Below are 115,343 nucleotides of genomic sequence, written 5' to 3'. Positions count from 1 at the left end.
CCAGATCTTACCGCCACGCTTAACGTGACGGGTCAGTGCACGACGCGCTGATTCGATCTGACGAGCGGTTAGGCGACCACGAGCAACAGACTTCAGCGCATACTCGCCGAAGCTGACTTTGCTACCGCGCAATGCCAAGCCACGGTTGTGGCCAGTCATTTGCTTGCGGAACTTCGTACGCTTAGGTTGTAACATTTGGCGTACCCCTTACTTAGCAGCTTTTTTACGAGGCGCTGGTGCTTGTGGCTTCAGCTCTTCTTGGCGACCACCAATTACTTCGCCTTTGAAGATCCAAACCTTTACACCGATCACACCGTAAGTGGTGTGAGCTTCGTAGTTGGCATAGTCGATGTCGGCACGCAGGGTGTGCAATGGCACACGACCTTCGCGATACCATTCAGTACGTGCGATTTCAGCACCGCCGAGACGACCGCTCACTTGGATTTTGATGCCCTTGGCACCAATGCGCATAGCGTTCTGTACAGCGCGTTTCATCGCGCGACGGAACATTACACGACGCTCCAGCTGCTGAGCTACGCTCTGCGCAACCAGCATACCGTCGAGCTCCGGCTTGCGGATCTCTTCGATATTGATGTGCACAGGCACACCCATTTGCTTGGTCAGGTCCTGACGCAGTTTCTCAACATCTTCACCTTTCTTCCCGATAACGATACCAGGACGAGCAGTGTGGATGGTGATACGTGCAGTTTGGGCCGGACGATGGATATCGATACGGCTTACGGACGCGCTTTTTAGTTTGTCTTGGAGGTATTCACGCACCTTCAGATCAGCGAACAAGTAGTCCGCATAAGTCCGACCGTCTGCGTACCAGACGGAGGTGTGCTCCTTGACGATTCCCAGGCGAATGCCAATGGGATGTACTTTCTGACCCATCTCTTCGACTCCGTTACTTGTCAGCAACCTTGACAGTGATATGGCAAGACCGCTTGACGATGCGATCAGCGCGGCCTTTGGCACGCGGCATGATGCGCTTCAGCGAACGCCCTTCGTTGACGAAAACGGTAGCGACTTTGAGGTCGTCAACGTCTGCGCCTTCGTTATGCTCGGCGTTGGCTACGGCCGACTCCAGCACTTTCTTGATGATCTCGGCGGCTTTCTTGTTGCTGAAAGCCAACAGGTTGAGCGCTTCGCCCACCTTCTTCCCGCGGATCTGGTCGGCGACCAAGCGGGCTTTCTGGGCGGAGATTCGAGCGCCCGACAACTTAGCGGCTACTTCCATCGTTCCTTACCCCTTAACGCTTGGCTTTCTTGTCTGCCACGTGCCCACGATATGTGCGGGTACCGGCAAACTCGCCTAGTTTATGGCCAACCATGTCTTCGTTCACGAGAACTGGGACATGAAGACGACCGTTATGCACAGCGATGGTCAAACCGACCATTTGTGGCAGGATCATAGAACGGCGCGACCAGGTTTTCACCGGTTTGCGATCGTTCTTTTCCGCCGCCACTTCGATCTTCTTCAGTAGGTGAAGATCAATAAAAGGACCTTTTTTCAGAGAACGTGGCACTGTCGTATCCCTCTATTTACTTGCGACGACGGACGATCATTTTGTCGGTACGCTTATTACCACGAGTCTTCGCGCCCTTAGTCGGGAAGCCCCATGGCGATACCGGATGACGACCACCAGAGGTACGACCTTCACCACCACCATGTGGGTGGTCAACCGGGTTCATGGCAACACCACGAACGGTTGGGCGAACGCCACGCCAGCGTTTGGCACCAGCTTTACCCAGCGAACGCAGGCTGTGCTCGGAGTTCGAGACTTCGCCAAGCGTTGCACGGCATTCAGCCAATACTTTACGCATTTCACCAGAGCGCAGACGCAGGGTCACGTAGACACCATCACGAGCGACCAGCTGAGCCGAAGCACCAGCGGAACGTGCGATTTGCGCGCCTTTACCCGGCTTCAATTCGATGCCGTGTACGGTGCTACCAACTGGAATGTTGCGCAGTTGCAGAGCGTTGCCCGGCTTGATCGGTGCCAAAGCACCTGCGATCAGCTGGTCACCAGCACTCACGCCTTTAGGGGCGATGATGTAACGGCGCTCGCCGTCTGCGTACAACATAAGAGCAATGTGAGCAGTACGGTTTGGATCGTATTCGATACGCTCAACAGTGGCTGGAATGCCATCTTTGTCGTTGCGACGGAAGTCGACCAAACGATAGTGCTGCTTATGACCACCACCGATGTGACGAGTGGTAATACGGCCATTGTTGTTACGACCACCAGTCTTCGATTTCTTCTCGAGCAGCGGTGCGTGAGGAGCGCCTTTATGCAGCTCCTGGTTGACCACCTTGACCACATGACGGCGGCCAGGGGAAGTCGGTTTGCATTTAACGATTGCCATGATGCACCCCTTCCTTACTCAGCACTGCTGCTGAAATCGAGATCTTGGCCTGGCTGAAGGGAGATTACCGCCTTCTTCCAGTCATTACGCTTGCCCACGCCGCGAGCGGTGCGCTTGCTCTTACCCAGAACGTTCAGGGTAGTAACACGCTCAACTTTCACGCTGAACAGGCTTTCGACGGCCTTCTTGATTTCCAGCTTGGTTGCATCAGTAGCAACCTTGAAAACGAACTGGCCTTTCTTGTCTGCCAGAACCGTAGCCTTCTCGGAAACGTGCGGGCCAAGCAGAACTTTAAATACGCGTTCCTGGTTCATCCCAGCAGCTCCTCGAATTTCTTCACGGCCGACACGGTGATCAACACCTTGTCGTATGCGATCAGACTAACTGGGTCGGAACCTTGAACGTCACGTACATCAACGTGTGGCAGGTTACGAGCAGCCAGGTACAGGTTCTGATCAACAACTTCAGACACGATCAGGACGTCTGTCAGACCCATGCCATTCAGTTTGTTCAGCAGATCTTTGGTTTTCGGCGCTTCAACTGCGAAGTCCTGAACCACGATCAGACGATCAGTACGAACCAGTTCAGCAAGGATGGAACGCATTGCTGCGCGATACATCTTCTTGTTGAGCTTCTGAGAGTGATCTTGTGGACGAGCTGCAAAAGTAGTACCACCGCCGCGCCAGATTGGGCTACGGATAGTACCGGCACGAGCACGGCCAGTACCTTTCTGACGCCAAGGGCGCTTACCGCCACCACGAACGTCGGAACGGGTCTTTTGCTGCTTGCTACCTTGACGGCCGCCGGCCATGTAGGCCACGACTGCTTGGTGAACCAGCGTCTCGTTGAACTCGCCGCCGAACGTCAGTTCGGAAACTTCGATCGCTTGAGCATCATTTACATTTAATTGCATGTCAGCTTCCCCTTAACCGCGAGCCTTGGCCGCCGGACGTACAACCAGGTTGCCGCCAGTAGCGCCAGGAACAGCACCCTTGACCAACAACAGATTGCGTTCAGCGTCGACGCGCACTACTTCGAGGGACTGCACGGTCACGCGCTCAGCGCCCATATGACCGGACATTTTTTTGCCCTTGAATACACGACCAGGAGTCTGGCACTGGCCAATAGAGCCCGGGACGCGGTGGGAAACGGAGTTACCGTGAGTGTTATCTTGGCCACGGAAATTCCAACGCTTGATCGTACCCTGGAAGCCTTTACCTTTGGACTGACCGGTCACATCGACCATCTGACCTGCGGTGAAGATTTCAGCGTTGATCAGATCGCCTGCCTGGTACTCGCCTTCTTCAAGACGGAATTCCATTACGGTACGACCGGCTGCAACGTTTGCTTTAGCGAAGTGACCCGCTTGAGCAGCTGTTACACGCGAAGCGCGACGCTCGCCGACAGTGACTTGCACTGCACGATAGCCATCGGTTTCTTCAGTTTTGAACTGGGTGACGCGATTCGGCTCGATCTCAATGACCGTAACCGGAATGGAGACACCTTCTTCGGTGAAAATACGGGTCATACCGCATTTACGACCGACTACACCAATAGTCATGTTGTAAACCTCATGAGTGTACGGGGCTTTCACCCGCTATGGCCGCCCATTTCAGAGCGTTACACGACTAAGACCCAAGTCTTAGCCGAGGCTGATCTGCACTTCCACACCGGCCGCAAGATCAAGCTTCATAAGTGCATCAACGGTTTTATCCGTTGGCTGGACGATGTCCAGAACGCGCTTATGAGTACGGATCTCGTACTGGTCACGCGCGTCTTTGTTGACGTGCGGGGAGACCAGAACGGTGAACCGCTCTTTACGGGTAGGCAGTGGAATTGGACCACGCACTTGAGCACCAGTACGTTTCGCGGTTTCCACGATTTCCTGGGTTGATTGGTCGATCAGGCGATGGTCAAAAGCCTTCAACCTGATACGGATTTGCTGATTTTGCATTGGATTTCAGACTCCGATTGCTATTCCCACCGAGCGCAATACGCCCGTTTAAAGGAGGCGCAATTCTATAGATGGCCCAACTGGGTGTCAACTCAATAAAAAAAGCCCCCGCTGAGCGGAGGCTTTTTCAGGCAATCAAAGCTTAAGCAATGATTTTGGCTACTACGCCAGCGCCGACGGTACGACCGCCTTCACGGATTGCGAAACGCAGACCGTCTTCCATTGCGATGGTTTTGATCAGGGTGACAACCATTTTGATGTTGTCGCCTGGCATTACCATTTCAACGCCTTCCGGCAGTTCGCAGTTACCGGTCACGTCAGTGGTCCGGAAGTAGAACTGTGGACGGTAGCCTTTGAAGAACGGAGTATGACGGCCGCCTTCTTCTTTGCTCAACACGTACACTTCAGCTTCGAAGGTAGTGTGCGGCTTAACCGAACCCGGCTTAACCAGAACCTGGCCACGCTCTACGTCGTCACGCTTGGTGCCGCGCAGCAGCACGCCGCAGTTCTCGCCAGCACGACCTTCGTCAAGCAGCTTACGGAACATTTCAACGCCGGTGCAGGTGGTGACAGTAGTGTCACGCAGACCAACGATTTCCAGCGGATCTTGAACGCGAACGATACCGCGCTCGATACGACCAGTCACAACAGTACCGCGACCGGAGATCGAGAATACGTCTTCGATTGGCATCAGGAACGGCTTGTCGATAACACGAACTGGATCCGGAATGTAAGTATCCAGAGTCTCAACCAGTTTACGAACGGCAGTGGTGCCCATTTCGTTGTCGTCTTTGCCTTCCAGAGCCATACGAGCAGAACCGATGATGATCGGAGTGTCGTCGCCTGGGAAGTCGTAAGTCGACAGCAGGTCACGAACTTCCATCTCAACCAGTTCCAGCAGCTCAGCGTCGTCTACCAGGTCAGCCTTGTTCAGGAAAACCACGATGTACGGAACGCCAACCTGACGGGACAGCAGGATGTGCTCACGGGTTTGTGGCATCGGACCATCAGCGGCCGAACAAACCAGAATAGCGCCGTCCATCTGAGCAGCACCGGTGATCATGTTCTTCACATAGTCAGCGTGACCTGGGCAGTCAACGTGAGCGTAGTGACGGATCAGCGAGTTGTATTCAACGTGCGCAGTGTTGATGGTGATACCACGAGCTTTTTCTTCTGGCGCGCTGTCGATTTTATCGAAGTCAACGATTGCCGAACCGAAAATCTCGGAGCAAACACGAGTCAGAGCTGCAGTCAGCGTGGTTTTACCATGGTCAACGTGACCGATAGTGCCAACGTTGACGTGCGGTAGGGAACGATCAAATTTTTCTTTAGCCACGACAATTAACTCCTTGCCTAAAGGACTGAACTAAATCAGCCTTGTTTTTTAGTAACAGTTTCGACGATGTGCGCCGGAGCTGTATCGTATTTTTTGAATTCCATAGAGTAGCTTGCGCGACCCTGAGACATGGAACGAACGTCGGTCGCATAACCGAACATTTCACCCAACGGAACCTCGGCACGAATAACTTTGCCGGAAACCGTATCTTCCATACCCTGGATCATGCCGCGACGACGATTCAAGTCGCCCATCACGTCACCCATATAGTCTTCAGGTGTAACAACCTCTACCGCCATGATCGGCTCAAGCAGCTCACCGCCACCTTTGGTAGCCAGTTGCTTGGTCGCCATGGAAGCAGCCACCTTAAACGCCATCTCGTTGGAGTCGACGTCGTGGTAAGAACCATCAAACACGGTAGCCTTCAGGCCGATCAGCGGATAGCCGGCAACAACACCGTTCTTCATCTGCTCTTCGATACCCTTCTGGATAGCCGGGATGTATTCCTTAGGAACCACACCACCTACCACTTCGTTCACGAACTGCAGACCTTCCTGACCTTCGTCAGCAGGTGCAAAACGGATCCAGCAGTGACCAAACTGGCCACGACCGCCGGACTGACGAACGAACTTGCCTTCGATTTCACACTTCTTCGTGATGCGCTCACGATACGAAACCTGAGGCTTGCCGATGTTGGCTTCGACGTTGAACTCACGGCGCATCCGATCAACCAGGATGTCCAAGTGAAGCTCGCCCATGCCAGAGATGATCGTTTGACCAGTCTCTTCATCAGTTTTAACGCGGAAAGATGGATCTTCCTGAGCAAGTTTGCCCAGAGCGATACCCATTTTTTCCTGGTCATCCTTGGTCTTAGGCTCTACGGCAACCGAAATAACCGGCTCCGGGAAGTCCATACGAACCAGAATGATTGGCTTGTCAGCGTTGCACAAAGTTTCGCCAGTGGTGACGTCCTTCATGCCGATCAAGGCCGCGATGTCGCCAGCGCGCACTTCCTTGATTTCTTCACGGGCGTTTGCGTGCATTTGCACCATACGACCCACACGCTCTTTCTTGCCTTTAACCGAGTTGATCACGCCGTCGCCGGAGTTCAACACGCCCGAGTAAACACGGACGAAGGTCAAGGTACCCACGAATGGGTCAGTAGCGATCTTGAACGCCAGAGCCGAGAACGGCTCGCTATCGTCTGCATGACGCTCCAGCTCGATAGACTCGTCATCAGGGTCAGTACCCTTGATGGCTGGAATATCGCTAGGCGCTGGCAGGAAGTCGATAACGGCGTCGAGAACCAGGGGAACACCCTTGTTCTTGAAGGAAGAACCGCAAACAGCCAAGACGATCTCACCAGCGATAGTACGCTGACGCAGAGCAGCCTTGATTTCCGCGATGGTGAATTCTTCACCTTCGAGGTACTTGTTCATCAGCTCTTCATTGGCTTCGGCCGCAGCCTGAACCATGTTGTCGCGCCACTCGTCAGCAAGATCTTTCAGCTCAGCTGGAATTTCTTTGCGAACAGGAACCATACCTTTGTCAGCATCGTTCCAGTACACAGCTTCCATGTTGATCAGATCAATCTGACCCTGGAAGTTGTCTTCAGAACCGATAGCCAACTGGATTGGAACCGGAGTGTGACCCAGACGCTTCTTGATCTGCTCAATAACGCGCAGGAAGTTTGCACCAGCACGGTCCATCTTGTTTACGTAAACAAGACGTGGAACGCCGTATTTGTTGGCTTGACGCCATACGGTTTCCGACTGAGGCTCAACACCCGAAGTACCACAGAACACAACGACAGCGCCGTCGAGTACACGCAGGGAACGCTCAACTTCAATAGTGAAGTCAACGTGGCCCGGGGTATCGATTACGTTGAAGCGATGCTCGTCTTTGTACTGCTTTGCAGAACCTTTCCAGAAGGCGGTAATGGCAGCAGAAGTAATGGTAATACCACGCTCCTGCTCCTGCACCATCCAGTCTGTGGTCGCGGCGCCATCATGCACCTCGCCCATCTTGTGACTTTTGCCCGTGTAAAAAAGGACGCGCTCGGTAGTGGTGGTTTTACCAGCATCTACGTGAGCGACGATACCGATGTTACGGTAGCGACTAATCGGAGTAGTACGAGCCATAAAGCCCTCGCAAAATTAGTGAAGCTGAAATTAGAAGCGGTAGTGCGAGAAAGCTTTGTTAGCTTCGGCCATACGGTGCACGTCTTCACGCTTCTTAACAGCAGCACCTTTACCTTCAGCTGCGTCCAACAGTTCGCCAGCCAAACGCAGAGCCATAGACTTCTCGCCGCGCTTGCGGGCGAAGTCTACCAACCAGCGCATTGCCAGGGCGTTACGACGGGACGGGCGAACTTCGACCGGAACCTGGTAAGTAGCACCGCCTACACGGCGCGACTTCACTTCGACCAGCGGAGCGATGGCGTCGAGAGCTTTCTCGAAGATTTCCAGGGGATCGCTGTTCTTGCGTTCTTTAACCTTTTCCAGCGCGCCATAAACGATACGCTCGGCAACGGCTTTTTTGCCGCTTTCCATCACGTGGTTCATGAACTTGGCCAGGATTTGGCTTCCGTATTTTGGATCGTCAAGCACATCGCGCTTGGCTGCTACGCGTCTTCTTGGCATGGATAAGCCCTCAAACGGTCTTCAGGTTAGCTCGGAACCATTACACCCAATGGATGCACGTCCGACCTTACTCTTATCGACTCAGAAAAAAAGAAATCTGCATTTTTTACCAGCAACCGAATACTACTTCGGCTTCTTGGTACCGTACTTCGAACGACCTTGGTTACGACCTTTAACGCCGGAAGTATCCAAAGAGCCGCGAACGGTGTGATAACGAACACCTGGCAAGTCTTTTACACGACCGCCACGAATCAGTACCACGCTGTGTTCTTGCAGGTTGTGACCTTCACCACCGATGTACGAGGAAACCTCGAAACCGTTGGTCAGGCGCACACGGCATACTTTACGCAGTGCCGAGTTAGGTTTTTTCGGCGTAGTTGTATACACACGGGTGCATACGCCACGACGTTGCGGGCAGTTTTGCAGCGCAGGCACGTCGGATTTCTCGACGATACGCTTACGCGGCTGACGTACCAGCTGGTTGATAGTTGCCATCTACTAGCTCCACTGTTGTCTTGCGACGCTATTGTCTTGCAAGAAAAGCAAAATGGCAGGAACGAATTCCCGCCAAATTTAGGGGTACAAGAGTCTAAAGAGGATCTTGCCCCCAGTCAAGGCAAGGCCCCGACACTTCCACTCATCAAACCCAGACAAAATGTCTCAATTCGATGAATGGAACTGCCGGGGCCCACCCTTCATTTACCGCAGAACTCAGTTACCGCTCGAGTTCAGCGCTTCGGTCAGTGCAGCTTCCACTTCACTGGCGCTTACGCGCAACGGCTTGTCAGCCTCACGGCGGCGCTTACGCTCGCTGTGGTATGCCAAACCGGTACCAGCCGGGATCAAACGACCCACGACAACGTTTTCTTTCAGGCCGCGCAGGTAGTCGCGCTTGCCGGTTACCGCTGCTTCGGTCAGTACGCGGGTGGTCTCTTGGAAAGAGGCCGCGGAGATGAACGACTCAGTCGACAACGACGCCTTGGTGATACCCAACAGAACGCGAGTGAACTTGGAAACGAATTTATCTTCGCCACCCAAACGCTCGTTTTCGGTCAACACCTGGGTCAACTCCATCTGGTCGCCCTTGATGAAGGTGGAATCACCAGACTCGGCGATCTCAACTTTACGCAGCATCTGACGCAGAATGGTCTCGATGTGCTTATCGTTGATTTTTACGCCTTGCAGACGGTAAACGTCCTGGATCTCGTTAACGATGTACTTGGCCAGCGCACTTACACCCAGCAGACGCAGGATATCGTGTGGATCGCTTGGACCGTCGGAGATAACTTCGCCGCGGTTCACTTGCTCGCCTTCGAAGACGTTCAGGTGACGCCACTTCGGAATCAGCTCTTCGTACGGATCAGTACCGTCGTTCGGGGTAATAACCAGACGGCGCTTGCCTTTGGTTTCTTTACCGAACGCGATGGTGCCGCTGACTTCAGCCAGAATCGAGGCTTCTTTCGGACGACGCGCTTCGAACAAGTCAGCAACGCGTGGCAGACCACCGGTGATGTCTCGAGTTTTCGAAGTTTCTTGCGGAATACGAGCGATAACGTCACCGATCGCGATTTCCGCACCATCCGCTACACCGACCAGGGCGTTGGCTGGAAGGAAGTACTGAGCCGGTACGTCGGTACCTGGCAACAGCAGATCCTTGCCATCCACACCAACCATCTTAACGGCTGGACGGATGTCCTTGCCGGCAGCTGGACGGTCTTTGGCGTCGAGGACTTCAATGTTGGTCATACCGGTCAATTCGTCAGTCTGACGCTTGATCGTGATGCCTTCTTCCATGCCCACGTAGGTCACGGTACCTTTCATTTCGGTAACGATTGGGTGAGTGTGCGGATCCCACTTGGCTACGATCGAGCCAGCGTCAACCTTGTCACCTTCTTTAACCGAAATCACGGCGCCGTACGGCAGCTTGTAGCGCTCACGCTCACGACCGAAGTCATCAGCGATGGCCAGCTCACCCGAACGGGATACAGCTACCAGGCAGCCATCTACACGCTCAACGTGCTTGAGGTTATGAAGACGGACAGTACCGCCATTCTTCACCTGAACACTGTCAGCAGCAGAGGTCCGGCTTGCCGCACCACCGATGTGGAACGTACGCATGGTCAGCTGTGTACCCGGCTCACCGATCGACTGAGCAGCGATTACGCCAACAGCTTCACCGATGTTCACCTGGTGACCACGAGCCAAGTCACGACCGTAGCACTTGGCACAGATACCGAAGCGAGTTTCACAGCTGATTGGCGAACGCACGATGACTTCGTCGATGCTGTTCAGCTCGATGAATTCAACCCACTTCTCGTCAACCAGAGTGCCCGCAGGAACGATAATTTCCTCGGTGCCCGGCTTGTATACGTCACGGGCGATTACTCGACCCAGAACGCGCTCACCCAATGGCTCAACAACGTCGCCGCCTTCGATGTGCGGAGTCATCAGCAGACCGTGTTCGGTACCGCAGTCAACTTCAGTCACAACCAAGTCTTGCGCAACGTCTACCAGACGACGAGTCAGATAACCGGAGTTAGCTGTCTTCAAGGCGGTATCCGCCAGACCCTTACGAGCACCGTGAGTCGAGATGAAGTACTGAAGTACGCTCAAACCTTCACGGAAGTTCGCAGTAATCGGCGTTTCAATGATGGAGCCGTCCGGCTTGGCCATCAGACCACGCATACCGGCCAGCTGACGGATCTGCGCTGCAGAACCCCGTGCGCCGGAGTCGGCCATCATGTACATCGAGTTGAACGACTCTTGCTCAACCTCAACACCGTGACGGTCGATAACCTTCTCTTTCGAGAGGTTGGACATCATGGCCTTGGAAACTTCGTCGTTAGCTTTCGACCAAAGGTCGATTACTTTGTTGTACTTCTCGCCCTGGGTTACCAGGCCGGAGGCGTACTGACTTTCGATCTCTTTCACTTCATCGGTTGCGGCCGCGATGATGCGAGCTTTTTCATCAGGGATAACGAAGTCGTTAACACCGATGGAAACGCCGGAAATGGTCGAGTAAGCAAAACCTGTGTACATCAACTGGTCAGCGAAGATAACGGTCTCTTTCAAACCAACCACGCGGTAGCACTGGTTGATCAGCTTGGAGATCGCTTTTTTCTTCATCGGCAGGTTGACGACGTCGTACGACAGACCTTTTGGCACAACCTGGAACAACAGCGCACGGCCGACAGTGGTGTCGACGATACGGGTGTTGCTCACGCTGCCGCCATCACGGTCGTTGACGGTTTCGCTGATGCGAACCTTGACCTTGGCATGCAGTGCGGCTTCACCAGCACGGAATACACGGTCAACTTCTTGCAAGTCAGCGAACACACGACCTTCGCCCTTGGCGTTGATCGCTTCACGCGTCATGTAGTACAGACCCAATACAACGTCCTGCGACGGAACGATGATTGGCTCACCGTTGGCTGGCGACAGAATGTTGTTGGTCGACATCATCAACGCACGCGCTTCCAACTGGGCTTCCAGTGTCAGCGGTACGTGCACGGCCATTTGGTCGCCGTCGAAGTCGGCGTTGTACGCAGCACAGACCAGCGGGTGCAGCTGGATAGCCTTACCTTCGATCAGTACCGGTTCAAACGCCTGGATACCCAGACGGTGAAGAGTCGGTGCACGGTTGAGAAGAACCGGGTGTTCGCGGATAACTTCAGCGAGAACGTCCCAAACTTCCGGCAACTCACGCTCAACCATCTTCTTGGCTGCTTTAATGGTGGTAGCAAGACCACGCATTTCCAGCTTGCCAAAAATGAACGGCTTGAACAGCTCAAGAGCCATTTTCTTCGGCAGACCGCACTGGTGCAGACGCAGGGTCGGACCTACGGTAATTACCGAACGACCCGAGTAGTCAACACGCTTACCGAGCAAGTTCTGACGGAAACGACCTTGCTTACCCTTGATCATGTCAGCCAAGGATTTCAGAGGGCGCTTGTTCGAACCGGTAATGGCGCGACCACGACGGCCGTTGTCGAGCAAGGCGTCGACCGCTTCTTGCAACATACGCTTTTCGTTGCGCACGATGATGTCCGGAGCGGACAGATCAAGCAGGCGCTTCAAGCGGTTGTTACGGTTGATTACCCGACGATACAGATCGTTGAGGTCGGAAGTCGCGAAACGACCGCCATCAAGCGGAACCAAAGGACGCAGATCTGGCGGCAGAACCGGCAGAACGGTCAGAACCATCCACTCAGGAAGGTTGCCGGAGCCCAGGAAGGCTTCCATCAACTTCAGGCGCTTGGACAGCTTCTTGATTTTGGTTTCGGAGTTGGTTTGCGGAATTTCTTCGCGCAGACGGCCAATCTCGTGCTCCAGGTCGATAGCGTGCAGCAGTTCACGGACGGCTTCAGCACCCATACGGGCATCAAAGTCGTCGCCGAACTCTTCCAGCGCTTCGAAATACTGCTCATCGTTCAGCAGCTGACCTTTTTCCAGAGTGGTCATGCCTGGATCGATAACGACATAGCTCTCGAAGTAGAGAACGCGTTCGATATCACGCAGGGTCATGTCCATCAGCAAGCCGATACGGGACGGCAGCGATTTCAGGAACCAGATGTGAGCAACTGGCGAAGCCAGTTCGATGTGAGCCATGCGCTCGCGACGGACCTTGGCCAGTGCGACTTCAACGCCACACTTCTCACAGATCACACCGCGGTGCTTCAAGCGCTTGTACTTACCGCACAGGCACTCGTAATCCTTTACCGGGCCAAAGATCTTGGCGCAGAACAGGCCGTCACGCTCAGGCTTGAACGTACGGTAGTTGATGGTTTCCGGTTTTTTAACTTCACCGAACGACCACGAACGGATCATCTCAGGCGATGCCAATCCAATACGGATGGCGTCGAACTCTTCGACTTGACCCTGGTTTTTCAGCAAATTCAGTAGGTCTTTCAAGGCCTTTCCTCCTGGCGGAGCAGAGAGCGGGCTAAACAGCCCCGCTCTCGATTCGCGTCACGTGTTATTCGGTTTCCAGATCGATATCGATGCCGAGGGAACGAATTTCTTTGATCAACACGTTGAAGGACTCGGGCATGCCCGGCTCCATACGGTGATCGCCGTCCACGATGTTTTTGTACATCTTGGTACGACCGTTCACATCGTCCGACTTCACTGTGAGCATTTCTTGCAGAGTGTATGCCGCGCCGTAGGCTTCCAGCGCCCAGACCTCCATCTCCCCGAAACGCTGACCACCGAACTGTGCCTTACCACCCAGCGGCTGCTGGGTAACCAGGCTGTAAGAACCGGTAGAACGAGCATGCATCTTGTCGTCTACCAAGTGGTTCAGCTTCAGCATGTACATGTAGCCAACGGTAACCGGACGTTCGAACTTGTTGCCGGTACGGCCGTCAGTCAGCTCCATCTGGCCGCTGTCTGGCAGATCTGCCAAACGTAGCATTGCCTTGATTTCGCTTTCTTTGGCACCGTCGAACACAGGGGTAGCCATCGGCACACCGCCACGAAGGTTCTTCGCCAGATCCAGGATTTCCTGGTCGGTGAAGTCATCCAGGCTTTCTTGACGACCGCCAATTTCGTTGTAGATCTCATGCAGGAACTTACGCAGGTCAGCGACCTTGCGTTGCTCTTCAATCATGAGGTTGATCTTCTCGCCCAAACCTTTAGCCGCGAGGCCCAGGTGAGTTTCGAGAATCTGACCAACGTTCATACGCGAAGGTACGCCCAACGGGTTGAGAACCACATCAACCGGGGTGCCATTGGCATCGTACGGCATGTCTTCAACCGGCATGATCACGGAGACCACACCTTTGTTACCGTGACGACCAGCCATCTTGTCACCCGGCTGGATGCGACGACGGATTGCCAGGTAAACCTTGACGATTTTCAGCACGCCTGGAGCCAGGTCATCGCCCTGCTGCAGTTTGCGCTTCTTGTCTTCGAACTTGTCGTCCAGCAGACGACGGCGATCGATGATGTAAGCCTGAGCCTTTTCAAGCTGCTCGTTCAGAGCATCTTCAGCCATGCGCAGTTTGAACCACTGACCATGCTCAAGACCGTCCAGGATTTCATTGGTGATTTCCTGACCTTTCTTAAGACCGGCACCGCCCTCGGCTATACGGCCAACCAGAGCAGAGCGCAGACGTTCGAAAGTGGCGCCTTCAACGATACGGAACTCTTCGTTCAGATCCTTGCGGATCTCGTCCAGCTGGGTCTTCTCGATCGACAGGGCACGAGCATCACGCTCAACGCCGTCACGAGTGAAGACCTGTACGTCGATAACAGTACCTTTGGTACCGGTAGGTACACGCAGGGAAGTGTCTTTAACGTCGCTGGCTTTTTCACCGAAGATAGCGCGCAACAGCTTCTCTTCTGGGGTCAGTTGAGTCTCGCCTTTCGGAGTGACCTTACCTACCAGAATGTCGCCAGCGCCAACTTCAGCACCTACGTAAACAATACCGGCTTCGTCCAGTTTGTTCAGTGCAGCTTCACCCACGTTCGGGATGTCTGCAGTGATCTCTTCAGGCCCAAGCTTGGTGTCACGTGCCACACAGGTCAGTTCCTGAATGTGGATCGTGGTAAAGCGATCTTCTTGAACAACTCGTTCCGACAGGCAGATGGAGTCTTCGAAGTTGTAACCGTTCCAGGCCATGAACGCGATGCGCATGTTCTGACCCAACGCCAGCTCACCCATATCGGTGGACGGGCCGTCAGCCATGATGTCGCTGCGCTGCACACGGTCACCCTTGCGAACCAGCGGACGCTGGTTGATGCAAGTGTTCTGGTTGGAGCGGGTGTATTTGGTCAGGTTGTAGATGTCGACACCGGCTTCGCCAGTTTCAACTTCATCATCAGCAACACGAACCACGATACGGCTGGCATCAACAGAGTCGATCACGCCGCCACGACGAGCCACGACGCAAACGCCGGAGTCACGAGCTACGTTACGCTCCATGCCGGTACCTACCAGCGGCTTGTCAGCGCGCAGAGTTGGTACAGCTTGACGCTGCATGTTGGAACCCATCAACGCACGGTTGGCGTCATCGTGTTCCAGGAACGGGATCAGCGACGCTGCAACCGAAACTACCTGCTTCGGCGAAACGTCCATCAAGGTGACGTCTTCCGGCGCCTTAACGGTGAATTCGTTCAAGTGACGAACAGCTACCAGTTCGTCGATCAGCACTTTCTTGTCGTTCATCGTGGCCGAGGCCTGAGCGATCACGTGATCGGCTTCTTCGATGGCGGACAGGAAAACGATCTCGTCAGTTACCAGTGCGTCTTTCACTACACGGTACGGGCTCTCAAGGAAGCCGTACTGGTTGGTGCGCGCATAGGCAGCCAAGGAGTTGATCAGACCAATGTTCGGACCTTCCGGCGTCTCAATAGGGCAAACACGGCCGTAGTGAGTCGGGTGTACGTCACGAACTTCAAAGCCAGCACGCTCACGCGTCAAACCGCCCGGGCCCAGTGCAGAAACACGGCGCTTGTGGGTGATCTCGGACAGAGGGTTGTTCTGGTCCATGAACTGGGACAGCTGGCTCGAACCGAAGAACTCTTTCACTGCCGCAGCCACTGGCTTGGCGTTGATCAAGTCTTGCGGCATCAGGCCTTCGCTTTCAGCCATCGACAGACGCTCTTTGACCGCACGCTCAACACGTACCAGGCCAACGCGGAACTGGTTCTCGGCCATTTCGCCTACACAGCGAACACGACGGTTACCCAGGTGGTCGATGTCATCGACGATGCCTTTACCGTTACGGATGTCGACCAGAGTCTTCAGCACGGCAACGATGTCTTCTTTGCACAACACGCCCGAACCTTCGATCTCGGTACGACCGATACGACGGTTGAACTTCATCCGGCCGACCGCAGACAGGTCATAACGCTCGGGGCTGAAGAACAGGTTGTTGAACAGAGTCTCGGCAGCGTCTTTGGTTGGCGGCTCGCCTGGACGCATCATGCGATAGATCTCTACCAGAGCTTCCAATTGGTTGCTGGTGGAGTCGATCTTCAGAGTGTCGGAAACGAACGGACCGCAGTCGATATCGTTGGTGTACAACGTCTCGATACGAACTACTTGACCCTTGGCAATTTTTGCCAGGATTTCAGTCGTCAGCTCGGTGTTGCACTCAGCAATGATTTCGCCAGTAGCCGGGTGCACGATAGCCTTGGCCGTTGTGCGACCCAGGACGTAGTCCAGAGGCATAACAAGCTCTTTGACACCGGCTTTTTCCAGCTGGTTGATGTGACGAGCAGTAATACGACGACCCTGCTCAACAATCACCTTGCCTTTGTCATCGACGATATCGATGGCCGCAATTTCACCGCGCAGGCGATGAGGCACCAATTCCAGACACAGGCTTTCACCTTGTACATGGAAGACGTTGGTGGTGTAGAACGCGTCCAGGACTTGTTCAGTCGTATAACCCAGCGCACGCAGCAGTACCGATGCAGGCAGCTTGCGACGACGGTCAATACGTACGAACACGCAGTCTTTCGGATCGAACTCGAAGTCCAACCACGAACCGCGGTAAGGAATGATACGCGCAGAATAAAGCAGCTTACCGGAGCTGTGCGTCTTGCCGCGGTCGTGGTCAAAGAACACGCCCGGGGAACGGTGCAGCTGGGAAACAATTACACGCTCGGTACCGTTGATTACGAAGGTACCGTTTTCAGTCATCAGGGGGATTTCACCCATGTAGACTTCTTGCTCTTTGATGTCCTTGATCGCTTTGTTCGACGATTCTTTGTCGAAAATGATCAAACGAACTTTTACCCGCAAAGGTACGGCGTAAGTTACACCGCGCAACACGCATTCTTTGACATCAAATGCCGGTTCGCCCAAGCGATAACCGACGTACTCCAGCGCAGCATTGCCGGAGTAGCTGATGATCGGGAAAACGGATTTGAAGGCCGCATGCAGGCCCACGTCGCGGAACTGATCTTTAGTCGCTCCCGCCTGCAAGAATTCACGATACGAATCCAGCTGGATTGCCAAGAGATACGGCACATCCATGACGTCCGGCAACTTGCTAAAGTCCTTGCGGATACGTTTTTTCTCAGTATATGAGTAAGCCATCAGCGTTCCCCAGCTTGGTCACCTGCTTGTTTGGCCTCTCCCGACGGGAGCAGCCAGAAAATCGTGCAAACCCCTTGGTTTGCTCCACCGCACAGGGTGGTTACAGCACGTTAAAGGCGCCAACCGAGTCGGCTGCCAATAACGGAAAAAGGCCGGTGGCAAGAGCCACCAGCCATCAGCCTCAGCTTAACGCTTGGGCTGGAGACGCAAGGTCGATGCTTACTTCAGCTCGACTTTAGCGCCTGCTTCTTCCAAGGTAGCCTTGGCTTTGTCAGCTGCGTCTTTCGATACAGCTTCCAGAACAACGCTAGGAGCGCTGTCAACTACTGCCTTGGCTTCTTTCAGGCCCAGACCAGTCAGCTCACGAACAGCCTTGATCACGTTAACTTTCTTCTCGCCAGCTTCCAGCAGCATGACGTTGAATTCAGTTTGCTCTTCAACAACAGCAGCGGCAGCAGCAGGACCAGCAGAAGCAGCAGCAGCGGAAACGCCGAATGCTTCTTCCATTGCCTTGATCAGCTCAACGATTTCCAGAACGGATTTCGAACCGATTGCGTCGATGATTTCTTGAGTAGTCAGAGACATGACTATTGATTCCTGTATTGGGGTGACAGCCTAGGCGGCCATCGAAATAAACAATAAACGCTGAAAGGAGTCGCTCAGCCTTAGGCTGCAGCAGCTTCTTTCTGGTCGCGAAGGGCCGCCAGAGTACGAGCCAATTTGCTGGTAGCGCCTTGAATCACGCTCATCAGCTGAGAAATTGCTTCGTCACGGGTCGGCAGACTTGCCAGTACGTCGATCTGATTAGCTGCGAGGAACTTGCCCTCGAACGCAGCTGCCTTGATCTCGAACTTATCCTGACCTTTAGCGAACTCTTTGAACAAACGGGCAGCAGCGCCTGGATGTTCGTTGGAGAATGCGATCAAGGTCGGGCCTGTGAACACGTCGTTGAGAACACTGTATTCAGTGTCAGCAACAGCGCGCTTGAGCAGGGTGTTACGTACAACACGTACGTAAACGCCAGCTTCACGAGCCTCTTTACGGAGTCCGGTCATAGCGCCTACTGTCACACCGCGGGCATCAGCCACAACAGCGGACAGGGCAACTTTGGCAGCCTCGTTGACTTCAGCGACGATGGCCTTCTTGTCTTCGAGTTTAATTGCCACGGGTTTAACTCCTGCTTGTTACCGTTTCATCCAACCGAGGTCGGATGTCGTTTTGGTGTCTGATTCGGTAAGGAACCGGGAGCACCATCTGCGTAGGCTTGACGTTTAAGGCTTGCACCGCCTACGGTCTTGGATAGCCCCCGCCAGGCAGGGACCCCAATCTTTCATTGGCGCATCAAAACGCGCCAATTTGTCTTACGCGTCCAAAGAACCTTGATCGATGATCAAGCCTGGGCCCATAGTGGTGCTCAGGGTAACGCGCTTAACATAAATACCTTTCGAGGAAGCTGGCTTGATACGCTTCAGATCAGCGATCAGGGCTTCAACGTTTTCCTTCAGCTTGACGGCGTCGAAACCGATCTTGCCAACGGAAGTGTGGATGATACCGTTTTTGTCGGTGCGATAACGAACCTGACCAGCCTTCGCGTTCTTAACAGCGGTAGCTACGTCCGGAGTTACAGTACCAACCTTAGGGTTAGGCATCAAACCACGTGGACCAAGGATCTGACCCAGCTGACCTACAACACGCATTGCGTCCGGGGATGCAATAACTACGTCATAGTTCAGGTCGCCGCCTTTCATTTCGGCAGCCAGGTCATCCATACCAACGCGATCAGCGCCGGCAGCCAGAGCAGCTTCAGCAGCTGGACCCTGGGTGAACACAGCTACACGTACAGTCTTGCCAGTGCCGTGTGGCAGCACAGTAGCGCTACGAACAACCTGGTCAGATTTACGTGGGTCTACGCCCAGGTTAACGGCGATGTCGAAAGACTCGCTGAATTTAACAGTCGACAGCTCAGCCAGCAAAGCAGCAGCGTCTACAAAGTTGTAGGACTTGCCAGCTTCGATTTTACCGGCGATTGCCTTTTGACGCTTAGTCAGCTTAGCCATTACACACCCTCCACGTTAAGGCCCATGCTACGAGCAGAACCGGCGATAGTACGCACGGCTGCTTCCATATCAGCTGCAGTCAGATCCGCGTTTTTGGTTTTCGCGATTTCTTCCAGCTGAGCACGGGTAACAGTGCCAACCTTAACGGTGTTCGGACGGGCCGAACCGCTAGTCAGACCAGCAGCCTTCTTCAGCAGAACCGAAGCAGGGGTCGACTTAGTTTCGAATGTGAAGCTACGGTCGCTGTATACAGTGATGATCACTGGAGTCGGCAGGCCTGGCTCAATACCCTGAGTACGGGCGTTGAAAGCTTTGCAGAATTCCATGATGTTCACACCATGTTGACCCAGAGCTGGGCCGACAGGTGGGCTTGGGTTGGCCTGTGCGGCCTTCACTTGCAGCTTGATGTAAGCGGTAATCTTCTTAGCCATGAGGCACTCCAATTACGGGTTCAAACGCCTAAAGAGGCTCCCCGGTTACTTGCGCGTTTATCCCAGTGACGACAAAACCCCACAGCCTAAGCCATGGGGTTGGGATTCGTGTCTAACTAGACCTTTTCGACCTGGCTAAACTCTAGCTCTACCGGAGTAGAGCGACCGAAAATGAGCACCGCCACTTGGATGCGGCTCTTTTCGTAGTTAACTTCTTCAACTGTGCCGTTAAAATCAGCAAACGGGCCGTCGGTAACGCGAACAACTTCGCCCGGCTCGAAAAGTGTTTTAGGCTTGGGCTTGTCGCTACCATCAGCAACACGACGCAGAATCGCTTCTGCCTCTTTATCAGTGATCGGTGCCGGTTTATCGGCAGTACCACCAATGAAGCCCATTACGCGAGGGGTATCCTTGACCAAGTGCCAAGTCCCTTCGCTCATATCCATCTGTACCAGCACATAGCCAGGGAAGAATTTGCGCTCGCTTTTGCGTTTCTGGCCATTACGCATTTCAACCACTTCTTCAGTGGGAACCAGAATTTCGCCGAAGCCTTCTTCCATGCCTGCCAGCTTAATACGCTCCATCAAAGAGCGCATAACATGCTTTTCGTAACCCGAATAAGCATGCACTACGTACCAACGCTTAGCCACGGGACACCCTTAGCCAACAATCAAGGAAACGAGCCAACCGAGCAGGGAATCAAGCCCCCACAACAGCAACGCCATAACAAGAACAACAGCCACCACGATCAACGTGGTCTGCGTAGTTTCTTGGCGAGTTGGCCATACGACTTTACGAATCTCAGTACGAGCTTCCTTCACCAAGACAGAGAACGACTTGCCTTTTGCCGTCTGCAAACCCACATAGGCAGCAACAGCAGCAATCACAAGAAGTGCAATGACGCGATACAGGATCGGCGAACCAGAATAATACTGATTCCCAACAACGCCAACCACCACAAGAGCAACCACTACAAGCCACTTGAGGAGATCGAAGCGAGAGCCTTGAACTTCAGCCTTGGGAGTCATCTAAGAGGATCCTGTGAAAAGAAAGCCAGACGCAATGAGCGAATCTGGCAGGTCAGGAGGGAATCGAACCCCCAACCTACGGTTTTGGAGACCGTCGCTCTGCCAATTGAGCTACTGACCTAAAACATTATCGAGCCGCCGATTATGCCGGCACGAGAGAGACTTTTCAACAACCTGTGCAATTACTTTTGCAATCAACCCTGAGAAAGCAGTAAATCGCCCAGGAGTAGCAGAATGCGAGCCACTCACAACCGTAACACCAACCTGGGCAGCAACACCTAAAAAAGCATCACCAGCAAACACCCCGGACAGGTTATGCACCTGTTAAAACAAAGGCAGATATTTTCATATCTGCCTTGTTATATGGAGCTCTTGAGCGGATTTGAACCGCTGACCTCACCCTTACCAAGGGTGTGCTCTACCAACTGAGCTACAAGAGCAAAACATGTTGCGAAAACAGCAAGACTGGAGCGGGTGGCGGGAATCGAACCCGCATCATCAGCTTGGAAGGCTGAGGTTCTACCACTAAACTACACCCGCAAATCATGCTGCTCTAGCTTAAATATGGTGGAGGGGGAAGGATTCGAACCTTCGAAGTCGTAGACGTCAGATTTACAGTCTGATCCCTTTGGCCGCTCGGGAACCCCTCCTGAGCTAGGCAGAATTCTACATCATTCTAACCTTATGTCAACCACTTTCTTCAATTAAATCAGGAAGTTAGCAACTTGACTCGCTTCACACCTAGTAACCTGTTTAGTGTTCACTGTGGAGCGGGCGCCATTCTATGCAAAGAATCGGGTAGCTGCAACCCCTCGCAGCTCATTTTTTTGTATTTTAAGCCATTGAATTCACTAGAGAGGTCCTGCAAAACAATTTCGCCCGCTGCAGTGCTGCTTTGCGGAGTGACTTTAAGGACATATCCCACCAACTCTGACCGATCAACTTCAACCGGTACAGACTGCATAGCGTTGTCAGAAAGCTTGCGCTGCAAGCTGCGCAACTGATCCTCATTTGGCAAACCGCCTATATAAAGACACTCCACACTCTCTGCAGGGCCAGCCCTGGCATCACCAGCAATCAATGCAGGCCTCGCCTCACGAAGTAGGCGTATGCCTTGCTGGCTACCTTTGTACAAAGACAAGGAAACAACTTCCTTAGCCCTGAGCGGCGCCTCTTGCTGATGCCAAACGTAGTAGAAAATATTTAAAACGACTAGCAGCAGAAACAGCCAACGCATATATACCTCAAGGAAGGGGACAAAGGACCGCCAAACCAACAAACACCAGGTCTTGCACCAGACGCGCGTCTGGCAACATATCTTTCACCTGGCCTGCGTCACCGCCGGTGAGAAAAACCTCGAAATCCTGCCCCCAGTATTCTCTTGCCAGTTCCAGCTGGGTCAGAACGAACCCTCTCATCATCAACAAGCATCCGCGTTCCACAGCCTCAACCGTTGTCCGGCCCGGGGTACGCTGGAGCAATGCCTGTTCGGCTGACAAGTCGTCATATCTGATTCGACGGGTATGGGTGCGCAATTGATCACGCATCAGGGGCATCCCAGGGCAAATAAATCCACCCAAATGCTGACCATCGGCCGCAACAAAGTCCGCTGTTACCGCCGTACCGAAGTCCAGCACCAGACACGCACTTCTCGACAACTCAAAAGCACCAACCACCGCGAGCCAGCGATCGAGCCCCAAACGGGCGTACTCTTCATAACCGTTACTCACCCCCGCCGCAGCCTTGGCAGGCTGTGCACATTGCACATCAACACCAAACGTCGTGACAATAGAGGCCACCAGGCTCGACGTTTCATCATCACTTCTCACACTCACCAAACGGCAATGAGTTATGCACAACGCTGGAACGGCCAAAATTGCAGCGATAAGCCCCGCATCAGAATCAACGACTCCACCACTCACAGCCACCCCAGCATCAAGGGCGCGCCATTTGATAAAACTGTTACCACAGTCCATCTCAAGAATCATGGCGCAACCTCAGGCTAAGCTCGCCGCCACTGAACACCTTCTCCTCGCCGTTGACACTCATACGTAACGCGCCCTGCTGATCAATACCCACGACCGTACCATCCACCTGGTGCACCCCAGCGATCAAAGATACTTCACGCCCCTGCCACAAGTGATTTTTCTCCCACTCTGCCTGTATTGCCGAGAAGCCTTCGGCTGCATGGCGCCTGAGATACACAAGCAAACTGTCGTTGAGCTTCGAAACCAGCAAATTACGATTTATTGCAGACCCAGACTCTAAATAAACAGATGTCCACGCCTGATCAACCTCACTGGCCACACGCATATTTACGTTGATACCAATACCAAGCACGACATGGCAAACGTCAGCCGGATCTCCAACCAACTCAAGCAAAATGCCAGCAATCTTTTTGTTGCCTACTAGCACGTCATTTGGCCATTTTAGGCCCGCTCCCGAGATACCCACATTTTTAAGCGCGCTCAACACCGCCAGGCCAACCACAAGGCTAAGCCCCTCGAGCTGACGCATACCCCCATCCATCCGGAGAACGAGACTGTAGTAAATATTCTCCGCGAATGGACTGACCCACTTACGCCCCCTACGCCCACGACCTGCTGTTTGTCGCTCAGCCGTGATGACAAAGGGAGCTGTTACGCCACGATCAATCGCGCGCAAAGCTTCGGCATTAGTAGAGTCTAACGAGTGATGAATAGAGACAGGCCAAGGACTGGTATCCAACTGATCCTGCTCAAGGAGCTCTAGCGGTGCAGCAAGTTGATAGCCGCGACCACGAACTTTATGAATCGACAGGTTCAAATCAGACTCCAGGTGCTGGAGCTGCTTCCAGACAGCGCTACGACTAACACCTAGCGCAGCTCCAAGCGCTTGCCCTGAATGGAACCGACCATCTTTAAGGAGTTTCAACAACGTCAGCATGCAAGTATCGCCTCACAATCAGGCACGCATAATAGCTATGAGCAGAGCGATTGCATAGAAACCCTACAAGTAACAGCATGCGCGCAATAACGCTTGAGAGCCCGAGCGACTGCTCACTGCAACTTTTCTCGGCACAAAAACAAACCCCCTGTCTGCGTTAGCAGACAGGGGGTTTGGAATTTAATCTTGACGATGACCTACTCTCACATGGGGAAACCCCACACTACCATCGGCGATGCATCGTTTCACTACTGAGTTCGGGATGGGATCAGGTGGTTCCAATGCTCTATGGTCGTCAAGAAATTCGGTAGCCAGGTCGTTTACCTTTCGGTTTACGCTCCAGCGAATGGGTATGTAATAGAAGGGTGTTTTGTGAGTCGCAAACTTTCGGTTTGTATCGTCTTCACACACCGCAATCTGGTCTCTTCGACGCAAATTGCTTGGGTGTTATATGGTCAAGCCTCACGGGCAATTAGTATTGGTTAGCTCAACGCCTCACAGCGCTTACACACCCAACCTATCAACGTCGTAGTCTTCGACGGCCCTTTAGGGAACTCAAGGTTCCAGTGAGATCTCATCTTGAGGCAAGTTTCCCGCTTAGATGCTTTCAGCGGTTATCTTTCCCGAACATAGCTACCCGGCAATGCCACTGGCGTGACAACCGGAACACCAGAGGTTCGTCCACTCCGGTCCTCTCGTACTAGGAGCAGCCCCTCTCAAATCTCAAACGTCCACGGCAGATAGGGACCGAACTGTCTCACGACGTTCTAAACCCAGCTCGCGTACCACTTTAAATGGCGAACAGCCATACCCTTGGGACCGGCTTCAGCCCCAGGATGTGATGAGCCGACATCGAGGTGCCAAACACCGCCGTCGATATGAACTCTTGGGCGGTATCAGCCTGTTATCCCCGGAGTACCTTTTATCCGTTGAGCGATGGCCCTTCCATACAGAACCACCGGATCACTAAGACCTACTTTCGTACCTGCTCGACGTGTCTGTCTCGCAGTCAAGCGCGCTTTTGCCTTTATACTCTACGACCGATTTCCGACCGGTCTGAGCGCACCTTCGTACTCCTCCGTTACTCTTTAGGAGGAGACCGCCCCAGTCAAACTACCCACCATACACTGTCCTCGATCCGGATAACGGACCTGAGTTAGAACCTCAAAGTTGCCAGGGTGGTATTTCAAGGTTGGCTCCATGCAAACTGGCGTTCACACTTCAAAGCCTCCCACCTATCCTACACAAGCAAATTCAAAGTCCAGTGCAAAGCTATAGTAAAGGTTCACGGGGTCTTTCCGTCTAGCCGCGGATACACTGCATCTTCACAGCGATTTCAATTTCACTGAGTCTCGGGTGGAGACAGCGCCGCCATCGTTACGCCATTCGTGCAGGTCGGAACTTACCCGACAAGGAATTTCGCTACCTTAGGACCGTTATAGTTACGGCCGCCGTTTACCGGGGCTTCGATCAAGAGCTTCGCGTTAGCTAACCCCATCAATTAACCTTCCGGCACCGGGCAGGCGTCACACCCTATACGTCCACTTTCGTGTTTGCAGAGTGCTGTGTTTTTAATAAACAGTCGCAGCGGCCTGGTATCTTCGACCGGCATGGGCTTACGCAGTAAATGCTTCACCCTCACCGGCGCACCTTCTCCCGAAGTTACGGTGCCATTTTGCCTAGTTCCTTCACCCGAGTTCTCTCAAGCGCCTTGGTATTCTCTACCCAACCACCTGTGTCGGTTTGGGGTACGGTTCCTGGTTACCTGAAGCTTAGAAGCTTTTCTTGGAAGCATGGCATCAACCACTTCGTTGTCTAAAAGACAACTCGTCATCAGCTCTCGGCCTTAGAATCCCGGATTTACCTAAGATTCCAGCCTACCACCTTAAACTTGGACAACCAACGCCAAGCTGGCCTAGCCTTCTCCGTCCCTCCATCGCAATAACCAGAAGTACAGGAATATTAACCTGTTTTCCATCGACTACGCTTTTCAGCCTCGCCTTAGGGACCGACTAACCCTGCGTCGATTAACGTTGCGCAGGAAACCTTGGTCTTTCGGCGTGGGTGTTTTTCACACCCATTATCGTTACTCATGTCAGCATTCGCACTTCTGATACCTCCAGCAAGCTTCTCAACTCACCTTCACAGGCTTACAGAACGCTCCTCTACCGCATCACCTAAGTGATACCCGTAGCTTCGGTGTATGGTTTGAGCCCCGTTAAATCTTCCGCGCAGGCCGACTCGACTAGTGAGCTATTACGCTTTCTTTAAAGGGTGGCTGCTTCTAAGCCAACCTCCTAGCTGTCTAAGCCTTCCCACATCGTTTCCCACTTAACCATAACTTTGGGACCTTAGCTGACGGTCTGGGTTGTTTCCCTTTTCACGACGGACGTTAGCACCCGCCGTGTGTCTCCCATGCTCGGCACTTGTAGGTATTCGGAGTTTGCATCGGTTTGGTAAGCCGGGATGGCCCCCTAGCCGAAACAGTGCTCTACCCCCTACAGTGATACATGAGGCGCTACCTAAATAGCTTTCGAGGAGAACCAGCTATCTCCGAGCTTGATTAGCCTTTCACTCCGATCCACAGGTCATCCGCTAACTTTTCAACGGTAGTCGGTTCGGTCCTCCAGTTAGTGTTACCCAACCTTCAACCTGCCCATGGATAGATCGCCCGGTTTCGGGTCTATTCCCAGCGACTAGACGCCCTATTAAGACTCGCTTTCGCTACGCCTCCCCTATTCGGTTAAGCTTGCCACTGAAAATAAGTCGCTGACCCATTATACAAAAGGTACGCAGTCACCCAACAAAGTAGGCTCCCACTGCTTGTACGCATACGGTTTCAGGATCTATTTCACTCCCCTCTCCGGGGTTCTTTTCGCCTTTCCCTCACGGTACTAGTTCACTATCGGTCAGTCAGTAGTATTTAGCCTTGGAGGATGGTCCCCCCATATTCAGACAAAGTTTCTCGTGCTCCGTCCTACTCGATTTCACTGCAAAGATGTTTTCGCGTACAGGGCTATCACCCACTATGGCCGCACTTTCCAGAGCGTTCCGCTAACATCAATACAGCTTAAGGGCTGGTCCCCGTTCGCTCGCCACTACTAAGGGAATCTCGGTTGATTTCTTTTCCTCAGGGTACTTAGATGTTTCAGTTCCCCTGGTTCGCTTCTTAAGCCTATGTATTCAGCTTAAGATACCTAACTTATGTTAGGTGGGTTCCCCCATTCAGACATCTCCGGATCAAAGTCTGTTTGCCGACTCCCCGAAGCTTTTCGCAGGCTACCACGTCTTTCATCGCCTCTGACTGCCAAGGCATCCACCGTATGCGCTTCTTCACTTGACCATATAACCCCAAGCAATCTGGTTATACTATGAAGACGACATTCGCCGAAAATTCGCATGTTCAATTAAGAACGTTCACAAATTTTACCTTAGCCTGAATAAACACCAGTGAAAGTGTTATCCAGTCTAACTTTCTATTACATACCCAAATTTTTAAAGAACGATCTAATCAAAAGATCAGAAATCAACATTCACCATCGTTTGATGGAATGCTCATTTCTAAGCTTTACGACACAGAAGCAGGTTATGGTGGAGCCAAACGGGATCGAACCGTTGACCTCCTGCGTGCAAGGCAGGCGCTCTCCCAGCTGAGCTATGGCCCCATATTTCTACAGGCTTTTTACACAAAATTGGTGGGTCTGGGCAGATTCGAACTGCCGACCTCACCCTTATCAGGGGTGCGCTCTAACCAACTGAGCTACAGACCCAATTTTGGTCTGCTTCTATCGTCTTCTTCAATGAATCAAGCAATTCGTGTGGGAACTTATGGAGCAGCTGATGTCGTCGATTAAGGAGGTGATCCAGCCGCAGGTTCCCCTACGGCTACCTTGTTACGACTTCACCCCAGTCATGAATCACACCGTGGTAACCGTCCTCCCGAAGGTTAGACTAGCTACTTCTGGTGCAACCCACTCCCATGGTGTGACGGGCGGTGTGTACAAGGCCCGGGAACGTATTCACCGTGACATTCTGATTCACGATTACTAGCGATTCCGACTTCACGCAGTCGAGTTGCAGACTGCGATCCGGACTACGATCGGTTTTATGGGATTAGCTCCACCTCGCGGCTTGGCAACCCTTTGTACCGACCATTGTAGCACGTGTGTAGCCCAGGCCGTAAGGGCCATGATGACTTGACGTCATCCCCACCTTCCTCCGGTTTGTCACCGGCAGTCTCCTTAGAGTGCCCACCATTACGTGCTGGTAACTAAGGACAAGGGTTGCGCTCGTTACGGGACTTAACCCAACATCTCACGACACGAGCTGACGACAGCCATGCAGCACCTGTCTCAATGTTCCCGAAGGCACCAATCTATCTCTAGAAAGTTCATTGGATGTCAAGGCCTGGTAAGGTTCTTCGCGTTGCTTCGAATTAAACCACATGCTCCACCGCTTGTGCGGGCCCCCGTCAATTCATTTGAGTTTTAACCTTGCGGCCGTACTCCCCAGGCGGTCAACTTAATGCGTTAGCTGCGCCACTAAGAGTTCAAGACTCCCAACGGCTAGTTGACATCGTTTACGGCGTGGACTACCAGGGTATCTAATCCTGTTTGCTCCCCACGCTTTCGCACCTCAGTGTCAGTATCAGTCCAGGTAGTCGCCTTCGCCACTGGTGTTCCTTCCTATATCTACGCATTTCACCGCTACACAGGAAATTCCACTACCCTCTACCATACTCTAGCTTGCCAGTTTTGGATGCAGTTCCCAGGTTGAGCCCGGGGATTTCACATTCAACTTAACAAACCACCTACGCGCGCTTTACGCCCAGTAATTCCGATTAACGCTTGCACCCTCTGTATTACCGCGGCTGCTGGCACAGAGTTAGCCGGTGCTTATTCTGTCGGTAACGTCAAGACACTAACGTATTAGGTTAATGCCCTTCCTCCCAACTTAAAGTGCTTTACAATCCGAAGACCTTCTTCACACACGCGGCATGGCTGGATCAGGCTTTCGCCCATTGTCCAATATTCCCCACTGCTGCCTCCCGTAGGAGTCTGGACCGTGTCTCAGTTCCAGTGTGACTGATCATCCTCTCAGACCAGTTACGGATCGTAGCCTTGGTGAGCCATTACCTCACCAACTAGCTAATCCGATCTAGGCTCATCTGATAGCGCAAGGCCCGAAGGTCCCCTGCTTTCTCCCGTAGGACGTATGCGGTATTAGCGTCCGTTTCCGAACGTTATCCCCCACTACCAGGCAGATTCCTAGATATTACTCACCCGTCCGCCGCTCTCAAGAGGTGCAAGCACCTCTCTACCGCTCGACTTGCATGTGTTAGGCCTGCCGCCAGCGTTCAATCTGAGCCATGATCAAACTCTTCAGTTCAAACATCTTTGGGTTTTTAAGAAACCCTAAACTTGGCTCAGCAATCGTTGGTTACATCTTTGATTTCTCGCGGAGTAACTTGTGATGCTGATAATCTTGTTGACTATCAGTCTGACTCCACAAGCACCCACACGAATTGCTTGATTCAGTTGTTAAAGAGCGGTTGGTTTAGCTTTCGCTGAACCGAGGCGCGTATTCTACAGCAGCCTCTGTTGCTGTCAAGCGGTTATTTTAAGATGTTTTCAAAGTTTCCCCTGCAACATCAACCACTTGCGCTTTCGATCTCTCGTTAGCGGGAGGCGAATTCTACAGCGTTACACGCTGCTGTCAACACCTCATTTCCTGCTTCGATGACTTGAAGCTGGCACTCTCGAAAACAGATCCAACTCATTGAAACTAAAGGAGTTTTCCGTTTCGATCTCGCCGGAAGTGGGCGCATTATAGGCTAATAAAATGCGCCGTCCAGCACTAATCTCGGTTTATTCAGCTTTTAGCGTAATCCGTGCAAAAGCCTTCTTGCCAGCCTGGCAAACATGGGTCGAGCCAAGTGCATATATATAGGTGCGATCAACCACCTCACCATCTATACGCACACCACCCGACCCAAGCAGGTCTCGCGCTACCGCCGAGTTCTTCACCAGGCCAGCCTTATTAAGGACAGCTGCAATCGGCATATCCTCGGTAGCAGTCAATTCGACTTCGGGAAGATCATCAGGCAACTCGCCATCCTTCATCCGGTTACCGGCGCCACGATGAGCATTGGCTGCTGCTTCTTCACCATGGAATCGGGCCACAATCTCTTCAGCCAGCTTGATCTTGATATCGCGCGGGTTAGCCCCCGCCTCGACTTCAGCTTTGAAGGCGCTGATCTCTTCCATCGAGCGGAAGCTAAGCAGCTCGAAGTAACGCCACATCAACGCATCAGGAATAGACACCAGCTTGCTGTACATCACCCCCGGCGCTTCCTGGATACCAACATAGTTACCCAGAGACTTGGACATCTTCTTGACGCCATCCAGCCCTTCAAGCAAAGGCATGGTCAAAATGCACTGGGGCTCCTGACCGTAGCCGCGCTGCAGCTCGCGCCCCATCAGCAAGTTGAACTTCTGGTCAGTACCGCCCAGCTCAACATCCGCCCTCAATGCAACCGAGTCATACCCCTGCACCAGCGGGTAAAGAAACTCATGGATCGCGATCGGCTGATTCGTGGTGTAGCGCTTATCAAAGTCATCGCGCTCAAGCATGCGAGCAACGGTGTATTGGGACGTCAGACGAATGAAGTCGGCAGGCCCCATCTGATCCATCCAGGTAGAGTTGAATGCCACCTCGGTTTTAGCCGGATCAAGAATCTTGAAAACCTGAGTCTTATAGGTTTCAGCGTTCTCAAGCACCTGCTCACGCGTCAGCGGTGGACGCGTCGCACTTTTGCCACTCGGGTCACCAATCATCCCGGTGAAATCACCGATAAGGAAGATCACCTGATGACCCAATTCCTGGAACTGGCGCAGCTTATTAATGAGTACGGTATGACCCAAGTGCAAATCAGGCGCCGTAGGGTCGAATCCGGCCTTAATACGCAACGGCTGACCGCGCTTGAGTTTCTCGACCAATTCAGACTCGACCAGTACCTCTTCGGCACCACGCTTGATTAGCGCTAGCTGCTCTTCAACCGACTTCATATCAGACCCGTAAGGCTCAAATTCAAAGGGAACCAACCATACAAGATCAGAGACTAATTACAAGTTCTGGCCGGCATACGGCCGACTATCCGCGCGCGAACAGCTCGCGGACTTGCTTCAAGGGCGATTTGGTTATATTTTATACAGTTATTTCATATTCATTGTGCCAGTCATCTTTTCCAATTCATCCTTTATCTCAAAGTCAAAATCATCTATGACCAGTCAACCGCCTAAAGCGCCACCGCTTTATCCGAAGACCCACCTGCTCGCCGCAAGTGGTATCGCCGCTCTCTTAAGCTTGGCCTTGCTGGTATTTCCCTCCAGCGAAGTAGAAGCCAAAAGAACAACTCTAAATCTGGAGCTGGAAACACCCGCTGAACAACTGACACAAGATCAAGACGCTGCCGAGCTCGTTCAAGCCACAAATGAAGCGAATCCATCGCCATTTGCCCAGATTGAACAGCAGGACAACGCACCGGTTGCCACTGCCAAAGTCGAACCTGACGTACCAGCCGCACCTACCCATCGCGAAGTGATCGTGAGCAAGGGCGACACGCTCTCAACCTTGTTCCAGAAGGTTGGCCTGCCACCTACCTCCGTGCATGAAGTACTGGCCAGCGACAAGCAAGCCAAGCAATTCAGCCAGCTCAAGCATGGCCAAAAGCTCGAGTTTGAGATGAGCCCCGACGGCTTGCAGCTGAACAAACTGCATAGTCAGGTCAACGATCTTGAGACCATAACCCTCAATAAAAGCGCCAAGGGCTATACCTTTCGCCGGGTCACCACACAACCGACCATGCGCACTGCGTACGCCCATGGCGTAATCAGCAGCTCGCTGTCCGTCTCTGGCCAGCGCGCAGGCCTGCCTCACAGCACGACGATGGATATGGCCAAGGTATTTGGCTACGACATCGACTTCGCTCAGGACATCCGACCAGGCGACCAGTTCGAAGTGATCTATGAGCAGAAAGTGATCAACGGCAAAACCGTAGGCACTGGCAACATTCTCTCTGCGCGCTTCACCAACCGCGGTAAAACCTTCACCGCCGTTCGCTACACCAACAAGCAAGGCAACAGCAATTACTACACCGCTGACGGCAACAGCATGCGAAAGGCTTTCATCCGCACCCCGGTAGACTTTGCCCGCATCAGCTCGCGCTTTTCTTCAGGTCGCAAGCATCCGATTCTGAACAAGATCCGCGCTCACAAAGGCGTGGATTACGCAGCCCCCCGCGGCACTCCAATCAAAGCCACCGGCGACGGAAAAGTACTGCTGGCTGGTCGCCGTGGCGGCTACGGCAACACCGTAATCATTCAGCACGGCAACACCTACCGCACGCTTTACGGTCACATGCAGGGCTTCGCCAAAGGCGTCAAGACCGGCGGCTCGGTCAAGCAGGGCCAAGTAATTGGCTACATCGGCACAACCGGCCTTTCGACCGGCCCGCATCTGCACTACGAGTTCCAGGTCAATGGCGTACACGTTGATCCGCTGGGCCAAAAGCTGCCTATGTCCGATCCGATTGCCAAAGCTGAACGCACCCGCTTCCTGCAGCAAAGCCAGCCACTGATGGCTCGCATGAACCAGGAAAAGGCCACCCTCCTGGCCTCGAGCAAGCGCTAAGCAATGGCCCTCTATATAGGTGTGATGTCCGGTACCAGCCTGGACGGCATGGACATTGCCCTTATAGCGCTCGAGCCTGGCATCACCCTGCTCGCTACCCATTACATCCCGATGCCGGAAGCGCTGCGTAGCGAGCTCCTGGGATTGTGCGCCAGCGGCCATGACGAAGTGGCCCGCAGCGCAATCGCCGAGAACCACTGGGTCGAGCTGGCCGCACAGGGCGTCAACGCACTCCTTGCTCAGCAACAACTCTCCCCCACAGATATCCGGGCGATCGGCAGTCATGGCCAGACCATACGGCACGAGCCAGCCCGAGGCTTTACCGTACAGATCGGGAACCCGGCACTGTTGGCCGAGCTGACCAATATTTGTGTCGTAGGTGATTTTCGTCGTCGCGATGTGGCCGCCGGTGGCCAGGGTGCGCCACTGGTTCCAGCTTTCCACGAGGCCTTGTTTACGGGTGAAGTCGGGGACAGGGCCGTGCTGAACGTAGGCGGATTCAGCAATCTAAGCCTGATAACTCCTAATGCTCCCGTTGCAGGATTCGACTGCGGCCCAGGGAATGTCTTACTAGATGCCTGGATACAAGAGCAACGCGGCGAACTGTATGACCGCAACGGGCAGTGGGCTGCCAGCGGCAAGGTTGAGCCACTGCTGCTCAATTCCCTGCTCAGCGATCCCTTCTTCCAGACCAAAGGCCCGAAAAGCACCGGGCGCGAGGTGTTCAACCTGGCATGGCTAAAACAGCATCTGTTCAACCTACCGACCTTCCCGGCCGAAGATGTCCAGGCAACCCTGCTGGAACTTACCGCACAGACCATCGTAGAGTCACTGCGCGCCGCTCAGCCGAACACTGACGAACTGCTGGTATGCGGCGGCGGAGCACACAATGCTGCATTGATGGCCCGACTGGCAGACTTGCTGGCTCCCGCCCAAGTAAGCAGCACCCAAGCCAAAGGTGTTGACCCCGACTGGGTCGAGGCAATGGCCTTTGCATGGCTGGCGCACTGCTGCCTGGAAAACATCCCCACCAACCGCCCGAGCGTCACAGGCGCACGCGGCCTGCGTATATTGGGCGCCATCTACCCCGCCTGATCCTGCCCGACAAAACCCGGACAGCAAAACGCCGCGATTCGACGCGGCGTTGAGTTTAAAGCCTGTACGACGCAATCAAATCGAGAACGACGATCCGCAACCACACGTTGTGGTGGCATTCGGGTTCTTGATCACAAAGCGCGAGCCTTCCAGACCTTCCTGATAATCCACCTCGGCTCCTGCCAGGTATTGGAAGCTCATTGGATCGACCACCAGGCTAACGCCTTCGCGCTCCACAATGGTGTCGTCATCGGCCACTTCTTCATCGAAGGTGAAACCATACTGAAAACCGGAACAACCGCCGCCCGTAACGAAAACGCGCAACTTCAAACGATCATTACCCTCTTCATCGACCAGGCTCTTCACCTTGTGCGCAGCACCTTCGGTGAATTGCAAAGCCATGGGGGTGAAGGATTCGACGCTCATGCTGACTATCTCCCGGCGCTATGCCGCCATAATGCGTGATGACGCGCATTATCCGCTTCTCCTAGAAAAGCGGTCAACTATTCATAAGTAGCAGCGGCACGCCACTGGCCTGCCGCTTGAAACGGGGAACTGCCGTTAAGGCAGCATTCCCGCGTGGGACAAGCCCAAACGCTCATCCAGGCCAAACAAAATATTCATGTTTTGAACCGCCTGCCCAGAAGCGCCCTTGACCAAATTATCGATCACCGACAACACCACTACCAGATCCCCGTCCTGTGGGCGGTGCACCGCAATACGGCATACGTTGGCACCGCGCACACTGCGGGTTTCCGGGTGACTGCCTGCAGGCATCACATCAACAAACGGCTCGTTGGCATAACGCTTTTCGAACAGTGCCTGCAGGTCTACGGAGCGATCGACCACGGTGGCGTACAGCGTGGAGTGGATGCCGCGAATCATCGGCGTCAAATGCGGGACGAAGGTCAGGCCCACATCTTTACCAGCAGCACGACGCAGCCCCTGGCGAATTTCTGGTAAATGGCGATGACCTTTAACCGCGTACGCCTTCATGCTTTCGGACGTTTCTGCGTATAGCGAACCTACGCTTGCGCCACGGCCAGCACCGCTTACGCCCGACTTGCAGTCAGCTATCAGCAACGACGTGTCCGCCAATCCAGCTTCCAGCAGAGGCAGGAAACCCAATTGTGTTGCGGTTGGATAGCAACCCGGTACCGCGATCAGGCGCGCCTGTTTAATCTGCTCGCGATTGACTTCCGGCAGGCCGTATACCGCTTCGTCCAGCAGCTCCGGCGCACCATGGGGCTGGCCGTACCACTTGGCCCACTCATCAGCGTCCTGCAACCGGAAATCGGCTGAGAGATCGATCACCTTGGTGCCTGCATCCAGCAGCTCACCGGCCAGTGCATGGGCTACGCCATGGGGTGTGGCAAAGAACACCACATCGCAAGCAGCCAATGCCTGGGTATCAGGCACGCTGAAGGCCAGGCCATCGTAGTGACCGCGCAGGTTGGGATACATATCGGCCACTGGCAGGCCAGCCTCGGATCGCGAAGTAATGACAACCACTTCAGCCTGCGGATGCTGTGCCAGCAAACGCAGCAATTCGACCCCGGTGTAACCCGTGCCGCCGACAATACCGACCTTGACCATAACCTGCCCTCAACGAACCCACTGGAAAGCCCTCGATAATAGGGACACCACGCCTCTGCGACAACCGCCAAGGTGACTCGCAGGCGCTCTACTACTACTATTTGATCTACCGTGAACCTGGGAATAACTAAAAATGCTTTATCTATGGCTCAAAGCCTTCCACATCATCAGCATCGTCTGCTGGTTTGCTGGCCTTTTTTACTTGCCTCGCCTCTTTGTTTACCACGCACAAAGCGAGGATGCCGTCAGTAAAGAACGATTCAGCATCATGGAGCGCAAGCTGTATCGCGGCATCATGGGCCCGGCAATGATCGCGACCCTGATCTTCGGTGGCTGGCTGATCAGCCTCAACCCAAGCGGCTACTTCAGCCAGGGCTGGATGCACGTCAAGTTGACTCTGGTAGTCCTGTTGATCGGCTATCACCACATGTGCGGCGCACAGGTAAAACGCTTTGCCCGTGGCGAAAACAAGCGCACACATGTGTTCTACCGCTGGTTCAACGAAGTGCCGGTCGTATTTCTGCTGGCGATCGTAATTCTGGCCGTGGTCAAACCGTTTTAAACTCACTTCCTGACGATCCGAGGTTATCCAATGTCACTGCCTGCCCTGCTTGAACAACGCTTGCGCCTGCCGGTAGTGGCAGCGCCCATGTTTCTGATATCCAACCCTCAGCTCGTTCTGGCCTGCTGCCGTAACGGGGTCGTGGGAAGCTTCCCAGCGCTCAACCAACGCGAGAGCAGTGGTTTCAAGGCATGGCTTGAAGAAATAGAAGCCGGGCTCGCCATTCTGGATAACCCCGCGCCCTACGCCGTGAACCTGATTGTGCATAACAGCAATCCACGGCTGCAGGCTGACCTGGCGATCTGCATAGAACACAAGGTACCCATCGTCATCACCAGCCTGGGCGCAGTCAAAGAAGTGGTTGATGCCGTACACAGCTATGGCGGCCTGGTGTTCCACGATGTCACCACCCGACGCCATGCTGAAAAAGCTGCACAAGCCGGTGTCGATGGCCTGATTGCCGTTGCCGCAGGCGCCGGTGGCCATGCAGGCACCTGGAGCCCCTTTGCACTGCTGGCCGAAATCCGTCAGTTCTTCAACAAGACCGTGCTCCTGTCCGGCTGCCTGAATCACGGCCACGAAATTTTGGCAGCTCAAATTCTGGGCGCAGACCTTGCCTATCTCGGCACACGTTTTATTGCGACCCAAGAGAGCCATGCTCCTGACGCTTATAAAGACATGCTGCTGGCATCGCGCGCCGCCGATATCATCCACACCCCGGCAGTCTCGGGCGTGCCCGCCAGCTTCATGCGCCAGAGCCTTGAAAACGCGGGCTTCGACCTCGACGCACTTCAAGGTAAAGGTGAAACCAAGCTCAAGCCGCTGACAGATGAAGCCAAAGCCTGGAAAACGGTGTGGTCTGCCGGTCAAGGTGTAGGGGGCATTCACGACCTGCCGACAACAGACCAATTGATCGCACGCCTGGACGAGGAGTACCGAAAAGCGCAAAGCCTCGCCTCCGGGCTTTCTGCGTATTGGCCTCATCACTGATACTGCGAAGCCCGCCTTTTTCGGCGGGCTTTTTTAAACATCTGCGGACAAGGAAGCCCTATGCCCGAGCTTAGCCTGGACAAAACACCTCAAGAAAACTACGGGCCGCTGGAGCCAGTCGGGTTTAGCGGCCGAATCGGGCGCTTACGGCTGCTGGCCTGGAGCATGGTCGTCACGCTCATCGCCTCGGTGACCGCACTTCTGGTTCTGCTCGCCGTCAAGGTTTCCCCCACGCTTGGCATCACCTGTGGCGCAACGCTCACCCTTGTCTATTTCATTGTCAGCCTGCGAATAAGTGCCCAGCGCCTGCATGACCTCAACTGGTCGGCATGGATGCTGTTGCTGCACTTGGTACCCGTGGCCAATCTGGTCCTGTCCCTCATGATGCTGTTAATGCCCGGCACACCCGGCCCCAACAAGTACGGCCCGCCGCCACCGCCGAACAGCCGTGCAGTCAACATACTGGCCTCGATCACCATCTTTTTGTTTGGGCTGAGCATCTGCGCAATGATCGCTGTATTTGCTTTGGGCCTCCTGACTGCGTTGATCAACGCAGCCAACGGCAACAGCCTGTAGACTGCCCGTCTAAATGAACGCGTTAACGCCAGGGACATCATTGTCACCGGACTGTACCGTTGCAATGGAGAACAGCATGACCCGTTACGCTTTAATCACTGGCGCTTCCAGCGGCATTGGTCTGGCCCTGGCTGAGGCCCTTGCCCGACGCGGGCGCAGTTTGATTTTGGTGGCCCGCCAGCGGGATGCGCTGGAAACCATCGCGCTAGAGCTGACCCAGCGTTTTGGTGTCGAAGTGCTGTTCCGCGCCTGTGACCTGGGCGAGCCCTTGCGTCTGTCCGGCTTTCTGCTGGAGCTTGAGGAAGGCGATCGTCAGATCGACTTGCTGGTCAATTGCGCGGGCATCGGCACCTGCGGCCCCTTCTTGGCCCACGACTGGAGCGCGGAACAAGACCTGATCGAACTCAACGTTCTGGCGCTCACCCGTTTGTGCCATGCCATCGGCAACATGATGGCGGTTCAGGGCGGCGGTCAGATCCTCAATGTCTCCTCGATCGCAGCCTTTCAGCCCGGGCCATGGCTGAGCACCTACTTCGCCAGTAAAGCGTATGTCCTGCACTTTTCCGAAGGTTTGCGCGAAGAAGTAAAGAAGACCGGTATCAAGGTCTCGGTACTGTGCCCCGGCATCACCCGGACCCGCTTTTTTGATGCAGCCAAAATGAACACCGACGCCATCAAGCAAAGCGCCAGCGCCATGACCCCCGAAGAAGTTGCGCTCTATACCGTGCGCGCGCTGGATAAAAACAAGGCGATCATCATTCCGGGGCGACGCAATCGATGGATAACCCGCATCCCGCGAATGCTTTCGCGCTGGATGACGCGAAAAATAGCCGCTTCGGTTAACAAATCCTACTGCCCTCGTTAACGAGGCTGGGCGTAACTCACTGCCCTGAGTACACTCAAACCGGACTTCACTCACGGAGACACAGCTTTGGATACTCTGTTCACCAAGATCATCAACCGTGAAATACCCGCCAAGATCATCTATGAAGATGATCAAGTGCTCGCGTTTCACGATATCGCCCCACAAGCACCGATCCACTTTCTGGTCATTCCGAAAAAGCCGATCCGCACGCTTAACGATTTGACCGAAGAAGACAAACCGCTGGCCGGCCACATCCTGTTCACTGCGCAACGTCTTGCCAAAGAACTGGGCTGCGACGACGGTTTCCGCGTGGTGATGAACTGTAATGAAAAGGGCGGCCAAACGGTCTACCACATTCATATGCACGTGCTGGGTCAGCGCCAGATGAACTGGCCTCCGGGCTGATTGGCAATCAGATCCCCCGTGGGAGCCATCGCTCCCACGCTCACAGATGATCCAACGCAAACCCCGCCCGCCCGATTGGGGTAAACTGGCCCCCGTGATTTTTTCCGGAGGTAAGCATGACTACCCAACGTCACTACTCGCCGATTGACCGTCTTCTGTTACAGGCCGATACCGCCTTGCGCACCTTGCTGCCGTTCAGCGGCCAGCCCCATCGCCCATCGCCGGCCATCGTCAAGCCCGAGACCCAGCTGGACCCAAAGGCTACCCGCCATGTTGCCGGGCTGATGCGTATCAACCATACCGGCGAAGTCTGCGCACAAGCCTTGTATCAAGGCCAGGCCTTGACCGCCAAGCTGCCGCACACACGCGAAGCCATGGAACATGCCGCGGAAGAAGAAATCGACCACCTGGCGTGGTGCGAACAGCGTATCCGCCAATTGGGTAGCCATCCCAGCGTCCTGAACCCGTTGTTTTACGGCCTGTCCTTCGGGATCGGTGCCGCAGCGGGGCTGATTAGCGACAAGGTCAGCCTGGGGTTCGTGGCCGCGACCGAAGATCAGGTATGCAAGCATCTGAACGAGCATCTTGAACAACTGCCGGCTGACGATGAAAAGTCGCGGGCGATTCTTGAGCAAATGCGCATCGACGAGGAGCTGCATGCCGAGTCAGCCCTTAATGCTGGCGGCTACCGCTTCCCTGCCCCGGTCAAGTTCGGCATGAGCCTGATGGCCAAGGTCATGACCAAAAGCACGTACCGCATCTGACACAGGCCATAAAAAAGGCGGCTACCTCTCGGTTAGCCGCCTTTTTTGTTGCCGAAAATTTACGCCATGTTGCGAGCGTAGAAAATCTCCAGCATTTCGTGCTTCACACGCTCAGTGACCTGTGCGCGCTGTTCAACCGACAGATTGCTGGTCGCATCGCCGAACAGGTAGTTATCCAGTTCGAACTCCTTGAGCAGCATCTTGGTGTGGAACAGGTTCTCTTGATACACATTCACGTCGGTCATCTGGTAACCGTCGCGGGTGTCTTCGGAGAGGTAGTTCTGGATCGAATTGATCTCGTGATCGATAAAGTGCTTTTTACCTTCCACGTCACGGGTGAACCCACGTACGCGGTAGTCGACAGTCACGATATCCGAATCAAACTGATGGATCAGATAGTTGAGAGCTTTAAGCGGTGAAATAACGCCGCATGTCGACACATCAATATCCACGCGGAATGTTGCAATACCGTCCACCGGGTGAATCTCCGGATAGGTATGAACCGTGATATGACTTTTGTCGAGATGAGCCAGGATGGTCTCGGGCAGCGGACCTGGGGACTCTTCGATCTGGCTTTCGGTAGGAATCACCGGCTGCTCGGAAATCAGAATAGTCACACTGGCACCTTGGGGATCGTAATCCTGACGGGCGATGTTCAGGATGTTGGCACCAATGATATCAACCACATCTGTAAGGATCTGCGTCAGGCGTTCTGCGTCGTACTCTTGATTGATGTACTCAACGTATGCCTGCTGGTCTTGCGGGGTTTCCGCATAACAGATGTCATAGATGTTGAAGCTCAAGGTCTTTGTCAGGTTATTGAACCCGTGGAGCTTGAGTTTGCTTTTCACCGTTATAAAACTCTCTATGTCGATGCGGCTCGGCCGCGTGATCCAGCATGCCCGTCAAGTGCGTAGGACGCACCTGCGTAGGACGGTTAACACCTCTTCGCGATGGCGATTTTGGTTATCTGTTCGGACATGCGGCCGGGAATTACCCCCGCCACTACCCTGAAAAAAGTGGCGCATTATGCAGACGTCAGCGACTGTCCGCCAGAGTCTGCATCGCATTTATGAAAATTGAATGTCCACTCACGCCAACTCAACAATTTCATAGTCATGACTGATGACCACACCTGCTGCGCCCAGCATGATCGACGCCGAGCAATACTTCTCGGCCGACAGCTCGATGGCACGTTTGACCTGGGCTTCTTTCAGACCGCGGCCCTTGACCACAAAGTGCAGGTGGATCTTGGTGAATACCTTTGGATCTTCAGTGGCGCGCTCGGCTTCCAGAAAGGCTTCGCAGCTCTCAACTGCCTGACGCGACTTCTTCAGGATGCTGACAACGTCAAAGTTGCTGCAACCACCGAGCCCCAGCAACAGCATTTCCATCGGGCGTACACCCAGATTGCGACCGCCACTTTCAGGCGGGCCATCCATCACAACAACGTGACCACTGCCTGATTCGCCTAGAAACATGGCTTCACCAGCCCATTGAATGCGTGCCTTCATCGCCCAGACTCCAGTGTTTTAAAAGGGGCGCCAGCTTAGCACAGGGTCCGAAATCGATAACTCGCTGCACTGAAGCGTTTCTCTAACAGCACGCCCAGAAAATTCTACAAACCCCGTAGAACCTGTCTGGTAAGCTGGCGCCAAATCGCTGGCGCCTGCCAGCAAGCGCTCTATATAAAAATAGATCCAACCCCTTACTGTGCAAGCTTTCGGGATACAACCATGGTTGCCCTTACTCCCATACCAAAGATTAAGAACCTCGACAAATTTTTGACTCATTGCCAGCGCAAGCGCTACCCGGCCAAGAGCAATATCATCTGCGCCGGCGAGTCCTCGCACACCCTGTTCTTCATTATCAAAGGCTCGGTAACAGTTTTGATTGAGGACGAGGAAGGTCGCGAAATGATCATCGCCTACCTCAACTCCGGAGACTTTATCGGCGAGTTGGGCCTGTTTGAACAAGCGGGGCAGGAGCAGACACGCAGTGCATGGGTTCGGGCCAAGACCGAGTGCGAAGTTGCAGAGATCAACTATCAAAAATTCAGAGAATATACTCAGCAAGAACCTGAGATCCTTTACGCGCTAAGTGGCCAAATAGCACAGCGCCTGCGCAACACTACGCGCAAGGTCGGTGATCTGGCGTTCTTTGATGTCACGGGAAGGGTCGCTCGTTGCCTGCTGGAGCTATGCAAGCAACCCGATGCCATGACTCATCCGGACGGCATGCAAATAAAAATCACCCGTCAGGAAATCGGCAGGATCGTTGGCTGTTCGCGGGAGATGGTCGGACGCGTACTCAAGGGGCTTGAAGAACAGAACCTGGTAAACGTCAAAGGCAAGACCATGGTGGTATTCGGAACACGTTAAGGCTTTAGCAAGGGCGCCAGGATCTGTTGATAACTGGCACTCAAGCGCTCAAAGAAGTCGGGCGCCGCAAACACTTCATGCAACGCAATATGGCTGTCGGCCCGGCAGCGCTGCTCCAGTTCACACAACTGATTGAAGCGGTTAACCGCGGCCACCATCGACTCACGCTCGTCTTCTACCAGTAACGCACCGTGTACCAAGCCGACAGGTCGCTGCCCGCCTTGGCTCTGGCGCCAGCGCTGAGCGGTGCCCACCAGTTTCCGTGCGTTTAGATTGACGTTGAAACGACCATCACAAAATGCGCCTTCAACCTCCCCCAACGATGCCGCTCCGCCCAACTGTGTCAGCAAATCACAAATAGGCTCGCACAAGCGCCGGTACGCAGTTTCGATACGTCCGTGATCGCCTTCACTGCGCAAAGGTGCGTAGACCAGAGCGATGTTGATTGTCGAGGCCGACTGAGGAACAGGCTCGCCGCCCGTTTCACGCAACAGGATCGGCCAGCCGCTGGCTGCGAGCTCGACGCTGGCCTGATCAAAGCCCGGTAAACGGCTCAAGCGCCGCGGCATGACCAAGGCCCGATCCGTGGGTTGCCAAAACAACACCCCCGCTTCCATTTCACCGGCACAAACCGAGGCCAGCAAATCCTGCTCGGCCTTAAGGCCAGCTTCGACGGTGAGGTGTTGGATCAGAGGCATGCGAATCCTTTCGAGTGCAGAACAACAATGACTGTGGAAGCGAGCCTGCTCGCGATGCAGGCGCCGCGGTCTATCAGGTCAATACGGTGATGCAATCGCGAGCAGGCTCGCTCCCACAGGTAGTTTTGCGGGTCAGTCCAGCGTCGAACCGGTTACCTGTAAAGCCCGCTCCGGGAAGAACAAGCGCTGCAATTCATTACCCGGGTTCTCGGCGCGCATGAAGGCCTCGCCAACCAGGAACGAATACACTTCGCTGATTTCCATCAGTTCAACATCGGCACGGTTAAGGATTCCGCTCTCGGTGATCACCAGACGGTCACGCGGCACACGTGGCAACAAATCCAGTGTGGTTTCCAGGCTGACTTCAAACGTGTGCAGGTTGCGGTTGTTGATACCCACCAGCGGCGTGTCGAGAGTTTTCAGTGCGCGCTCAAGTTCATCGCCATCATGCACTTCTACCAGCACATCCAGCCCGACGCTTTTGGCGACAGCTGCCAGCTCGGCCATTTTCACGTCGTCCAGGGCGGACACGATCAACAGCACGCAATCGGCGCCCAAGGCACGGGCTTCGACGATTTGATACGGATCGATCATGAAATCCTTGCGAATCACCGGCAAGGTACAGGCAGCACGTGCCTGTTGCAGGTACGCATCAGCGCCCTGGAAGTAATCGATGTCGGTCAGCACGGACAGGCACGTCGCGCCGCCCGACTGGTAACTTTTGGCAATTTCGGCAGGGACGAAGTGCTCGCGAATCACACCTTTGCTCGGCGATGCCTTTTTGATTTCGGCAATCACCGCAGGCTGCTTTTTCTTGGCCTGCGCCAGCAAGGCGCTGGCAAAGCCACGGACAGGATCGGCCTGAGCCGCCAGACGTTCAAGTTCAGCCAGGCTCACGCGCGCGCTACGCTCGGCAACCTCTTGAACCTTGCGCGCCAGAATATTTTCCAGAACGGTTGGCACACTCATGCTTCATTCTCCTGCTTGAAAATCGTGGTAAATGCGCCCAGCTCTTCGAGCTTCTCACGGGCCAATCCGGTGTGCAGCGCGTCGTGGGCCAACTCCACACCCTCTTTGAGAGTGTAGGCAAGGTCCGCGGCGTACAAGGCGGCGCCCGCATTGAGTACGATCATTTCAGCGGCTTTCTGGCCCGCTTCAGTTTTGCGACGACCCAGCGCATCGCGAATCAGCTCCAGCGACTGCTCCGGGCTGTCGACCACCAGACCGAACAGGCTTTGGCTCTTGATCCCCAAGTCTTCAGGCTGAACCCAATACTCGGTGATTTCGCCGTTCTTCAGCTCTGCAACATAGGTAGGCGCGGCCAGGCTGAACTCATCCAGCCCGTCCTGGGAATGCACCACCAACACGTGCTTGCTGCCCAAGCGCTGCAACACTTCAGCCAATGGCCGGCACAGTGCCTGGTTGAACACGCCGACCACTTGATGCAACACACCGGCCGGATTCGTAAGCGGGCCAAGCATATTGAACAGGGTTCGCAGGCCAAGGTCGCGACGCGGGATAGCCGCGTGTTTCATGGCGCCGTGATGACACTGGGCAAACATGAAACCGATGCCCACGCTGTCGATGCAACGGGCGACTTGAACCGGGGTCAGGTTCAGGTACACACCGGCCGCTTCCAGCAAGTCGGCGCTGCCGCTTTTGCCCGAGACAGCGCGGTTGCCATGCTTGGCCACCGTGCAGCCCGCCGCGGCAATCACCAGGGCCGAAGCCGTCGACACGTTGAAAATATTCGCGCCATCACCACCGGTACCCACAATGTCGACCACGCCATCGAGGGTCTTGAGTTCAACCTTGTCAGCCAGCTCGCGCATGACAGTGACGGCACCGACGATCTCGTCGATGCTTTCGCTCTTCATGCGCATGCCCATCATGAACGCGCCAATCTGCGCCTCGGTGCATTGACCGGTCATGATGTCGCGCATCACATCGCGCATTTCATCGGTGCTCAGGTCCAGATGACCGACGATACGGCTCAGGGCAGTCTTGATATCCATAAAAAGTCCTTAGCGCGTGCCGCCGGTTTGTTTAAGAAAGTTGGCAAACAATTCATGACCTTGTTCGGTCAGGATCGATTCAGGGTGAAATTGCACCCCTTCGATGTTCAGCGTCTTGTGGCGCAGGCCCATGATTTCGTCCACAGAGCCATCTTCAAGCTGAGTCCAGGCGGTGAGTTCCAGACAGTCCGGCAAGGTTTCACGCTTGACCACCAGCGAGTGGTAGCGGGTCACGGTCAGCGGATTGTTCAGGCCCTGGAATACCCCTGTATCGAGGTGATAAACCGGGCTGGTCTTGCCGTGCATCACTTGCCGGGCACGCACCACATCACCGCCGAAAGCCTGGCCGATGGACTGATGGCCCAGGCATACGCCCAGGATCGGCAGCTTGCCGGCAAAGTGCTTGATGACTTCGAGGGAAATACCCGCCTCGTTCGGCGTGCAGGGGCCGGGCGAGACCACAATGCGCTCAGGCTTGAGCGCTTCGATCTGGGCCACGGTCAATTCATCGTTGCGTACAACCTTGACCTCTGCACCCAGCTCGCCGAGGTACTGCACAACGTTGTAAGTAAAAGAGTCGTAATTATCGATCATCAGCAGCATGTTGCTAAACCTCTGAATTCACTGACATTCAAAACTGTTTTCAGAACTCTATGCCCGCAGTTTCAGTTGCTGGTTTGAGCACACCAACCGAGGGGAAGCCATTCAAGAAAACGCAGGGGGCAGGTCCGGCGGGGCCGGCAGAGAAATATTAGGCGCGCCAACGCCAACGGCCGTGGGCCTTAACAACTCGCATAAAGAGTTTGCTGATGATCAACACAGGAAGGGTCTCATTTCTACGTCCCGGCACAGTAACGTAGCCTCGCAGAAGGCGCAACACGGGGCAGCAAATACGGGGTAAAACATACGGACAATACTTTGTGTCTTTATTTATCACGAAACATTTAATACTAATTGTTTTGATAATGTCCGCGCTCCCAACAATAAAAAAGACCCTCTCATGCGCAGACTTTCACTACTCATCCCCCTGGCGGGATGCATTTTGTCCTTCGTTAGCGAACGCGCCTTTGCGACCCCTGCTCCCTACTCCACGATGATCGTGTTCGGCGACAGCTTGAGTGACTCGGGGCAATATCCAGATACTGGCAGTGGCATGCGCTTCACCAATCGCACCGGCCCCACCTACAAGCAGGAAGCCTACGCAGCAGTAGCTCCGATGCTGCTGGGAGCAAAACTGGGCATCGCACGCGGCGATCTGGCGCCGTCCACATCGCCGGGCAACGCTCTCACAGGCGAGCCCGATGGCAACAACTGGGCGGTCGGCGGCTACCGAACAGATCAGATTTTCAAATCCATCACGAACGAGTCAAAGGTCGCCTTGCCTGATGACTGGTCTTTCGTCGGCGGCTACGTACTGCGCAGCAAACGTGGCTACCTTGTGGAAAACGGCTTCAAGGCTGACCCCAAGGCGCTGTATTTCATCTCTGGCGGCGGTAACGACTTCCTTCAGGAGCGGGTAAGAACTCCCGCTGAGGCCGGAAAAGCCGCGCAAAGGCTGTCAGACAGCGCCTTCGCCCTGCAACAGGCCGGGGCGCGTTACATCATGGTCTGGCTACTGCCTGACTTGGGCCTGACCCCGGCCCTTTACGGCACACCTGCACAGGCCGGCAGCAGCTACCTCAGCGCGGTGTTCAACACCGAACTGGCCCATCAACTCAGCCAGATAGATGCCGAAGTCATCCCCCTCAATATCCCGCTCCTGTTCCGGGAAGCGGTCTCCGATCCCTCCCGTTTTGGCCTGGCCACCGGGCACAACCTCGTGGGCACCTGCTTCAGCGGTGACGAATGCACGGAAAACCCGCAGTACGGTATCAGCAGCCCAACCCCCGACCCGTCCAGGCTGTTGTTCAACGACTCGGTCCACCCCACCGAAGCAGGGCAACGGTTAATCGCCGACTATGCCCACTCATTGCTGGCCGCCCCGTGGGAGGTGACGCTGTTACCCGTGATGGCACAAGGCACGCTGAACGCCCACCAGGACCAACTGCGCAATCAGTGGGGCAGCGACAACCGTCAATGGCAAGCTGCCGGGCAATGGCGAGCGTTCGTCGCGGGGGGTGGGCAACGCTTGAATATTGACGAGCAGAACACTTCTGTCAGGGCTGATGGCAGAGGCTTTAACGTCAATATCGGCACCAGCTATCGACTGGATGAACACTGGCGACTGGGCGTTGCGACCGGACTTTACCGGCAACGCCTCGAAACGGGCGCCCACGAATCGGACTACAAACTCAATAGCTATCTGGGCAGCGTATTTGCGCAATACCAACACAATCATTGGTGGGGTGATGTCGCGCTGACCCTGGGCAGACTGGATTACGACGACCTCAATCGAAAATTCGCCCTTGGCGCCAGCGAAGGCATGGAGAAAGGACAAACCGACGGCCACCTGCGGGCATTGAGCACACGCCTGGGTTATGACATCGCACAGGCCTCGGCTCCGTGGCATCTGTCGCCTTTTATCAGTGCCGACTACTCGCGAGTAGAGGTTAATCGCTATGAAGAAAAAGGACGGCGCTCGACCGCATTGAATTTCGAAGAGCAGACACTCGTTTCAAGTCGTCTTGGCGCGGGCTTGCTCGCCAGCTACCAGTTCACTGCGCAGACCCGGGTGTTTGGCGAGGCCGCCCATGAGCATGAGTTCCAGGATGCCACTCAGCGCCTGAGCATTGCGCTCAACAGCCTGCCCAGCAACAGTTTCAAGCTCGAAGGCTACACACCGCAAAGCAACCTTGACCGCATCAGTCTGGGGGTCAGCCACAGGCTGACCGCCGACCTTATGCTGCAGGCGGCTTATAACGTGAGGAAGAGTGATGGCGTGGCTCAGCAGGGAGCCAATATCGGGGTTAGCTTGAACTTCTAAAAACACTGCAGTTTTTGTGGGAGCGAGCCTGCTCGCGAAGGCTGTTCGCGAGCAGGCTCGCTCCCACAATGGATGCCACCAGGGTCAATCCCGCGGAGTTTGCTCGGCCAGGGCCACAGCACGGAACATTGCGCGACGCTTGTTCAGGGTCTCTTCCCACTCCAGGGCCGGGACCGAGTCAGCGACAATGCCGCCGCCAGCCTGTACATGCAGCTCACCGTTCTTGATCACAGCCGTGCGGATGGCAATCGCCGTGTCCATATTGCCGTTCCAGGCGAAATAACCGACCGCGCCGCCATACACGCCACGCTTGACCGGTTCCAGCTCATCGATGATTTCCATGGCACGGATTTTCGGTGCGCCGGACAACGTGCCCGCTGGCAGAATCGCCCGCAGTGCGTCCATCGCCGTCAGTCCGCTTTTCAGTTGGCCCGTCACGTTGGACACAATATGCATCACGTTGGAATAACGCTCGATTACCATCTTCTCGGTCAGCTTGACCGAGCCGATTTCAGAGACACGGCCCGTGTCGTTACGACCCAGGTCGATCAGCATCAAGTGCTCAGCGATTTCCTTGTCATCACTGAGCAGGTCTTCTTCGAGCGCCAGATCTGCCTCTTCGGTGGCGCCACGAGGGCGAGTACCGGCAATCGGGCGCACGGTGATCAGGTTGTCTTCGACCCGCACCAGCACTTCCGGCGAGCTACCCACTACGTGGAAGTCACCAAAATTGAAGAAATACATGTAGGGCGTCGGGTTGAAACAACGCAGCGCGCGATACAAATCGATCGGCGCGGCCTTGAAGTCGATGGACATGCGCTGCGACGGCACCACCTGCATGCAATCGCCTGCGAGGATGTAGTCCTTGATCGTGTCGACGGCTTTTTCGTAGTCGTTCTGCGTGAAGCTGGAACGGAATACCGGATCAGCCGCTTGCTGTGCAGTGAAGTCCAGGCCACGTCGTGGGGTAATCGGCTGACGCAGCTGCTCGAGCAGTGCCTCAAGCCGGGCCTGACCTTCTTCATAGGCTTCAGGCTGAGACGGATCAACCAGCACGATGGCGTGCATCTTACCGGCCAGGTTATCGAAGACTACAACAGCGTCCGACACCATCAGCAGAATGTCCGGCACGCCCAGTGGATCAGGGTTCGGGCACTTGCCCAGACGCTTTTCCACGTAGCGCACGCAGTCATAACCGAAATAGCCCACCAGGCCACCGTTGAAACGCGGCAAACCGGCAATGGTCGGCACGTTATAGCGAGCCTTGAATTCTTCAACGAAGGTCAGTGGATCTTCAGCTACGCAGGACTCGATCTCGACACCATCATGGGTCACGCTGACCTGGTGATCATGCACACGCAAAACCGTGCGGCATGGCAAACCAATGATCGAATAACGCCCCCACTTTTCACCGCCCTGCACTGATTCCAGCAAATAGGAATTGGGCTGGTCGGCCAGTTTCAGGTAGATCGACAGCGGTGTGTCGAAGTCGGCAAGGGTTTCACGTGCAAGCGGGATACGGTTGTAGCCGGCATCGGCCAAACGCAGGAATTCTTCGCGGATCATGAGGTGCCTCGTGGCATGAGGGTAAAACGGTCAGGTGTGCAAACGTGCCGGCTATGCGGCCAGATTCAAGTCAGGCGCGCCAACGCCAACGGGCCAGGGCCTTGATAACTTTCATCCAGAGTTTGCGAGTGACCACCACGATAGAGTCTCTTCGAGAGGGGGAATCAGAATTGCCCAACGTTATCTCAGGCGCAGAATCTAAGCAACCGGCTATCAGTTCTTGCAGGTTGCCAATCACCATATCCGGTGATTCTTCTTCAATAGGTCGACCGTGATTGTAGCCATAGCTCAGGGCTACGCAGCGCACACCGGCAGCCTTGGCCGCCAGTACATCATTGCGTGAATCGCCGATGAACATCGACTGGGCGGGAGTGGCACCCGCCATTTTCATCACAAACAGCAGCGCGGCAGGGTCGGGCTTTTTCTGTGGCAGGGTATCGCCACCGATAATCCAGCGAAAAAACCGCCCCAGCTTCAACTCATCCAGCAAAGGCGCCACAAAGCGCTCAGGCTTGTTGGTGATCAGGGCCATTTCAACGCCCTGCTTTTGCAGCCACTTGAGGCTTTCGCGTACGCCGGGATAAACCTTGGTGTGTACATGGCCGCCATCGTAAGCCTCCATGAAAATTTCCAGGGCCTGCTCGGCTTCGACATCGTCGACGCCGCTGCCGTCCATGTTGCCGGCCAGGGCACGACGCACCAGCATGGGTGCGCCGTTACCGATCCACAGCCGCACGTTTTCAATTCCGGCGGGGGGACGACCCAACTTGAGCAGCATGGTCTCCACGGCGTCAGCCAAATCCGGTACTGAGTCAATCAGGGTGCCATCCAGATCGAACATCACCAGCTTGGGCAACTGCCCCTGAAGTAGCTGCTCAAAACGGCTCATGGGCGGGCCAACGCAAGCTCGGCACGCATTTTTTGAATGACTTCTTCGTAGTTCGGCGTGTTGAAAATTGCGGAGCCGGCGACGAAGGTGTCGGCACCTGCTTCAGCAATTTCACGGATGTTGCCAACGTTCACGCCGCCGTCGATTTCCAGACGGATTTCGCGACCTGAAGCATCGATCAGCGCACGGGCTTCACGCAGTTTGTCCAGCGTGCCCGGGATGAATTTTTGCCCGCCAAAACCCGGGTTGACGCTCATCAGCAAGATCATGTCGACCTTGTCCATCACGTACTTGAGCACATCCAGCGGGGTAGCCGGGTTGAACACCAGACCTGCCTTGCAGCCGCCTTCGCGGATCAGTTGCAGGGAGCGGTCGATGTGCTGGGTCGCTTCGGGATGGAACGTGATGTAGGTCGCGCCGGCCTCGATAAAGTCGCCGATGATGCGGTCAACCGGGCTGACCATCAGATGCGCATCGATGGGAGCGGTGATGCCGTACTTGCGCAAGGCTGCGCAAACCATCGGGCCGATGGTCAGGTTGGGTACGTAATGATTGTCCATGACATCGAAGTGAACGATGTCAGCACCCGCGGCGAGTACGTTGTCCACTTCTTCGCCAAGACGGGCGAAATCGGCGGATAGAATCGATGGGGCAATAGCGAAGGGCTGCATGACGCACCTTTTAGTGGGCTAAACACGGTGGCGCGCATTGTATACCGCTGGCCGTGGAGCGCGCACCGCCTTGCGGCCGCTTCGCGACCGATCGCAGCCTTCGGCAGCGGCTACAAGGTTGTGCGGCCATGTAGCCGCTGCCGAAGGCTGCGATAAGGGCCGAAGGACCTTCCAGCAATATCTTGCGAATAAACACACCTGCCACATCAAGGTTTGATGGCTAGTTTTGTACAGACATCCACAACGAGGGCAAAGGAATGCCACGTATCCATAACGGCAATCAACTATTAAAAGGCCGCCACTCCGAACCCGGCCGCATCTACCTGCTCACCACCGTTACTGAGCAAAGACGCCCGATTTTTCGCGACTTTTATCTAGGGCGCCTGTTGGTCAATCAACTCAGGCAAGCTCATGACGAAGGTATCGTCCACTCAATCGCCTGGGTGGTCATGCCCGACCATTGCCACTGGCTGATAGAGCTACGGCGTAAAACCCTGGGTGAGCTGATGTGCCGAATCAAGTCGCGCAGCAGCGTAGCCGTTAACCAGACAGCTCAATCCAGAGCCCGTCTTTGGCAAAAGGGCTATCACGACAGGGCATTGCGCCGGGAGGAAGACCTGAAGGCAACAGCCCGCTACATCATCAAAAACCCGATCCGCGCCCAATTGACCACGCGGATCGGCGACTACCCCTTATGGGATGCCTGCTGGGTCTAGGGCTGGGCCGTACGCAACTTCTCGCTGCGCCCGCGCAGCCACTCCAGCGTCAGCAACAACACCACCGAAAAGGCGATCAACAGGGTCGCCGCAGCTGCGATGGTAGGGCTCAGGTTTTCACGGATGCCGCTGAACATCTGCCGTGGCAGGGTCGCCTGTTCGGGCCCGGCCAGAAACAGCGTCACCACCACTTCATCAAACGATGTCGCGAAGGCAAACAATGCACCCGATATCACCCCCGGCGCGATCAGTGGCAACGTCACCCGGCGAAAAGCCGTCAAGGGCGAAGCCCCCAGGCTGGCCGCCGCACGCACCAGGTTGTGATTGAAGCCCTGCAACGTCGCCGACACGGTAATGATCACAAACGGCACACCCAATACCGCATGTACCACGATCAGCGAGATGTAGCTGTTGCCCAGGCCCAACGGGGCAAAGAACAAATAACTGGCCACGCCAATAATCACCACCGGCACCACCATCGGCGAAATCACCAGCGCCATGACCAGTGCCTTGCCGGGGAAGTCACCCCGGGTCAAACCAATCGCCGCCAGCGTGCCGAACACCATCGCCAGCACCGTAGCCGCCGGAGCCACGATCACGCTGTTTCTCAAGGCACGCATCCACTCCGCCGAAGCAAAGAAGTCCTGATACCAGTGCAGCGAAAACCCCTGCAGCGGATACACCAGAAAACTACCCGAGTTGAACGACAACGGAATAATCACCAGTACCGGCAAAATCAGGAACAACAGGATCAGCCCGCAAAGAATGCGCAAGCTGTAGAACCAGACCCGTTCAACGGGTGACATGTAAGGGCTCAGCATGGCGTTCTCCTTAACTCAAACGCAGGCGGCTGGCGCCTACCAGCCAGTTGTACATCAGGTACAGCACGACGGTAGCCAGCAACAACAAGCCGCCCAATGCGGTCGCCATCCCCCAGTTGATGCTGGTGTTGGTGTAGAACGCCACGAAGTAGCTGACCATTTGGTCGTTCGGGCTGCCGAGCAACGCCGGGGTGATGTAGTAGCCAATGGCGATAATGAACACCAACAAGCAACCCGCCCCTACACCAGCGTATGTCTGCGGGAAGTACACCCGCCAGAAACTGGCAAATGGATGACAACCCAGTGAGATCGCTGCACGCATATAGGTCGGAGAGATACCTTTCATCACGCTGTAGATCGGCAGAATCATGAACGGTAGCAGAATGTGCACCATCGAGATGTAGACCCCGGTGCGGTTAAACACCAGCTCCAGGGGCTTGTCGATCAAGCCCATGTTGATCAGCGCGCTATTGATCAGCCCGCCCGATTGCAGCAACACAATCCAGGACGCGACCCGCACCAGCACCGACGTCCAGAACGGCAACAACACCAGAATCATCAACAGATTGCTTTGCCGGGTTGGCAGGTTGGCCAGCAAATACGCCAGCGGATACGCCAGCACCAGGCAAATGCACGTGATTACAAAGCCCATCCAGAAGGTACGGGCGAAGATATCCAGATAGATCGACTGATCAGGCGTGGCCTGCGCGATTTCGCCCAGGTCGTCGATGCGGTGATCGACAGCCGCCAGCAGGTAAAACGGGGTCACGCTAGAGCTGTTGCGCTTGATCGCCTGCCAATAGGCCGGGTCACCCCAACGCTCATCAATGACTTCCAGCGCATCTTTGTACGATTCGGGGGCTGCCTTGAATGGCAGCGCCTTGGCGGTCTTCATCAGTAGGCTGCGATAGCCGGCCAGTTCCATATTCAGACGTTTGGACAAATCTCCCAGCACCGAATTCTTGCGCGCTTCTGCCAGATCGTCACTGAGCGCCTGGTACACCGGCTCTGCAGGCAAGCCCTTGCCATCCCACCCGGCGACTGCCACCACGGTACGCGGCAAACCTTCGACCACTTCCGGGTTGCCAACACTTTTGTAGAGCAACGCGGCAATCGGCACCAGAAACACCAGCAGCAAAAAAATCACCAGGGGGGCAATCAGCGCCTGCGCCTTCCAGCGGTTGATCCGCTCGGCATGGGCCAGGCGCTTCTTCAAGGTGGGGCTGGAGACCTCGTTCAGGGGAACGGCGATGGCCATGGCGAACTCCGAAAATCTTTATACGATGGCGGCGCGACCCTAAAGGCCGCACCGCATGTCAGCGCTGCTTACTTGGCAGCCCAAGCGTTGAAGCGCTGTTCCAGTTGCTCGCCGTTGTCAGCCCAAAAGCTGACGTCAATCTGCACCTGGTTGGCGATGTTTTGCGGGGCCGTCGGCATGTCGGCCTGTACAGCTTCAGGCAGCAATGGCATCGCTTCCTTGTTGGCCGGGCCGTAAGCGATGTTTTGCGAGTAGAGGCTCTGTTGCTGTGGCTGCAGGGTGAACACCATGAACTTCTTCGCCGCGTCCGCCTTGGCCTTGCCCAGGCCTTTAGGGATGGCCCATGCATCAAAATCGTAAATGCCGCCGTTCCACACGATTTTGAGGTTGCTCTCTTTTTGCACGGCAGCGATCCGGCCGTTGTAGGCCGAGCTCATCACCACATCGCCAGAAGCCAGGTATTGAGGCGGCTGCGCGCCCGCTTCCCACCACTGGATATTCGGCTTGAGCTCATCGAGTTTTTTGAAGGCGCGGTTCTGACCGTCCTTGCTTGCCAGAACGGTGTACACGTCTTTAGGCGCGACCCCGTCAGCCATCAAGGCGAATTCCAGGGTGTACTTGGCGCCTTTGCGCAGCCCGCGTTTACCCGGGAAGGTTTTGGTGTCCCAGAAGTCCGCCCAGCTGGTCGGTGCGGTTTTCAGCTTGTCGGCGTTGTAGGCCAGCACGGTGGACCACACAAAGAAGCCCGCGCCGCAGGACTGGATGGCGCCTTTGACGTACTGCTCAGGATTACCGAACAGTGCCGGGTCCAGCGGCTCGAACATGTCCTCGTCACACCCGCGGGAAAGTTCCGGGGACTCCACTTCTACCAGGTCCCAGGAGATGCTTTTGGTGTCGACCATGGCCTTGATCTTGGCCATTTCACCGTTGTATTCCCCGGCGATGATTTTGCCGTCGCCCTTGGCTTCCCAAGGTGCGTAAAACGCTTTGACCTGAGCCGCCTTATTCGCGCCGCCAAACGACACCACGGTCAGATCGGTGGCGGCCATGGCATTGGCCGCGAACATCAGGCCCAGACTTAAGGCCGTAAACTTGAGGGATGTATGCATTGTTATTCTCCACTGTGCAGGGTTGGTGAAGCCGGGGCGATCAATTCGCCTCTAAGAGAGGGTCCAGCGCACGTACATGTTCGACCTGCCAACCCAATGGCACGACGTCACCGACGGCCAGGGTGGGGTCCAGCTCGGCAATCGGCTGTTTCACAAAGAAATCGTTCTTGCCGCACACTTCCATGCGTACGCGGACGTGATCGCCCAGGTAGATAAACTCCTCGACCCGACCCGAGAAGCGGTTGGCGCATGCCTCGCTGAATCCATTGAGGCTGATACGTTCAGGGCGAATGGACAGGGTCACCGGATCACCCGTGCGACCGACATTCACCGCCAGCGCCTGGACCTTCTCCCCCCGGCTGAGCTCGACCACACAACGATCGCCATCCTGACTGTGCAGGCGGCCATTGAGGCGGTTGTTCTCGCCGATAAAGTTGGCAACAAACGTGTTTTTCGGCTCTTCATAAAGCATGCGCGGTGGGGCGATTTGCTGGATTTCACCTTGATGAAACACGGCAACGCGATCGGACATGGTCAGCGCTTCACCCTGGTCGTGGGTCACGTAGACCACGGTCACGCCCAGGCGCTGGTGCAGGTGTTTGATTTCCATCTGCATGTGCTCGCGCAGCTGCTTGTCCAGTGCCCCCAGCGGTTCGTCCATCAGCACCAGCTGCGGCTCGAACACCAGCGCCCGGGCCAGCGCCACGCGCTGTTGCTGGCCGCCAGACAGCTGGGCCGGATAGCGCTGGGCGAAGGCGTCGAGCTGAACCATGCTCAGCACCCGTTTGACCCGTTCACTGATATCAGTTCGGTTCAGCCCGCGCACCGACAGGGGGAAACCGAGGTTTTCGGCCACGGTCATGTGCGGGAACAACGCATAGTTCTGAAACACCATACCGATGTCGCGCTTATGTGGCGGCACGTTGTTGATTGAGCGCCCGGCCAGCAAAATTTCACCGGCGGTGGGCGTCTCGAAACCGGCCAGCATCATCAGACTGGTGGTTTTGCCCGAACCGGACGGCCCGAGCAAGGTCAGAAACTCGCCTTTGCGAATGTCCAGGTTGAGATCTTTGACGATCAGGTTTTCGCCGTCGTAGCTTTTTTGCACGCCACGAAAGCTGACCAGAATCTCATCCGCCCCAGCGCTTGCACCGACCTCACTCATAACCACACCTTTTGTTTTGACTGCCGTAGCCCAAGACTAAAGAAGCGGCTACCCCACAGAAATCGGGGGGCAAGAGAGATTCACATCAGGAGGTTGGAAAGCTTTGGGTAGGGATTGCCCTACAGGGATGTCGTGATTGGAACGGTTAGGCGCGGCAAACCCGGCAATAGGGTCCGGGGTCGGGCAGTCAGGGTCGTAAACAGGTATGCCAGATAACCTGTAGCCGCTGCCGAAGGATGCGAAAGGGGCCGAAGGACCTTCTCTTTCAACCTTGAAAACAGGGGGCCGCTTCGCAGCCCATCGCAGCCCATCGCAGCCTCGTTCCTCGACAGCGGCTACAGGGTTTTACAACAACTTATGCTCCATCGCGTACTTCACCAACTCGGCCAGCGACGTGACATTGAGTTTTTGCATCAGCCGCGCCTTGTGGGTGCTGATGGTCTTGCTGCTCAAGGCCAGTTGCAGGGCGATATCGTTGACGTTAACGCCCTGGGCCAGGCGTTTAAACACCGAAAACTCGCGCTCGGACAGCAAGGAATGCAAAGGCCGCGAATCGGTCAGGCCAACCTCGAACACCATGCGGTCCGCCAGGTCCGGGTCGATGTAACGACCACCCGCAGCCACCTTGCGGATTGCCATCAACAACAGTGCCGGGTCGCTGTCTTTGGTGGCATAGCCTGCAGCGCCAAACTTCAGCGCCCGCGCCGCCATTTGCGCCTCGTCGTGCATCGACAACACCAGAATCGCCGGTGGATTGTTCAAGGCGCGAATCCGCGGTATCGCCTCCAGGCCATTAACCCCGGGCATGGAGATGTCCAGCAGCACCACCTCACAAGGAACATGGCGCAAGGTTTCCAGCAACTGCTCACCATTGCTGGCCTCGCCCACCACCAGCAGATCTTTTGCCAGGCCGATCAACTGCTTGATCCCTTCACGCACGATGGTGTGGTCTTCTGCTACCAGTACACGAATCACGGACATTTCCTCATCAACTTTTATCAACCAAGGGCACGCGCACAATCAGGATCGTTCCCTCCCCCGGAACACTGTTCAAAGACAATGTTCCGCCCAGCATCAATACCCGCTCGCGCATTCCTACGACGCCGAAGGAAGTCGGCCTGCCATTGGCAGGCACAAAGCCTTGCCCGTCATCACTGATGCTCAGACACAGCTCCTTGCCCTCCACACTCAAGGTCAACTCCACCGTATGCGCATTAGCATGGCGCATCACATTGGTCAGGGCCTCCTGCAGGATTCGAAAAAGCCCCACTTCCTTGGCGGCGCCAAGCGGCGGCAGATGCTCAGGGACCTGCACCAGACAAGGGATATTCGTACGCGCCTCAAAACGTCTGGCCTGCCACTCGATGGCCGAACTGATACCCGCATCCAGAATCGGCGGGCGCAGTGACGTGGCCACATCACGCACCAACTGGAAGAGCTGGGCAATCAGCTTTTTCATGCTGTTGAGCCGCTCGTTCAACCCTGGATCAAGCTGCGCATACGCCAGCTCGCACATCGAGGTTTCCAGCTTGAGCACCGTCAGCATCTGCCCCAACTCATCATGAACTTCACGGGCGATGCGCGCCTTCTCTTCTTCGCGCACGCTTTCAAGGTGCGCAGACAATTCGCGCAACTGCCCACGGGAGCCGTCCAGCTCGAGTTCAATACGTTTGCTCTCGCTGATATCCCAGACAATACCGTCCCACACTACGGTGCCATCATCCAGGCGGCGGGTGATGGCCTTGATTTCGGCCCAGCGCTGCTGGCCTTGGCGAGTCAGTATCCGACCTTGCCATGACCAGTCACTGTCACTGTCCAACGCCATATCCTGCACCCGGTGGTAGTCCGCCCTGTCATCCGGATGCACCAGGCTGCGCAGGCCTACCTCGCGCAGGCGCAACGTCGCCGGGGAAAACCCCGCGAGGCTTTCGCTGCCTTCACTGATATAGGGAAAGTCCAGTTCACCGGTCAACAACGAGCGCTCAAGGCGAAAGACCAGCCCCGGAACGTTGGCGGCAATACCCTGCAAACGCGCATCGCTTTCTTGCAAGGCAGCTTGTACCCGATGCCGCTCGGTGATGTCATTGAGGTACACCACCAAATATTCGGCCGTCTGGAAGCGCAGGAAACTCAGGGTCACATCGGCGGGGAACTGGCTGCCATCGGCCCGCATACAGAGGGTTTCACTGCGGTGCACGCCCTCCTTGCGATTACGTGCACGCCGCCACATGTTCAGCCAGCGGTCCATGTTCAGCTCCGGCTCAAAATCACTCAGCGGCCGGTCCAGTACCGCACCGGCTCGATAGCCGAGCATGTCTTCAGCTGCCCGATTGGCGTAGCGCACATGGCTGTCCCAATTGACCCACAGAATGCCCACGGGGCTTTGATCGATTGAAAACTGGCTCAAACGCAATGCTTCTGCGCTGGCAGTACGCAAGACGACATCTTCGCGCGCACTGAGCAACGCGCGCTCCAGGACCGTCTGCTGGCGACGCTGCCACACCACAATGGCCATGCTGGCCAGCAGCAACGCTCCTGTCAGTAAACTCAGGTTCTGCCAAAAGCCGGGCGATGGCCCAAGGTGCGGGTACTTGGGCTGCAGCCAGCGGCTGTGCAGTTGCTCCATGTCCCGCGCCGGGATTGCGTGCAACCCGCGCTCAACGATACTGGCCAGCTGCGGCCAGTCTCGTCGGGTCGCTACCCGCAACAATTGCGGCAACCCGACATCCCCCACCACGGCCAGCTCTGCGAACTCAGGCTCGACAGACAAACGACTGAGCTGGGCCTCATCGATGACGGCATAAGTCGCTTGCTGACTGAGTAACAGTTGCAGGGCCTGACGCTCCAGAGGCACGCCTTGCAGGTTAAGTCCGGGGTAACTGCTGCGTAAAAAATCGGCCGTGGCACTGGGCATGCGCACCGCGACCCGGGTCTGGCTGTCGACTCTCTCCAGGTCCACCGAACCGGTGCCATTGCGGGTGCCCACCAATAACTGCGGCACACGCATGTAAGGATCGGAAAACTGCCACAACCGCAAACCGGCCGGGGTTTGGGTCAACCCGGGCACAAGATCGATTTCTCCGGCGCGTGCGGCTTGCTCAAGTTGTTCCAGGTCCTGATAGTTACGCCATATCAGTTCAACACCCAGCGCCTGCGCCAGCCACTTCATCAGTTCAACATTGGCTCCCGAGAGCTGCTGCAACCGTTGATCAAACTTGGCATAGGGCGCCTGCAAGACCAGCCCCACCCGAAGTTCCTTGTGCTGGGTCAGCCACTCGCGTTGATCCGCCGACAGTTGGGCCGCAGGCACAGACGCCGCATTGCCCATTAAGGGCAGCCATAACCAGCCGATAATCCACAGATAGCAAAAACGTCTCATCTAAACGCTCACACCCTGACAAATACTGATCAACCCATTACGCTGCCGGGACTACTTCTGGCCTGGAATAACTGATGCTTTCTTATCGTCTGGCACTGCCGGCGTTGTGTCTGTCGCTGATGTTGCCGCTTGCCCTGCCAGTACTTGCAGTCGAGAGCGAGGCCCCTGCCACGCCCGCAGTGCGTGAATCGCTGCCTGAACGCAGTCAGGAAGACGCGGCAGCGCTTGAGCGACAAACCCCGCAACAGGAGCAACAACAGCTGCAAACGCCGAGCGGCAACTTTCTCGCCCTCTGGAAACCCGCCAACAGCAGCGCCCCCAGCGGTGCGGTGATTATCATCCCCGGGGCCGGTGAAACCGCTGACTGGCCGCAAACCGTTGGTCCTTTGCGCCACAAGTTGCCGAACGCCAACTGGGCCAGCCTGAGCCTGAGCTTGCCGGACATGCAAAGTGAAGCCAGCGTGGCGCGAGAGGTCGAACCGGAGAAACCTCCTACGACATTAGCGACAGACAGTAGCAGCAAAGCAGCCAGCACCACAGCCAAACCCATCGAGCAGGCAGCCAGCGCAGGCACCGAAAGTCCGGAGCCGGCGGCGACTCCCACGTTTGATCAATTGAGCACAGTCGATGCAGAACGCATCTTCGAGCGCATCGACGCGGCCATCGCCTTTGCCCAGCAACAAAATATGCGCAGCATTGTGTTGCTGGGCCACGGCTCGGGGGCCTACTGGGCATCGCGCTACATCAGCGCAAAGCACCCGCCCCAGGTTAACAAGCTGATCATCGTGGCCGCCCGCAAGCCCGTTCAGGCACAGCCCGACTTGAACCAGTTGACACCCGGTCTCAACGTGGGACTGCTGGACGTTTTCTACAAAGACCAGGCATCCGCCCGCGAGGCCGCCATGCAGCGGCTGCAGGCAAGCAAACGGGCGAACGGGGCAAATTTCAAACAGGTCGGATTGCTCAGTATCCCGGGGAATCGGGATGCTGAGCAGGAACAGTTATTCCGTCGGGTTCGGGGCTGGCTCAGCCCACTGCCTGTGGATAAGTAAGCGGCACTAGAAGCCGTGCCGCTCGCGAATCAAGGCGTAGGCTTGATGCAGCTCGCGGGTTTTTTCAGTCGCTTCACGTACCTGTGATGCACTGGCCCCAGTGCCGGCAACCTTGTCCGGGTGATGACGGCTGAGTAAACGCCGGTAGGCACGTTTGATCTGTGCCGGGTCACTGCTTGCCGTAACCCCCAGCAGGGTCAGCGATTGCTGATAAGTACCGCCACGGGTCGCCACGGGTTGTCTATGGCCTTCCTTTTCGCCCCCCAACGCCAGAACCTGTTGCGCACTCCAGCCCAACCATCGCCCCCAAAGCACAATCAACTCACGCTCCTGGGGGGCGACACGGCCGTCCGCATGGATCATGCGCCAGCAGGCGCACAATACGCCTTCTGCTGCATGGGGCTGGGCTTTGAGGCGCTGCAAATAGCCGCGCAGCGAATCACTCCCCGCCTTGCCACGATTGAACGCCGCGACGGCGCGCTGCTGTGCCGCAGGCTCCATCTCGAGCAGGCGCATCTCCTGCCGCGCCTGCTCGATATGTGTGTCCACCACCCGCCCTCCGCTTTTCGCCAGCCGGCCGAGCAAGACAAACAACAGCTCATCGTTGCGCAGGGCCGGGCGGGCGCCCAGTCGTTCAAGCAGGTGTGCCCAACTGTGTAACTGCAAGCGCCGATCCAGCGCTTGCCCTAATAAAGCACCGAGCATGGCCCCCGGAATACTGGCGATGAAAAACCCCGCCCCGGCTCCAATCAGAGTCCCTGGCCACAACATATTAGAGAGCGCCCTTGATCAGCGACTCGACCTCGGCCAAGCGCTCATGCGTGCCCACATCCACCCAATGCCCCTGCAAACGCTCACCTGTAACTTGCCCGGCAGCCATAGCCTTGCGCAACAGCGGCGCCAACTTGAACGCGCCCGCCGTGCAGCCCTGGAACAGTTCCGGGGCCATCACTGCGATACCGCTGTAGGTCAGCGTATCTGCACCCGGCGCGCCATCTTGGACCTGCGTACCGCTCAGGCAGAAATCCCCTGTGGTGTGGTGCGCCGGATTATCTACCAACACCAGATGGGCCAACCCTGTCAGCGGTTGGCGCAAACCGGCAAAGTCGTAATCGGTCCAGATATCACCGTTCACCACCACAAACGGGCTGTCACCCAGCAGCGCCAATGCCTTGAAGATCCCTCCACCGGTTTCAAGCGGCTCACCCTCAGCGGAGTACTGAATGCTGACGCCAAATCGCGAACCGTCGCCCAGGTGATCTTCTATCTGCTGACCCAACCAGGCGTGATTAATCACGATTTCGGTAAAGCCTGCGGTCGCCAGCGCCCGCAAGTGGTACTCGATCAGCGGCACGCCGCCGGCCCGAATCAACGGTTTTGGCGTGTGCAGGGTCAACGGCCGCAAGCGCTCACCCTTGCCTGCCGCCAGAATCATCGCTTTCATATTTCGGCCTCGCTGACCAGGCCAAGACTGGCAAACAACCCGCCCAGCTCAGCCAACTCAGGGCGTCGCGCCAACACTGCTTCTATATAAGAGAAGAAACGCGGCACATCGGCCAAATAGCGCGGCTTGCCATCGCGATGGCAAATGCGGGCAAAAATGCCGATAACTTTCAAATGCCGCTGCACACCCATCAGGTCGCTGGCACGCAGGAACTCGTCAAAGTTCGACTGCACCGGGATGCCTAGCGGCAATGCCAGCTTCCAGTAGTCCTGTAGCCAGGCGCGCACACGCTCTTCAGGCCAGCTCAGAAAGGCATCCTTGAACAGGCACGTGATGTCGTAGGTCACCGGGCCATACACCGCGTCCTGGAAATCCAGCACACCGGGGTTGGGGATGCTGAGCATCAGGTTGCGCGGCATAAAGTCGCGGTGTACCAACACTTGGGGCTGCGCAAGTGCGCTGTCGATCAACAGCCCGCTGACCCGTTTCCAGGCCGCCAGTTGTTGTTCATCGAACTCGCGGCCCAGATGGGCACGCACGTACCACTCGGGGAACAGTTCAAGCTCGCGGGTCAGCAATGCCACGTCATAGCTGGGCAAGGGCTCAACCATCGGCAATTGCTGGAAGGCCAGCAAGGCTTCGATGGCATCTTTGAACAACTCGTCGGCGTTGGTGCTGTTGATCACGTCGAGAAAGGTCTTATTGCCCAGATCGTTGAGCAAAAGAAAGCCGCGAGAGAGGTCCTGTGCATAAATTTTCGGCACGTTTATCTGGCAGGTCCGCAACAAATCAGCAATATCGACGAAAGGTTTGCAGTTTTCCTGGGGCGGCGGCGCGTCCATGACGACAAAGCTGCGCCCCTCGCCTTCCCAGCGAAAATAGCGTCTGAAACTCGCATCGCTACTGGCAGCAGTCAACGTGGCTGGGGGTACGGCACCCCAACCCTCATTCGCAAACAAGGTTGCCAACTGTTCATCGAGCCAAACTTTCAGGTGTTGCAAGCGTACATCTTGGTCAGGCATTACAAGGGTCTCCGACGGCGCTAGCCGTCAAGCGGGTCATGCTTTATTATCCAGAATCTTTTCCAGACCATCGATAGGCGTGCGGTCCCCCACCGCGGGCTGATGGCACGCAGGAAGCCCGGACTAATAAGATGGCATTGAAATCCCCCGCGTTTCGTAAAAAATTTCCGTTGCTGGTAACCGGCAGTTTGCTGGCCATGCAACCTCTAGCCACGCCATTCGCTTTTGCCGAGGAGCAGTATGACTGTTCCGTGTCGGCTTCGGGTGGCTGGGATTGCGCGCCAAAAACCAACGTGGCGCAACTGCCACCGCGCCCGTCGCACGGCGATGGGTCTGTAGGCGCCAGCGGTGAAACCAGCGAGCAGGTCAAACAGGCCCCGCTGGTAACCGAGGCCAAAGGCCGTGCGCTCAAAGCGCGCAGTGACGACTACAGCCACCTCGACTGGGTGCCACGTGACAAGTTGACCGCAGCCCAACTGGCCGAAACCGGCCCGTACTGCTCCGGTTCGTACGTCGAGCCCATCCGTCCGGGCATGAACGACCCAACCAGCAAAAGCGACGCCCCGACCTTTATCGGTGCCAAAGCCTCCCGCTACCAGCAGGAAGAGCAGCTCGCGACCCTGGCCGGTGATGTCGTCCTGCGCCAGGGCAGCATGCAGATCGAAGCCGACGAAGCCAGCCTGTACCAGGCCGAAAGCCGTGGTGAGCTCAATGGCAAGGTGCGCCTGCGTGACAACGGAGCCCTGATTGTCGGCGACCACGCCGATGTTCAGCTGGACACCGGTGCCGCAAAGGTCGACAACGCTGAATATGTTCTGCACAAGTCGCGCATTCGCGGCAGTGCGCTGTACGCCAAACGTGCCGAAGACGCGATCATCCGCCTCAAGGATGGTACCTACACCACGTGCGAACCGAACAGCAACGCCTGGCAGCTCAAGGGCAACAACATCACGTTGAACCCGGCCACCGGTTTCGGTACGGCCACCAACGTGACGCTGCGGGTTAAAGACATCCCGATCTTCTATACCCCGTACATCTACTTCCCGATCGACGATCGCCGTCAGTCCGGTTTCCTGCCGCCGTCTTTCAGCAGCAGCACCGACACCGGCTTCATGCTCGTGACCCCGTACTACTTCAACCTGGCACCCAACTACGATGCCACGTTGTACCCGCGCTACATGACCAAGCGCGGCCTGTTGATGGAAGGCGAGTTCCGCTACCTGACCGAGTCCAGCGAAGGTCAGTTCGGTGCCGCGTACCTCAACGACGACAACGACGATCGCAAGCGCCAGACCGACTACACCGACAAGCGCTACATGCTCAACTGGCAGCACAAGGGTGGTCTGGATTCGCGTGTACTGACCGAAGTCGACTACACCAAAATCAGCGACCCGTATTACTTCCAGGATCTGCAAAGCGATCAGATCGGCGTTGAAACCCGTGACTATCTGAACCAGCAAGGCGCAGTCAGCTACCGTGGCGACAACTACACCGCAAGGCTGAACGCACAGGCCTATCAACTGGCCACCGTTACCCAGATCACGCCTTACAACATGCTGCCGCAGCTCACCCTCAATGGTGCCCTGCCGTCTCATCCGGAAGGTCTGAACTTCGCCTACAACACCGAGCTGGTTCGATTTGATCGCAGCCTGGAAAACGGTAGCTACACCAACGAAGACGGCACGGTAGCCCCTCGGCTCGATAACAACGTTGCAGGTCTGGCCCGCGCCAACGGCACACGCATGAACCTGGCACCGAGTGTCAGCCTGCCGCTGAACTGGAGCTATGGCTTCCTGACGCCATCCCTCAAGTACATGTACACCCAGTACGATCTTGATCTGGATGGCACCGGCAAGACTCAATTGGTCAATGCTGGCGGGAAATTCGACAGTTCGATTAGCCGCAGCGTCCCAATCGCCAGCGTCGACAGCGGCCTGTATTTCGACCGCAACACCAACTGGTTCGGCACCGACTACCGCCAGACCCTCGAACCGCGCGCGTTCTACCTCTACGTGCCCGAGCGCAATCAGGATGACATCCCGATTTTCGACACCAGCGAGAGCACTTTCAGCTACTCCTCGCTGTGGCGTGACAACCGCTTCACCGGTACTGACCGCGTCGGCGACGAGAACAAGCTGTCGCTGGGCCTGACCAGCCGCCTGATCGAAGACAACGGCTTTGAACGTCAACGTATCAGCGTGGGCCAGGCTTACTACTTCAAGGACCGCAAGGTTCAATTGCCTGGTATTGACGCAGACCGTAAGGACGCGACCTCCAGCGTATCCCCATATGCACTGGAATACGCCTATCGCTTCAACCGCGACTGGCGCGCAACGGCTGACTACAACTGGGACCCGGAAACCCGCAGCCCGCGTTCAGGCAGTGCGATGATGCACTACCAGCCTGAAGACAACCCGAACAAGGTGGTCAACGTCGGCTATCGCTACCGCAACGACCAGGTTCGTTACGACCAGTACACCGGCAAGTGGACCGTGGGCGGCGGCGATTACCTGTCTCCAGGGCAGCCGGGCTACATCAAGGATTACTACAAGATCCAGCAGCACGACTTCTCGGTTATCTGGCCGATCGTGCCGCAGTGGAACGCCATCAGCCGCTGGCAGTACGACTACAACCGCAACCGTACCCTGGAAGCCTTCGGTGGTTTCGAGTACGACAACTGCTGCTGGAAGCTTCGTCTGATCAGCCGTTATTGGGTATCCAACGACGAGTACACCCAAGAAGCCCCTCAAAACGAGAAGGGCGACCATGGTCTCTTCCTACAAGTTGTGCTGAAAGGTCTCGGTGGCGTTGTTGGCACCAAAGTAGAGAGCTTCCTCGACAAAGGCATCCAAGGTTATCGTGAACGTGAAGATCAAGCTTTCTGAGTGTCTGCGCCCGCTAATGCTGGGCGCGTTGTTCCTGGGTACTGCAGCAAGCGCTGCGGTACAGCCCCTGGATAAAGTGGTGGCCATCGTCGACAACGACGTGATCATGCAGAGCCAACTGGACCAGCGTGTCCACGAAGTTCAGCAAACCATTGCCAAGCGTGGTCAGGGCGTACCGCCTGCCAGCGTTCTGGATCAGCAGGTGCTTGAGCGCCTGATCGTCGAAAACCTGCAACTGCAGATCGGCGAGCGCTCCGGCATCCGAATCACGGATGAAGAGCTGAACCAGGCCATTGGCACCATTGCCCAGCGCAACAACATGACCATCGAGCAGTTCCGTCAGGCCCTGGCCCGCGACGGCCTGTCTTATGAAGATGCCCGTGAGCAGGTTCGTCGCGAGATGATCATCAGCCGCGTGCGTCAACGCCGCGTAGCTGAGCGCATTCAGGTCACGGATCAGGAAGTGAAGAACTTCCTGGCATCCGACCTGGGCAAAATGCAGATGTCTGAAGAGTTCAATCTGGCCAACATCCTGATTCCAACGCCTGAAAGCGCGAATTCGGAAGCCATCCAGAACGCTGCCAAGCAAGCTGAAGAGGTCTACAACAAGCTCAAGCAAGGCGCGGACTTCGGGCAAATGGCTATCGCTCGCTCCGGCAGCGACACGGCTCTGGAAGGCGGCGACATGGGCTGGCGTAAAGCTGCTCAACTGCCACCTCCTTTCGACCGCATGCTCAGCGAGATGCCGGTGGGTGACGTTACACCTCCGGTGCGCACGCCTGGCGGCTTTATCATTCTCAAGCTCAACGCAAAACGCGGCGGCGGGTCGGTGGTGGTGGACGAAGTCCATGTTCGCCATATTCTGATCAAGCCAAGCGAGATTCGCAGCGAAGCGCAGACCAAAGAGCTGGCAGCCAAAATCTACGACCGCATAGAATCGGGCGAAGACTTTGCTACCCTGGCCAAAACCTACTCGGAAGACCCGGGTTCTGCCCTTAACGGCGGCGACCTGAACTGGGTTGACCCGAACTCTCTGGTACCCGAGTTCCGTGAAGCAATGGCCGATACCCCGCAAGGCGTACTGTCCAAGCCGTTCAAGACCCAATATGGCTGGCATGTCCTGGAAGTCCTTGGCCGTCGCGCCACTGACAGCACCACCCAGGCCCGCGAGCAGCAGGCAATGAACGCGTTGCGCAACCGCAAGTACGACGAAGAGCTGCAAACCTGGCTGCGTCAGATCCGCGACGAAGCCTATGTTGAAATCAAACTTCCTGGCGCTAACTCGACAGAAAGCGCAGATCAGGCCACGCAGTGAAAACACAGCGTTTTGCACTGACACCCGGCGAACCGGCAGGTATAGGTCCAGACCTGTGCCTGTTGCTCGCCTCGCAACGCCAGCCGCACCCCCTGATTGCCATTACCAGCCGCGACCTGCTCCTTGAGCGGGCCGCGCAGCTTGGTGTGGCTGTCAACCTGCTACCGGTCGGGCCGGGCAACTGGCCTGAACAACCGGCGCCGGCAGGCAGTTTGTACGTGTGGGATACCCCCCTTAACGCACCGGCCACCCCTGGCGCACTGGACAAGGCCAATGCAGCATTCGTACTGCAGACCCTGACCCGTGCCGCGCAAGGCTGCATGGATGGCGATTTTGCAGGCATGATCACCGCCCCGGTACACAAGGGTGTGATCAACGAAGCAGGCATCCCGTTTTCCGGACATACCGAATTCCTCGCCGACCTGACCCATACCGGGCAAGTGGTCATGATGCTTGCCACACGCGGACTGCGCGTGGCACTGGTCACCACTCATCTGCCACTGCGCCAGGTCGCCGACGCAATAACCCCCGAGCGACTGATGCGGGTTACCCGTATTCTGCACGCCGACCTGCAACAAAAATTCGGCATCGCCCAACCGCGTATCCTGGTCTGTGGGCTCAACCCCCATGCCGGTGAAGGCGGTCATTTGGGCCATGAAGAAATCGATATCATCGAACCAACCCTGGAGCTTCTGCGCAGCGAGGGCATGGACCTGCGTGGCCCGCTGCCTGCCGACACTCTGTTTACCCCCAAATATCTGGAACACTGCGACGCAGTGCTGGCGATGTACCACGACCAAGGCCTGCCCGTACTGAAGTACAAGGGGTTTGGTGCAGCAGTCAACATCACCCTGGGCTTACCGATTATCCGTACCTCTGTTGACCATGGCACCGCCCTGGATCTGGCAGGTAGTGGCAAGATCGATACCGGCAGCCTGCAAGTCGCCCTGGAAACCGCCTACCAGATGGCCGAGACCCGTATATGAACGAGCAATACCAACACAAGGCGCGTAAGCGCTTTGGCCAAAACTTCCTGCACGATGCTGGCGTTATTGACCGCATCCTGCGCGCCATCCACGCCAAGGCTGACGATCGCCTGCTGGAAATCGGCCCGGGCCAGGGCGCCCTGACCGAAGGCATTCTTAACAGCGGTGGCCAGCTCGACGTCGTGGAACTAGACAAAGACCTGATCCCGATCCTCAACCGTCAATTCGCAGGCATGAGCAACTTCACCCTGCACCAGGGTGATGCACTGAAGTTCGACTTCAAAAGCCTCAACGCGGCCCCCCGCACCCTGCGCGTCGTCGGTAACCTGCCGTACAACATCTCCACCCCGCTGATTTTTCACCTGCTGAAAAACGCCGACCTGATCCGCGACATGCACTTCATGCTGCAAAAAGAAGTGGTCCAGCGTATGGCCGCCGGGCCTGGCGGTGGCGACTGGGGTCGTCTGTCGATCATGGTTCAGTACCACTGCCGCGTCGAACACCTGTTCAACGTGGGTCCCGGTGCATTCAACCCGCCACCAAAAGTTGATTCAGCGATTGTCCGCTTGGTGCCGCATGAAGTGTTGCCCCACCCTGCCAAAGACCATCGCCTGCTTGAGCGCGTGGTTCGCGAAGCCTTCAACCAGCGTCGCAAAACCCTGCGTAACACCCTGAAAGCCTTGCTCAGCAACGATGAAATCGAAGCCGCCGGCGTCGATGGCAGCAAACGCCCAGAGCAACTCGACCTGGCCGCCTTTGTGCGCCTGGCCGATAAACTCGGCGAACAACCTGTCGTAGCGCCCGCTGACGACTGATCGTTGAGAAAAAACGGGGCCTGGGTCAGACACCACGTCTGGCCTAGTACCCGTGACTTGGCCTAGACTCAGGCATCAGTTTTATCCCGAACTGTGTCTTCGCTTTCACGTAAGGCCTCTCGCATGCACGATCCCCGCTATCTGGTCGACGTCAGCGTCGTCACGCGTTACCTGCCAGAACAATCACAGCCCGAACATCAGCGCTTCGCCTTTGCATATACCATTACGGTGCGCAACAACGGCTCGGTCCCCGCGAAGCTGTTGTCCCGGCACTGGGTAATTACCGACGGAGATGGTCATGTTGAAGAAGTCCGTGGTGCCGGCGTTGTAGGGCTACAGCCCAAGATCGAACCTGGCAGCGAGCACTCCTACAGCAGCGGTTCAGTCATCACGACCCAGGTCGGCACCATGCAGGGCAGCTACCTCATGCATGCAGACGACGGTCACGAGTTCAAAGCCATCATTGCGCCCTTCCGCCTTGCGGTGCCCGGAGCCCTGCACTGATGGCGGTGTATGCCGTTGGTGACCTGCAAGGCTGCCTGCAGCCACTCGAACGCCTGCTCGCGCGTGTCGCATTCGACCCCGCCAAAGATAAACTCTGGCTAGTCGGCGACCTGGTCAACCGTGGCCCGCAATCACTGGAAACCCTGCGTTTTTTGTACCGCATGCGTGAATCACTGGTGTGCGTGCTGGGCAACCATGACCTGCACTTGCTGGCCGTGGGCCATAATATTGAACGCCTTAAAAAAGGCGACACGCTGCGCGAAATCCTCCAGGCCCCCGATTGCGATGAACTACTGGCCTGGTTACGCCAGCAGTCGCTGCTGCACTACGATGCCGAGCGCAACATCGCACTGGTGCATGCCGGAATACCACCGCAGTGGACACTGAAAAAAGCCCTCAAATGCGCCGGCGAAGTTGAACAGGCCCTGCGCGATGACAACCTCATCGGGCCTTATCTCGACGGCATGTATGGCAACGACCCTGCCAAGTGGGACAACGACCTCACTGGCGTCACCCGCTTGCGGGTGATTACCAACTATTTCACCCGGATGCGCTTTTGTACCCGAGAAGGCAAACTCGACCTCAAAAGCAAAGAGGGTGTCGGTAGCGCACCACCCGGCTACGCGCCGTGGTTCAGTTACAAAGAACGCAAAACCCAAGGCCTCAAGATCATCTTTGGGCATTGGGCAGCGCTGGAAGGCAACTGCAAGGAGCCAGGCATTTTCGCGCTCGATACTGGCTGCGTCTGGGGTGGGGCCATGACCCTGCTCAATGTCGACACCGGCCAGCGCCTGAGCTGCGACTGTGACGAACCAGGCTTTGCCGCCCCTGCCGCCGCCCCGCAAACAGACTCACCTTCCCACCCCTTGGGCGCCTGCTAACCGCGCCCGCTGTCAGGCCACAGGAATATCCAATGACCGAATTCAAACGTATCCCGCCAGAACAGGCCCAGGCCTTGCGCGAACAAGGCGCCGTCGTGGTTGATGTGCGCGACCCGCAGGCCTTCGCTGCCAGCCACATCAGCGGCGCGAAGCACCTGGACAACCACTCGCTGCATGATTTCATCACCAATGCCGACCTTGACGCCCCCCTGATCGTTGCCTGCTACCACGGCAACTCCAGCCAAAGCGCTGCGGCGTACCTGGTCAGCCAGGGTTTTAGCGAGGTCTACAGCCTCGATGGCGGCTTCGAGCTATGGCGTGCGACTTATCCGAACGAAACGGCCCAGAGCACCGCCGAATAATATTTTTATCAGCGCCCAGCCCGCGTGATCATTGGGCTGGCGCCCTACCTGACCAACGGTCAGGGGCAACAAATCACGCATCTCGCCTTGACCTCCCTGATTACCAACTATCCTTTACCTCAGGCCATCCAAATCTGGGGAGAGCCGGTACACCGGCGAATGGATCATCGGTAGTAACTTCAAGGGCTTAGCCACCTTGATGGTGTCCTGGGGGGTACACAGCAGCTGAAATGCTGCTGCATGCCAGCACTCGAACTGACCGATCTATCGCCGACTCCACGTATCGAGCGAGGTGACGTCATGAGTATTTTTAGCCACTTCCAACAACGCTTTGAGTCCACACGCCAGGAAGAGCTCACGCTTCAGGAGTATCTTGAACTGTGCAAGCAAGACAAAAGCACGTATGCCTCTGCTGCTGAAAGGCTGTTGCTGGCCATTGGTGAACCGGAACTGCTGGACACCTCCAACGACTCACGACTGTCACGAATCTTCTCCAACAAAGTGATTCGTCGTTATCCGGCCTTTGAAGACTTCCACGGAATGGAAGAATGCATCGACCAGATCGTCTCCTACTTCCGCCATGCCGCACAGGGCCTGGAAGAGAAGAAACAAATCCTCTACCTGCTGGGCCCGGTCGGTGGCGGCAAGTCGTCGCTTGCCGAAAAACTGAAACAACTGATCGAGAAAGTGCCCTTCTATGCGATCAAGGGCTCTCCTGTTTTCGAGTCACCTCTGGGGCTGTTCAACGCCACCGAAGATGGCGCGATCCTCGAGGAAGACTTCGGCATCCCTAAACGCTACCTGAGCACCATCATGTCGCCATGGGCCACCAAGCGCCTGGCCGAATTCGGTGGTGACATCAGCCAGTTCCGCGTGGTGAAACTCTACCCCTCGATCCTCAATCAGATCGCGGTGGCCAAGACAGAGCCGGGGGATGAGAACAACCAGGATATTTCGGCACTGGTGGGCAAGGTCGATATCCGCAAACTTGAAGAATTCCCGCAGAACGACGCCGACGCCTACAGCTACTCCGGTGCGCTGTGCCGGTCCAACCAGGGCCTTATGGAGTTCGTGGAGATGTTCAAGGCACCGATCAAGGTGCTGCACCCACTGCTGACCGCCACTCAAGAGGGCAACTACAACAGTACCGAAGGCTTGGGCGCGATTCCGTTCACGGGCATCTTGCTGGCCCACTCCAACGAATCGGAGTGGCACACCTTCCGTAACAACAAGAACAACGAAGCGTTCATCGACCGGATCTACATCGTCAAAGTACCGTACTGCCTGCGGGTCAGCGACGAAGTGAAGATCTACGACAAACTGCTGTTCAACAGCTCGCTGGCCAAGGCCCATTGCGCACCCGACACCCTGAAAATGCTGGCCCAGTTCACCGTGCTCTCGCGCCTCAAAGAGCCGGAAAACTCCAATATTTACTCCAAGATGCGGGTCTACGACGGCGAGAACCTCAAGGACACCGACCCGAAAGCCAAATCCATTCAGGAATACCGCGACAACGCGGGCGTCGACGAGGGCATGAACGGTCTTTCGACCCGTTTCGCGTTCAAAATCCTGTCCAAGGTGTTCAACTTCGACCCGCACGAAATTGCCGCCAACCCGGTTCACCTGCTCTACGTGCTCGAACAGCAGATTGAACAGGAACAGTTCCAGGCCGAAACCCGTGAGCGCTACCTGCGCTTCCTGAAGGAATACCTGGCACCGCGCTATATCGAGTTCATCGGCAAGGAAATCCAGACCGCTTACCTGGAGTCCTACAGCGAATACGGGCAAAACATCTTCGACCGCTATGTCCTCTACGCCGACTTCTGGATTCAGGATCAGGAGTATCGCGATCCGGAAACCGGCGAAATCCTCAACCGCGTTGCCCTCAACGAGGAGCTTGAGAAAATCGAAAAACCGGCTGGCATCAGCAACCCGAAAGATTTCCGCAACGAAATCGTCAACTTCGTGCTGCGCGCCCGCGCCAACAACAACGGCAAAAATCCGACCTGGCTCAGCTACGAGAAGTTGCGAGTAGTGATCGAGAAGAAAATGTTCTCCAACACCGAGGATCTGCTGCCGGTTATCAGCTTCAACGCCAAGGCGAGCAAAGAAGACCAGCAGAAGCACAACGACTTCGTCACTCGAATGGTCGAACGTGGCTACACCGACAAACAAGTACGCCTGCTCTCCGAGTGGTACCTGCGGGTCCGCAAATCGCAGTGAGGCAGCTGTAAGCCTCAAGCCTCAAGCTGCAAGGCAAAGCATGCCCAATTGCTTCGACTTGCAGCTTGCAGCTCACAACTTGAAGCTGCCCGGAGGGCCTAATGAGCTATGTGATCGACCGACGCCTCAATGGCAAGAACAAGAGCACGGTAAACCGTCAGCGTTTTCTGCGGCGTTACCGTGACCACATCAAAAAGGCCGTAGAAGAGGCCGTGGGCCGCCGCTCCATTACGGATATGGAGCATGGCGAGCAAATCAGCATCCCTGGCCGAGATATCGACGAGCCGGTGTTGCACCATGGGCGCGGTGGCAAGCAGACAGTGGTTCACCCCGGCAACAAGGAGTTCACCAGCGGCGAACATATCCCCCGCCCACAAGGTGGAGCGGGAGGCGGTGGCGGCCCCGGCAAGGCAGGTAACTCCGGCGAAGGCATGGATGAGTTCGTCTTCCAGATCACCCAGGAAGAGTTTCTTGAGTTCATGTTCGAAGACCTCGAACTGCCCAACCTGGTCAAACGCAACCTCACCGGCACCGACACCTTTAAAACCGTGCGCGCCGGTATCAGCAACGAGGGCAACCCGTCCCGTATCAACATCATTCGCACCCTGCGCTCAGCTCACGCACGGCGCATTGCCCTGTCCGGCAGCAGCCGGGCAAAACTCCGGGAAGCCAAAACCGAACTGGAGCGGCTCAAACGCGAAGAGCCAGACAACTTCGGCGATATCAAAGCCATCGAGGCCGAAATCGAGAAACTCAGCGCACGTATTCACCGCGTGCCGTTCCTCGACACCTTTGACCTTAAATACAACCTGCTGGTCAAACAGCCCAATCCCAGTTCGAAAGCCGTCATGTTCTGCCTGATGGACGTTTCCGGCTCCATGACCCAAGCCACAAAGGACATCGCCAAACGCTTTTTCATCTTGCTGTACCTGTTCCTGAAGCGGAACTACGACAAGATTGACGTAGTTTTCATTCGCCATCACACCAGCGCACGCGAGGTCGATGAAGAAGAGTTTTTCTATTCCAGGGAAACCGGCGGCACCATTGTTTCCAGCGCACTAAAGCTGATGCAGGAGATCATGGCCGAACGCTACCCCACCAACGAGTGGAATATCTACGCAGCGCAAGCCTCTGACGGGGATAACTGGAACGACGACTCACCTATTTGCCGCGACATTCTGATCAACCAGATCATGCCATTCGTGCAGTACTTCACTTATGTTGAAATTACCCCACGAGAACATCAGGCCCTTTGGTACGAATACGAACGCATCAGCGAGGCATTTTCCGACACCTTCGCCCAGCAGCAACTGGTCTCGGCCGGCGATATTTATCCGGTCTTCCGTGAACTCTTCCAGCGCAGGTTAGTGACATGACCTCCAAAGAGAATAAACGCCACCCCATCTCCACTGGCTCAGAGTGGACCTTTGACCTTATCCAGGCTTACGACCGCGAAATCGGTCGCCTGGCGGAGCGCTACGCGCTCGACACTTACCCCAACCAAATCGAGGTCATCACCGCAGAGCAAATGATGGACGCCTACGCCTCCGTAGGCATGCCACTGGGTTATCACCACTGGTCCTATGGCAAGCACTTCTTAAGCACCGAGAAATCCTACAGTCGTGGTCAGATGGGGCTGGCCTACGAAATCGTCATCAACTCTGACCCATGCATTGCTTATCTGATGGAAGAAAACACCATCTGCATGCAAGCACTGGTGGTGGCCCATGCCTGCTATGGCCATAACAGCTTCTTCAAGGGCAACTACCTGTTCCGCACCTGGACCGACGCCAGTTCGATCATCGACTATCTGGTCTTTGCCAAGCAGTACATCATGCAGTGTGAAGAGCGCCACGGTATCGACGCCGTCGAAGACCTGCTCGACTCATGCCATGCCTTGATGAACTACGGTGTAGACCGCTACAAACGACCCGATCCGATTTCAGCTGAAGAGGAACGCCGTCGCCAAAAAGAGCGCGAAGAGCATCTGCAAAAGCAGATCAACGATTTGTGGCGCACCATCCCTAAAAGCGCAGACAAACTCAGCGAAAAAGATAACGCCCGCTTCCCCGACGAACCTCAGGAAAACATCCTCTATTTCATAGAAAAACACGCGCCGCTGCTGGAGCCCTGGCAACGCGAAGTTGTGCGTATCGTGCGCAAGATTGCACAGTACTTTTACCCACAACGGCAAACGCAAGTGATGAACGAGGGCTGGGCAACTTTCTGGCACTACACCTTGATGAACGACCTCTACGACGAAGGCCTGGTGACCGAAGGCTTCATGATGGAGTTCCTCATTTCCCACACCAGCGTGGTATTCCAACCCGGCTTTGACAGCCCTTACTACAGCGGCATCAACCCCTACGCACTGGGGTTTGCAATGTATTGCGACATCCGGCGCATTTGCGAACACCCAACAGACGAGGACCGTTACTGGTTCCCTGACCTGGCAGGCAGCGACTGGCTATCAAGCATCAAATTCGCCATGAGCAGCTTCAAGGACGAGAGTTTTATCCTCCAATACCTGTCACCCAAAGTAATCCGTGATCTGAAGCTGTTCAGCATCATGGACGACGATCAAAAAGAAGACTTGCTGGTACCCGCCATTCACGACGAAAACGGCTACCGCATCATTCGTGAAACCCTGGCAGCACAGTACAACCTGGGCAATCGTGAACCCAACATTCAAATCTGGAGCATCGACCGCCGTGGCGACCGCTCCCTGACCCTGCGCCACCAGCAACATGACCGCAAACCGTTGGGCGACTCAACCGATGAAGTCCTCAAGCACCTGCACCGCTTGTGGGGGTTCGACATCCATCTCGAAACATTACAGGGCGACCAGATAGTAAAAGTCCACCATGTGCCTCCAAAAGGCGATCACGGCGATACTGACCGCGGACGCCTGGACATGAATGCCATTCACCTGTAACACACGCAAGCCTCCGTTAACGCGACACAAGCGTTATCCTGTCGCGCTAACGGAGATTTTTTATGCAGATCTATAAAGTTGGCGGCGCTGTACGTGATCGCCTGCTGGGCAAGCCTGTCACCGACATTGACTGGGTGGTGGTCGGCGCAACGGCCGAACAAATGCAGGCAAAGGGATTCCGCCCCGTAGGCTCGGACTTCCCGGTATTTCTTCACCCAAAAACCGGTGACGAATATGCGCTGGCACGGACCGAGCGCAAAAGCGGCCATGGTTATGGCGGATTTATTTTTCATGCCAGCCCTGATGTCACTCTCGAAGAAGACCTGATCCGCCGCGACCTGACCATCAATGCCATGGCTGAGGATGAGACCGGTAATATCACGGACCCCTACCACGGCCAACGCGATCTTGAAGCCCGTGTACTACGCCACGTTTCCCCCGCTTTCGCCGAAGATCCCCTACGAGTTCTACGTGTAGCCCGATTCGCTGCGCGCTATGCCGGCCTCGGCTTCAGCATCGCCCCCGAAACGCTGGAACTGATGCGCCAACTGTCCAGATCCGGCGAACTGCAAGCCTTGACCCCGGAGCGCTGCTGGAAAGAAATTTCCCGTGCCCTGATGGAAGACCAGCCTCAGGTATTTATTGAAGTATTGCGTAGCTGTGACGCACTCGAGGTGCTGCTGCCCGAGGTGAATGCACTGTTTGGCGTGCCGCAGCCCCCTGCCCATCACCCGGAAATCGACAGCGGTGTGCATACCCTGAGCGTGCTGGAGCAATCTGCACTGCACAAGCAACCGCTAACCGTTCGCTGGGCTTGCCTTCTGCATGACCTGGGCAAGGGGCTTACAGCGGAGAAAGACTGGCCAAGACACATTGCCCACGAGCACAAAGGGTTGCGCCTGATCAAAGCCGTAAATGAGCGCTACAAAGTGCCGAGGGATTGTCAGGAACTGGCATTGCTGGTGGGCGAGTACCACACCCACGGCCATCGCGCCCTTGAGCTCAAGGCGTCGACCCTACTGGAGTTACTGCAGCGCTTTGACGTGTACCGTCGCCCGCAGCGATTTGAGGAATTTATCGCGGCATGCGAGATGGACGCCAGAGGGCGTCTGGGGCTGGAAAATCGACCATACCCGCAAGCTGACTACTTGCGGGGCGCAGCTCGGGCCGCCCTCGCCGTAGCGGTCCAGCCGCTGCTGGAACAGGGCTTCAGAGGCCCCGAACTGGGTGAGGCCCTGAAGCACGAGCGGCTCAAGGCGCTGCAGGCCTACAAAGCTGCGGCAAAAGACTGAATCAGAACTTCTGTAGCCGCTGCCGCAGGCTGCGATGGGTGCGGAGCAGCCCCGAAATATCGAAGGGCCTGCGGCCCTTATCGTAGCCTGCGGCAGCGGCTACAGATCCGAAAGCATCTCCAGCGGCGTCAACTGCTCGCCCCGCCACTCAAATGCAGCAGGTGCGAGCACTTGATCGATCTGTGCCTCTGCCCACATCTGAGCAAGGGGCTTGCCCACACCAGGATGCACTTTGTCTGGGGCTATCAAAGACAGTGGCCACAACACGAAAGCGTTCTTGAGAATCTCTGCACGTGGCAACGTCAATCCGTCAAAATTCCCTGCCAGATCGCCGTAAAACAGCACGTCGATATCAAGAGGCAACCCTTTGCGATCTTGAGCGTAACGTCCGTTATCAGCCTCGATCAGCTTTAAACGTCGACTTAACTCGATCAGTGGCAAATCGGTTTTCGCCGACACTACCAGATTGAAAAACGGCCCGCTTTTGATGCCCACAGGCTGACTTTCAAAAACTGCAGAGCAGTGCATGTCGCACAAAAAATCGGCCAGAGCCTCAAGCCCCGCCAGCAAGTGCTTTTCGCGCTCGACATTGCTGCCCAGCCCGAGATAAACCTGAGTTAGCGACATCCGCGCTCAATCTCCACACCCACCCCAGTGGCCGCCGCTACGGCGCCGGGCTTGGTCAGTTTGAGGTGAAGCCAGGGAATATTGAACTCACTCATCAATACTTGCGCCAGACGCTCTGCAAAGGTTTCCACCAGCTGGAACTGAGCTTGCTCGGCAAATGCCTGAATACGCGTGGAAACGCTCGCATAATCGAGAGCCAGCGTCAGATCATCGCCAGCGGCAGCCGGACGGTTGTCCCACGCAAAACTCAGGTCAAGACGCAGACACTGACGGATGCCACGTTCCCAGTCATAAGCACCGATCACGGTGTCAACTTCCAGACCTTCGATAAACACTCTGTCCAAGCACTCTTCTCCGCAGCACGACAAGGGCGCAATGCGCCGTTAGAATCAGGGCGTCCTCGCCCGGAATAGTTAGCATGTTTTGGTTACTGGCGATCCTCGCCTACCTGCTCGGCTCTCTGTCCTTTGCCATTTTGCTCAGCCGCCTGACGGGAACCCCCGATCCGCGAATGAGTGGCTCCGGCAATGCGGGCGCAACCAACATGTTGCGTCTGGCTGGCAAAAAGCTTGCCGTCCTGACCTTGCTCGGTGACCTGTGCAAGGGGCTTTTACCCGTCCTGCTGGCCTATCAACTGGATTTCTCGCTCCAGGACCAGGCCTGGATCGGTATCTGCGCCGTCGTCGGGCACATGTACCCTGCGTACTTCCGCTTTCGCGGAGGCAAAGGTGTCGCCACGGCTGCCGGCATGCTGCTGGGGCTTTACCCGCCTGCGGCATTGCTGGCGGTCGCAGCATGGCTGCTTACCTTTCAACTGACCCGCACCAGCTCACTGGCCGCGTTGATCGCCACACCCCTGACCCTGCCATTACTGGCCTGGCAAGAGCCTGCCGCCCTGCTGCCCATGAGCGTCCTGACGGCACTGATTGTCTGGCGCCACCGCGGCAATTTACGCGACCTGATGGCTGGGCGCGAACGGCATTTCTGAATGTTGCCCGTGAAAAAACCTCACGTGCGAACCAGCCCCAGCGTTCACAGGGGCTTCAATTGCTCCATCGGCCAGCGCGCCTGCACACTGATCGCCAATGTTTCGTGCTGACCGGCCTGTAAGCGCTGACAACCGGCAAACGCAATCATCGCGCCGTTATCCGTACAAAATTCCGGCCGGGCGTAATACACATTGCCCTTCATCTCACCGAGCATTTTCTCCAGAGAAACGCGCAACGCCTTGTTGGCACTCACCCCGCCCGCAATCACCAGGCGCTTCATGCCCGCGTGCTTCAAGGCGCGCTTGCACTTGATGGTCAGCGTCTCAACCACGGCCTGCTGGAACGCCAGGGAGATATCACAGCGTGTCTGCTCAGTATCGTCGCCCGCAGCCACGCAACGCTGCCAGGTGTTCAAGGCAAAGGTCTTGAGGCCGCTGAAGCTGAACTGCAGCCCCGGACGGTCAGTCATGGGCCTAGGGAACACAAAGCGCCCCGCAACGCCCTGAGCGGCCAATCGTGCGATCTCAGGGCCGCCCGGATAGTTGAGCCCCATCATCTTCGCGGTCTTGTCGAACGCCTCACCCGCAGCATCATCCAGCGTCTCGCCCAACAACTCGTATTGGCCGATACCATCAACGCGAACCAGCTGCGTATGACCGCCCGACACCAACAAAGCGACGAACGGAAATTCCGGAGGCTGTTCTTCCAGCATAGGGGCCAGCAAATGCCCCTCCATGTGGTGCACACCAAGGGCCGGAATGCCCCAGGCGAATGCCAGCGCCTGGGCGCAAGAGGCCCCAACCAGCAGGGCTCCAACCAATCCAGGCCCTGCCGTATAGGCAATTGCGTCAATCTCCGTAGGCACACAGTCAGCCTCAGCCAACACCTGACGAATCAAGGGCAGCATGCGCTTGACGTGATCCCTTGAAGCCAGCTCCGGAACCACACCGCCATAAGCGCGGTGCAGGTCGATCTGACTGAACAGTGCATCGGCCAAAAGCCCGCGTTCACTGTCGTATAGCGCGACGCCGGTTTCGTCGCAGGAGGTTTCTAATCCCAGTACTAGCATGGGTTTACGCCTTGTAGAGGCTAGATTCGAAGGCGCGCATAATAGTCGCCACTCCCGCCCCCGGCCAGCGGTTTTCGATCAGAGGCTTTGCATTCCGGGCGATGAGGGGTTAACATCCGCAACCCTTAAAAACCGACGTCTTCCAACGCGATTTTGCCTTGAGACGTTGACCCCGGTAATGAATGAAGGTAGCTCTGGATGCCAGCCGTCAAAGTAAAAGAGAACGAACCCTTCGACGTAGCTCTGCGTCGTTTCAAGCGCTCCTGCGAAAAAGCCGGTGTTCTGGCTGAAGTTCGCAGCCGCGAATTTTACGAGAAGCCGACTTCTGAGCGTAAGCGTAAAGCAGCAGCTGCTGTTAAGCGTCACGCGAAGAAAGTTCAGCGCGAGCAGCGCCGCGCCGTTCGTCTGTACTAATACACAGACGTTCGTTGCAAGCTTCTGCCAAGCCCGGCCTAAAGCCGGGCCGTAGGCAGTTGTTGAAGGTTACATGCTTTATCGTCAAGGCCGCAGATGCGACCGCGACAAGCGTTACATCACGTCAGACCTGGCCTAATAGCCAGCGGTGCACGTCTTTACTGACGAGCCTTCCAAGGCTACCGACGAGCACACCTCTCTGATTTTCCCTAAAGACGATCAGCCCAAGGCACCTCTCCAGTGCCTGCTTATGAGCTATCCGAGACCAGCCATTGGTCAGTGCCGGACTCAGAGCGTGAAAATTATCGATCCCATTCACTCTGATTAAAATGAGCAGACAGGGTTTCGACAGATACACTTCCCCGAAATAATTGAGCTGACGCCCCACGATCGAGCAGAGCATTCGCCTGCACGCGCGATGACCAAGCCCTTTATACGGACCCATTTCTGCGCAGTGATGACGAGAACGCCATGGCCGGGTTAATCCCCCAGAGCTTTATTGACGACCTTCTGAACCGTACCGATATCGTCGATGTCGTCAGCTCTCGCGTGCAAATGAAGAAAGCCGGCAAAAATTACACGGCCTGCTGCCCCTTCCACAAAGAAAAAACACCGTCTTTCAGCGTCAGCCCCGACAAACAGTTCTATTACTGCTTTGGCTGCGGCGCTGGCGGTAACGCCCTCGGCTTCATCATGGACCACGACAATCTGGATTTCCCCCAGGCTGTCGAAGAACTGGCCAAAGCCGCCGGCATGGAAATCCCCCGAGAAGAAAGTGGTCGCCCGCATAAACCCCGGCAGCCCACTGACTCTCCGCTCTACCCGCTTCTCACTGCCGCAGCCGACTTTTATCGCCAGGCTTTAAAAAGCCATCCGGCACGTAAAGCGGCCGTTGACTACCTGAAAGGCCGCGGCCTGACCGGCGAAATCGCCCGCGATTTCGGCTTGGGTTTCGCTCCGCCCGGCTGGGACAACCTGTACAAGCATCTAAGCAGCGACACGCTTCAGCAAAAAGCCATGATCGATGCCGGCCTGCTGGTGGAAAACGCCGAGACAGGTAAACGCTACGATCGCTTTCGCGATCGCGTTATGTTTCCGATCCGCGACAGCCGCGGCCGAATCATTGCCTTCGGCGGCCGAGTGCTGGGTGACGACAAACCCAAGTACCTGAACTCCCCGGAAACCCCGGTCTTTCACAAAGGCCAGGAACTGTACGGGCTGTTCGAAGCGCGCAAGTTCAACCGCAGCCTCGATGAAATCATTGTGGTCGAAGGCTACATGGACGTTATCGCCCTCGCCCAGCAAGGCCTGCGCAATGCCGTCGCAACCTTGGGTACCGCGACGAGCGAAGAGCACATGAAGCGTCTGTTCCGTGTGGTCCCCAGCGTTTTATTCTGCTTCGACGGCGACCAGGCAGGCCGCAATGCCGCCTGGCGTGCACTGGAAGCTACACTGCCCTGCTTGCAGGACGGACGGCGCGCACGCTTTTTGTTCCTGCCCGAAGGCGAAGACCCGGACACACTGGTGCGTTCCGAAGGCACCGATGCCTTCAAGGCCCGCATCAACCAGCACGCGCAGCCGCTGGCCGATTACTTCTTCCAGCAACTGACTGAAGAATCAGACCCGCGCTCGCTTGAAGGCAAGGCCCACATGGCTACGCTGGCTGCACCGTTGATCGATAAAGTCCCGGGCGCCAACCTGCGGACCTTGATGCGTCAGCGATTAAGCGAAATCACCGGGCTGACCAGCGAAACGGTCAGCCAACTGGCTCAAAGCGCACCGTCCAGGCCCCAGGCACAACCGGCTTACGATCCGGGCATCGATTACGATGCAATGCCCGACTACAGCGACTTCCAGCAACCGGACATGTACGTTCCCCAGCAGGAATGGACACCGAAAAAGCCCGGTGCTGGCGGCAAGAAGTGGGAAAACAAACCCTGGGACAAAAAAGGCAAGCGTGGCGGCGAACGCGAGCAGGCCTGGATCCCCGTCGGCGTTGAACCGCCTACACTGACAGCCTTGCGCACCCTGCTGCACCATCCGCAACTGGCCAAAAAAGTTGAGGACGCCGGGCACTTTGCTGCAGAAGACCAGACTAATAATCAGCTACTGATTGCTCTGGTAGAGGCCGTTCAGAAAAATCCTAAGCTAAGCTCTATACAGTTGTTGTCCCGCTGGCACGGCACTGAACAGGGTCGCTTGCTGCAAAGACTGCTGGAAAAGGAGTGGCTAATTGATGCCGATAACCTTGAACAACAGTTTTTCGACACCATAACTAGCTTGTCAGCTCGCCAACGCGAGCGAAATCTTGAACAACTTCTTCGAAAAGCACGTCAAGGCGAGCTCAGCCCCGAGGAAAAAAATCAGTTACGCGACCTTCTAAGTCGCAATAATCCCGCATCAAACCCGACCTCAACTGGCGCGTGAGGTCATAGCTAAGGTATAATCCTCGGCTTGTTTTTTGCCCGCCAAGACCTTCAGTGGATAGGGTGTTATGTCCGGAAAAGCGCAACAGCAGTCTCGTATCAAAGAGTTGATCACCCTCGGCCGTGAGCAGAAGTATCTGACTTACGCAGAGGTCAACGACCACCTGCCCGAAGATATTTCAGATCCGGAGCAAGTGGAAGACATCATCCGCATGATTAATGACATGGGGATCCCCGTACACGAGAGTGCTCCGGATGCGGACGCCCTTATGTTGGCCGATGCCGACACCGACGAGGCAGCTGCTGAAGAAGCAGCTGCCGCGTTGGCGGCAGTAGAGACCGACATTGGTCGTACTACTGACCCAGTGCGCATGTACATGCGCGAAATGGGCACGGTAGAACTGCTGACACGTGAAGGCGAAATCGAAATCGCCAAGCGTATTGAAGAAGGCATCCGTGAAGTGATGGGCGCAATCGCGCACTTCCCTGGCACGGTTGACCATATTCTCTCCGAGTACACTCGCGTCACCACCGAAGGTGGTCGCCTGTCCGACGTTCTGAGCGGTTATATCGACCCGGACGACGGTATTGCGCCGCCTGCAGCCGAAGTGCCGCCTCCTGTCGACCCAAAGGTGAAAGCCGAAGGTGATGACGAAGAGGATGATAAGGAAGAGTCCACCGAAGAAGAGGAAGAGGTCGAAAGCGGCCCCGACCCGATCATCGCGGCCCAGCGTTTTGGCGCTGTTTCCGATCAGATGGAACTCGCGCGCAAGGCACTGAAAAAGCACGGTCGTGGCAGCAAGCAGGCAATTGCCGAGCTGGTTGCACTGGCAGAGCTGTTCATGCCGATCAAGCTGGTCCCGAAGCAATTCGAAGGCCTGGTTGAGCGTGTTCGCAGCGCCCTGGAGCGTCTGCGTGCACAAGAGCGCGCCATCATGCAGCTGTGTGTACGTGATGCACGCATGCCGCGCACCGATTTCCTGCGCCTGTTCCCGGGCAACGAAGTCGACGAAAGCTGGAGCGACGCGCTGGCCAAAGGCAAAAGCAAATATGCTGAAGCCATTGGTCGCCTGCAACCGGACATCATCCGTTGCCAGCAAAAGCTGTCTGCCCTGGAAGCAGAAACCGGCCTGAAGATTGCCGAGATCAAGGACATCAACCGTCGCATGTCGATCGGTGAGGCCAAGGCCCGCCGCGCGAAGAAAGAAATGGTTGAAGCCAACTTGCGTCTGGTTATCTCCATCGCCAAGAAGTACACCAACCGTGGCTTGCAGTTCCTCGATCTGATCCAGGAAGGCAACATCGGCTTGATGAAAGCGGTAGACAAGTTTGAATACCGCCGCGGCTACAAATTCTCGACTTATGCCACCTGGTGGATCCGTCAGGCGATCACTCGCTCGATCGCCGACCAGGCCCGCACCATCCGTATTCCGGTGCACATGATCGAGACGATCAACAAGCTCAACCGTATTTCCCGCCAGATGTTGCAGGAAATGGGTCGCGAACCGACCCCGGAAGAGCTGGGCGAACGCATGGAAATGCCTGAGGATAAAATCCGCAAGGTATTGAAGATCGCTAAAGAGCCGATCTCCATGGAAACCCCGATCGGTGATGACGAAGACTCCCATCTGGGTGACTTCATCGAAGACTCGACCATGCAGTCGCCAATCGATGTAGCCACTGTTGAGAGCCTTAAAGAAGCGACACGCGACGTACTCGGCGGCCTAACAGCCCGTGAAGCCAAAGTATTGCGCATGCGTTTCGGCATCGACATGAATACCGACCACACCCTTGAGGAGGTTGGTAAACAGTTCGACGTTACCCGTGAACGGATTCGCCAGATCGAAGCCAAAGCGTTGCGCAAGCTGCGCCACCCGACGAGAAGCGAGCATTTGCGCTCCTTCCTAGACGAGTGATAACAAAACCCCCGGCCCTGCCGGGGGTTTTGCTTTATAGCCAAACACTTTCTCGCCCCTTCCCCCCGCCACAGTCCGACTACACTGGATGCATCCACGCGCACTGAAGAGACGCGCATGTCACGATTGCTGGCTTTCCTGCTTCTGTCGCTTGTCGCCTGGACCACTGCCACCTGTGCCCTGACGTTTAGTGATAAAGAGCAGCAACGACTCGAAAAACACCCTCAACTGTTCCGCGGTATAGATACCACTCGCCCGTCATTTGAGTTTCGTAACCCGCGCGCGCTCTATGCTGACCTGGCGACCGGTCATGCACATCTGTACCCGGCCCCCCGGCAAGTGGCCGTATCAGAGCTGACCGAGCAATCCAGAATCGACTGGCTGCTTGACAAGGTACTACCCGACACCAACCTGGGAGCAATCGCTAATAATCAGCAGCACTGGATTGGCGACTACCGTGCCCTGTGGCGCACCTTGCTGCTCTATATCCTCCCCGGCGCGCTGCTTTTGATCGTCGTACTGATCGTGGTCATCCGCATCAACCGACGCATGAGCTATGAAATTTCCCACCGAAAAGCCCTCGAACAAGCGCTGCGCAGCAGCGAATATCACTACAGGAGCCTGATAGAAAGCCTTTCGGCTATCGCCTGGGAGACACGCCTGGACGGCGATGCCTACACCTATGTCTCGCCCCAAGCAGAAGTCTTACTCGGCTACCCTATCGCGGACTGGTCAAGCCCGGGGTTCTGGAGCCGGATCCTGCATCCCGATGACCAGGCCAAGGCCCAAGCCTGCCGCGATAAAGAGGTCAGCGCCGGCCATAACCACAGCTTGGACTATCGAGTGGTGACCGCTGACGGCAATACCTTGTGGCTGCGGGACATAGCCAGTATCACCACCCACAACCAACAGGCCGTTCTGCGCGGTCTTATGATCAACATCAGCGATAACAAGCAGGTCGAAGAAGCCTTGCGCCTCTCCGAAGAAAAGTTCGCCAAAGCGTTCCACGCCTCTCCAGATGGCCTTTTGATAACTCGACAAAGCGACGGCCTGATGATCGAGACAAACGAAGGCTTTAGCCAGCTCAGTGGTTATGACAGCGACGCTTCCCTGCACCATTCAACACTGGACCTGCACCTGTGGGTCGATCTTGAGCAACGCGTTGAACTTCTGAGGCGACTGGAGGAAAACGGCTTTGCCCGTGACTTCAGGTGCAGCATCCGACACAGGGACGGACGAATCCGCCTCTGTGAAATCTCCAGCTACCCACTGATGATCGGTACCGAGAACTGCATATTGACCATCGCGCGCGACATCACAGAGCGCCATCAGATGCAGGAGAAACTGCAACAAACGGCCACCGTCTTTGAGAGTACGGCTGAAGGCATCGTCATCACCGACCCCCAGCAAGTCATCACCGCGGTGAATCGGGCCTTCACCGAAATTACCGGTTACAGCGAGAGCGAAGTCCTTGGCCAGACTCCGCGCATTATGGCTTCCGGCCAGCACAACAGCCTGTTCTTTGCCGAGATGTGGCATCAACTTTCAAAAGATGGCCACTGGCAGGGCGAAATCAGCAACAAACGCAAAAACGGTGAAATACACCCCAACTGGATGACCATCAGCACCGTACGCAACAGCGACAACCTGGCGACCCATTTTGTAGGCGTATTTTCTGACATCTCCAGCCTCAAACATGCCCAGTCGCGCCTTGACCACCAAGCCCACCACGACCCGCTGACCAACCTGCCCAACCGTTTGCTGTTTGAGCGTCGGCTGCGCGAGGTGCTCACGGACCAGAGGCGCAATGGCCAGCACGGCGCCGTCTTGTTTCTGGACCTGGACCGCTTCAAGAACATAAATGACAGCCTCGGCCACCCGGTCGGCGACCTGCTGCTGAATGGCATTGCAACCCGCCTCAAAGAACAGTTGCGCGATATCGACACCGTTGCCCGCCTGGGCGGCGATGAATTCATTATCTTGCTGCCCGGGCTCAAACACCCCCGTGATGCAGACCTCATCGCCGACAAGCTCCTGGCGTGTTTCAGCGCCCCCTTCCCGGCAGGCGAGCATGAACTGTTTATCAGCGCCAGCATTGGCATCAGCGTGTATCCGGAAGACGGCACCGAAGTAGCCACCCTCATCAAGAATGCCGATACCGCGATGTACCGCTCCAAACTCAAAGGTCGCAACCGCGTCGAACGCTACACCCAGGACCTGAGCGCCCAGGCCAGTGCGCGCGTCTCTCTGGAGCAGGATCTGCGCCGGGCGCTGGAGCGCGACCAACTGGCACTGTTCTATCAACCTAAAATCAGCTTGCGCGACCTCAGCCTGGTCGGCGCCAAAGCACTGATTCGCTGGAACCACCCTGAACTCGGAGAAATCCCGCCCGAGCGCTTTATTCATCTGGCCGAAGAAAACGGCATGATCATTCAAATAGGCGATTGGATGCTCGAACGCGTCTGCCAACAACTGCATGCCTGGCATCAGATTTACGAGCCCTTTGGGCCGATATCCGTCAACCTGGCGAGCTCTCAACTGCACAGTCCAAAACTGCTGGCGCGTATCCATCAGTTACTTAAAACCTACGAGCTCAAGCCGGGTTGCTTACAGCTGAAAATCACCGAAAACGTCATCACGAGCCAGACCGAAGAAGCGTTTGTGGTACTGCTCCAGCTCAAACAGCTAGGCGTGCAACTGTCCATTGACGATTTTGGTACCGGCTACTCCTCCCTCAGCTACCTCAAGCATTTGCCGCTGGACACACTGAAAATCGATCAGTCATTTATCCGGGGCCTGCCCAATGACGCCCACGATGCCGCGATCGTCCGCGCCATCATTGCACTGGGGCGCAGCATGCAAATCACCATCATTGCCGAAGGTGTCGAAACTCGGGCACAACAGGATTTTCTGACCAAAGCCGGCTGCGAACAAATCCAGGGCCGCATCGTCAGCGCGCCTTTACCTGCAGAAGAATTCGCAGCAACTTTCCTTCGCCTGTTTATTTCAGACTTTTCGGATAGCACTACCGAGAAACCATCGTTATAATCCGCGGCCTACTGAGGGCCTATAGCTCAGTTGGTTAGAGCAGGGGACTCATAATCCCTTGGTCGTAGGTTCGAGTCCTACTGGGCCCACCAAACTCAAAGCCGCGCACTGCGCGGCTTTCGTGTATCTGGAGTCTCCTCTTGTCTGATACCCGCCCGCCCGCGCTGGATGAAATGGACCGTCAATTGATTGCGGCCTTGCAGCTCAATGCCCGAGAAAGCGTGGCGATGCTGGCGCGTCAGCTGGGGATTGCGCGCACCACCGTGACCTCGCGCCTGGCACGACTGGAGAAAAACGGGGTCATCACCGGTTATGGCGTTCGTCTGGGCCAGCGTTTGATTGATGGCGGTTTACAGGCTTATGTCGGGATCACCGTGCAGCCACGCTCCGGCAAAGAAGTGGTCCGGCGCTTGAGCGCGATGGTCCAGGTACAGCAACTGTGCGCGGTCAGCGGCGAATTCGATTACGTGGCCTGGTTGCGCAGCGATTCCCCCGAGCAACTGGATCAATTGCTCGATCAGATCGGCAGCGTCGAAGGTGTCGAGAAAACCACCACTTCGATCATCCTCAGCAGTAAAGTCGATCGCGGATAAGTCATTTCGACCGCCAATCTCGTCATATTGACTAAACAAAAGCCATAACGACGACAATTTGCGTCTTATTAACGTGCTCCGCGCTCCCTATCATGGTGCCTGTCTTTTCCTATACTCAACATTACGCTTGGGTCGCCAGCAAGGTCAGCCATGAACAAGAATAATCGCCACCCTAACGACGGTAAAAAGCCCATCACCATCTTCGGCCCGGACTTTCCGTTTGCCTTTGATGACTGGATCGAACACCCGGCCGGCCTGGGCAGTATCCCGGCGGACAAGCTGGGTTCGGAAGTGGCGATTGTCGGCGCCGGAATGGCCGGAATGGTGGCGGCTTATGAGCTGATGAAGCTTGGCTTCAAGCCTGTGGTGTACGAAGCCTCAAAAATGGGCGGGCGCCTGCGCTCCCAAGCCTTTGAAGGCAGCGAAGGCGTGATCGCCGAACTGGGCGGCATGCGCTTCCCGGTCTCCTCGACCGCTTTTTACCACTACGTCGACAAGCTGGGGCTGGAAACCAAACCCTTCCCCAACCCGCTGACGCCCGCTTCGGGCAGCACCGTGATCGACCTCGAAGGCCAGACCTTCTACGCACAAAAACTGGCGGACCTGCCTGCACTGTTTCAGGAGGTGGCCGACGCCTGGGCTGACGCGCTAGAGGAAGGTTCGCGCTTTGGTGATATCCAGCAAGCCATCCGTGACCGTGACGTTCCCCGGCTTAAAGAGCTGTGGAACACCCTGGTTCCGCTGTGGGACGACCGCACGTTCTACGATTTCGTGGCCACGTCCAAAGCCTTCGCCAAACTCTCGTTCCAGCACCGCGAAGTGTTTGGCCAGGTCGGGTTCGGCACCGGTGGCTGGGACTCGGACTTTCCCAACTCGATGCTCGAAATTTTCCGGGTGGTGATGACCAACTGCGACGACCACCAACACTTGGTGGTCGGCGGTGTCGAGCAGGTACCGCTGGGTATCTGGCGCCACGCCCCGGAACGCTGCGCTCACTGGCCTGCCGGCACCAGCCTCAGCTCGCTGCACAACGGCGCACCACGCACCGGAGTCAAAGCTATCTCTCGTACAGCGGACGGGCTGTTTTCTGTTACCGACATACTCGGTGTCACACGCCCCTATGAAGCCGTACTGGTCACCTGTCAAAGCTGGCTGCTAACCACTCAGATCGAATGTGAAGAGTCGCTGTTCTCACAAAAAGTGTGGATGGCGCTGGACCGTACGCGCTATATGCAATCGTCCAAGACGTTTGTCATGGTCGACCGCCCGTTCTGGAAAGACAAAGACCCCGAGACCGGCCGCGACCTGATGAGCATGACCCTCACCGACCGTCTGACCCGGGGCACTTACCTGTTCGACAACGGTGACGACAAGCCTGGGGTAATTTGCCTGTCGTACTCGTGGATGAGCGATGCGCTGAAAATGCTCCCGCACCCGGTGGAAAAGCGCGTAAAACTGGCGCTCGACTCGCTGAAAAAGATCTACCCCAAGGTGGATATCGCCAGCCGCATCATCGGCGATCCGATCACAGTGTCGTGGGAAGCCGACCCGCACTTTCTGGGTGCCTTCAAGGGCGCACTGCCAGGGCATTACCGTTACAACCAGCGGATGTACGCACACTTCATGCAGCAAGAGATGCCCGGCGAACAACGCGGAATCTTCATTGCAGGGGATGACGTGTCGTGGACTCCCGCCTGGGTTGAAGGCGCGGTACAGACCTCATTGAATGCGGTCTGGGGGATCATGACCCACTTCGGTGGCAGTACCCATGCAGAGAACCCCGGCCCGGGTGACGTGTTCCACGAAATAGGCCCGATTGCCCTTCCGGATTGAATAACACCCCCTGTAGCCGCTGCCGCAGGCTGCGGCTTTAAAAAGCGAGCCCTGCGGTCCCGATCGCAGCCTGTGGCAGCGGCTACAGAGTTAATGACCAGGAGAACCCCATGCGCGTCGCCCTTTACCAATGCACGCCTCTGCCACTGGATGTCGCGGGCAATTTGCAGCGCTTGCATGACATTGCGCATCAAGCCAAAGACATCGACCTGCTGGTCCTGCCCGAAATGTTCCTCACGGGCTACAACATCGGCGCACCAGCCGTGGCCAGACTGGCGCAAACCCGCGACGGCGACGCCGCACAGCAGATTGCCGGGCTGGCCAAGGCCACGGGCATGGCGATTGTGTACGGCTACCCCGAGCGCGGCGCAGACGGGCAGATCTACAACAGCGTGCAATTGATCGACGCCCACGGCAAAAGCCTGTGCAACTACCGTAAAACCCATCTGTTCGGTGAACTCGACCACTCGATGTTCACCAAGGGCCCTGACGCATTCCCCGTCATCGAGCTCAATGGCTGGAAGCTCGGCCTGCTGATTTGCTACGACCTCGAATTCCCGGAAAACACCCGCCGCCTTGCCCTGGCCGGCGCCGAGCTGATTGTGGTGCCTACCGCCAACATGGCGCCTTACGACTTTATTGCCGACGTCACCGTGCGGTGTCGTGCCTTCGAAAACCAGTGCTATGTGGCCTACGCCAATTATTGCGGGCACGAAGGCAGCATCCATTACTGCGGTCAAAGCAGTATCGCTGCGCCCAACGGCCAGCAAGTCGCGCTGGCCCAACAGGACGAGATCCTGATTGTCGCCACACTGGATCATCAGCAACTGCTGGACGCCAAAAACGGTAATTTTTACCTGGCCGATCGCCGGCCCGAGCTTTACCGCGAGCTGAGCAAGCGCTAAATCCGCTAGCATGAGCGCTTCTCTGTTCCGGAAGTGCCCATGCCTGCGCTGAACCACCCTCATTCCCAACGGTTGACCTGCAAAAACGGTCTGACTCTCTCCGTGCGCCATGAGCCGCGCCTCAAGCATTGCGCGGCCGTTTTGCGGGTCGCCGCAGGCAGTCACGATGTGCCCGCAGCCTGGCCTGGGCTGGCGCATTTTTTGGAGCACTTGCTGTTTCTGGGTACCGCGCGCTTCCCAGCGTCCGATAACCTGATGGCCTATGTGCAGCGCCACGGCGGCCAGGTGAATGCCAAAACCAGTGAGCGGCATACCGAGTTCTTTTTTGAATTGCCTTGCGCCGCTTTCGAGGGCGGCCTTCAACGCTTGTGCGACATGCTCGCCCATCCACGCATGAATCTGGACGACCAACTGCGCGAGCGTGAAGTCATACACGCCGAATTTATCGCCTGGGCCCGTGAGGCTTCAGCGCAACGCGAAATGAAGCTGTTCCAGCCGCTGAACCCGGCCCACCCGTTGCGGGCATTCCATGCGGGCAACCGTTACAGCCTGCCCGTGCCCCGTGCGAGTTTTCAACAGGCCTTAAAAGATTTTTACCAAGGGTTTTATCAGACCGGGCAAATGACCTTGAGCCTGGCAGGCCCGCAGTCAGCCCCGGACCTGATAGCCCTGGCCGAGCGCTGCAGCGCAGAACTCCCCTGTGGTGCCACCGTACAACAGACCCGCGCACCCGTGCTGATGGCCAGCCCCGAGCGACACTATCAGCACTGCGACGGCCCGCACCTGAGCCTGATGTTCGCCCTTGAGCAACTGCCGCCCGAGTCTGAGCAGGCGCTGGACTTTCTGTGCCACTGGATCAATAGCGACAAAGCCGGCGGCCTGATTGCGCAGTTACGCCAGCTCCACGTGATCGACACCCTCAAAGCCACATCGATCTACCACTTCAATGGTCAGGCCCTGCTGCAGATTGAGTTCAGTGCCGCCACCGACATCGCCCGGCACGCCACACAGATCCAGAACACCCTCCATGACTGGCTGGCGTTTTTCAGCGCGCAACAGGATTGGCCTGCGCTTCGGGACGAGTACCGCTTGCTGCAACAGCGTCAGCAAGACGTCAGCACTGCACTGGAACTGGCCCGCCATTATGGTGAGCAACATGTACCCGGTCTGTCAGAACAAGGCATTACAGCCCTCAAGGCCGTGCTGGAACAGATGCCCCACGCGCCAATGCCAGCCGGGCAGCATGCCTGGCAACTGCCTGCGCCTAACCCGTTTCTGATGGCAGCAAAAGAACCGGTCAGTGCCGGCCTGATTCGCGGGCAAACCAGCGCGCATCGAGGCTTGCGCACGTTTGCCCAGGATCGCCTGCGCAGTCGCCGCGACCTGTCTGCCATGAGCTTCAGCACGGCAATTCCCGGCCACAGCGGCGAAGCCGCGATCTACCTGCGCTGGCGCCTGCTGGCAAAACCTGCCCCGGAGCTGTTGGCGTCGCTGGAAAACAACCTGCGCTCACTCGCTCTCGATGCTCGCCACGCCGGAGTCGAACTGTCGTTCAACGCACAGGGCAATAACTGGCTACTCAAAATGCACGGCTTGCACGAGCCAATGCCCGCCATTCTGGAACATGCAGTGCGCGCACTCGGCGCACCACCCACAGATCTGGCGGGCAGCCCCTCACCAGCCGCACCGTTGATACCCATCCGCCAACTGCTTAAACGCCTGCCCGAGCTGTGCCAGCCGTGCAGCGGGCCTGTTGCCGGCGATCTGCAGGACTGCTGGGCGCAAGCGCACTGGGACGGGCTGGCCGTCGGGCTGCCTGCTGCCACACAGGCCTTGATCACACCCGTACTGAACAAAGTCCCGGGCACCCCCGATGCCCAACAGGTGCAGCCGAACGAGTGCAACACCCAACGTCACTGGCACACCGAGCCCTGCGACTCCAGCGAGCACGCACTCCTTCTGTACTGCCCGGCCCCGCAAGCGACAATCGCCGACGAAGCGGCCTGGCGCCTACTCGGTCATATGGCGCAAACCCCGCTCTATCAACGTCTGCGGGTCGAGCTGCAACTGGGTTATGCGGTGTTCAGCGGCCTGCGCCAGATCAATGGCCAAACCGGCCTGCTGTTCGGCGTGCAATCGCCTCATGCCTCGACAGAAGAAATCTTCGATCACCTCCAAACTTTCCTTAAGAATTTGCCGAATCTTATCTCGGCACTGGATGAAACATCTTTCATCCAGGCCCGCACAGCCTTGGCCCAACAATTCTCTAGCGATGCCCTGGGCGTGCTCCAGGCCAGCGAACTACTCTGGCAGGCCAAACTCGCAGGCCACCCGTCGGATTACCTGACAGCCCTCTACACCGCACTTATGGCACTGGATCAAGGCACTACACTCAAGGCGGCTCAGCAGATTAACGAGCCTGAAAGTCGCTGGTTGTGCCTGGCCACTAGCCCGGCAACTGAAACGTTTTATCCAGGGAGAAGCTGATCGTTACCAACCATGTAATGAGCTTTCTTCAACATTGGGCGTTCAGGAACTTACAAATTTAGTAACATGACTGCCTGAGCTTTTGAACATCTCCCCCGGGAGCTGGACTAATCAAGAGACACCCACTCACCCACCCGCTGAAGGAGTCACCAAATGGCTTGGACTAAACCTGCTTACACCGACCTGCGTATTGGCTTTGAAGTCACCATGTACTTCGCCAGCCGTTGATCTGCCCGGCCTCTTGATTAAAGAGCCAAGCAGAGCAACCCAACGCCTCGGTTCGCCGGGGCGTTTTTATTTTCAGATTTGCAAGAGAACACGCCATGTTTGTCCAGATTCTAGGCTCCGCCGCTGGCGGCGGTTTCCCGCAGTGGAACTGCAACTGCGTCAACTGCGCGGGTTTTCGTGATGGTTCTTTAAACGCCAAGGCGCGTACCCAATCGTCGATTGCGATCTCCGACGACGGCGTGAACTGGGTGCTGTGCAACACCTCGCCCGACATTCGCGCACAACTCCAGGACTTCGCTCCGATGCAACCGGGCCGGGCCCTGCGCGATACCGGGATCAGCGCCATCATCCTGATGGACAGCCAGATCGACCACACCACCGGCCTGCTGAGCCTGCGCGAAGGCTGCCCGCACGAAGTCTGGTGCACCGACATGGTCCACGAAGACCTGAGCACCGGCTTCCCGCTGTTCACCATGCTCAAGCACTGGAATGGCGGCCTGAACTGGAACCGCATCGAGCTGGAGGGATCATTCACCATCCCGGCCTGCCCCAACCTGCGTTTCAGCCCGCTGCCATTGCGCAGTGCCGCGCCGCCGTATTCGCCGCACCGCTTTGACCCGCACCCGGGCGACAACATCGGCCTGATCGTCGAAGACCTGCGCACCGGTGGCAAACTGTTCTATGCCCCGGGCCTGGGCAAAGTTGACGCGCCGTTGCTGGAAATCATGGCTGGCAGCGACTGCCTGCTGGTGGACGGCACGATGTGGGACGACGACGAAATGCAGCGACGTGGCGTCGGCACCCGTACCGGCCGCGAGATGGGCCACCTGGCGCAAAACGGCCCCGGTGGCATGCTCGAAGTGCTTGAGCAATTGCCCGAGCAACGCAAAGTACTTATCCACATCAACAACACCAACCCGATCCTCGACGAAGACTCCGCCGAACGTGCCGAACTGGTTCGTCGGGGGGTTGAAGTGGCCTTTGATGGCATGAGCATCGAGTTGTAAACGCAAACCCTGTAGCCGCTGCCGCAGGCTGCGATAAGGGCCGAAGGCCCTTCAAGGCATCAGGACTGCTTCGCAGTCCATCGCAGCCTTCGCCAGCGGCTACAAAAGTACATATTCCGGAGGCATTCCATGACCCAAGCCCCACTCTCCACCGCCGATTTCGAAGCCGCGCTGCGGGCCAAAGGCGCGTATTACCACATCTACCACCCCTATCAGGTGGCGATGTACGAAGGCCGCGCGACCCGCGAGCAGATTCAGGGCTGGGTCGCCAACCGCTTCTACTATCAGGTCAACATCCCGCTCAAGGACGCCGCCATCCTGGCCAACTGCCCGGATCGCGAAGTACGCCGCGAGTGGATTCAACGCCTGCTCGACCATGACGGTGCTCCCGGAGAAGACGGCGGCATCGAAGCCTGGTTGCGCCTGGGTCAAGCGGTCGGTCTGGACCCGGACCAACTGCGCTCCCAGGAACTGGTCCTGCCCGGCGTACGCTTCGCGGTAGACGCATACGTCAACTTTGCCCGCCGCGCCAGCTGGGAAGAAGCCGCCAGCAGCTCGCTAACCGAGATGTTCGCGCCGCAAATCCACCAGTCACGCCTGGACAGCTGGCCGCAGCACTACCCGTGGATCGACCCGGCCGGCTACGAGTATTTCCGCACCCGTCTGGGCCAGGCCCGGCGCGACGTGGAACACGGGCTGGCGATCACCCTGCAGCACTACACCACTTGGGAAGGCCAGCAGCGCATGCTGGAAATTCTCCAGTTCAAACTCGACATTCTTTGGAGCATGCTCGATGCCATGACCATGGCCTACGAGCTGAACCGCCCGCCGTATCACAGCGTGACCACCGAACGGGTCTGGCATAAAGGAATCACCCTATGAGCTTCGATCGCAGCAAAATCCCGACCTGGCGCACCGGCTACCGCTTTCAGTACGAACCGGCACAAAAAGGCCACGTGCTGCTGTACCCCGAAGGCATGATCAAACTCAATGACAGCGCCGCCTTGATCGGTGGCCTGATCGACGGTCAACGCGACGTCGCAGCCATTATTGGCGAACTGGATCAACAGTTCCCCGGCGTACCCGAGCTCGGCGCAGACATCGAGCAATTTATGGAGGTCGCTCGTGCAGAGCACTGGATCGAACTTGCCTGACAGCCGTATCCCGCCCAAACCTGAAGTCGGCCTGCCGTTGTGGCTGCTGGCTGAACTGACCTACCGCTGCCCGCTGCAATGCCCCTATTGCTCCAACCCGCTGGATTTCGCCCAGCAAGGCAAAGAGTTGAGCACCGAGCAGTGGATCAAGGTATTTCGCGAAGCACGGGAGATGGGCGCAGCCCAGCTCGGGTTCTCCGGTGGCGAACCGCTGGTGCGACAGGACCTGGCCGAGCTGATCAGTGAGGCCCGCAAGCTGGGCTTCTATACCAACCTGATCACCTCGGGCATAGGCCTGACCGAGCAAAAAATCAGCGACTTCAAAAAGGCCGGGCTGGACCATATCCAGATCAGCTTCCAGGCCAGTGACGAGCAAGTGAACAACCTGCTGGCCGGCTCGAAAAAAGCCTTCGCGCAAAAGCTCGAAATGGCCCGCGCCGTCAAAGCCCACGGCTACCCGATGGTGCTGAACTTCGTCACCCACCGGCACAACATCGACAAGATCGACCGCATCATCGAGCTGTGCATTGCCCTTGAGGCCGACTTCGTCGAGCTCGCCACTTGCCAGTTCTACGGCTGGGCCCAGCTCAACCGCGTCGGGTTGCTCCCGACCAAAGAACAGCTGGTGCGCGCCGAGCGGGTAACCAATGAATACCGCGCCAAACTTGAAGCTGAAGGCCACCCCTGCAAGCTTATTTTCGTTACCCCGGACTATTACGAAGAGCGCCCCAAGGCCTGCATGAACGGCTGGGGCAGCATCTTTTTGACCGTAACGCCTGACGGCACCGCCCTGCCGTGTCATGGTGCACGGCAAATGCCGGTCGAGTTTCCCAACGTGCGCGACCACAGCATGCAACACATCTGGTACGACTCGTTCGGCTTCAATCGTTTTCGAGGTTATGACTGGATGCCCGAGCCTTGCCGCTCGTGCGACGAGAAAGAAAAGGACTTCGGCGGCTGTCGTTGCCAGGCCTTTATGCTCACCGGGGACGCCAGCAACGCGGACCCGGTGTGCAGCAAGTCGCCGCAACACGACCTGATTCTCAAGGCGCGCGAAGAAGCCGAGCACGCCACCCAGACCATCGAACAACTGGCCTTCCGAAATGAACGAAACTCACGTCTCATCGCAAAAGGTTGAACCCTTCAGTGCCGCACTCGCCGTAGCCGCCGGGGTCGATTTCGCTGAATTGCGGGTCGGCCCTCTCGGCCTGTTCTGGAATGAATACCGCCCCACTGACGCCGCCTGCCGCATCTGGCACCAGCGCAACGGGCAGGCCCACTGCCTGACGCCAGAGGGCTTCAGCGTGCGCAGCCGGGTATACGAGTACGGCGGTGGTGCGTTTTGCCTGAGCGATGATGGCGTCGTGTTCGTCAACGAAGCGGATCAACAACTGTATCGGCAAGCCCTGGATGGCACCGCCCCGCAGGCGCTGACCCAAGGCACTTGCCGCTACGGCGATGTGCAGTTTGTCGAAGGGCAAGTGCTGGCCGTCGAAGAAAACCTCGATCAGCATCGACTGGTCAGCATCCACACCGGCACCCTTGAGCGCCGGGTACTGGCCGAAGGTGCCGACTTCTACGCCGCGCCCACCCTGAGCCCTGACGGCCAGCGCCTGGCCTGGATCGAATGGAGCCGACCGCATCAGCCATGGACCTCTACCCGGCTGATGCTGGCCGAAGGCCAAAACGCCGGCCACTGGAATACCGCGCACTGCATTGCCGGCGACCTGGCTGAAGAATCGCTGCAACAACCGCGCTTCGACGAACACAACCGCCTGCATTGCCTGACCGACCGCGCGGGTTTTTGGCAGCCCTGGGCTGAGTCGGGCGAAGGCCTGGTGCCCGCCCCAGCCGCTGACGCCGATCACGCCCCGGCGCCCTGGCAATTGGGCGCCAGCACCTGGCTGCCGCTGGGCGAGCAAGCCTATCTGGCCAGCTGGACCGAAGCCGGTTTCGGGCATTTGGGTATACGCACGGCTGATGGCAACCTTGAGGATTTCACTGGCGACTACAGCCGTTTTCGCAGCCTGGCGCTGGATGAGGCGTTCATCTACTGCATTGCCGCATCGCCTGTATGCCCTTCAGCGGTGATCCGCATCCACCGCGCTGACCACCATGTCGATGTACTGGCTGGTGGCATTGCGCCGCTGCCGGCCGAGCAAATCAGCCGTCCGCAGACACTGTGCTATCCCTCGGCCAGCGGCCAGGCCCACGGTTTTTTCTACCCTTCGATGCACGGTGAGATCAAACCGCCGCTGGTGGTCTTTATCCACGGCGGCCCGACCTCCGCCTGTTACCCGATGCTCGACCCGCGCATTCAGTACTGGACCCAGCGCGGCTTCGCCGTGGCCGACCTCAACTACCGTGGCAGCAGCGGCTATGGCCGTGACTACCGTCAGGCTCTGCACCTGAAATGGGGCGAAGTGGATGTAGAAGACGCCTGCTCGGTCGTCAGCCATCTGGCCGAACAAGGGCTGATTGATGGCAATAACGCCTTTATTCGCGGCGGCAGCGCGGGCGGTTACACCACCTTGTGTGCGTTGGCGTTCAACAACGTCTTCCGTGCGGGGGCCAGCTTGTACGGGGTCAGCGACCCGATTGCCCTTGCCCGGGACACCCACAAGTTCGAAGGCGACTACCTGGACTGGCTGATTGGCGATCCCGTGCGCGACGCTGAACGCTACGCGGCCCGCACCCCATTGCTGCACGCCAGCCAGATCAGCGTTCCGGTGATTTTCTTCCAGGGAGAGCTGGACGCCGTGGTGGTCCCGCAACAGACCCGCGACATGCTCAAGGCACTGCAAGACAACGGCATCCCGGCCCAGGCGCATTACTACCCCGACGAACGCCATGGCTTTCGCAAAGCCGGCAACCAGGCCCATGCGCTGGAGCAGGAGTGGTTGTTTTATCGTGGAGTGATGCAGGTTTGAATCACCTGCGCACACTTACCGCTTGGCGATAATCCACACCGCGTGCACGATCCCGGGAATGTAACCGCACAAGGTCAGCAGAATATTCAGCCAAAATGCCCCGGCAAAGCCCACTTGCATAAACACGCCCAGTGGCGGGAGCAGGATGGCGAAGATGATTTTGATAAGGTCCATAAAGTCAGCTCCCAATTAATGGTGGGCTCAATCAAGCCCTGCCATTAATCGACTCCGGGCTCAGGCCAAAGGTTCAGTCGGTACTTATCCACAGGCAAAAAAAACGCCCCGTGCCGAAGGAATCAGGCACAGGGCGACGCGTTATACCGCGAGACGGTTCTTTAAATTCTGTGTCGCTCTTTAGACTGCAACCCCGCGACGGCACTGCAATTGCGCGGTGCGTACCCGGGCAAACGCCCGGGCCAGGCGCAGCAGCATTTCGTCGATGTTGCCTTTGCTCACGCACAACGCCGGGGTAAAGCGCAGGCAGTCGGGCTGCGGTGCGCTGATCAGCAAACCTTCGTACAGGGCGGCCTTGACCACTGCGTCCGCCGAGTCATCCGACAAGGTCAGGCCCCACAACAAACCCTGACCACGCAATTCACCCTGTGCATAACTATTGGCCAGCCGGCCCAGACCCTCGCGCAAGTGTTGGCCGGCGTCCCGAACCTGCTGCAAAAAACCTTTTTCCAATAGCGTTTCCAGCACCGCGCCACCGGCGGCGGTCATCAGCGCGTTGCCATGGTGGGTGCCACCCAGCTCACCGGGTTCCAGGCAGCACGCCTTGCCCCGGGCCAGCAGCGCGGCCAGCGGCACACCGCCGCCCAGGCCTTTGCCCAAGGTGATGATGTCGGCGCGAATGCCGTAATTTTGTTCTGCCAGCAACGTGCCGCAACGCCCCATACCGGTCTGGACTTCATCCAGAATCAGCAAGATCCCCAGCTCGCGGCACAACCGCTCAACACCCTTGAGGTAATGCTCGGTCGCCGGGATCACACCGGCATCGCTTTGCACCGGCTCCAGCATGATGGCCACGGTCTGTGCATCGACTGCCGCATGCAGCGCGGGCAAGTCGTTAAATGGCACATTGATGAAGCCCGGCAATTGCGGCTCGAAACGGTTATCCAGCGTACCGCTGCCCGAGGCCGACATGGCCCCGAAGCTGCGACCATGGCAGCTGCGGCTGGCGGTGATGATCCGGTGCGCACCACCGCGATGCAGCTGGCCCCATTTACGCGCCAATTTGATCGCACCTTCGTTGGCCTCGGCGCCGGTGTTGAGCAAATGCACTTGATCGCTGCCGGTGCTTTCACACAAACGCTGCGCCAAGTTCAACATGCCTCGGTTTAAAAAACCCACACCTGGATTCATTAGCGATTGCGCCTGCTCAGCCATCGCCTTGACCAGCACCGCCGGGCTGTGGCCCAGGCTGTTGGCTGCAGCGCCCTGGGTAAAATCCAGATACGCGCGGCTGTCGCTGTCCCACATCCACGACCCCTGCCCGCGCACAAACACTTGGGCTTCGCGCTCAACACAGGGCATCAGGTACTGACGGGACGGGTGGTTGCCAGACATCGACGGCGCTGAATGAGCAGCCATCTCTTCAAGGCTGGGGGAATGGCGACGCAGGTTAAACAGGTTCATGCACGCGGACCTTGTGACCATAAACAGATTCGATTTGCAACCGGCCACTGCCCATGGGAAGGGGTAAACCACTCAACGGGTCTATTGCCTTGCCTATGTAAAAACAGCCTGTAGAACCGCTGCAAATCTGCATCTCAGGCTCGATGAGCCTTGTGGAATGGGCGTAGACTAGGCGCCTGCGGCCCGTTGAGCCATTTCGTTTTTTAAGCATTTTCGATAAGTAATACTTATGGATTTCAAGCAACTGCGTTATTTCGTCGCGGTCTATGAAGAAGGCCATGTGGGCCGTGCTGCCGAGCGTCTTTCCATCTCGCAGCCAGCCCTGTCGCAGCAGATTCGCCAGCTCGAACACAACCTCGACGTCAGCCTGTTCGAGCGCAGCAGCAAACGCCTGCTGCCCACTCTCGCAGCGCACACGCTCTACAACCACGCATTGCCATTGCTCGATGGTTTGCAGCGGGCCAAAGAGGCCTTGCACAACTTTCAGGGCCAGGCCCTGCGCACGATTGCCATCGGCGTGTTGCAAACCGTGCACACCAGCCTCGTCCCGCAAATGCTGGAGCGTGTGCGCCAGGCCCAGCCCCATTTGGTGGTGCAGATTTACGAACTGACCGGTATCGAGATCGAGCGGCGCCTGCTCAATGGCTCACTCGATATTGGTATCAGCTACCTGCCGCCCCGCCAGCCAGGGCTGCACGGCATGATGCTGTACGAAGATGAGCTGCAACTGGTCATCCCGGCTGATCATCCGCTGCGTGAATTCAAGAAGGTTTCCCTGAGCCAAGCCGCAGAGCTGCCGATGTTGCTGCTGGGTGAAGAGTTTCAGGTGCGTCAGATCTGGCAAACCCAGCTTGCCAACCTGGGCCGCCGACCGCAGGTTCAGGCCGAGTTGAACACCATGGCCGGGATACTCGACAGCCTGCCCCACAGCAAACTGGCCACCGTATTGCCGGGGCGCTCGCGCCATCAACATGACGATAAAACATTGCTGTGGAAACCGCTGAGTGAGCCCAGAGTGCCATTGAAGGTCGGGCTGGTGTGTCGCGATGTGCAGCGTCAGCAGGCAACGCTGGGATTGTTGCGCACGCTGCTTGAGGATGTGATGCACCCACAGGATGCCGCGCTGTAAACCTGAATTGCGAGCAGGCTCGCTCCCACTAGAGGATGTGGGGAAAGCGCTTTAATAAAATTTCTGACGCACAAAAAAGAAAACCCCGCCGAGGCGGGGTTTTGCAGACTGTTTCCCTGACATCCTTTTCACTCCGCCATCCTGGCAGAATCCTACGTGTCCCTGTTGTTGCTTTGAGCTTCCTGCTCTACGTCCATTGAAAGTAGATTACCTCTGGATCCAATCTGACGATATGGGCGAATGGCAGCATGTAATGTAAGTAAATGCTTACAAAGCACTAAACAGTTTAAAAATGTGCTTCATCCAGCAGGTAAAGCGACTCGCTGCCCGCCTTGACCGAAGCGCTCAAGGAGTGGATACGAGGCAGCAAACGCGCGAAATAGAAGCGTGCCGTGCCCAGTTTGCTGGCATAGAACGCTTCAGCGGACTCTTTGCCCAATGCGGCCCTGGCCATCAGCGCCCACATGTACGCATACGTTGTGTAACCAAAAACCTGAAGGTACTCGACCGAGGCTGCGCCGATTTCGTTCGGATTATTTTGCGAACGGTCCAGCACCCAGGCCGTCAACTGGTCGAGTGTGTCCAAAGCCGCAGCCAAAGGCTGGGTGAACTCATTCAGATCCCCGTGTGCCGAGGCAATGAACTGACGAATCTCGTCTGCATACTGACGGTAGTAAGCCCCCTGGTTGCCGACGATCTTGCGCCCCACCAGATCCAGCGCCTGGATACCGTTGGTGCCCTCGTAGATCTGGGTAATGCGCACATCACGCACCAGTTGCTCCTGGCCCCATTCCCGGATGTAGCCATGGCCGCCGAATACTTGCTGGCCATGCACGGTGGTTTCTAGCCCCAGGTCGGTCAGGAACGCTTTGGCCACAGGGGTCAGCAAGGCGACCAGGCCATCGGCTCGCTCACGCGCCGCCGGGTCTTCGCTGAATTTGGCGATATCCAGCTGGTTGGCCACGTAGGTGGAAAAAGCACGGCCACCTTCGTTCGAAGCCTTCATGGTCAACAGCATGCGACGCACGTCCGCGTGCACGATGATCGGGTCCGCCACTTTGTCTTTGGCCTGAGCCCCGGTGGCTGCGCGCCCTTGCAGGCGGTCGCGGGCATATTCCACAGCGTTCTGGTACGAACGCTCTCCCGAAGCCAGGCCCTGGATGCCAACACCCAGACGCTCGTAGTTCATCATGGTGAACATCGCCGCCAGGCCACGGTTGGGTTCGCCCACCAGGTAGCCGACTGCTTCGTCGAAGTTCATCACGCAGGTGGCCGATGCCTGAATCCCCATTTTGTGTTCGATCGAGCCGCAGGTCACCGGGTTGCGATCACCCAGGCTGCCATCGGCGTGAACCATGAACTTGGGCACCAGGAACAGCGAGATACCTTTAGGCCCGGCCGGTGCATCCGGTAGTTTGGCCAGCACCAGATGGATGATGTTCTCTGTCAGGTCGTGCTCGCCGCCAGTAATGAAAATCTTGGTGCCACTGACTTTGTAGGAACCATCCCCTTGAGGCTCAGCCTTGGTGCGAATAATCCCCAGATCGGTGCCCGCATGCGGTTCGGTCAGGCACATGGAACCTGCCCACACACCCGAGTACATATTCGGCAGATAGGTGGCTTTCAATTCGTCGCTGGCGTGGGCGTTGATCGACACGCAGGCCCCGGCAGTCAGCATCGGGTACAGGCCAAAGGACAGGCTGGAAGAGTTGATCATTTCTTCGACCTGGGCCGACACCGCCTTGGGCATGCCCATGCCGCCGAACTCCGGATCACCGCCTACGCCAACCCAACCGCCTTCGGCATAGGTGCGATAAGCATCGACAAAACCGGCAGGGGTAGTCACCACGCCATTGTCCCAGTGGCAACCTTCTTCATCGCCACTACGGCTCAGCGGCGCGATGCTTTTAGCGGTGACCTTGCCCGCTTCTTCGAGAATGGCCTCAACCGTTTCAGCATCTACGGTCTCTGCCAACGCAGGCAATTGCGCCCAAAGTGTAGCGACCTCGAAAACCTCATTGAGGACGAAGCGCATATCGCGCAGGGGCGCTTTGTAGTCAGCCATGGCAAACCTCGTAATCTGGAAACGGCGATTAGTGTAGAGCTCAGTCTAGCTTAACGACAATTGCGATACATAGGGTCATGCTGTGACCACGCACCACAAATAAGTCATTAATGCATGACTAATGTTGGAACGAGCCTGCTCGCGAAAGCTTTCGCGAGCAGGCTCGCTCCCACTGGTTTTTTTTGGGGGAGCACTAAAAACCCAAAAAAAAACCGCGCCCCAAAGGGAGCGCGGCTTTTTAGATGACTCGCCGAGGCTTAGTAGCCCAGGTCGAAGTCTTCTTCTTTCATGTCCATCAGGTTGGCAGCGCCCGACAGCATGGTGGCAACGTGGGTACGGGTGCGCGGCAAGATGCGCTGGAAGTAGAAGCGCGCCGTTTGCAGCTTGGCTTTGTAGAACGCTTCTTCGGACGTGCCAGCAGCCAGTTTTTCAGCGGCCAGGCGGGCCATGTCAGCCCAGAAGTACGCCAGGCACGCATAACCGGAGTACATCAGGTAGTCGACCGAGGCCGCACCCACTTCTTCACGGTCTTTCATCGCCGCCATACCGACCTTCATGGTCAGCTCGCCCCATTCCTTGTTCAGTGCAGCCAATGGCACGACGAACTCGTTGAGCGTGTCGTTGCCTTCGTTGCTCTGGCAGAACTTGTGCACGATCTTGGTGAAACCCTTGAGGGCTTCGCCTTGGGTCATCAGCACTTTACGGCCCAGCAAGTCGAGTGCCTGGATACCGGTGGTGCCTTCGTACAGCATCGAAATGCGGCTGTCGCGAACGTTCTGCTCCATGCCCCACTCAGCGATAAAGCCATGACCACCGTAGATTTGAACGCCGTGGTTGGCGGACTCAAAACCGACTTCAGTCATGAAGGCTTTAGCGATCGGCGTCATGAAAGCCAGCAGTGCGTCGGCTTTCTTTTTCTCTTCTTCATCAACGCCGTATTTCACGATGTCGACTTGCTTGGCGGTGAAGTAAACCATCGCACGGTTGCCTTCGGCGAATGCCTTCATGGTCAACAGCATGCGGCGCACGTCCGGGTGAACGATGATCGGGTCAGCAGCCTTTTCAGGGGCTTTAGGGCCGGTCAACGAACGCATTTGCAGACGGTCACGGGCGTATTTCAGACCGCCCTGGAAGCCGATTTCGGCGTGGGAAAGGCCCTGCAGGGCGGTGCCAAGACGCGCGGTATTCATAAAGGTGAACATGCAGTTCAGGCCTTTGTTCGGCGGGCCAATCAGGAAACCTGTCGCGCCGTCGAAGTTCATCACGCAGGTCGCGTTACCGTGGATGCCCATTTTGTGCTCAAGCGAGCCACAGGACACGGCGTTGCGCTCACCGATGCTGCCATCGGCGTTAGCCTTGAACTTGGGCACGATGAACAGCGAAATGCCTTTGGTGCCAGCCGGTGCATCCGGCAGGCGGGCCAGTACGATATGGACGATGTTGTCGGCCATGTCGTGTTCACCGGCCGAGATGAAGATCTTGGTGCCGGAAATCTTGTACGAACCATCAGCCTGAGGCTCAGCCTTGGTGCGCAGCAGGCCCAGGTCAGTACCGCAATGGGATTCGGTCAGGCACATGGTGCCGGTCCATTCGCCGGTAACCAGCTTGCTCAGGTAAGTGGCTTGCTGCTCGGGGGTGCCGTGCTCGGAGATGGTGTTCATCGCACCATGGGACAGGCCCGGGTACATGCCCCACGACCAGTTGGCCGCGCCAACCATTTCGCTCACCGCCAGACCCAGAGACTCGGGCAGGCCCTGGCCACCGTGTTCTACGTCGTGAGCCAGGCTCGGCCAGCCGCCTTCAACGAATTGTTTGTAGGCTTCTTTAAAGCCGGTAGGGGTTTTAACGCCGGATTCACTCCAGGTGCAGCCTTCGATGTCACCCACGCGGTTCAGAGGTGCCAGCACCTGCTCACAAAACTTGGCGCCTTCTTCGAGAATGGCGTCAACCATATCTGGAGTAGCGTCCTGGCAAGCCGGCAGGCTCTGATAATGCGCTTCGTAACCGAGCAGTTCGTCACGAACGAAGCGAATATCACGCAAGGGGGCCTTGTAGTCAGGCATAGCGATAAACCTCTGCTGATGAATCCGGGGATGAACAACCGCGTGGATTTGTTATGGCGGTCAAACAGGTGTTTGAAACATACGTTTACGCCTATTTATTGTCAAGCAGCGCGATACCGCCGTTCGTCTTAGGTCGGATTTGTCAGTCAAAGGGAAAAGGAATGGTGGGAGCGAGCCTGCTCGCGATACAGGCGACGCGGGCAGGCCCGCCCCCACAATGGATCGAGTTTGGATTGGGGCGGCTATCAGTCCAGCAAATCGAGTTGCAGGTATTCAGCCACGGACTGTGCCGACGCCGATTTAAGTTTTGGCACACGCCCCAGGCAGGGCGCGGGCAGACGCTCGGCCAGGGTGGCGAGGTTCTCTTCCAGGCGTGAGGTTTTGGGGCCGATGATATTGGCCACCCAGCCAGCCAGTTGCAGGCCATCGCGGGCAATCGCTTCGGCGGTCAGTAACGCATGGCTGATACAGCCCAAACGCACGCCCACCACCAGAATCACCGGTAGATCCAGCGCCTGGGCCAAATCCGACAAGCTGTCTTGCCCGGACAGTGGCACACGCCATCCACCCGCGCCTTCAATCAGGGTGAAGTCTGCCTGCCTGGCCAATATCTGCTGCATGGGCCCCAGCAACGAACGAACCGTCAACACCACCCCGGCCTCGCGCGCAGCGATGTGCGGGGCGATAGCCGGTTCGAACGCTATCGGATTGACCTCGTCGTAACTGAGCTTGATCGAGCTTTCGGCCATCAGTGCCAACGCGTCTGCATTGCGCAGGCCCTGTGGCGTGATTTCGCATCCGGACGCAACGGGCTTGCCCGCCGCAGTGCTCAACCCAGCTGCACGGGCGGCATACAAAAGACCTGCCGCCACCGTGGTTTTACCCACATCGGTATCAGTACCGGTAATGAAGTACGCAGGGCTCATCGCGTTTTCTCCAGAATGCCGTAGACCACTTGATACGTTGCCGGTAGTCCGAGCGGTTGACGAAACTGTTCATAGGCGCCAATCAACCCCTGAAGCCGTGCCCTGCCGGTCAATCCTTCCGGGCGACCGGGGTTCAGGTTGTGAGCCCCCAGCGCTTTAAGCTCGTGGGTCAGTTGGCGAACTTGCGGGTAGTGCAGCACATGGGCCTGATTGTGCAGACTGGTGACCTGAAACTGGCTGTCGGCACACAGTTGCCGGTAGGTCTGGAACTCACGAAAACGATTGACGTGAACCTGACCATCCACTGCCCGCCAGCTGTCACGCAACTCGCTCAGGGTGCCCACGCACAAACTGGCAAATGCCAGTACACCGCCAGGCTTGAGCACGCGATGAGCCTCGCTCAGCACGGCCCTGAAGTCGGCACACCATTGCAGCGCCAGGCTGGAGAAAATGACGTCGCAGCTGTTCGATTGCAGCGGCAGGTTTTCGGCATCACCGGCTATAAAATGCTGCGCCCCCCCCAAAGGCCGGGCGTAAGCCAGCATGCCTTCGGCGATGTCCAGCGCCAGCCCCTGGCTGTGGCCAAAACGCTGGCCCAGCACGCGACTGAAATAGCCGGTGCCACTGCCCAGGTCCAGCCAGCGTTGCGGGGTCAGACCCACCGGCAAACGGGCGATCAGTTCGTGGCCAACGTCACGTTGCAACTCGGCAACGCTGTCATAACTGGACGCCGCGCGGGAAAACGAAACGGCGACTTGACGCTTGTCCGGCAAGCTGGCCGCAAGCATCGCAACACTTAAATCATTCATCACCCAACTCGTGTAAAAAAGCCTGGATCGCCGCCGCCAATTCGTGGGGGGCTTCCAGTAAAAATGCATGACAGGCCTGTTCAATCAGACCCACTTCGACATCGGGTAATAACGCCAGCACATCGGTCGCCGCCTGCACCGGCACCAGCGCATCCTGCCCGGCAAAAAGATGCAGTTGCGGCCCGCTGAATGCCTGCAACGCTGCACGGGTGTCCAGCTTGCCGAGCACTTCAAGGCCCGCGAGCAGCGTGTCTGGCTGGGCTTTTGGCGCCCCGCCCAGCAGCAGGCCGGCCAGCGCGCGAGGCTCAATCGAGCCTTGGCTGCACAGCAGGCAAAAACGCTTCAGGGTCGTGTTCGGTGCATCGCGAAAGCCGTTGAGGAACGGTTCGAACGTGGAAGCCGGCATGGCGCTGGGCCAGTCTTCGCGACTGACAAAGCTCGGGTTGCTGGCCAACGTCACCAGCCCGCAACAACGATCACCCCGACGTGCGGCCAACTCACTGGCGAGCATCCCGCCCAGCGACCAGCCACCCAGCCAGACGTTGTCGGGCAAGGTCGAATCGAGTTCATCGAGCCAGTCTTCAAGATCCGCCGACAACAGCACCGGCAGCGGTTCGATTTCGACCCGCAGGTGCTCGTCCAGCGCGCGCAATGCCTCAGCCAAAGGCTCCAGGGGGGAAACCCCCAGGCCCCAGCCCGGCAGCAATATCAAACGATCACGCATGGTCGAACTCCATCGTGCGCCAACAGTCGTCGAGTGCATTTAACAATAGCTGCACCTGCGCCTCCGTGTGGGCAGCCGACAAGGTCACACGCAAACGGGCACTGCCTGCGGGCACCGTTGGCGGACGGATCGCGGTCACCAGCAAGCCGCGCTCGCGCAACATCTGCGACAGGCGCACAGCCCGGCCACTGTCGCCAATCATGATCGGCTGGATCGGGGTGAAGCTGTCCATCAACTGCAAGCCGATCTGCTCGGCACCACGACGGAATTGACCCACCAGGGTATTCAGATGCTCACGTCGCCAATGCTCGGTGCGCAACAGTTCCAGGCTTTTCAAGGTCGCGCAGGCCAGGGCAGGCGGCTGGCTGGTGGTGTAAATGTAAGGCCGGGCGAACTGGATCAGGCTTTCGATCAGCTCTTCGCTCCCCGCCACGAAGGCACCGCTGGTGCCAAAGGCCTTGCCCAGCGTACCGACCAGCACCGGCACATCCTGCGCGCTCAACCCGAAGTGCTCGACAATGCCGCCACCCTTGGCGCCAAGCGGGCCAAAACCGTGGGCATCATCCACCATCAACCAGGCACCCTTGGCCCTGGCCTCACGGGCGAGCGCGGGCAGGTCGGCCAGGTCGCCGTCCATGCTGAACACGCCATCGGTGACCACCAGCGTATTGCCGCAGGCCTTCTCCAGGCGCTTGGCCAGACTGGTCGCGTCGTTATGCAGATAGCGATTGAACCGTGCCCCGCTCAGCAAACCGGCATCCAGCAGCGAGGCATGGTTCAGACGGTCTTCGAGCACCGTATCGCCCGGCCCCACCAGCGCCGTGACGGCGCCCAGGTTGGCCATGTAGCCGTTGCTGAACAGCAGCGCCCGCGGGCGGCCGGTGAACTCGGCCAGGGCTTCTTCCAGTGCGTGATGCGGGGTGCTGTGGCCAATGACCAGGTGCGACGCACCGCCGCCCACACCCCATCGCGAAGCACCGGCCTGCCAGGCTTCGATCACCAGCGGGTGATTGGCCAGGCCCAGATAGTCGTTGTTGCAAAAGGCGAGCAGCGGCTGCCCATCGACCACCACCTGCGGCCCTTGCGGGCTTTCAAGCAGCGGGCGCTGACGATACAGATTATCGGCACGGCGAACGGCCAGGCGGGCGCTTAAATCAAAAGACATGTTGACCATAATCCCTTGTAGCCGCTGCCGCAGGCTGCGATGGGCAGCGAAGCGGCCCCGGCTTCGGTAAAGCGAAGGTCTTGCGTACCGGTAGCCGCCTGCGGCAGCGGCTACCGGTCTGCGCAGGTGTTAAACCGCAGCGTTATAGAACTGCTCGCTGGATTTCTGATCTCTCAGCGCGTGCTCGATAACCGCCTGATGCACCTCGTCGGCGTGCTCTTCGCGGGCTTCGGGCAAGATGCCCAGGCGCGCAAACAGCTGCATGTCCTTGTCTGCCTGAGGGTTGGCCGTAGTCAGCAGTTTGTCACCGTAGAAAATCGAGTTGGCCCCGGCAAAGAACGCCAGCGCCTGCATTTGCTCGTTCATCGCCTCACGCCCGGCCGACAGGCGCACATGGCTCAAAGGCATCATGATCCGCGCCACCGCCAGCATGCGGATGAAATCAAACGGGTCGATATCTTCGGCGTTTTCCATCGGCGTACCGGCCACTTTCACCAGCATGTTGATCGGCACCGACTCCGGATGCTCTGGCAGGTTGGCCAGTTGGATCAGCAGATTGGCGCGGTCATCCAGCGACTCGCCCATGCCCAGAATTCCGCCGGAGCAGATCTTCATCCCGCTGTCGCGCACGTAGCTCAGGGTTTGCAGGCGTTCGCTGTAAGTACGGGTGGTGATGATGCTGGTGTAAAACTCGGGCGAGGTGTCGAGGTTGTGGTTGTAGTAATCGAGACCCGCGTGGGCCAGTGCAGCGGTCTGATCCTGATCCAGCTTGCCAAGGGTCATACAGGTTTCCAGGCCCATGGCCTTCACCCCTTTGACCATCTCCAGCACGAAGGGCATGTCTTTGGCTGACGGGTGCTTCCAGGCCGCGCCCATGCAAAAGCGGGTGGCGCCAATGGCCTTGGCCCGCTGCGCCTCTTCCAGCACCTTCTGCACCTGCATCAACTTCTCTTTAGCCAGGCCGGTGTTGTAGTGGCCCGACTGCGGACAATATTTGCAATCTTCCGGGCAGGCGCCGGTCTTGATCGACAACAGCGTCGAAACCTGTACCCGGTTGGCATCGAAATGCTTGCGGTGAACGGTCTGCGCGTCGAAAAGCAGGTCATTGAAAGGCTGGGTAAACATCGCCCGGACCTCGGCTAAAGACCAATCATGTCGCAAGTTGGCAAGGCTGCTGGCGCTCATCGGCGTTTCTCTTGTTTATGCTTTGACTAGAACCCGAGGCAAACACCTCAGATACGGCACGGATGCCGGCATGTTTAAGGATGTGACATGAACTGTCAACCACAATGGATTAAGCAGGTTTACATCTGGCTATTAAACAACCAATCGTGTTTATTGTGTGATGACCGTTGCTGCACACCACGCCCCCTGTGCGTCGCCTGCGAGCTGGAGTTACCGTGGCTGGGCGACCATTGCCAGCGTTGCGCCTTGCCACTGCCGATGGCCGGCCTTACTTGTGGCCATTGCATCAAGCAGCCTCCCGCCTACCAGCGTGTGTATGCACCCTGGGTGTATGGTTTTCCGGTCGACAGCTTGATCATTCGCTTCAAGCACCACAGCAAGTGGCCTTATGGACGACTGTTAGCCGAACTTCTCTGCCAGTCGCTGCTCGATAGCTTCAACTCCGGCAACCCCCAACCCGACTTTCTCCTCCCGGTGCCCCTGTCCACTGCGCGTCTGCGTCAGCGCGGCTACAACCAGGCCGCCATGCTCGCCCAGTGGCTCAGCAGCACACTGAACATCCCTCGACGCGAGCACTGGCTGCTGCGGACTCAAGACACCGCCGCCCAGCAGACGCTGGACGCCAAAGCCCGTAAACGCAATTTGCATCAAGCCTTCAGCCTTGCGCCGGGCCTGCAAGTGCGCGGGTTGCACCTGGCCCTGGTCGATGACGTGCTGACCACAGGCGCTACCGCCGAAAGCCTGGCCCGTCTGCTCATCAAGGCCGGAGCGCGGCGGGTCGACGTGTACTGCCTGGCCCGCACCCCAAAACCTGACGGGCCACCTTGACGCCACACAGTCGAGCAGGCACTTTCCGGGCACGTCCCGCCTTGCGAACCTGCCACCATGCACCTGCCCACCTTGCTTGCCCAACACATCGTCCGCCGCCCGCAACGTATCGCCCTGTTGCAGCACATTGCCGAGCAGGGCTCGATCACGGCGGCGGCAAAAAGTGCAGGCATCAGCTACAAGGCCGCATGGGATGCGATCGATGAACTGAACAACCTGGCCCAAACCCCTTTGGTGGAACGCAGCATCGGCGGCAAAGGCGGAGGCGGCGCCCGGTTGTCCCTTGCCGGTGAACGGGTACTGCGCCTGTATCAACGCTTGCAGATATTGCAGAGCCAGGTGCTGGACGCCGCCGAAGACAGCGAAGACCTCGACCTGCTGGGCCGCCTGATGCTGCGCACCAGCGCCCGCAACCAATTGCACGGCACCGTCATTGCCATCCACGGCCATGGCCACAACGACTTGGTCCAGCTTGAGCTCCCCGGCGGCCTGACCCTGCACGCACAAATTACCCGCGATAGCACCCAGCGCCTGGAACTGGCCATTGGCAGCCCGGCGGTGGCGCTGATCAAGGCCGGCTGGCTGCAACTGATGGGCGCCGGACAGCCAGAAAGCCCCGAGCACAATCAGCTGGGCGGGCAAATCGAGCAGATCCTGCATACCGACAATGGCCCCAGCGAAGTTCGCATCAGCCTGCCCAGCGGCCAGACCCTGTGCGCCCTGACCGAGCCGCAACATCTGGATACACAAGGGCTGGGCGTTGGCAGCGCAGTGAGCGTGCAGTTCCCGCCGTCGCTGGTGCTGCTCGGCACAGCGCTCTGAACCTGTGAGCCTGCTCCAGCAGTGTGGGTGCCCCGATTTCTGAAACATCACTGTCATACCCGCTGCTTATGGTGACTGCCAAAACCGTCCTGAGCAGAGCCCGCCATGAGCCTATTAGAAGAAAACCAGCCCACCGACCTTGAGCAGATCATAGGCCTCAGTCGACGTGGTTTTATCAGTGCTGGCGCCTTGTGCGGTGCAGCGATGTTTCTGGGCGGCGGCCTGCTGAGTCGCAGCGCCCTGGCCACCGGCGTGATGAACGCCAACAGCACGTTGCTGGGCTTCGACAGCATCAGCGCGGCCACTGCCGACACCATCACCCTGCCGCCCGGCTACCGTTCCTCGGTGCTCATCAGCTGGGGCCAGCCGCTGCAAACCGGCGGCCCGGCGTTTGACCCTTCCGGCAACGGCACCGCCAGCGCCCAGGAAGTGCAGTTTGGCGACAACAATGACGGCATGAGCCTGTTCGCCTTCGCAGATGATCCGAACCGCGCCCTGATGGCGATCAACAACGAATACACCAACTATCGCTACCTTTACCCCCATGGCGGCTCGCCGGCCTCTGCGCAAGAGGTGCACAAGGCCCAGGCCACTGAAGGCGTGTCAGTGATCGAGATCCAGCGCAAAGGTGACGGCTGGCAGTTCGTGCAGGGCTCACCCTTCAACCGGCGCATCCACGCCAACACGCCGATTCGCCTCAGCGGGCCCGCAGCCGGGCACGCCTTGCTGCGCACCCAGGCCGACAGCAGCGGTACCCGCGCGCTGGGCACCTTCCAGAACTGCGCAAACGGCAAGACCCCGTGGGGCACCTACCTGACCTGCGAAGAGAACTTCACCGATTGCTTCGGCAGCTCTGATCCCAAGCAGACCTTCGACGCCGCGCAAAAACGCTATGGCGCCGTCGGCGCCAGCAAAGAGATCAACTGGCACCAGCACGACCCGCGCTTCGACCTGGCGGTCAATCCCAACGAACTCAACCGCCACGGCTGGGTAGTGGAAATCGACCCGTTCGACCCGCTTTCAACACCGGTAAAACGCACCGCACTGGGCCGTTTCAAACACGAAAACGCCGCCTTGGCCGAAACCGGCGACGGCCATGCCGTGGTCTATATGGGCGACGATGAGCGCGGCGAGTTTATCTACAAGTTCATCAGCCGCGACAAGATCAACCACCAGAACCCCAAGGCCAATCGCGACCTGCTGGACCACGGCACGCTCTATGTGGCGCGCTTTGACGGTGGCGACAGTAACCCTGATCGTCCCAAGGGGCACGGCCAGTGGATTGAACTGACCCATGGCAAAAACGGCGTTGATACCGGCAACGGGTTTGCCAGCCAGGCCGAAGTGTTGATCCACGCACGAATGGCCGCCAGCGTCGTCGGCGCCACCCGCATGGACCGCCCGGAATGGATCGTGGTCAGCCCCAAGGACGGCCAGGTCTATTGCACCTTGACCAACAACGCCAAGCGCGGCGAAGACGGGCAACCGGTCGGCGGCCCCAACCCCCGCGAGAAAAACGTCTACGGGCAAATCCTGCGCTGGAAAACCCGCAACGGTGATCATGGCGCAGACACCTTCGACTGGGACCTGTTTGTGGTGGCCGGCAACCCGACGGTTCACGCCAGCCAACCCAAGGGCGGCTCGGCCAACATCACGCCACAGAACATGTTCAACAGCCCGGACGGCATGGGGTTCGACGACGCCGGACGCCTGTGGATCCTGACCGACGGCGATTACAGCAACGCCGGCGACTTTGCCGGCATGGGCAATAACCAGATGCTCTGCGCCGACCCGGCCAGCGGTGAAATCCGTCGTTTCATGGTCGGCCCGGTTGGCTGCGAAGTCACCGGCATCAGCTTCTCGCCTGACCACAAAACCCTGTTTGTCGGCATTCAGCACCCGGGTGAAAACGGCGGGTCCACCTTCCCCGAGAACCAGCCCAACGCCAAGCCGCGCTCCTCGGTCGTGGCCATCAGCCGCGAAGACGGCGGCATCGTCGGCGCCTAGCGCGTACCCTATTCAATCGCCCTCAGCCACCCGGTCTGCGTTAACATGCATGGCCGGACGCGGCAGCCTGCTGCGCGCAGGAGTCAGCATGTCTCATCCGTTTGCAACACTTACCCCTGATCTGGTGCTCGACGCCGTCGAGAGCATCGGTTTCCTGAGCGATGCCCGCGTGCTAGCGCTCAACAGCTACGAAAATCGCGTGTACCAGGTCGGTATCGAAGACTCGGAACCGCTGATCGCCAAATTCTACCGGCCACAGCGCTGGACCAACGAAGCCATCCTCGAAGAACACCGTTTCACCTTCGAACTGGCCGAGCTTGATGTCCCGGTGGTCGCACCCATGATTCACAACGGTGAAAGCCTGTTCGAACACGCAGGCTTTCGCTTCACCCTGTTCCCACGCCGTGGTGGCCGAGCACCGGAGCCGGGCAATCTCGACCAGCTGTACCGCCTCGGGCAACTGCTCGGCCGCCTGCACGCCGTGGGCGCGACCAAGCCGTTCGAGCATCGCGAAGCACTGGGCGTGAAAAACTTCGGTCACGATTCGCTGACCACCCTGCTTGAAGGCAACTTCATTCCGCGCAGCCTGCTCCCGGCCTACGAGTCAGTTGCCCGCGACCTGCTCAAGCGCGTTGAAGACGTGTATGCCGCCACCCCGCACACCAACATCCGCATGCACGGCGATTGCCACCCCGGCAACATGATGTGCCGCGACGAAGTGTTCCACATCGTCGACCTCGACGACTGCCGCATGGGCCCTGCCGTGCAGGACTTGTGGATGATGCTGGCCGGTGACCGCCAGGAATGCCTGGGCCAGTTGTCTGAACTGATGGACGGCTACAGCGAGTTCCATGACTTCAACCCCCGTGAGCTGGCGTTGATTGAGCCGCTGCGCGCCTTGCGCCTGATGCACTACAGCGCCTGGCTGGCCCGCCGCTGGGACGACCCGGCCTTCCCCCACAGCTTCCCGTGGTTCGGCAGCGAGCGGTATTGGGGCGACCAGGTACTGGCGTTGCGCGAACAACTGTCGGCCCTCAATGAGGAACCGCTGAAACTGTTCTGACCCCACCCTGTAGCCGCTGCCGAAGGCTGCGATAAGGACCGCAGGCCCTTCAAAACCCAAGGGCTGCTGCGCAGCCCATCGCAGCCTTCGGCAGCGGCTACAAAACATTTGCGCGAACCACCGCAAAACACGACACATCTGCAAAACCTGCTTACACTCTCGGTCTCTTCTGTACCCGTTAGTTGCCTAAGCAAGGACTCTGCATGCAAGCCGCCAACCCGCGTCGCGGGTATATTTTAGGCCTCACCGCCTATGTCATCTGGGGCATCTTCCCGCTCTACTTCAAACTGCTGGCCAGCGTCCCGGCCGCTGAAATCATCGTGAACCGGGTGCTCTGGTCCGCGTTGTTCGGTTCGCTGTTACTGCTCGTGTGGAAGCACCCCGGCTGGTGGCAAGAGCTGCGCGACAACCCAAAACGGATTGGCGTGCTGACCATCAGCGGCCTGCTGATCGCCGTCAACTGGCTGACCTACGTGTGGGCGGTGAACAACGACCGCATGCTCGAAGCCAGCCTGGGTTACTACATCAACCCGCTGGTGAACGTGCTGCTCGGTATGTTGTTGCTGGGCGAACGCCTGCGCCGCCTGCAGTGGATTGCCGTGGGCCTGGCCGCCGCCGGCGTGGCGCAACAGGTGTGGCAAGTCGGCAGC

General features: G+C 57.1%; 100 protein-coding genes, 7 tRNA genes, 3 rRNA genes and 1 pseudogene (2 of these 111 running past the window's edge). 45 read left to right on the top strand and 66 right to left on the bottom strand.

From position 1 onward, the window contains the following. The 34 genes from rplP to tyrS form a co-directional block, all read right to left on the bottom strand. Window positions 1–195 carry the start of a 50S ribosomal protein L16 gene (gene rplP / locus BLW11_RS06565; protein ID WP_016779178.1) on the bottom strand. The gene continues 219 nt to the left of window position 1, outside the view, so only the first 195 of its 414 coding nucleotides appear in the window; the start codon lies at window positions 193–195; its stop codon lies off the left edge, out of view. A 12-nt stretch (window positions 196–207) separates the two neighbouring features. Next, a complete protein-coding gene (gene rpsC / locus BLW11_RS06560) occupies window positions 208–894 on the bottom strand; it encodes a 30S ribosomal protein S3 (protein ID WP_003176422.1) in 687 nt (228 codons plus the stop codon). Window positions 895–907: 13 nt separating this feature from the next. Continuing rightward, the gene (rplV, locus tag BLW11_RS06555; protein ID WP_003444373.1) at window positions 908–1,240 is read right to left on the bottom strand and encodes a 50S ribosomal protein L22; all 333 of its coding nucleotides are present in this window, start codon (window positions 1,238–1,240) and stop codon (window positions 908–910) included. A gap of 13 nt (window positions 1,241–1,253) precedes the next feature. Further along, on the bottom strand, window positions 1,254–1,529 hold the full coding sequence (gene rpsS / locus BLW11_RS06550; RefSeq protein ID WP_003232420.1) for a 30S ribosomal protein S19: 276 nt from the start codon (window positions 1,527–1,529) through the stop codon (window positions 1,254–1,256). A gap of 16 nt (window positions 1,530–1,545) precedes the next feature. Then, on the bottom strand, window positions 1,546–2,370 hold the full coding sequence (gene rplB, locus BLW11_RS06545) for a 50S ribosomal protein L2 (protein WP_003444374.1): 825 nt from the start codon (window positions 2,368–2,370) through the stop codon (window positions 1,546–1,548). Between the two features lie 14 nt (window positions 2,371–2,384). Then, entirely contained in the window at window positions 2,385–2,684 is a 300-nt protein-coding gene (rplW, locus tag BLW11_RS06540) for a 50S ribosomal protein L23 (protein WP_003444375.1), read from the bottom strand. After that, window positions 2,681–3,283 carry a 50S ribosomal protein L4 gene (rplD, locus tag BLW11_RS06535; RefSeq protein ID WP_003444376.1) on the bottom strand — a complete coding sequence of 201 codons (603 nt, stop codon included), beginning with the start codon at window positions 3,281–3,283 and terminating at the stop codon, window positions 2,681–2,683. Before rplD ends, rplW begins: the two co-directional genes overlap by 4 nt. Window positions 3,284–3,295: 12 nt before the next feature. Beyond that, on the bottom strand, window positions 3,296–3,931 hold the full coding sequence (gene rplC, locus BLW11_RS06530; protein ID WP_003444377.1) for a 50S ribosomal protein L3: 636 nt from the start codon (window positions 3,929–3,931) through the stop codon (window positions 3,296–3,298). Window positions 3,932–4,012: 81 nt separating this feature from the next. Beyond that, entirely contained in the window at window positions 4,013–4,324 is a 312-nt protein-coding gene (rpsJ, locus tag BLW11_RS06525) for a 30S ribosomal protein S10 (RefSeq protein ID WP_003186070.1), read from the bottom strand. A 142-nt stretch (window positions 4,325–4,466) separates the two neighbouring features. After that, window positions 4,467–5,660, bottom strand: a complete 1,194-nt coding sequence (gene tuf, locus BLW11_RS06520) for an elongation factor Tu (protein ID WP_003444379.1) — start codon at window positions 5,658–5,660, stop codon at window positions 4,467–4,469. A 35-nt stretch (window positions 5,661–5,695) separates the two neighbouring features. After that, the gene (gene fusA, locus BLW11_RS06515) at window positions 5,696–7,801 is read right to left on the bottom strand and encodes an elongation factor G (RefSeq protein ID WP_048359439.1); all 2,106 of its coding nucleotides are present in this window, start codon (window positions 7,799–7,801) and stop codon (window positions 5,696–5,698) included. 30 nt (window positions 7,802–7,831) lie between these two features. After that, entirely contained in the window at window positions 7,832–8,302 is a 471-nt protein-coding gene (gene rpsG / locus BLW11_RS06510; protein WP_019824369.1) for a 30S ribosomal protein S7, read from the bottom strand. Between the two features lie 123 nt (window positions 8,303–8,425). Beyond that, on the bottom strand, window positions 8,426–8,797 hold the full coding sequence (gene rpsL, locus BLW11_RS06505; protein WP_002555494.1) for a 30S ribosomal protein S12: 372 nt from the start codon (window positions 8,795–8,797) through the stop codon (window positions 8,426–8,428). 216 nt (window positions 8,798–9,013) lie between these two features. Next, window positions 9,014–13,213, bottom strand: a complete 4,200-nt coding sequence (gene rpoC / locus BLW11_RS06500; RefSeq protein WP_048359440.1) for a DNA-directed RNA polymerase subunit beta' — start codon at window positions 13,211–13,213, stop codon at window positions 9,014–9,016. A gap of 64 nt (window positions 13,214–13,277) precedes the next feature. Then, on the bottom strand, window positions 13,278–17,351 hold the full coding sequence (gene rpoB, locus BLW11_RS06495) for a DNA-directed RNA polymerase subunit beta (RefSeq protein ID WP_048359441.1): 4,074 nt from the start codon (window positions 17,349–17,351) through the stop codon (window positions 13,278–13,280). A 219-nt stretch (window positions 17,352–17,570) separates the two neighbouring features. Continuing rightward, window positions 17,571–17,936, bottom strand: a complete 366-nt coding sequence (gene rplL / locus BLW11_RS06490; protein WP_048359442.1) for a 50S ribosomal protein L7/L12 — start codon at window positions 17,934–17,936, stop codon at window positions 17,571–17,573. Between the two features lie 80 nt (window positions 17,937–18,016). Next, on the bottom strand, window positions 18,017–18,517 hold the full coding sequence (rplJ, locus tag BLW11_RS06485) for a 50S ribosomal protein L10 (protein WP_003444392.1): 501 nt from the start codon (window positions 18,515–18,517) through the stop codon (window positions 18,017–18,019). Window positions 18,518–18,712: 195 nt separating this feature from the next. After that, window positions 18,713–19,408, bottom strand: a complete 696-nt coding sequence (gene rplA, locus BLW11_RS06480) for a 50S ribosomal protein L1 (RefSeq protein WP_048359443.1) — start codon at window positions 19,406–19,408, stop codon at window positions 18,713–18,715. Then, complete coding sequence (gene rplK / locus BLW11_RS06475) at window positions 19,408–19,839, bottom strand: 50S ribosomal protein L11 (RefSeq protein WP_008008888.1); 432 nt, start codon at window positions 19,837–19,839, stop codon at window positions 19,408–19,410. The genes rplA and rplK overlap by 1 nt, the downstream gene beginning before the upstream one ends. A 116-nt stretch (window positions 19,840–19,955) precedes the next feature. Further along, the gene (nusG, locus tag BLW11_RS06470) at window positions 19,956–20,489 is read right to left on the bottom strand and encodes a transcription termination/antitermination protein NusG (protein WP_048359444.1); all 534 of its coding nucleotides are present in this window, start codon (window positions 20,487–20,489) and stop codon (window positions 19,956–19,958) included. A gap of 9 nt (window positions 20,490–20,498) precedes the next feature. Next, entirely contained in the window at window positions 20,499–20,867 is a 369-nt protein-coding gene (secE, locus tag BLW11_RS06465) for a preprotein translocase subunit SecE (RefSeq protein ID WP_003444399.1), read from the bottom strand. 45 nt (window positions 20,868–20,912) lie between these two features. After that, window positions 20,913–20,988: transfer RNA gene (locus BLW11_RS06460), tRNA-Trp, on the bottom strand. A 243-nt stretch (window positions 20,989–21,231) separates the two neighbouring features. Beyond that, window positions 21,232–21,307, bottom strand: a tRNA-Thr gene (locus tag BLW11_RS06455). Between the two features lie 26 nt (window positions 21,308–21,333). Further along, window positions 21,334–21,407: transfer RNA gene (locus tag BLW11_RS06450), tRNA-Gly, on the bottom strand. 25 nt (window positions 21,408–21,432) lie between these two features. Continuing rightward, window positions 21,433–21,517, bottom strand: a tRNA-Tyr gene (locus tag BLW11_RS06445). A gap of 110 nt (window positions 21,518–21,627) precedes the next feature. Further along, window positions 21,628–22,104: a hypothetical protein gene (locus BLW11_RS06440; protein ID WP_048359445.1), complete on the bottom strand. Its 477-nt coding sequence runs from the start codon at window positions 22,102–22,104 to the stop codon at window positions 21,628–21,630. 7 nt (window positions 22,105–22,111) lie between these two features. After that, entirely contained in the window at window positions 22,112–22,855 is a 744-nt protein-coding gene (locus BLW11_RS06435; RefSeq protein ID WP_048359446.1) for a pantothenate kinase, read from the bottom strand. Further along, the gene (gene birA, locus BLW11_RS06430; RefSeq protein WP_048359447.1) at window positions 22,845–23,792 is read right to left on the bottom strand and encodes a bifunctional biotin--[acetyl-CoA-carboxylase] ligase/biotin operon repressor BirA; all 948 of its coding nucleotides are present in this window, start codon (window positions 23,790–23,792) and stop codon (window positions 22,845–22,847) included. The genes BLW11_RS06435 and birA overlap by 11 nt, the downstream gene beginning before the upstream one ends. Before the next feature lie 184 nt (window positions 23,793–23,976). Continuing rightward, window positions 23,977–24,092, bottom strand: a 5S ribosomal RNA gene (gene rrf, locus BLW11_RS06425). A gap of 151 nt (window positions 24,093–24,243) precedes the next feature. Next, a 23S ribosomal RNA gene (locus tag BLW11_RS06420) occupies window positions 24,244–27,135 on the bottom strand. Between the two features lie 246 nt (window positions 27,136–27,381). After that, window positions 27,382–27,457, bottom strand: a tRNA-Ala gene (locus BLW11_RS06415). A gap of 28 nt (window positions 27,458–27,485) precedes the next feature. Next, window positions 27,486–27,562, bottom strand: a tRNA-Ile gene (locus BLW11_RS06410). Between the two features lie 81 nt (window positions 27,563–27,643). Then, window positions 27,644–29,180: ribosomal RNA gene (locus tag BLW11_RS06405) — 16S ribosomal RNA — on the bottom strand. Together the 16S, 23S and 5S rRNA genes with 2 tRNA genes alongside form the textbook arrangement of a ribosomal RNA operon. Before the next feature lie 479 nt (window positions 29,181–29,659). Further along, on the bottom strand, window positions 29,660–30,859 hold the full coding sequence (gene tyrS, locus BLW11_RS06395) for a tyrosine--tRNA ligase (protein ID WP_048361085.1): 1,200 nt from the start codon (window positions 30,857–30,859) through the stop codon (window positions 29,660–29,662). Between the two features lie 214 nt (window positions 30,860–31,073). Between tyrS and BLW11_RS06390 the strand changes: the two genes are divergently transcribed. Both BLW11_RS06390 and BLW11_RS06385 read left to right on the top strand, forming a co-directional pair. Next, window positions 31,074–32,483, top strand: a complete 1,410-nt coding sequence (locus BLW11_RS06390; RefSeq protein ID WP_048361086.1) for a peptidoglycan DD-metalloendopeptidase family protein — start codon at window positions 31,074–31,076, stop codon at window positions 32,481–32,483. A 3-nt stretch (window positions 32,484–32,486) separates the two neighbouring features. Further along, window positions 32,487–33,578 (top strand): anhydro-N-acetylmuramic acid kinase, encoded by a 1,092-nt coding sequence (locus tag BLW11_RS06385; protein ID WP_048361087.1) that lies wholly within the window; start codon window positions 32,487–32,489, stop codon window positions 33,576–33,578. Window positions 33,579–33,653: 75 nt separating this feature from the next. On the opposite strand, the gene erpA is transcribed toward BLW11_RS06385, so the two are convergent. After that, window positions 33,654–34,004, bottom strand: coding sequence for an iron-sulfur cluster insertion protein ErpA (gene erpA, locus BLW11_RS06380; protein WP_003444456.1), 351 nt, complete (start codon window positions 34,002–34,004; stop codon window positions 33,654–33,656). A gap of 135 nt (window positions 34,005–34,139) precedes the next feature. Continuing rightward, entirely contained in the window at window positions 34,140–35,174 is a 1,035-nt protein-coding gene (gene argC / locus BLW11_RS06375; protein WP_048361088.1) for an N-acetyl-gamma-glutamyl-phosphate reductase, read from the bottom strand. A 133-nt stretch (window positions 35,175–35,307) separates the two neighbouring features. On the opposite strand from argC, the gene hemJ reads away from it, so the two are divergent. The 6 genes from hemJ to coq7 all read left to right on the top strand — a co-directional run bounded on the left by hemJ (window position 35,308) and on the right by coq7 (window position 39,336). Then, window positions 35,308–35,736: a protoporphyrinogen oxidase HemJ gene (gene hemJ, locus BLW11_RS06370; RefSeq protein WP_048361089.1), complete on the top strand. Its 429-nt coding sequence runs from the start codon at window positions 35,308–35,310 to the stop codon at window positions 35,734–35,736. 30 nt (window positions 35,737–35,766) lie between these two features. Next, window positions 35,767–36,726, top strand: coding sequence for an NAD(P)H-dependent flavin oxidoreductase (locus tag BLW11_RS06365; RefSeq protein WP_048361090.1), 960 nt, complete (start codon window positions 35,767–35,769; stop codon window positions 36,724–36,726). A 60-nt stretch (window positions 36,727–36,786) separates the two neighbouring features. Further along, window positions 36,787–37,302 (top strand): DUF805 domain-containing protein, encoded by a 516-nt coding sequence (locus BLW11_RS06360; protein ID WP_048361091.1) that lies wholly within the window; start codon window positions 36,787–36,789, stop codon window positions 37,300–37,302. Between the two features lie 76 nt (window positions 37,303–37,378). Next, entirely contained in the window at window positions 37,379–38,167 is a 789-nt protein-coding gene (locus BLW11_RS06355) for an SDR family NAD(P)-dependent oxidoreductase (RefSeq protein WP_048361092.1), read from the top strand. A 66-nt stretch (window positions 38,168–38,233) separates the two neighbouring features. Beyond that, the gene (locus BLW11_RS06350; RefSeq protein WP_048361093.1) at window positions 38,234–38,572 is read left to right on the top strand and encodes a histidine triad nucleotide-binding protein; all 339 of its coding nucleotides are present in this window, start codon (window positions 38,234–38,236) and stop codon (window positions 38,570–38,572) included. A gap of 116 nt (window positions 38,573–38,688) precedes the next feature. After that, window positions 38,689–39,336 (top strand): 2-polyprenyl-3-methyl-6-methoxy-1,4-benzoquinone monooxygenase, encoded by a 648-nt coding sequence (gene coq7, locus BLW11_RS06345; RefSeq protein WP_048361094.1) that lies wholly within the window; start codon window positions 38,689–38,691, stop codon window positions 39,334–39,336. 59 nt (window positions 39,337–39,395) lie between these two features. Here coq7 and speD read toward each other — a convergent pair whose 3' ends face one another. Together speD and BLW11_RS06335 are read right to left on the bottom strand one after the other, a co-directional pair. Further along, window positions 39,396–40,187: an adenosylmethionine decarboxylase gene (gene speD, locus BLW11_RS06340; protein WP_016782404.1), complete on the bottom strand. Its 792-nt coding sequence runs from the start codon at window positions 40,185–40,187 to the stop codon at window positions 39,396–39,398. Window positions 40,188–40,427: 240 nt separating this feature from the next. Next, window positions 40,428–40,850 (bottom strand): OsmC family protein, encoded by a 423-nt coding sequence (locus BLW11_RS06335; protein ID WP_048361095.1) that lies wholly within the window; start codon window positions 40,848–40,850, stop codon window positions 40,428–40,430. A 222-nt stretch (window positions 40,851–41,072) separates the two neighbouring features. Between BLW11_RS06335 and crp the strand changes: the two genes are divergently transcribed. Continuing rightward, a complete protein-coding gene (gene crp / locus BLW11_RS06330) occupies window positions 41,073–41,717 on the top strand; it encodes a cAMP-activated global transcriptional regulator CRP (protein ID WP_048361096.1) in 645 nt (214 codons plus the stop codon). On the opposite strand, the gene BLW11_RS06325 is transcribed toward crp, so the two are convergent. From BLW11_RS06325 to BLW11_RS06310, 4 genes are all read right to left on the bottom strand, one after another. Further along, window positions 41,714–42,415, bottom strand: a complete 702-nt coding sequence (locus BLW11_RS06325; RefSeq protein WP_048361097.1) for a lipoate--protein ligase family protein — start codon at window positions 42,413–42,415, stop codon at window positions 41,714–41,716. The two genes, crp and BLW11_RS06325, sit on opposite strands and share 4 nt — an antisense overlap. 132 nt (window positions 42,416–42,547) lie before the next feature. After that, the gene (gene trpC / locus BLW11_RS06320) at window positions 42,548–43,384 is read right to left on the bottom strand and encodes an indole-3-glycerol phosphate synthase TrpC (protein WP_048361098.1); all 837 of its coding nucleotides are present in this window, start codon (window positions 43,382–43,384) and stop codon (window positions 42,548–42,550) included. Then, complete coding sequence (trpD, locus tag BLW11_RS06315) at window positions 43,381–44,430, bottom strand: anthranilate phosphoribosyltransferase (RefSeq protein ID WP_048361099.1); 1,050 nt, start codon at window positions 44,428–44,430, stop codon at window positions 43,381–43,383. The genes trpC and trpD overlap by 4 nt, the downstream gene beginning before the upstream one ends. Window positions 44,431–44,439: 9 nt before the next feature. Further along, a complete protein-coding gene (locus BLW11_RS06310; RefSeq protein WP_048361100.1) occupies window positions 44,440–45,033 on the bottom strand; it encodes an aminodeoxychorismate/anthranilate synthase component II in 594 nt (197 codons plus the stop codon). A 397-nt stretch (window positions 45,034–45,430) separates the two neighbouring features. Between BLW11_RS06310 and estP the strand changes: the two genes are divergently transcribed. Continuing rightward, the gene (gene estP / locus BLW11_RS06305; RefSeq protein WP_048361101.1) at window positions 45,431–47,353 is read left to right on the top strand and encodes an esterase EstP; all 1,923 of its coding nucleotides are present in this window, start codon (window positions 45,431–45,433) and stop codon (window positions 47,351–47,353) included. Between the two features lie 84 nt (window positions 47,354–47,437). On the opposite strand, the gene trpE is transcribed toward estP, so the two are convergent. The 3 genes from trpE to rpe all read right to left on the bottom strand — a co-directional run bounded on the left by trpE (window position 47,438) and on the right by rpe (window position 50,479). Continuing rightward, the gene (gene trpE, locus BLW11_RS06300; protein WP_048361102.1) at window positions 47,438–48,919 is read right to left on the bottom strand and encodes an anthranilate synthase component I; all 1,482 of its coding nucleotides are present in this window, start codon (window positions 48,917–48,919) and stop codon (window positions 47,438–47,440) included. A 70-nt stretch (window positions 48,920–48,989) separates the two neighbouring features. Beyond that, the gene (locus tag BLW11_RS06295; protein ID WP_048361103.1) at window positions 48,990–49,808 is read right to left on the bottom strand and encodes a phosphoglycolate phosphatase; all 819 of its coding nucleotides are present in this window, start codon (window positions 49,806–49,808) and stop codon (window positions 48,990–48,992) included. Next, window positions 49,805–50,479 (bottom strand): ribulose-phosphate 3-epimerase, encoded by a 675-nt coding sequence (gene rpe, locus BLW11_RS06290; RefSeq protein WP_019823117.1) that lies wholly within the window; start codon window positions 50,477–50,479, stop codon window positions 49,805–49,807. Before rpe ends, BLW11_RS06295 begins: the two co-directional genes overlap by 4 nt. 257 nt (window positions 50,480–50,736) lie before the next feature. Here rpe and BLW11_RS06285 point away from each other — a divergent pair, with 257 nt between their 5' ends. Further along, window positions 50,737–51,195 carry an REP-associated tyrosine transposase gene (locus tag BLW11_RS06285; protein ID WP_048361104.1) on the top strand — a complete coding sequence of 153 codons (459 nt, stop codon included), beginning with the start codon at window positions 50,737–50,739 and terminating at the stop codon, window positions 51,193–51,195. Here the strand turns inward: BLW11_RS06285 and BLW11_RS06280 are convergent. From BLW11_RS06280 to BLW11_RS06255, 6 genes are all read right to left on the bottom strand, one after another. Then, a complete protein-coding gene (locus BLW11_RS06280; RefSeq protein WP_048361105.1) occupies window positions 51,192–52,016 on the bottom strand; it encodes an ABC transporter permease in 825 nt (274 codons plus the stop codon). The genes BLW11_RS06285 and BLW11_RS06280 overlap by 4 nt on opposite strands. A 10-nt stretch (window positions 52,017–52,026) precedes the next feature. Further along, window positions 52,027–53,274 (bottom strand): ABC transporter permease, encoded by a 1,248-nt coding sequence (locus BLW11_RS06275; protein ID WP_048361106.1) that lies wholly within the window; start codon window positions 53,272–53,274, stop codon window positions 52,027–52,029. Window positions 53,275–53,342: 68 nt separating this feature from the next. Next, window positions 53,343–54,383, bottom strand: coding sequence for an ABC transporter substrate-binding protein (locus tag BLW11_RS06270; RefSeq protein WP_048361107.1), 1,041 nt, complete (start codon window positions 54,381–54,383; stop codon window positions 53,343–53,345). A 40-nt stretch (window positions 54,384–54,423) separates the two neighbouring features. Beyond that, the gene (locus tag BLW11_RS06265) at window positions 54,424–55,548 is read right to left on the bottom strand and encodes an ABC transporter ATP-binding protein (protein WP_048361108.1); all 1,125 of its coding nucleotides are present in this window, start codon (window positions 55,546–55,548) and stop codon (window positions 54,424–54,426) included. Between the two features lie 345 nt (window positions 55,549–55,893). Continuing rightward, window positions 55,894–56,529 (bottom strand): response regulator, encoded by a 636-nt coding sequence (locus tag BLW11_RS06260; protein WP_193790195.1) that lies wholly within the window; start codon window positions 56,527–56,529, stop codon window positions 55,894–55,896. A gap of 7 nt (window positions 56,530–56,536) precedes the next feature. Further along, complete coding sequence (locus tag BLW11_RS06255) at window positions 56,537–58,927, bottom strand: PAS domain-containing sensor histidine kinase (RefSeq protein ID WP_048361110.1); 2,391 nt, start codon at window positions 58,925–58,927, stop codon at window positions 56,537–56,539. A gap of 74 nt (window positions 58,928–59,001) precedes the next feature. Here BLW11_RS06255 and BLW11_RS06250 point away from each other — a divergent pair, with 74 nt between their 5' ends. After that, window positions 59,002–59,979 (top strand): alpha/beta hydrolase family protein, encoded by a 978-nt coding sequence (locus tag BLW11_RS06250; RefSeq protein WP_048361111.1) that lies wholly within the window; start codon window positions 59,002–59,004, stop codon window positions 59,977–59,979. 6 nt (window positions 59,980–59,985) lie between these two features. Here BLW11_RS06250 and BLW11_RS06245 read toward each other — a convergent pair whose 3' ends face one another. The 3 genes from BLW11_RS06245 to BLW11_RS06235 are packed head-to-tail and all read right to left on the bottom strand — an operon-like array spanning window position 59,986 to window position 62,445. Next, window positions 59,986–60,750, bottom strand: a complete 765-nt coding sequence (locus tag BLW11_RS06245; protein WP_048361112.1) for a DnaJ domain-containing protein — start codon at window positions 60,748–60,750, stop codon at window positions 59,986–59,988. A 1-nt stretch (window position 60,751) separates the two neighbouring features. Then, window positions 60,752–61,423, bottom strand: coding sequence for an N-acetylmuramate alpha-1-phosphate uridylyltransferase MurU (gene murU, locus BLW11_RS06240; protein ID WP_048361113.1), 672 nt, complete (start codon window positions 61,421–61,423; stop codon window positions 60,752–60,754). After that, window positions 61,420–62,445 carry an aminoglycoside phosphotransferase family protein gene (locus tag BLW11_RS06235; protein ID WP_048361114.1) on the bottom strand — a complete coding sequence of 342 codons (1,026 nt, stop codon included), beginning with the start codon at window positions 62,443–62,445 and terminating at the stop codon, window positions 61,420–61,422. The genes murU and BLW11_RS06235 overlap by 4 nt, the downstream gene beginning before the upstream one ends. Window positions 62,446–62,576: 131 nt before the next feature. Between BLW11_RS06235 and BLW11_RS06230 the strand changes: the two genes are divergently transcribed. From BLW11_RS06230 to BLW11_RS06180, 11 genes are all read left to right on the top strand, one after another. Continuing rightward, on the top strand, window positions 62,577–65,330 hold the full coding sequence (locus BLW11_RS06230; protein WP_048361115.1) for an LPS-assembly protein LptD: 2,754 nt from the start codon (window positions 62,577–62,579) through the stop codon (window positions 65,328–65,330). Further along, a complete protein-coding gene (gene surA, locus BLW11_RS06225; RefSeq protein ID WP_074836722.1) occupies window positions 65,305–66,645 on the top strand; it encodes a peptidylprolyl isomerase SurA in 1,341 nt (446 codons plus the stop codon). Before BLW11_RS06230 ends, surA begins: the two co-directional genes overlap by 26 nt. Further along, window positions 66,642–67,631 carry a 4-hydroxythreonine-4-phosphate dehydrogenase PdxA gene (pdxA, locus tag BLW11_RS06220; RefSeq protein WP_048361117.1) on the top strand — a complete coding sequence of 330 codons (990 nt, stop codon included), beginning with the start codon at window positions 66,642–66,644 and terminating at the stop codon, window positions 67,629–67,631. Before surA ends, pdxA begins: the two co-directional genes overlap by 4 nt. Beyond that, window positions 67,628–68,446 carry a 16S rRNA (adenine(1518)-N(6)/adenine(1519)-N(6))-dimethyltransferase RsmA gene (rsmA, locus tag BLW11_RS06215; RefSeq protein ID WP_048361118.1) on the top strand — a complete coding sequence of 273 codons (819 nt, stop codon included), beginning with the start codon at window positions 67,628–67,630 and terminating at the stop codon, window positions 68,444–68,446. Before pdxA ends, rsmA begins: the two co-directional genes overlap by 4 nt. A gap of 123 nt (window positions 68,447–68,569) precedes the next feature. After that, window positions 68,570–68,950 carry a Co2+/Mg2+ efflux protein ApaG gene (gene apaG, locus BLW11_RS06210; RefSeq protein WP_048361119.1) on the top strand — a complete coding sequence of 127 codons (381 nt, stop codon included), beginning with the start codon at window positions 68,570–68,572 and terminating at the stop codon, window positions 68,948–68,950. After that, window positions 68,950–69,831 carry a symmetrical bis(5'-nucleosyl)-tetraphosphatase gene (locus BLW11_RS06205; protein ID WP_048361120.1) on the top strand — a complete coding sequence of 294 codons (882 nt, stop codon included), beginning with the start codon at window positions 68,950–68,952 and terminating at the stop codon, window positions 69,829–69,831. The genes apaG and BLW11_RS06205 overlap by 1 nt, the downstream gene beginning before the upstream one ends. Window positions 69,832–69,863: 32 nt before the next feature. Next, a complete protein-coding gene (gene glpE, locus BLW11_RS06200; protein WP_048361121.1) occupies window positions 69,864–70,193 on the top strand; it encodes a thiosulfate sulfurtransferase GlpE in 330 nt (109 codons plus the stop codon). 300 nt (window positions 70,194–70,493) lie between these two features. Continuing rightward, window positions 70,494–72,416, top strand: coding sequence for a PrkA family serine protein kinase (locus BLW11_RS06195; RefSeq protein WP_048361122.1), 1,923 nt, complete (start codon window positions 70,494–70,496; stop codon window positions 72,414–72,416). A gap of 101 nt (window positions 72,417–72,517) precedes the next feature. Beyond that, entirely contained in the window at window positions 72,518–73,792 is a 1,275-nt protein-coding gene (locus tag BLW11_RS06190; protein ID WP_048361123.1) for a YeaH/YhbH family protein, read from the top strand. Continuing rightward, window positions 73,789–75,351, top strand: coding sequence for a SpoVR family protein (locus BLW11_RS06185; RefSeq protein WP_048361124.1), 1,563 nt, complete (start codon window positions 73,789–73,791; stop codon window positions 75,349–75,351). The genes BLW11_RS06190 and BLW11_RS06185 overlap by 4 nt, the downstream gene beginning before the upstream one ends. A gap of 62 nt (window positions 75,352–75,413) precedes the next feature. Next, window positions 75,414–76,643: a multifunctional CCA addition/repair protein gene (locus tag BLW11_RS06180; protein WP_048361125.1), complete on the top strand. Its 1,230-nt coding sequence runs from the start codon at window positions 75,414–75,416 to the stop codon at window positions 76,641–76,643. Window positions 76,644–76,742: 99 nt separating this feature from the next. Here the strand turns inward: BLW11_RS06180 and folK are convergent, their stop codons facing one another. Both folK and folB read right to left on the bottom strand, forming a co-directional pair. Further along, entirely contained in the window at window positions 76,743–77,270 is a 528-nt protein-coding gene (gene folK / locus BLW11_RS06175; RefSeq protein ID WP_048361126.1) for a 2-amino-4-hydroxy-6-hydroxymethyldihydropteridine diphosphokinase, read from the bottom strand. Further along, window positions 77,261–77,614, bottom strand: a complete 354-nt coding sequence (folB, locus tag BLW11_RS06170; RefSeq protein WP_048361127.1) for a dihydroneopterin aldolase — start codon at window positions 77,612–77,614, stop codon at window positions 77,261–77,263. The genes folK and folB overlap by 10 nt, the downstream gene beginning before the upstream one ends. A 74-nt stretch (window positions 77,615–77,688) precedes the next feature. On the opposite strand from folB, the gene plsY reads away from it, so the two are divergent. Next, window positions 77,689–78,258, top strand: coding sequence for a glycerol-3-phosphate 1-O-acyltransferase PlsY (gene plsY, locus BLW11_RS06165; RefSeq protein WP_048361128.1), 570 nt, complete (start codon window positions 77,689–77,691; stop codon window positions 78,256–78,258). A gap of 44 nt (window positions 78,259–78,302) precedes the next feature. Here the strand turns inward: plsY and tsaD are convergent, their stop codons facing one another. Beyond that, window positions 78,303–79,328 carry a tRNA (adenosine(37)-N6)-threonylcarbamoyltransferase complex transferase subunit TsaD gene (tsaD, locus tag BLW11_RS06160; RefSeq protein WP_048361129.1) on the bottom strand — a complete coding sequence of 342 codons (1,026 nt, stop codon included), beginning with the start codon at window positions 79,326–79,328 and terminating at the stop codon, window positions 78,303–78,305. A gap of 198 nt (window positions 79,329–79,526) precedes the next feature. On the opposite strand from tsaD, the gene rpsU reads away from it, so the two are divergent. From rpsU to BLW11_RS06080, 15 genes and pseudogenes are all read left to right on the top strand, one after another. Further along, window positions 79,527–79,742, top strand: a complete 216-nt coding sequence (gene rpsU / locus BLW11_RS06155) for a 30S ribosomal protein S21 (protein ID WP_002551877.1) — start codon at window positions 79,527–79,529, stop codon at window positions 79,740–79,742. Window positions 79,743–80,213: 471 nt separating this feature from the next. Then, entirely contained in the window at window positions 80,214–82,169 is a 1,956-nt protein-coding gene (gene dnaG / locus BLW11_RS06145) for a DNA primase (RefSeq protein ID WP_048361131.1), read from the top strand. 67 nt (window positions 82,170–82,236) lie between these two features. Next, complete coding sequence (rpoD, locus tag BLW11_RS06140) at window positions 82,237–84,084, top strand: RNA polymerase sigma factor RpoD (RefSeq protein ID WP_048361132.1); 1,848 nt, start codon at window positions 82,237–82,239, stop codon at window positions 84,082–84,084. Between the two features lie 336 nt (window positions 84,085–84,420). Further along, window positions 84,421–87,132 (top strand): annotated as a pseudogene (locus BLW11_RS06135) (sensor domain-containing protein); the annotation flags it as partial. A 15-nt stretch (window positions 87,133–87,147) separates the two neighbouring features. Beyond that, a tRNA-Ile gene (locus BLW11_RS06130) sits at window positions 87,148–87,224 on the top strand. A 48-nt stretch (window positions 87,225–87,272) separates the two neighbouring features. After that, entirely contained in the window at window positions 87,273–87,725 is a 453-nt protein-coding gene (locus BLW11_RS06125; protein WP_048361134.1) for an Lrp/AsnC family transcriptional regulator, read from the top strand. A gap of 150 nt (window positions 87,726–87,875) precedes the next feature. Then, a complete protein-coding gene (locus tag BLW11_RS06120) occupies window positions 87,876–89,558 on the top strand; it encodes a flavin monoamine oxidase family protein (RefSeq protein ID WP_048361135.1) in 1,683 nt (560 codons plus the stop codon). A 110-nt stretch (window positions 89,559–89,668) separates the two neighbouring features. After that, the gene (locus tag BLW11_RS06115) at window positions 89,669–90,463 is read left to right on the top strand and encodes a carbon-nitrogen hydrolase family protein (RefSeq protein WP_048361136.1); all 795 of its coding nucleotides are present in this window, start codon (window positions 89,669–89,671) and stop codon (window positions 90,461–90,463) included. Between the two features lie 39 nt (window positions 90,464–90,502). Beyond that, window positions 90,503–92,950 (top strand): pyrroloquinoline quinone biosynthesis protein PqqF, encoded by a 2,448-nt coding sequence (pqqF, locus tag BLW11_RS06110; RefSeq protein WP_048361137.1) that lies wholly within the window; start codon window positions 90,503–90,505, stop codon window positions 92,948–92,950. Window positions 92,951–93,103: 153 nt separating this feature from the next. Continuing rightward, a complete protein-coding gene (gene pqqA, locus BLW11_RS06105; RefSeq protein ID WP_003444522.1) occupies window positions 93,104–93,178 on the top strand; it encodes a pyrroloquinoline quinone precursor peptide PqqA in 75 nt (24 codons plus the stop codon). 95 nt (window positions 93,179–93,273) lie between these two features. Then, window positions 93,274–94,185, top strand: coding sequence for a pyrroloquinoline quinone biosynthesis protein PqqB (gene pqqB / locus BLW11_RS06100; RefSeq protein WP_048361138.1), 912 nt, complete (start codon window positions 93,274–93,276; stop codon window positions 94,183–94,185). A 129-nt stretch (window positions 94,186–94,314) separates the two neighbouring features. Beyond that, complete coding sequence (gene pqqC / locus BLW11_RS06095) at window positions 94,315–95,067, top strand: pyrroloquinoline-quinone synthase PqqC (RefSeq protein ID WP_048361139.1); 753 nt, start codon at window positions 94,315–94,317, stop codon at window positions 95,065–95,067. After that, window positions 95,064–95,339 (top strand): pyrroloquinoline quinone biosynthesis peptide chaperone PqqD, encoded by a 276-nt coding sequence (gene pqqD, locus BLW11_RS06090; RefSeq protein WP_048361140.1) that lies wholly within the window; start codon window positions 95,064–95,066, stop codon window positions 95,337–95,339. Before pqqC ends, pqqD begins: the two co-directional genes overlap by 4 nt. Then, a complete protein-coding gene (pqqE, locus tag BLW11_RS06085) occupies window positions 95,311–96,477 on the top strand; it encodes a pyrroloquinoline quinone biosynthesis protein PqqE (RefSeq protein WP_074836720.1) in 1,167 nt (388 codons plus the stop codon). The genes pqqD and pqqE overlap by 29 nt, the downstream gene beginning before the upstream one ends. Beyond that, window positions 96,443–98,269, top strand: coding sequence for a S9 family peptidase (locus tag BLW11_RS06080; RefSeq protein ID WP_048361142.1), 1,827 nt, complete (start codon window positions 96,443–96,445; stop codon window positions 98,267–98,269). Before pqqE ends, BLW11_RS06080 begins: the two co-directional genes overlap by 35 nt. 15 nt (window positions 98,270–98,284) lie before the next feature. On the opposite strand, the gene BLW11_RS06075 is transcribed toward BLW11_RS06080, so the two are convergent. Both BLW11_RS06075 and BLW11_RS06070 read right to left on the bottom strand, forming a co-directional pair. Further along, window positions 98,285–98,443: a YqaE/Pmp3 family membrane protein gene (locus BLW11_RS06075; protein ID WP_004419451.1), complete on the bottom strand. Its 159-nt coding sequence runs from the start codon at window positions 98,441–98,443 to the stop codon at window positions 98,285–98,287. Between the two features lie 180 nt (window positions 98,444–98,623). Next, window positions 98,624–99,907, bottom strand: coding sequence for an aspartate aminotransferase family protein (locus BLW11_RS06070; protein WP_048361143.1), 1,284 nt, complete (start codon window positions 99,905–99,907; stop codon window positions 98,624–98,626). Between the two features lie 229 nt (window positions 99,908–100,136). Between BLW11_RS06070 and BLW11_RS06065 the strand changes: the two genes are divergently transcribed. Beyond that, complete coding sequence (locus tag BLW11_RS06065) at window positions 100,137–101,036, top strand: LysR family transcriptional regulator (protein ID WP_048361144.1); 900 nt, start codon at window positions 100,137–100,139, stop codon at window positions 101,034–101,036. A gap of 286 nt (window positions 101,037–101,322) precedes the next feature. Here BLW11_RS06065 and BLW11_RS06060 read toward each other — a convergent pair whose 3' ends face one another. The 7 genes from BLW11_RS06060 to bioB all read right to left on the bottom strand — a co-directional run bounded on the left by BLW11_RS06060 (window position 101,323) and on the right by bioB (window position 109,973). After that, complete coding sequence (locus BLW11_RS06060) at window positions 101,323–103,101, bottom strand: acyl-CoA dehydrogenase C-terminal domain-containing protein (protein ID WP_048361145.1); 1,779 nt, start codon at window positions 103,099–103,101, stop codon at window positions 101,323–101,325. A gap of 257 nt (window positions 103,102–103,358) precedes the next feature. Continuing rightward, complete coding sequence (locus BLW11_RS06055; RefSeq protein WP_048361146.1) at window positions 103,359–105,164, bottom strand: phenylacyl-CoA dehydrogenase; 1,806 nt, start codon at window positions 105,162–105,164, stop codon at window positions 103,359–103,361. A 245-nt stretch (window positions 105,165–105,409) separates the two neighbouring features. Then, window positions 105,410–106,090, bottom strand: a complete 681-nt coding sequence (gene bioD / locus BLW11_RS06050; RefSeq protein ID WP_048361147.1) for a dethiobiotin synthase — start codon at window positions 106,088–106,090, stop codon at window positions 105,410–105,412. After that, window positions 106,087–106,899, bottom strand: coding sequence for a malonyl-ACP O-methyltransferase BioC (gene bioC, locus BLW11_RS06045; protein WP_048361148.1), 813 nt, complete (start codon window positions 106,897–106,899; stop codon window positions 106,087–106,089). Before bioC ends, bioD begins: the two co-directional genes overlap by 4 nt. Beyond that, a complete protein-coding gene (locus tag BLW11_RS06040) occupies window positions 106,892–107,623 on the bottom strand; it encodes an alpha/beta fold hydrolase (protein WP_048361149.1) in 732 nt (243 codons plus the stop codon). Before BLW11_RS06040 ends, bioC begins: the two co-directional genes overlap by 8 nt. Then, window positions 107,616–108,788 carry an 8-amino-7-oxononanoate synthase gene (bioF, locus tag BLW11_RS06035; protein ID WP_048361464.1) on the bottom strand — a complete coding sequence of 391 codons (1,173 nt, stop codon included), beginning with the start codon at window positions 108,786–108,788 and terminating at the stop codon, window positions 107,616–107,618. The genes BLW11_RS06040 and bioF overlap by 8 nt, the downstream gene beginning before the upstream one ends. A 129-nt stretch (window positions 108,789–108,917) precedes the next feature. Next, window positions 108,918–109,973, bottom strand: coding sequence for a biotin synthase BioB (gene bioB / locus BLW11_RS06030; RefSeq protein WP_048361150.1), 1,056 nt, complete (start codon window positions 109,971–109,973; stop codon window positions 108,918–108,920). 87 nt (window positions 109,974–110,060) lie between these two features. Here bioB and BLW11_RS06025 point away from each other — a divergent pair, with 87 nt between their 5' ends. The 5 genes from BLW11_RS06025 to rarD all read left to right on the top strand — a co-directional run. Further along, complete coding sequence (locus tag BLW11_RS06025; RefSeq protein ID WP_048361151.1) at window positions 110,061–110,801, top strand: ComF family protein; 741 nt, start codon at window positions 110,061–110,063, stop codon at window positions 110,799–110,801. A gap of 57 nt (window positions 110,802–110,858) precedes the next feature. Next, complete coding sequence (locus tag BLW11_RS06020; RefSeq protein ID WP_048361152.1) at window positions 110,859–111,623, top strand: TOBE domain-containing protein; 765 nt, start codon at window positions 110,859–110,861, stop codon at window positions 111,621–111,623. A 105-nt stretch (window positions 111,624–111,728) separates the two neighbouring features. Beyond that, window positions 111,729–113,630, top strand: coding sequence for a PhoX family protein (locus tag BLW11_RS06015; RefSeq protein ID WP_048361153.1), 1,902 nt, complete (start codon window positions 111,729–111,731; stop codon window positions 113,628–113,630). An 88-nt stretch (window positions 113,631–113,718) separates the two neighbouring features. Further along, window positions 113,719–114,693: a serine/threonine protein kinase gene (locus tag BLW11_RS06010; RefSeq protein ID WP_048361154.1), complete on the top strand. Its 975-nt coding sequence runs from the start codon at window positions 113,719–113,721 to the stop codon at window positions 114,691–114,693. A gap of 203 nt (window positions 114,694–114,896) precedes the next feature. After that, on the top strand, window positions 114,897–115,343 hold the 5' portion of the coding sequence (gene rarD, locus BLW11_RS06005; protein ID WP_048361155.1) for an EamA family transporter RarD. The gene runs 441 nt beyond the window's last position; only the first 447 of its 888 coding nucleotides appear in the window; the start codon lies at window positions 114,897–114,899; its stop codon lies off the right edge, out of view.

Origin of the sequence: Pseudomonas deceptionensis (assembly GCF_900106095.1) — a bacterium.
GTDB lineage: Bacteria > Pseudomonadota > Gammaproteobacteria > Pseudomonadales > Pseudomonadaceae > Aquipseudomonas > Aquipseudomonas deceptionensis.
Note: the sequence above shows the minus strand (reverse complement) of the source record. Positions and strands in the feature narration are given on the sequence as shown.

Bases quoted from the DNA above. Each gene is read 5' to 3' on its own strand.
- rpsC (WP_003176422.1), bottom strand. From the start codon at position 894: ATGGGTCAGAAAGTACATCCCATTGGCATTCGCCTGGGAATCGTCAAG.
- rplV (WP_003444373.1), bottom strand. From the start codon at position 1,240: ATGGAAGTAGCCGCTAAGTTGTCGGGCGCTCGAATCTCCGCCCAGAAA.
- rplB (WP_003444374.1), bottom strand. From the start codon at position 2,370: ATGGCAATCGTTAAATGCAAACCGACTTCCCCTGGCCGCCGTCATGTG.
- rplW (WP_003444375.1), bottom strand. From the start codon at position 2,684: ATGAACCAGGAACGCGTATTTAAAGTTCTGCTTGGCCCGCACGTTTCC.
- rplD (WP_003444376.1), bottom strand. From the start codon at position 3,283: ATGCAATTAAATGTAAATGATGCTCAAGCGATCGAAGTTTCCGAACTG.
- rplC (WP_003444377.1), bottom strand. From the start codon at position 3,931: ATGACTATTGGTGTAGTCGGTCGTAAATGCGGTATGACCCGTATTTTC.
- rpsJ (WP_003186070.1), bottom strand. From the start codon at position 4,324: ATGCAAAATCAGCAAATCCGTATCAGGTTGAAGGCTTTTGACCATCGC.
- fusA (WP_048359439.1), bottom strand. From the start codon at position 7,801: ATGGCTCGTACTACTCCGATTAGTCGCTACCGTAACATCGGTATCGTC.
- rpsG (WP_019824369.1), bottom strand. From the start codon at position 8,302: ATGCCAAGAAGACGCGTAGCAGCCAAGCGCGATGTGCTTGACGATCCA.
- rpsL (WP_002555494.1), bottom strand. From the start codon at position 8,797: ATGGCAACTATCAACCAGCTGGTACGTCAGCCGCGTAAGCGTATCGTC.
- rpoB (WP_048359441.1), bottom strand. From the start codon at position 17,351: ATGGCTTACTCATATACTGAGAAAAAACGTATCCGCAAGGACTTTAGC.
- rplL (WP_048359442.1), bottom strand. From the start codon at position 17,936: ATGTCTCTGACTACTCAAGAAATCATCGACGCAATCGGTTCGAAATCC.
- rplA (WP_048359443.1), bottom strand. From the start codon at position 19,408: ATGGCTAAGCTGACTAAGCGTCAAAAGGCAATCGCCGGTAAAATCGAA.
- rplK (WP_008008888.1), bottom strand. From the start codon at position 19,839: ATGGCTAAGAAGATTACCGCTTACATCAAGCTGCAAGTGAAGGCCGCA.
- secE (WP_003444399.1), bottom strand. From the start codon at position 20,867: ATGACTCCCAAGGCTGAAGTTCAAGGCTCTCGCTTCGATCTCCTCAAG.
- BLW11_RS06440 (WP_048359445.1), bottom strand. From the start codon at position 22,104: ATGCGTTGGCTGTTTCTGCTGCTAGTCGTTTTAAATATTTTCTACTAC.
- BLW11_RS06435 (WP_048359446.1), bottom strand. From the start codon at position 22,855: ATGATTCTTGAGATGGACTGTGGTAACAGTTTTATCAAATGGCGCGCC.
- birA (WP_048359447.1), bottom strand. From the start codon at position 23,792: ATGCTGACGTTGTTGAAACTCCTTAAAGATGGTCGGTTCCATTCAGGG.
- tyrS (WP_048361085.1), bottom strand. From the start codon at position 30,859: ATGAAGTCGGTTGAAGAGCAGCTAGCGCTAATCAAGCGTGGTGCCGAA.
- BLW11_RS06390 (WP_048361086.1), top strand. From the start codon at position 31,074: ATGACCAGTCAACCGCCTAAAGCGCCACCGCTTTATCCGAAGACCCAC.
- BLW11_RS06385 (WP_048361087.1), top strand. From the start codon at position 32,487: ATGGCCCTCTATATAGGTGTGATGTCCGGTACCAGCCTGGACGGCATG.
- erpA (WP_003444456.1), bottom strand. From the start codon at position 34,004: ATGAGCGTCGAATCCTTCACCCCCATGGCTTTGCAATTCACCGAAGGT.
- argC (WP_048361088.1), bottom strand. From the start codon at position 35,174: ATGGTCAAGGTCGGTATTGTCGGCGGCACGGGTTACACCGGGGTCGAA.
- hemJ (WP_048361089.1), top strand. From the start codon at position 35,308: ATGCTTTATCTATGGCTCAAAGCCTTCCACATCATCAGCATCGTCTGC.
- BLW11_RS06365 (WP_048361090.1), top strand. From the start codon at position 35,767: ATGTCACTGCCTGCCCTGCTTGAACAACGCTTGCGCCTGCCGGTAGTG.
- BLW11_RS06360 (WP_048361091.1), top strand. From the start codon at position 36,787: ATGCCCGAGCTTAGCCTGGACAAAACACCTCAAGAAAACTACGGGCCG.
- BLW11_RS06355 (WP_048361092.1), top strand. From the start codon at position 37,379: ATGACCCGTTACGCTTTAATCACTGGCGCTTCCAGCGGCATTGGTCTG.
- coq7 (WP_048361094.1), top strand. From the start codon at position 38,689: ATGACTACCCAACGTCACTACTCGCCGATTGACCGTCTTCTGTTACAG.
- BLW11_RS06335 (WP_048361095.1), bottom strand. From the start codon at position 40,850: ATGAAGGCACGCATTCAATGGGCTGGTGAAGCCATGTTTCTAGGCGAA.
- crp (WP_048361096.1), top strand. From the start codon at position 41,073: ATGGTTGCCCTTACTCCCATACCAAAGATTAAGAACCTCGACAAATTT.
- BLW11_RS06325 (WP_048361097.1), bottom strand. From the start codon at position 42,415: ATGCCTCTGATCCAACACCTCACCGTCGAAGCTGGCCTTAAGGCCGAG.
- trpC (WP_048361098.1), bottom strand. From the start codon at position 43,384: ATGAGTGTGCCAACCGTTCTGGAAAATATTCTGGCGCGCAAGGTTCAA.
- trpD (WP_048361099.1), bottom strand. From the start codon at position 44,430: ATGGATATCAAGACTGCCCTGAGCCGTATCGTCGGTCATCTGGACCTG.
- BLW11_RS06310 (WP_048361100.1), bottom strand. From the start codon at position 45,033: ATGCTGCTGATGATCGATAATTACGACTCTTTTACTTACAACGTTGTG.
- estP (WP_048361101.1), top strand. From the start codon at position 45,431: ATGCGCAGACTTTCACTACTCATCCCCCTGGCGGGATGCATTTTGTCC.
- trpE (WP_048361102.1), bottom strand. From the start codon at position 48,919: ATGATCCGCGAAGAATTCCTGCGTTTGGCCGATGCCGGCTACAACCGT.
- BLW11_RS06295 (WP_048361103.1), bottom strand. From the start codon at position 49,808: ATGAGCCGTTTTGAGCAGCTACTTCAGGGGCAGTTGCCCAAGCTGGTG.
- rpe (WP_019823117.1), bottom strand. From the start codon at position 50,479: ATGCAGCCCTTCGCTATTGCCCCATCGATTCTATCCGCCGATTTCGCC.
- BLW11_RS06285 (WP_048361104.1), top strand. From the start codon at position 50,737: ATGCCACGTATCCATAACGGCAATCAACTATTAAAAGGCCGCCACTCC.
- BLW11_RS06280 (WP_048361105.1), bottom strand. From the start codon at position 52,016: ATGCTGAGCCCTTACATGTCACCCGTTGAACGGGTCTGGTTCTACAGC.
- BLW11_RS06275 (WP_048361106.1), bottom strand. From the start codon at position 53,274: ATGGCCATCGCCGTTCCCCTGAACGAGGTCTCCAGCCCCACCTTGAAG.
- BLW11_RS06270 (WP_048361107.1), bottom strand. From the start codon at position 54,383: ATGCATACATCCCTCAAGTTTACGGCCTTAAGTCTGGGCCTGATGTTC.
- BLW11_RS06265 (WP_048361108.1), bottom strand. From the start codon at position 55,548: ATGAGTGAGGTCGGTGCAAGCGCTGGGGCGGATGAGATTCTGGTCAGC.
- BLW11_RS06260 (WP_193790195.1), bottom strand. From the start codon at position 56,529: ATGTCCGTGATTCGTGTACTGGTAGCAGAAGACCACACCATCGTGCGT.
- BLW11_RS06255 (WP_048361110.1), bottom strand. From the start codon at position 58,927: ATGAGACGTTTTTGCTATCTGTGGATTATCGGCTGGTTATGGCTGCCC.
- BLW11_RS06250 (WP_048361111.1), top strand. From the start codon at position 59,002: ATGCTTTCTTATCGTCTGGCACTGCCGGCGTTGTGTCTGTCGCTGATG.
- BLW11_RS06245 (WP_048361112.1), bottom strand. From the start codon at position 60,750: ATGTTGTGGCCAGGGACTCTGATTGGAGCCGGGGCGGGGTTTTTCATC.
- murU (WP_048361113.1), bottom strand. From the start codon at position 61,423: ATGAAAGCGATGATTCTGGCGGCAGGCAAGGGTGAGCGCTTGCGGCCG.
- BLW11_RS06235 (WP_048361114.1), bottom strand. From the start codon at position 62,445: ATGCCTGACCAAGATGTACGCTTGCAACACCTGAAAGTTTGGCTCGAT.
- BLW11_RS06230 (WP_048361115.1), top strand. From the start codon at position 62,577: ATGGCATTGAAATCCCCCGCGTTTCGTAAAAAATTTCCGTTGCTGGTA.
- rsmA (WP_048361118.1), top strand. From the start codon at position 67,628: ATGAACGAGCAATACCAACACAAGGCGCGTAAGCGCTTTGGCCAAAAC.
- apaG (WP_048361119.1), top strand. From the start codon at position 68,570: ATGCACGATCCCCGCTATCTGGTCGACGTCAGCGTCGTCACGCGTTAC.
- BLW11_RS06205 (WP_048361120.1), top strand. From the start codon at position 68,950: ATGGCGGTGTATGCCGTTGGTGACCTGCAAGGCTGCCTGCAGCCACTC.
- glpE (WP_048361121.1), top strand. From the start codon at position 69,864: ATGACCGAATTCAAACGTATCCCGCCAGAACAGGCCCAGGCCTTGCGC.
- BLW11_RS06195 (WP_048361122.1), top strand. From the start codon at position 70,494: ATGAGTATTTTTAGCCACTTCCAACAACGCTTTGAGTCCACACGCCAG.
- BLW11_RS06190 (WP_048361123.1), top strand. From the start codon at position 72,518: ATGAGCTATGTGATCGACCGACGCCTCAATGGCAAGAACAAGAGCACG.
- BLW11_RS06185 (WP_048361124.1), top strand. From the start codon at position 73,789: ATGACCTCCAAAGAGAATAAACGCCACCCCATCTCCACTGGCTCAGAG.
- BLW11_RS06180 (WP_048361125.1), top strand. From the start codon at position 75,414: ATGCAGATCTATAAAGTTGGCGGCGCTGTACGTGATCGCCTGCTGGGC.
- folK (WP_048361126.1), bottom strand. From the start codon at position 77,270: ATGTCGCTAACTCAGGTTTATCTCGGGCTGGGCAGCAATGTCGAGCGC.
- plsY (WP_048361128.1), top strand. From the start codon at position 77,689: ATGTTTTGGTTACTGGCGATCCTCGCCTACCTGCTCGGCTCTCTGTCC.
- tsaD (WP_048361129.1), bottom strand. From the start codon at position 79,328: ATGCTAGTACTGGGATTAGAAACCTCCTGCGACGAAACCGGCGTCGCG.
- rpsU (WP_002551877.1), top strand. From the start codon at position 79,527: ATGCCAGCCGTCAAAGTAAAAGAGAACGAACCCTTCGACGTAGCTCTG.
- dnaG (WP_048361131.1), top strand. From the start codon at position 80,214: ATGGCCGGGTTAATCCCCCAGAGCTTTATTGACGACCTTCTGAACCGT.
- rpoD (WP_048361132.1), top strand. From the start codon at position 82,237: ATGTCCGGAAAAGCGCAACAGCAGTCTCGTATCAAAGAGTTGATCACC.
- BLW11_RS06120 (WP_048361135.1), top strand. From the start codon at position 87,876: ATGAACAAGAATAATCGCCACCCTAACGACGGTAAAAAGCCCATCACC.
- BLW11_RS06115 (WP_048361136.1), top strand. From the start codon at position 89,669: ATGCGCGTCGCCCTTTACCAATGCACGCCTCTGCCACTGGATGTCGCG.
- pqqF (WP_048361137.1), top strand. From the start codon at position 90,503: ATGCCTGCGCTGAACCACCCTCATTCCCAACGGTTGACCTGCAAAAAC.
- pqqB (WP_048361138.1), top strand. From the start codon at position 93,274: ATGTTTGTCCAGATTCTAGGCTCCGCCGCTGGCGGCGGTTTCCCGCAG.
- pqqC (WP_048361139.1), top strand. From the start codon at position 94,315: ATGACCCAAGCCCCACTCTCCACCGCCGATTTCGAAGCCGCGCTGCGG.
- pqqD (WP_048361140.1), top strand. From the start codon at position 95,064: ATGAGCTTCGATCGCAGCAAAATCCCGACCTGGCGCACCGGCTACCGC.
- BLW11_RS06080 (WP_048361142.1), top strand. From the start codon at position 96,443: ATGAACGAAACTCACGTCTCATCGCAAAAGGTTGAACCCTTCAGTGCC.
- BLW11_RS06075 (WP_004419451.1), bottom strand. From the start codon at position 98,443: ATGGACCTTATCAAAATCATCTTCGCCATCCTGCTCCCGCCACTGGGC.
- BLW11_RS06070 (WP_048361143.1), bottom strand. From the start codon at position 99,907: ATGAACCTGTTTAACCTGCGTCGCCATTCCCCCAGCCTTGAAGAGATG.
- BLW11_RS06065 (WP_048361144.1), top strand. From the start codon at position 100,137: ATGGATTTCAAGCAACTGCGTTATTTCGTCGCGGTCTATGAAGAAGGC.
- BLW11_RS06060 (WP_048361145.1), bottom strand. From the start codon at position 103,101: ATGGCTGACTACAAAGCGCCCCTGCGCGATATGCGCTTCGTCCTCAAT.
- BLW11_RS06055 (WP_048361146.1), bottom strand. From the start codon at position 105,164: ATGCCTGACTACAAGGCCCCCTTGCGTGATATTCGCTTCGTTCGTGAC.
- bioD (WP_048361147.1), bottom strand. From the start codon at position 106,090: ATGAGCCCTGCGTACTTCATTACCGGTACTGATACCGATGTGGGTAAA.
- bioC (WP_048361148.1), bottom strand. From the start codon at position 106,899: ATGAATGATTTAAGTGTTGCGATGCTTGCGGCCAGCTTGCCGGACAAG.
- BLW11_RS06040 (WP_048361149.1), bottom strand. From the start codon at position 107,623: ATGCGTGATCGTTTGATATTGCTGCCGGGCTGGGGCCTGGGGGTTTCC.
- bioF (WP_048361464.1), bottom strand. From the start codon at position 108,788: ATGTCTTTTGATTTAAGCGCCCGCCTGGCCGTTCGCCGTGCCGATAAT.
- bioB (WP_048361150.1), bottom strand. From the start codon at position 109,973: ATGAGCGCCAGCAGCCTTGCCAACTTGCGACATGATTGGTCTTTAGCC.
- BLW11_RS06025 (WP_048361151.1), top strand. From the start codon at position 110,061: ATGAACTGTCAACCACAATGGATTAAGCAGGTTTACATCTGGCTATTA.
- BLW11_RS06020 (WP_048361152.1), top strand. From the start codon at position 110,859: ATGCACCTGCCCACCTTGCTTGCCCAACACATCGTCCGCCGCCCGCAA.
- BLW11_RS06015 (WP_048361153.1), top strand. From the start codon at position 111,729: ATGAGCCTATTAGAAGAAAACCAGCCCACCGACCTTGAGCAGATCATA.
- BLW11_RS06010 (WP_048361154.1), top strand. From the start codon at position 113,719: ATGTCTCATCCGTTTGCAACACTTACCCCTGATCTGGTGCTCGACGCC.